This window comes from Bradyrhizobium sp. LMTR 3, from assembly GCF_001693485.1.
GTDB lineage: Bacteria > Pseudomonadota > Alphaproteobacteria > Rhizobiales > Xanthobacteraceae > Bradyrhizobium.
On the sequence record NZ_MAXC01000033.1, the window covers coordinates 388739 to 502464 of the forward strand.

The window sequence follows — 113726 nt, forward strand, 5'->3', positions numbered from 1 at the left end:
GAGCGGACGGTCGGCAAAGATGAAGTAGGCGCCCGAGATCAGCTCGATCAGCGTCTTGGCGCGCTCCTTCAGGCTCGGCATCGCCCGCAGCAATTGTGCGCGGGTGGTGTCGTTGAGTTTCGCCTTCAACTCGGCGCCATCGGGAACATAGTCCAGAACGCTCTCGAATTGGGATACCAGCGCACCGTCGTCGGCGTGGCGGATGTAGTGGCCGTTGAGGTTTTCCAGCTTGGCGAAATCGAAGCGTGCAGCAGACCGCCCGATCGCGGGCAGGTCGAACGCATCGATCATTTCCTGCGTCGAGAAAATCTCCTGGTCGCCATGGCTCCAGCCGAGCCGGACCAGGTAATTGCGCAGCGCCGCCGGCAGATATCCCATGGCGCGGTAGGCATCGACACCGAGCGCGCCATGGCGCTTCGAGAGTTTTGAACCATCGGGCCCGTGGATCAGCGGGATATGGGACATGTTCGGGATGTCCCATCCGAGCGCATCGTAGATCTGCTTCTGGCGTGCGGCGTTGATCAGATGGTCGTCGCCGCGGATGACGTGGGTCACGCCCATGTCGTGGTCGTCGACGACGACAGCCAGCATGTAGGTCGGATTGCCGTCGCCACGCAGCAGCACGAGATCGTCGAGATTTTCGTTCTGCCAGACCACGCGGCCCTGCACCTGGTCCTCGATCACGGTCTCGCCGGTCTGCGGGGCCTTCAGGCGAATGGTCGGCTTCATGCCGGCGGGCGCGTCTCCCGGATCACGATCCCGCCACATCCCGTCATAGAGGCGGGTGCGGCCCTCCGCGCGCGCCTTCTCGCGCATCGCGGTCAGCTCCTCCGCGGTGGCGTAGCAACGGTACGCCTTGCCGCTGGCGAGCAGTTGCTCGGCGACCTCGCGATGCCTTGCGGCGCGGCTGAACTGGTAGATGACGTCGTCGTCCCAATCGAGCTCGAGCCATTTCAGCCCGTCAAGGATCGCGGCGATGGCGGCTTCCGTGGAGCGTTCGCGGTCGGTGTCCTCGATCCGCAGCAGCATCTTGCCGCCGCGCTTCTTGGCATAGAGCCAGTTGAACAGCGCGGTCCGGGCGCCTCCGATATGGAGGAAGCCGGTGGGCGAAGGGGCGAAGCGTGTGACGACGGAATCAGTCATTACCAAGCGCGTGAGCGGTGAACGGCGGTGGTGTATAGCAGGAACGGTGCATAACTAAAGCCCGGGCTGGCGGCAAAGTGGGCTTGGCTCACAGGGGCGAATTTGGCAGAAGGTTCGCCAATCCCTAACAGGAACTCAGGATGACCACAGAACCGGTAACGGCAGAGGCGGGGCGCGATTTCATCCGCGACATCGTCCAGGCCGATCTCTCTTCCGACAAGCACAGCCGGATCGTGACCCGATTTCCGCCGGAGCCGAACGGCTATCTGCATATCGGCCATGCCAAGTCGATTGCCCTCAATTTCGGCATCGCGCAGGAGTTTGGAGGCAAGTGTCATCTGCGCTTCGACGATACCAACCCGACCAAGGAAGAGCAGGAATATATCGATTCCATCCAGGCCGACGTGCATTGGCTCGGCTACGACTGGGGAACCGACCTCTATTACGCCTCCGACTATTTCGATCGTCTGTATGACTGGGCGGAGGGCCTGATCAAGGCGGGCGATGCCTATGTCGACGACCAGTCGCAGGAGGAAATCCGTATCAACCGCGGCACGCTGACGGAACCCGGCAAGAACTCGCCGTTCCGCGACCGCACGGTGGAGGAAAACCTCGATCTCTTCAGGCGCATGAAGGCCGGCGAGTTTCCGAACGGCAGCCGCGTGCTGCGGGCCAAGATCGACATGGCGGCCGGCAATATCAACCTGCGCGATCCCGTGCTCTACCGCATCCTCCACGCCGAGCATCCGCGCACCGGCACCAAATGGTCGATCTATCCGAGCTACGACTACGCCCACGGCCAGTCGGACGCCATCGAAGGCATCACGCATTCGATCTGCACGTTGGAATTCGAGGACCATCGTCCGCTCTATGAATGGCTGCTGGACAAGCTGCCGGTTCCGTCAAAGCCGCGCCAGTACGAATTCGCCCGCCTCAACCTGACCTATACGCTGCTGTCGAAGCGCGTGCTGACGCAGCTCGTCCGCGACGGTCACGTCTCCGGCTGGGACGATCCGCGGATGCCGACGATCGCCGGGTTGAAGCGGCGCGGCGTGCCGCCGGCCGCGGTGCGCGAATTCGTCAAACGTATCGGCGTGGCCAAAGCCAACAGCGTGGTCGATGTCGGCATGCTGGAATTCTGCATCCGCGAGCACCTCAACAAGACGGCGCAGCGGCGGATGGCGGTGCTGCGGCCGCTGAAGGTCGTGATCGAGAATTATCCGGAAGGGCAGACGGAAGAGCTCGAAGCCGTCAACCATCCCGACGATCCGGCCGCGGGCACGCGCAAAATCTCGTTCGGCCGCGAGCTCTATATCGAGCGCGACGATTTCATGGAGAACCCGCCCAAAAAATTCTTCCGCCTGTCGCCGGGCAATGAGGTGCGGCTGCGCTACGCCTATTTCGTGAAATGCACCGGCGTCATCAAGAATGACGCGGGCGAAGTGGTCGAACTGCGCTGCACCTATGATCCCGCGACGAGGGGCGGCAACGCGCCTGACGGCCGCAAGGTCAAGGCCACCATGCACTGGCTGTCGGCCAAGGATTCGGTGCCGGCGGAAATCCGCGTCTACAATCAGCTCTTCTCGAGCGCGAGCCCGAGTGCCGCGAATTTCGCGGCCGACCTCAGTCCGGAATCACTGGAGGTGTTGTCTGACGCGCGGGTCGAGCCGTCGGTCGCATCAGACAATTCGGGCGAAGTGATGCAGTTCGAGCGGCAGGGCTATTTCGTGCGCGACAAGGATTCCGAGCCGGGCAAGCCGGTGTTCAACCGCACCATCGGCCTGCGCGACACCTTTGCCAAGGAAGTCGGCGGGAAGGGGTGAGCGAGGGAATGTAGGGTGGGCAAAGCGCAGCGTGCCCACCATTGACGACACGACTTGAGGAGAGGTGGTGGGCACGCTGCGCTTTGCCCACCCTACGATTTTGGATCGTGTTGATGCAGAACGCCACCGACGACATCGTCTCCGGAATCATGAAGAGATGGGCGGCGGCGTTCAGCAAACTGGATGCCGAGGCACTCGCCGCGCTCTATTCGAGGAGCGCATTCTTCTTCGGCTCGAACCCGAACTTCTACCGCGGCGATGACGGCGTTAAGGCCTATTTCAAGGGGCTGCCGCGCTGGCGGTCGCCCTCCGTTCAATTCACCGATGTCAGGACGGCACAGGCGGCACCCGACCTGATCAACGTCGCGGGCACGGCGACGTTTACCGTCGAGAAGGGTGCGGAGCCGCTGGTAGTGAAAATCACCTGGGTGATCTTTCGCGAAGACGGCGACTGGAAGATCGTCAGCCATCACGTCTCGTCGAAGACGCCGCTGATCGCGCAGTAGCCTGGTCAAGCCTTAGCTAGCGCGGTCGCTGCTAAATATCGTAATACAAGTGAAACTCGTAAGGATGAGGGCGCAGCCGGATAGGATCGATCTCCTTCTTCCGCTTGTAGTCGAGCCAGGTCTCGATCGCGTCGTCGGTGAACACATCGCCCCGAAGCAGGAAGGCGTGATCGCGCTCAAGCGCGTCAAGCGCCTGATCAAGTGACCCCGGAGTCGACTTCACGTCCTTCGCCTCGGCGGGCGGCAGATCATAGAGGTTCTTGTCGATCGGGCTGCCCGGATCGATCCGATTATCGATGCCGTCAAGGCCGGCCATCAGCATCGCGGCAAAGGCCAAATAGGGATTGCAAGAAGGATCCGGCGAGCGAAACTCGACGCGCTTTGCCCGCGGGTGCGGCGAATACATCGGAATACGGCAGCAGGCTGAGCGGTTGCGCTGAGAATAGACCAGGTTGATCGGAGCTTCGTACCCGGGCACCAGGCGCCGATAGGAGTTCGTGGTGGGGGCGCAAAGCCCGCACAACGCCCAGGCGTGGGTCAACAGACCGCCGATGTAGTAGCGACCAAGCTGGCTCAACTCGGCATAATCGCCGCTGTTGTAGAACAGATTGGTCTCACCCTTCCAAAGGGACTGGTGAACGTGCATCCCCGACGCGTTGTCCTCGAACAGCGGCTTCGGCATGAAGGTTGCGGTCATGCGGTGCTCCCGGGCAGTGTTCTTCACCACGTATTTGTAGATCATCAGATTGTCCGCCATGCGGGTGAGCGTCGTGAAGCGCATGTCGATTTCGTTCTGGCCGCCGGTCGCGACTTCATGGTGATGGGCTTCGATCAGGATGCCCAGCTGTTCCATCGTCAACACCATTTCGGTGCGGAGAGCCTGCATGCTGTCGGTCGGGGGAACGGGAAAGTATCCCTCCTTCGGGCGCGGCTTGTGGGCCAGATTCGGCGTTTCCTCCTTGCCCGTGTTCCAACTGCCTTCGCTGGAATCGATTTCGTGAAAGGCGAAATTGATGCCCTGTCCGTAGCGCACGTCGTCGAACACGAAGAACTCCGCCTCCGGGCCGAAATAGCTCGTATCGGCGTGGCCGCTGCCCGTCAGGTAGGTTTCGGCCTTCTGGGCGATGTAACGGGCATCGCGGTTATAGGATTGACCGGTCACGGGGTCCCGGATGTTGCAGATCAGGACCAGGGTCGATGCCGGAGAATAGGGGTCGAGGAATGCCGTGGTCGGGTCCGGGACGACCAGCATGTCGCTTTCCTGGATCTCCTGGAAACCGCGAATCGATGAGCCATCGAATCCAATGCCTTCGCTGAGAGCATCGACACTCGCTGCACCCGGCGGCACGGAGAAATGTTGCCACACCCCGGGCAAGTCGGTGAAGCGCAGATCGATCATCTGCACCTTCTCGTCCTTGATCGCCTTCACGAGATCTTCGGCTGTCGTACACTTCGGAAACATGGCTTCGCTCCTGTCATGGAGAGCCGAATCGTGGACGTCGTGATGCCCTTCAGGCGCGGCGAAGCGGCCTGCGACGGGCCCTGGCGCACGTTCTGCGTTACTGCGCCGGCAACCTCAGCTTTGGTGGGGCCCGCGCATGAGCTTCATCGCGTCTTCGATATGCCGCCAGGTTCTGGCCAGTTCGACCTCGCCCTTTGCCTCGAGCTCGATGGCGTTCTGGGCGGCTTCAGCGATAGCCTTGGCACCGTGTGCTTCCAGCAGCTGCCGCGCATAGTCGTGGATTTCGGTTTCTCGCATGGCGTCATGCTCCTCTCGCTCCGAGTGCAACCGTGAATTCCAGTCGAACTGAGAGCCGTAGACGTTGACACCTGATCTTGCGCCCACAGTGTGCATCCTGCTGCGGCGCACTTGCAAGAGCGCGTTCCGGGCGGTGGGCTGCCGGGTTGGATGGGGGCTCCGGGAAGAGCAGCGGCAACACAGCGCAGGCCGCCGCGACGGCGGGTGGCTGTGCGCCGGTCAGCGACAGCGCCCGGTCGGCGCCTCCGCCTAGCAGCCCCGACAAATGCCCCGTATGGCTTTTGCGAGCTGGGCGTCGTCCGGCGACATCGGCTCGTAGGGCTTTTGCTGCTCGGCTTGCCGCGCTTCGTTCGCTTTCTGCCGGGCGGCGCGCGCAACCTCCTGGCGCTGGTAGCACGCCTCGCGTTCAGCTCTCGCCTCGATGAATCGGCATTGCTCTGGAGTGGCCGCATTGGCGTGAGAGGTAATCAAGATCACCGCAAATAAAAGGCTGGTCGCAAGCTTCATGTCGCTTCTTTGTCCTGATTCCGGTTCAATCCATAGCGTTCGACTGTAACTCCAGCCGGCGTGCATTTCTTCAGGTTTCTGCTTCCGTTCCGCTAGCGGGCTGAATACAGCGTCCGGTAGTCTTGCGGTCTCCACGAGATCGTAAGGTGTAGGCTCGGTGGCGGAGCAGGGCGACACGTCGGGCCGAAAACGGGGCTATGCCGGCACTTGGCCGCCGCGCGCTGCGGCGCCGGTCGGCGGCATTTTGCCATCGCGTCCCGAGTTCTGGCCGCCACTGATCGAAACCCTGCGCGCATGGGCGCGCGCGGAAGCCGGCGCCGGCCGCTTGCTGCCGTGGGTACCGGTCGCATTCGGTACCGGCATCGCGTTTTACTTCGCCGCCGATCATGAGCCGGTGCTGTCGGTGGCTGCCATTGTGGCGATCGCGCTGTGCGCGGTGGCGGTTCTGTTGCGGCGGCAGAAATTCTTTCCCGCCGCGGTGATGATCGCGGCCGTCGCCGCGGGCTTTGCGATAGCGACCTGGAAGACCGCGCGGATCGCGCATGGCGTGCTGGCGCGGCCGATGTTTTCGGTGTCGCTGACGGGTTTTGTCGAGACGCGCGACATTCGTGAGCGCACCGACCGTTTTGTCCTTCGTGTCGTCACCATGGAAAGCGCGCGCGGAACGACGAATCTGGAGCGCGTACGGCTCTCGTTAAGGAAGGGCACGGCCCCGCCGGTCGGTAGCTTCGTTGAATTGAAGGCGCGGCTATTGCCGCCGCTCGCGCCGGTGCGGCCGGGCAGCTACGATTTCAGCCGCGACATGTTTTTCGCCGGCATCGGGGCCTCCGGCTTCGTGATGGGCGCGATCAAGACCACCGAGCCGCCAGCCGCGGGCGGCGGGCTCCGCCTGCGTTATTCGGCCGTGATGCAAGGCCTGCGCGATACGATCGATGCGCGGATCAGGACCACGCTGGAAGGCGACAAGCGCGCGATTGCGACCGCCCTGTTGACCGGGCGGCGCGATGCGATCTCGCCACCGGTGAACGACGCGATGTTCATCTCCGGTCTCGGCCATGTGCTATCGATCTCCGGCTACCACATGGCCGTCGTCGCCGGCGTCGTGTTTTTCGCGGTCCGGGCGCTGTTGGCGCTGTTTCCCGTGCTCACGGTCGGCCAGCCCATCAAGAAGTGGGCGGCGGCGGCGGCCCTCGTTGCCGCTGCGTTCTATTTGCTGCTGTCGGGCGCCGAGGTCGCGACGCAAAGATCGTTTTTCATGACGGCCGTGGTGCTGATCGCCGTCATGGTCGATCGCCGCGCGATTACGTTTCGCACACTCGCGGTCGCCGCCCTGATCGTGCTCACGGTCGCGCCGGAAGCGCTGGTGCATCCCAGCTTTCAGATGTCGTTTGCGGCAACGCTCGGGCTGGTGGCGCTGGTGCAGATCGGCATGCCGCGCCTGTTCGCGACGGCGGATCATACCGCAACGGCGCGCGTGGCGCTGTGGGGCGGCCGCGAAGTCACCATGCTGTTGCTGGCCTCGTTTGTGGCGGGGCTTGCGACCATGCCTTACGCCGCCTTTCACTTTCACCGGGTCACGCCTTACGGCGTGCTAGCCAACCTCGCGGCGATGCCGGTGGTCTCCGCGCTCGTGATGCCGGCGGGCCTGCTCGGCCTCGTCGCGATGCCGTTCGGCTTCGATCGACTGTTCTGGGCGGTCATGGGCCTCGGCATCGACTGGATGATTGCGGTGACGCAATGGGTCGCGGCGTTACCCGGCGCGGTCGGCCGGGTGCCGGCCTTCGGCATCGGACCGCTGATTGCGGCGAGCCTCGGCATCATCCTGCTCGGCCTGTTGCGCACGCCGTTGCGCTGGTCGGGTGCGGCGCTGGTACTATCAGCGGCGCTCTGGGCGGCGAGGGTGCCGCAGCCTGATATCCTGATTTCCGCCGACGGGCGCAATGTCGGGGTGCGCGGCCAGGATGGCCGGCTGCATTTGATGCACGCGGCCAAGGGGTCTCGGGACGTCTTCCTCTTGAAGGAGTGGCTGGCGGCGGATGCGGACGCGCGAACCGCGGCTGACGCCTCGCTCACGTCAGGCGTCTCATGCGACGATCTTGGCTGCGTGGTGCAAGCCGTCGGCGGCGGCCTGATCGCGCAGGCGCTCAGGCCCGAGGCGTTTTCGGACGATTGCGAGCGCGCGGCAATCATTGTGACGCTGCGGCAGGCGCCCGCATCATGCGCGGCTTCGATCATCGATGCCGAACGGCTGCGGCGGCAGGGCGCCATGGCGTTGCGGCGTAGCCGCGAGGGATTTGTCGTCGAGGCGGTCAAGCCGAGGAGGATCGACCGCCCATGGTCGCCGGCCATAGCCGACGCAGGCGAAACAGACGCCACCGTGCTTGCGCCGCGCGTCGTGCCACCGCGCAGCGTCGATGCCACGCCGGCCGAGGCAGACCTTCAGGCGGAGGAGTAGACGGGCGTCAAAGCTCGTCGACCGTGGGCTTGGCTGGTATTTCGAACGCGCCGAGATGGAATTCCTCGGGCGCATCGGGCGCTGACGGCAGAGCGACCAGCGTAAACGATGCGTCGGGGAATTGCTGCCAGATTGCGAGATCTTCGGCCGTGATGGTGAGCCAGCCGTACCTGAACATGTACCGCCCGGGCTCAGTGACGCGCCCGGCTTTTTGCCACGTAACCTTGTTGACCACCGACTGCCCCCCGGTGCCGAGTTCTGAAAAATGTACCACCCTGATCCGCCGGCCTGGACCGGCGGATCATATGCGCGTGGGCGTTTATCCGGTCACGATCGATTCGGCCGGAGGCGCTTCCGTCACCTTCGGCGCGCGTTCGCCACCGGTCTGGACCACCGGCAATTGCAGCACGGTCGCGCGCTGGCCTTCGCAAAGCTGCGTCACCAGCACATGGCTTCCGTCGGGAAATTCGATCGCATCATGGTGACGGTCGGAGATATGGGGGTCGATTTGATTGAACTTGCCGACCCGCCAGTCGGTGGTTCGAGTCCAGATCCACCGGTTGTCGTATTTGACGTCCTCAGCGAACGCCAGTTCGGTGCCGGGAAGCATGCAGACCGCCACTGCAGGCTCGCGTTCCGACGCAAAGCCGCGGGTCGATGTACCGCGGAATGTCGTGGTGATCAGCGTCTCGCCGACCTCGGCAGGCCGCGTAGCCACAGCATGCAGGCTATAGTCACACATCGGATGGCTCCCTCGTTTGAGATAGCTGACCCGTGTCTAGAAGGAGGCACAGGCCTCTATCAGAGTGGACATGGCGCAGAGCCTTTTCTCGTTTCTGGGCAATTCTGCGACTGGCGCACTGCGCCACATTCACAAACGCGCTAACGGGCGTTGGTTCCACACGTGCAACAAAAAACCCCGGCCGCGGGCCGGGGCTCTTTTCCGTCACGGCCCGGACGGCATAGCGGGTCAGTATTTGCGGTAGAGCCCGATCAGCTTGCCCTGAATCCGGACCCGGTTCGGCGGCAGGATGCGGACTTCGTAGGCGGTGTTGGCGGGCTCGAGCGCAATCGAGGCGCCGCGGCGGCGGAAGCGCTTCAGCGTCGCTTCCTCCTCGTCGATCAGCGCCACGACGATGTCGCCGGTGTCGGCGGTTTCGTTGCGTTGGATCAGCGCCATGTCGCCGTCGAGAATGCCCGCGTCCACCATGGAATCGCCGCGCACTTCGAGCGCATAATGTTCGCCGGAGCCGAGCATATCAGGCGGTACGCTGATGGTGTGGCTGCGAGTCTGCAGCGCCTCGATCGGCGTACCGGCGGCAATCCGGCCCATGACAGGCACGGCGACCGGGCGATTGCCGTCGTCCTCGGCGGCCGGCGCGCCCACCGTGCGCTTGCCGAGCGTGCCCTCGATGACGCTCGGCGTGAAGCCGCGGCGGCTGTTGGCGGCGGCTGCGAGCTCGGGCAGCTTGATGACTTCGATGGCGCGTGCGCGGTTGGGCAGACGGCGGATGAAGCCGCGCTCCTCCAGTGCCGTGATGAGGCGGTGGATTCCGGATTTCGAGCGCAGATCGAGCGCGTCCTTCATCTCGTCGAAAGAGGGCGGCACGCCGGCCTCTTTCAGCCGTTCATTGATGAAACGCAGAAGTTCATACTGTTTGCGCGTAAGCATCGCGAGCAATCCCCCGGTTGGCGTCGTCTCGTTCCGAATCTTCAGAGCCCTGACCGTGGAGTCCCCAAACTCCCAATCAAAGACACTAGCAGTCGAAACAAATCATGAACGGACACTATATGTTCGATATGTGTTCCGCAACCACTTAATTTCAGGTGAACGCATTGCGGTTCCGGCACCAGGGGCTGTTGGAGCGCCATTCGGGCGTCATTCCGGCAGCCGGAGCAGCTCGCAACGCGATCCCTTTGCGGCAGCCGGCGCGAACGGCGGACGTATCACAAGTGCACGTGCCGCAGCGAGATTCCCTAATAGCGACGAGTCCTGATGGTTCACCGGCACGGCGACCAGCGCGCCGTCGTCGCGCGCTTCGAGACTGGCGCGAAGATAGTCTTCGCGCTGGTCGTTGGCGGCGAGATCGCAGCCGAGCAGGGCGTTTTCGCGCGGATGATGGATGGTATCGCGGCCCGATAGAGCGCGAATCAGCGGCACCAGAAACAGGAAGCCGCAGACATAGGAGGAGACGGGATTGCCGGGCAGGCCGATCACCCGCATCGCCTCCAGCCTGCCATGCATCATCGGCTTGCCCGGCCGCATCGCGATCCGCCAGAACGCCATGGCGATGCCCTCGGCCTCCAGCGACCGCTTGACGAGGTCGTGGTCGCCGACCGAGGCGCCGCCGATGGTGATCAGGATGTCCGCGTCGGCCTTGCGGGCACGGCGGATGCCTTCCGTGGTCGCGGCGACGGTGTCGGCGGCGATCCCGAGGTCGATGATTTCTGCCCCCTCGGCCCGCGCCAGCGCCCGCAAGCCGTAGCCATTGGAATAGACGATCTGGCCGGGGCTCGGGGTTGCGCCCGGCATCACCAGTTCGTCGCCAGTCGCCAGCATCGCAACTTTCGGGCGACGGTGCACCGCAAGTTCGGGGTAGTTCATGCCGGCGGCGAGCGAGAGGTCGCGGTCGGTGAGGCGGCGCCCGCGTTTGAGGAGGACGTCGCCTTCGCGGAAATCGACGCCCGCCGCGCGGATATGCCGCCCCGGGACGGCTGCTTCCGTGATGGTGATATGATCGCCCTCGACGCCAGTGTCTTCCTGGATGATGACAGCGTCGGCGCCATCGGGGATCACGCCGCCGGTAAAGATCCGCACCGCTTCGCCTTTGCCGACCTTCCGCTCGAACGGGCGGCCTGCGGCGACCTCGCCGATCACCTTCAGCCGTGCGCTGACATCGGCGGCGTCAGCCGCGCGCACCGCATAGCCGTCCATCGCCGACATCGCCTGCGGCGGCTGCGTCCGCTTTGCTGCGACGTCGCGTGCGAGAATGCGGTGATACGCGTCGTCGAGCGCCACCAATTCGTCGGGCAGGGGATCGGCGCCCGCAAGGATGGCGGACAATGCATCGGCAACCGGCATCAACGCCACGGGCAGACCTCCCTCAAATTCCAAGTCCGGTCAGTGCCCTCGCCACGTCATCCGTCGATGTCACGTGGATGGCAGAAAGGCCGCGCGCCCGCGCACCTTCAATATTGGCAGCCGAGTCGTCGAAGAACAGGATCCGCGACGCCGGCACGCCGATCGCTTTTACCACATGATCATAGGCTTCGGCGTCGGGTTTGCGCAAACCGATGCTGGAGGACAGGTATATCTGGCGGAAATGGCCGAGCACATCCGCATAGGCCTGCGAAAAATGGGTGACATGGGCCGGATTGGTGTTGGAAAAAGCATAGAGCGGCAGGCGTTTTGCTGCACGCGCCAGCAGCGGCGAAATTCCGGGCATCTCGCCGGTGAAGATCGCGTTCCAGCCTTCCAGGAACTGCGCGTCGGTGATGCCGATGCCGAGCGACTGGCGCAGGCTCGAAAAGAACGCCGCATCGTCGATCCTGCCGGTCTCGTGGTGCTTGAAACTGTCGTCCACCACAAAGCGTCCGGCGAGGTCGGCAGGCGCGCAGCCGGCATACCCAGCCCAGCACGTCATTACCTGATCGAAACTGATATCGAGCACGACACGGCCGAGGTCGAACAGCAGGGCATCGACGGAATGGGGCACTGGCGGCGAATTCATGGCAGTCGTTTACAAAACCGGACCGGCCTCGGCAACGGCCACGGCGATTTGCGTCGCAGCCCAATCCGGCGCTTAAGCCCGTACGCAGGCTGTGCTAAGGCTTGGGGCCAGTTTCTTGGGCCAATTTCTCGGGCCAATTTTCAGGGAGTAGTCGCATGCAAGTTGTTGGCAGGATCCTGGGCGTTGTCGCCGTGATCGCATTGTTGGCCGGCCCCGCCTGGGGCCAACAAGCCCGTCCTCCCGCATATGGCGAGACCGACAAGGACAAGACGCCCGCGGAAAAGGCGGCGGAGAAGGAGGCCGAGCGGGCCTACCGGAGGTCGCTCGGCAATATCCCCGAGCAGCAGAAGAGCTCCGACCCCTGGGGAACGATGCGGGGCGACAGTGCGCAGCCGAAAGCCGCCGCCAAGGCGCCGGCAGCGAAGTCAAAGGCCAAATCCGCCGAAGGCGCTGCAAAGTAGAACTTCCCGGCACCATGTCGGGACAATGATGTCCGCGAGGCTAAGGAAATCATGACGGAAACGCTGCTGTTTTCCCCGATGACGATCCGCGGCGTCACGCTGAAGAACCGCATCGTGGTGCCGCCGATGCATCAATATTCGGCCGTCAAGGGTTTTCCGACCGACTGGCACCTGATGAACGCCGGCAAGTTCGCCGCCGGCGGCGCCGGCCTTGTCGTGGTGGAATCGACCAAGGTCGAGCGGCGCGGCTGCGGCACCGTCGGCGATCTCGGCATCTGGAACGACAAATTCGTCGAGCCGCTCGGCCGCCTCGTCAAATTCATCAAGCAGCAGAACGCGGTCGCCGGCATCCAACTCGGCCATTCCGGCCGCAAGGCGCGCGCGACGCGGCCGTGGGAGGGCGACCGCCCGCTGCAGCGGACCCCCGACATCGAGGATTGGGACGCGTGGCCGCCAGTGGCGCCGAGCGCGATCGCTCATAGCGAGAAATGGCCGGTGCCGCGCGCGCTTGAAACAGGTGAGGTGAAAGATCTCGTACAGGCCTGGGGGCAGGCGGCGCGCCGCGCGCATGAGGCAGGCTTTGACGTGCTGGAGCTGCACGGCGCCCATGGTTATCTCGTGCACGAGTTCCTGTCGGAGCGCGCCAATCAGCGCACGGACGAATACGGCGGCTCCGAAGCCAACCGCATGCGCTTCCTGATCGAGGTGACGGAAGCCGTGCGCGCGCATTGGCCCGACCGCAAGCCGCTGTTCGTCCGCCTGTCGGTCGAGGACAACGCCGGCTGGGGACCGGAACAGAGCGCGCGGCTGGCCAAAATTCTCAAGACAAAAGGCGTCGACGTCATCGATTGTTCATCCGGCGGCATCACCGAGGCGGCGCCCATCCTGGGCAAGGAAATCAAATACAGCTATCAGGTGCCCCTGTCGGAATATGTCAGGCGCCATGCCGACATGATGACGATGGCGGTCGGCCTCATCATCCACGGCGACCAGGCCGAGCAGATCCTGCGCGACGGGCAGGCCGATTTGATCGCCGTGGGCCGGGAAATCCTCAACAATCCCAATTGGCCGATGGACGCCGCGCTGAAACTGGGCGTCGAGGCGCCGTTCCGCAACGTTCCCCCGCAATTCGGCTACTGGCTGGGCACCCGCGCCAAGCGCGGTTTTGGAACCCGCCCCTCCACCTGGCAAAACGGGTTGCAGGAGGCCGACAAGGCCTCCTGAAGAACGACCGCATTGTGCCCCGGGTCGCGTGCCTTGATCCGACCAAAAAGCCATTGTGAGTTGGCGGGGCCGGGACAGGGCGCCGATTCACAAGGGATGGTGTGGCGTCCGTAGAGATAGAGGGACGCTCCACGATGCGCAGGAAATTTGCCTTTCTTCTCGGCACGGTGACGGGCGCGTGTCTGACTGCTCTCGTGATCGGACCTCAAGGGGCGCATCTGGTGGCGGCGGCCAAGGCCGCGGCCCGTTCCGACACCTACACCCAGCTCAATTTGTTCGGCAATGTGTTCGAGCGCATCAAGACGAGCTACGTCGAGAAGCCGGACGATTCCAAGCTGATGGAAGGCGCCATCAACGGCATGATCTCGGCGCTCGATCCTCATTCGCGGTACATGAATGAGAAGGGCTGGAGCGACATGCAGGAGACCACCCATGGCGAGTTCGGCGGGCTCGGCATCGAGGTGACGATGGAAGACGGCCTCGTCAAGGTAGTCACGCCGATCGACGATACGCCTGCGGCCAAGGCCGGCATGCTGTCGGGCGACGTGATCACCCAGATCGACGACGAGGTCATCCAGGGCATGACCCTCGAACAGGCGGTGGGCCGGATGAAGGGCCCCGCCAACAGCAAGATCCGCCTCAAGGTCGTGCGCAAGGGGGCCGCCGCGCCGATCGACGTCGCCATTGTGCGCGAGATCATCCGGGTGCGGCCGGTCCGCTTCAAGGCCGACGGCGGCGACATCGGTTACATCAGGATCACCCGCTTCAACGAGCAGACCACCGACGGCTTGAAGAAGGCGATCGCCAGCATTTCGAAGGAAATTCCGCCGGAGAAACTAACGGGCTATGTGATCGACCTCCGCAACAATCCCGGCGGGTTGCTCGACCAGGCGGTGTCGGTGTCGAGCACCTTCATGAACCGGGGCGAGGTGGTCTCGACGCGCGGCCGCACTTCGGAGGAAACCCAGCGTTTTACTGCACGCGGCGGCGACATCACCAAGGGCAAGCCGCTGGTCGTGCTGATCAACGGCGGCTCGGCTTCGGCGTCCGAAATCGTGGCAGGTGCCTTGCGCGACCACAAGCGCGCTACGCTGATCGGCACGCGCACCTTCGGCAAGGGCTCGGTGCAGACCATCATCCCGCTCGGGCACGGCAACGGCGCGCTGGCGCTGACCACGGCGCGCTACTTCACGCCCTCGGGCCGCTCGATCCAGGCCCAGGGCATCGCGCCCGACGTCGAGGTGCTGCAGGACGTGCCGGATGAACTCAAGGGCCGCACTGAGCTGAAGGGCGAAGCCTCGATGCGCGGCCACCTTGCTGCCGAAGGCGCCGAGCAGACCGGCTCGCAAGCCTATGTCCCGCCGAACGAAAAGGACGACAAGGCGCTCAACGCCGCGTTCAACCTGCTGCGCGGCGGCACTGTGAACGCGAACGCGGTCACGGCCGCGAAGCGGGCAGTGCCGAATTAAAGCTTGGTGAAATTAGGTTTGCTTGCGACCACGAAGAAGGTGCGCTCCCTCTCCCGCTTGCGGGGGAGGGCTGGGGTAGGGGGTGTCTCCGCGGGCGACACTGCCCGTGTGGAGAGAGCCCCCACCCGGCGCTTCGCGCCGACCTCCCCCGCAGGCGGGAGAGGTGAAGCGCGTCTGCGGCCCAGTCGATCTAACCATGCTCTAGACTCAGAACCCGCCGCTTCATTGCGAGGCGCGAAGCGACGACCGCGTCCACCGTAGCTCGAAGAGCGTAGGCGGAAGCAATCCATATATCCGCAAACGGAGAGGTGGATTGCTTCGCGGCGCCTGTCATCCGGGACTTCGGTTGTTCTCGCCACTTGTGCTGCTGAATCACGCGATCAACCAGCCAAAAGCACGGCGCAGGTAAGCTCCGGCATCCTGCTCTATTGGTGTTCCGTGGGCCATCAGCACCTTCTCGGCGGGCCATGCGAGAATGTGGCGCAGCGAGTCTCGCGCGACGCGGCGGTTGGCAAAAGCGACGCGAAACTTGCGCGGCACAGACGGCTCAAGCCCCGTCATGAGGTCCAGTTTCGCTACGACAGCTCGCCAGCCGGAGAGCCGATCGGCAGGGATCTGCTGGATCAGATCGGTAAAGAGCACGGTGCCGCTCTTGAAATGAAAGAATACGGCCTCCGTAGTGATCAGGTTGCCGTGCACCAGAACCTGATCGATCTCCCCGATCCAATCCGCACTGGGCGCGCTTCCGAGATCAGCATCAAATATTATGTCCTCGCGTTTCCTTCGCAATCCGGGCGGGGCGTAAACCTTGGCGCTGGGGTAGGCGTGCTTCCACTCTTGAAGAAACAAGTGATGAAGTGAATTTGGCGCAACGATGTGCCGTACTTGACCGATAGCATCCACTTCTGCACGCAGGCCATCCGTGAGATGTATCGGCGACCAGATGAAGAGGCCGTCGTCTGATAGACCTATTGCGGCCATCCGAGTCGGGTAATGAAATCCAGCTACTGCAACGTCCGGTCCGTCCGCAGTCCAGATCTTCTGACCGAATTCCTTCAACATAACTGATCTAACTCAATTATAGCGAGCCGGATCATTATCCCTGTTTTTGAACTCCAGGGCGACAAAAGGTACCGTCAAGACGCGCATAGCGATCCGCAAGCAACGCCACTTTTTTGAAACTCGATCTCCATCCATTCGTAGCTCGCGCCAAACACCATGCGCGTTCGAACGGAGCAGTCATGTCGAGAAGATGGATTTTGCCGGCCCTGATCTTGTCCCTTGGTTCGGGTGGAGCCCTGCAGGCCAATCCGCTGGATTCACCCGGCATCGTCTATATCGACGGGCTGCCATGCAACCGCGCGTGCCAGTCCTACATGGCCTGGTCCGATCAGGCATTGTCTGCCCGGCACCGCGCGGTTCGCGAGACTGATATCGCGGTGCCGGCTGAGGCCGAAACTGCAAGACCAGAACATGCCAGTCCCGCACGCGTAGCGAGGCAGGGCGCACCCGTTTCCCGGGCCACGCCGCGCGGCAGCAAGGCGGCCTCCAATACGAGGCCGTCAACCGCCAAAAAGGCAGCCGCTCCCGCTCTCGCAGCAGCCAGGAAGAACATTCCGGCGGCCACGGCGCCAGTGGCTCGCGAAAAGGCCGTCGCAGGTGGCCAGCCGCCGGAGCGCAAATTGGAAATCCCTGATAGCCCCGAGACCAGCCAGGCAGCCGCCGTCGCTGCGTCGCAGCCTGCGGAGACTCCCAAGTCGGAGGTGAAGTCGGAGGTCAAATCCGAGGTCGCCCTGCCGCCAGCCACGCTCGAAATCGCCGCGACGCCTGCCACGCCCGAGGCGACTGCGTTGCCTTCCTCGGCCGGCGTTGCTCCCGCTCCGGCCTCGCGAACGATACAGCAGCAGCTTGTGGAAGCGACGGGCATGGCCGATCTCGTCACGGCGATCGGGACGGGGCGGGAAGCGGCCAGTAAATCGGACAATCCGGAAGCAGCACCCGCCGACGTGAGCGATACCAACAAAGCGGCATCCGCAGCGCCAGACGAGCCGGACAATCTGGTCGCGCTCGTCCTGGCGCGTCCAGAGATCAATTCGCTGTCCGACCTGAACAACAAGAGCATTGCGATCGAGGAGAAGCAGTCCGCTTCCAGCGGACGCGTCAGCGCCGCGTTGATGGCGGCGGGAGCCGCGGAAGTCCAGTTCAGCGAAGGCGAGCGAGGGGCGATCGACCGGCTGATCAGCGGCGAAGTCCCGGCCGCGGTCCTGACACTGGCGTCGCGCCAAGCCGCCGAGGGGTTTCCCGATATCGAAGGCTTCAGGACGTTTCGGATACCTCTCGCACAGGCGCGACTCTAGACGTCGTAGCGTAGCCCGGATGAGCGGCTTGTCCGCCGTAGCTCGAAGAGCGAAGGCGGAAGCGACATCCGGGTTTGGCTTGTTCCCGCATATCGCGGCGCTCATGCGGGTACTTGCTACGGCCCTTTCTCCTTCGCAATTCGACCGGGAAACCATCTCCCTCTCGCGCGTTGTGCGGAGGAGAGCCACAGGAGGATAGCTCATGCGAACCTCAGTTCTCGCGATGATGGTCGCTTTTGGAACCGCGCTCACCATGCCGGCACTGGCCCAGCAGTCGACCGCGCCTGGCCAGCAGGAGGTGCAAACCGACAAACAGATGCAGGAGGAAGCGGATAAGGGAATCAAGACCCGCGACTCCGGACAATCCGGCCTTGTTAGCGAACAGGAAACGCCCGGTGCTTCCGCACATCCGCCGGGACAACCCAATCCGAGCAGCCAAACGACGGGTTCGGCCCCTGATACGGGTGGCAGGCAGGGAACTGCGCCTGATAGCAGTCCGCGTTAGCCCTGAGTTTCAGCAAGGGATGGTCGGACCGACGTGCGGCCCTACGCAGTGCCGGCTTCGTTCTTGCGCTTGCGCCCCATGCGTCCTGCATCAGGGCGCTGCCGATGATCAGATAGCATCGGCCTGATCTCCGCCGCCGGCTTCGGCGCGCTGAACAGGTAGCCCTGCATTTCCGAACAGCCGAGTTCGCGCAGCAAGTCGCGCTGCTGTTCGGTCTCGACGCCTTCGGCCGTCGTCGTCATGTGACGTTCGGCGGCGATGTTCACCACCGCCTCCACGATGCAGGACGAGCCTTCCGGCCCGGCGATATCGGTGATGAAGCAGCGGTCGATCTTGATCTTGTCGAACGGAAAACGCTGCAGATAGCTCAGCGAGGAATAGCCGGTGCCGAAATCGTCGAGCGCGATGCGAACCCCGATGGCGCGGAGGTCGTGCAGGACGGCGAGCGCGGCCTCGTCATCTCTGATCAGCACGGCTTCGGTGATCTCGAGCTCCAGCCGGCTCGCCGCGAGGCCCGATGCGGCGAGCGCCGCCATCACTTTCAGCGGAAGCGTGCCGCTCCTGAATTGAATCGGCGAGACGTTGACCGCGAGCCTGATATCGCCGGGCCAGGTCGCGGCCTCCTTGCAGGCGGTGGTCAGCACCCATTCGCCGAGCTGGTTGATCAGACCGGTGTCCTCTGCGAGCGGCACGAACTCGGCGGGCGAAATCATGCCGCGCTGCGGATGGCGCCAGCGCACCAGCGCCTCGCAGCCGGTGATCGCGTTGGTCTGCAGGCTCAGACATGGCTGGTAATAGACCTCGAAGCCGCCGTCGACGAGCGCCTGGCGCAGGTCCATTTCCAGGCTGCGGCGGGCGCGGACCTCGGCTTCCATGTCCGGTTCGAAGAAGCGATAGGTGCGGCGGCCGGCGGCCTTGGCGGCGTACATCGCCAGATCCGCGTTCTTCAGGATCTGGTCGATATCGGAGCCGTCTTGCGGCGCGAGCGCAATGCCGATGCTGGCGTCGGTGGTGACCTGATGGCCGAGGCATTGATAGGGCGAGCGGATCGCCCCGAAGATGCGGCTGACGAGCTTCATCACGTCGTCGATATCGTCGATCCCGGTCTGCACGATGGCGAATTCGTCGCCGCCGAGCCGGGCGACGAAATCGGATCTCCGCGTGCAGGCGGCGAGGCTGGCCGCGACCGATTTCAGGAGCTCGTCGCCGATCATGTGGCCGAGCGAATCGTTAACGCTCTTGAATTCGTCGATGTCGATATAGAGCACTGCCAGTGGCCGGTTCGGCGCGACGTAAGACAATTCGCGCTTGAGCCGCTCGTGGAACAGGGTGCGGTTCGGCAGATCGGTCAGCGCGTCGTAATGGGCGAGGTGAGTGATGCGCTCCTCGGCGCGCCGCCGCTCGGTGATGTCTTCATGGGTCGCCAGCCATCCGCCGTCCGCCACCGGTTCGTTGACGACCTGGATCGAGCGCCCGTCGGGCGTCGAGATGACCATGACGTTGCGGCGCGCGATGTCGCGCAGCACCATCTCGACATAGTGATCGATGTCGCCGACGAACGAGCCGGTCTCCTTGCGATGGGAGATCACCTCGCGGAAGCTGCAACCCGGCTTCACGACATCGGCCGACAGGCCGTACATTTCGAGGTATCGCCTGTTGCAGATGATGAGCTGCCGCTTTGCATCGAACAGCAACAAGCCCTGCGTCATGTTGTTGACGGCGGTGTCGAGACGCTGCTTTTCCAGCGTCAGCCGCTGCTTGGATGCGCGGTGTTGATAGGAAAGCTTGCGGACAACGAGAAACAGCAGGGCGGCGATCGCCAGCACGGAAAACCCGGTGACGGCGATCAGGATTCCGATCTGCTCGCGCAAGTCGGCCAGCGCGGCCGATGTCGTGATCGAGGCGACGATCAGAAGCGGAAAATTGGTGAGCGCGCGGGACGCGATCAGCCGGTCCTCGCCGTCGATCGGGCTGGTGAGGCGCGAGGTGCTGCGGGGCAGCTCGAAGACCTGCCGCTGGGCGGCCGGACCGGTCCTGAAGTTCTTGCCGACCAGCTCTGCCACATGCGGATAACGGGCCAGCAGCGTGCCGTCGCTGTGGTGCATGGCGATGGAGGCGCCGGGACCGAGGGCTACGGTTGCGAAGAACTTTTCGAAATGGACGGGTTCGATGCCCCGGCCGATGACGCCGAGCAATTCGCCTTTCGGCCCGGTGATCTTGCGCGCGATCACGGTGGTCCAGGCGCCGGTGATGCGGCTGTAGACCGGCTCGACCAGCATCTCCGGCGATTGTGGGCCGGACTTGAATGTTCTGAAGAAAGCGCGGTCCGCCGAGTTGACCGGCGGCGGCGGCCAGGCGGCCGACGCATTGATCAGATTGCCTTCGGCGTCGAAGATGTTGATGCCGCCGACATAGGACAGCGCGTCGATCTTGGATTTCAGGATGAGATGGATGTCATGGCCGGACATCCGGCGCTTGTAGTTCTCGAGCGTGGCGATCCCGCTCGAACGCATGAACGCGATCAGGTCCCTCTGAACGACTTGAAAATCCTCGAGCTGCTGGTCGAAATGGCGGGCGAGCAGCAGCACGGTGTTTTCCAGTTCGCGTTCGCTATTGCGCAGCGCGCGCTCGCGAAAATTGCCGGCCATGATGGTCGCGCCGATCGCGATGGTGGCGATCAAGAGCGTGCCGCCCAGGATCAACCAGCGGATCGGGCCGCCGCGAAAGGCGAACGCGATCCTCAATGATTTGGTGCCGGTTGAAACCATGGAACGCGATCGCGGCCGGGAAATGAACTGCCGGAAGCGGCGTTCTCCCAAACCCGGCCGATAGATTCGATACCGCGCCGAGATGGAGTTGACGTTAGGAAGTCTGGTTAACGAATGGTTAGTTCGGTGGCGAATGTGGGCTGTGACAACCACAGGGGAGGGTCGGGTTCCGGCCATCCGCAGGCGTCCGGGTCGTGACGACGATGATCGCTGCAAGGATGTTGGCGGCAACGCCGGCCAGGATCGGCAGCGTATAGTCGTGGGTGAGATCGAACGCGAATCCGGCAGCGCTGGGACCGATCAGGGTGCCGAAGGCGACGCTCGTGTAGAGAATGCCGATGATGCCGCTGACGTTGCGGCCGCCGAAATAGTCCATCACGACGGCCGGAAGCACTGCGACCCAGGCGCCGTAAATCATGCCGTAGACGAACGCAAAAATGGCAAGCGGCCAGAATGTCGTTGAGATCGTCCAGATCGCCATTGCGATCGCCATGCCCGCGAAGAGCAGGAGCAGGGACGACTGGCGGCCGATCCGGTCGGCGAGACCGCCGAGGAAAAATCGGCCGGCCGTGCTGCCGATGCCGATGATGCCGAGCAGCAGCACGGCGGATGTGGCCGGGACGCCGTGGTCCCCGGCATAGGGAACGAGATGCACGAACGGCACGAACAGGCCGAACGAGCAGATCAGGCACGCGGCGTATAGCGAGACGAAGCGTCGCGACCGGATCGCCTCGCGCACCGACGCACCTTCTGCCCGTGTCGACATGGCTCCCTGCTGGAGTGGATCGCCGTCGGGATTGAGGCCCCGGTCGCGCGGATCGTTTTCGAGAAGGAGCGCCATCCCCCCGCCGACAATCGCGGCGAATGCGCCGAGCGCAAAATAGGCGCCGCGCCATCCGAGCATCTCGATCAGGAGCGTTGCCTGCGCCGGCATCACCAGTGTGCCAACTCCGATCCCGCTCACGGCGAGACCAGAGGCAAAGCCCCGCCGCCGCACGAACCAGCGCTGCACCGCGCCGACCGCCGGGACATAGGCGCAGCCGACGCCGAGTCCGACGCCCAGGCCGTAGGCTGCGTACACCTCGACCAGATTGCGCGCGGCACTTGCCGCGGCAAGCCCAAGGCCGATCAGCAGCATGCCCGCCAGCGCGAGACGGCGCGAGCCATAGCGGTCGGCGAGGGGACCGCTGACGATGCCGAGGCCGAAATAGAGAAAGCCGGCCAACGAAAATACCAGCGACACCGAACCACGCGAGGCGCCGAATTCACGCTGCAACGAGTCGAGAAACGCGCTGAACGTATAGGCGCAGCCGAAGCCGACAAAGGTCACGGCAAAAGCGGCAGCCACCACAAACCAGCCATAGAAGATGCGGGAACCGGGCAACGCCGACAGGACACTCAATGTTGCCTCCATGAGCTCGGCGACGGATGGCGGCGATGCCAGGATGTGGCCTTCTGGAATGCCGCGCCAGCGCGTACCAGCGTGGCTTCGTCCAGATCGGCGGCTACAAGCTGAAACGCGATCGGCATTCCGGTTGCGGAGAAACCGCCGGGCAGCGTGATCGTGGGATGACCGGTCATGTTGAACGGGCAGGTGTATTCCTGCAGCCTGGCGATCAGGTCCGGCCGGTCGCCGAGCGTTCGTATCTTGGCGAGCGTCAAAGGTGGGAATGGGTGAACCGGAATGAGCAGCAGATCGATTGTCTCGAACAGCGATGCGATCCGGCCGCGCAATTCCAGCCGCCGCAGCAGGATTCTCTGGTAGTCGGTAGCGGATAACGCGCGACCTGCCTCGATGACGGCGGCGAGGATCGGACCATATTCATCTTTGCGCGCGGGATAAGTTGCATCGTGCGCGACCGCGGCCTCGACTGCGCAATTCGGAACCCAGTCGGCGACGGCCTGCTTCACGTCGGGAAACCGCACATCGACGATGTCAGCGCCAAGCCCACGTAACGTCTTGATCGCCTCGCCCAGCACCTGCTGGGTCGTAACGTCTACGCCGTCGCTGCTCCACGTCGCGTCGAAGCCGATCCGCAGGCCCCTTACCTCCTGTTCCGCCGCAGCCAGATAGTTGGGCACAGGGTCGAGGACGGCGGTCGGATCGGCATGATCGCGCCCGGCGATGTCGCCAAGCATGGCGCCGGCATCCGTCGCGCTCCGCGCGATGACTCCGACATGGTCCAATGTCGCTGCCAGTTCAAACACGCCGTGGCGGCTGACGCGTCCCCAACTTGGCTTCAAGCCGGTAAGACCGTTGGCGGCGCACGGCCAGCGGATCGAACCGCCGGTATCGGACGCGAGCGAGCCGTAGCAGAGCCCCGCTGCAGTTGCGACGGCCGAGCCACTTGATGAAATGCCCGGCCAATAGTCCGGATTCCACGGATTTTTCGGCGGCGTTACCGATGGATGGTGATCGGAATAAGCCCCTTCCGTGAGCTGCAGCTTCCCCAGCACGACCGCGCCGGCTTCATTCAGGCGGTGCACCACCGTTGCGTCTTCATCGGGCCGAAAATCGCCGTGGACGACGGTGCCGGCAGCGGTCGGAACATTCCTTGTCCAAAACAGATCCTTCACCGCAATCGGAACACCGTGCAGCGGCCCGCGATACCGGCCTGCTGCGATTTCGGCGTGCGCCGCTTCGGCTTGCGCCATCGCAGCATCGGCCATCACCCGGACATAGCTGCCGAGTTCGCCATCGAGCGCGGCGATGCGTTCGAGTTGCGCGCGCGTTGCTTCCAGCGGAGAAATCTTGCGGGCCCTGATGCATGCCGCAAGCTCCGTGAGCTCGAGGTAGTGCAGATCGTCGGTGCCGATGTCCATTCTGTCTCCGTCAGCGATGCGGCTGGAATCTTCCGGCAAAGGACCAATTCTCGCTCAACACTGCTATAAACGTTATACTGGTGTCTATTGATGTCAACCAGTAAATCTGCTTTACCGGTGTTGCAATGTCGAAATTGTCCAGACAGTTCAAGGTTCCCGACGAGTTGGCCAATCTCTACGATTTCGCCAATACGCTCGACGTACGGCATTTCACGCATCATGGCGTGCAGCATCCGCAAGGTGATGAACTGGCAAACGCTAGGGAATTCGCAGTGTGGATGCGGCAACGTGGGCTGTTGCTTGCTGACGCCAGGATTTCGCCAGCGATGCTCGCAACCGCGATTGAGCTGAGGCACTTGATCCGCGACTATCTGCAGCGTGATCCGCGCTTGCGAAGCAAGAACAGGGACTCGGTTCGCGCACTGAATAAAGTGCTCAAACTGTTTCCGCTGCTCGCGACGGCAAGGGATGATGGCGGCATGGTGCTTAAGGCAGCGCGTGACGATGCGCTGGCGGGGCTCTCATCGGTCGTTGCGGAGCTCTACGACGGCTCCAGAAATGGAACGCTCGATCGGCTGAAAATGTGCGCTTCCGACGAATGCCGCCGCGTGTTCTTTGATCGGTCGAAGCCCGCCACGCGGCGATGGTGCATGTCGTCATTGTGCGGGAACCGCATGAAGACGAGAAGTTATCGCGAGCGCCAGCGCAACACGTACCGCAATGGTCACACGTAGTGACAATTGAAGGGCGTCGCCGGGCTCACCGCTCCGCGCGATAATGGCCGGACTTGCCGCCGCGCTTCTCGACGAGATGGATGCCTTCGATGCGAACGCCGCGCTCGACCGCCTTGATCATGTCGTAGACCGTCAGGCACGCGACCGACACCGCCGTCAGCGCTTCCATCTCGACGCCCGTCGGACCGGTGACCTTGACGGTGGCGCGGACGATGCAGCCCGGAAGTTTTTTGTCAGGCGTGATGTCGAGCGTCACCTTGGACAGCGCCAGCGGATGGCACAGCGGGATCAATTCCGACGTGCGCTTTGCCGCCATGATGCCGGCGATGCGGGCCGTGCCCAGCACGTCGCCCTTCTTGGCATTGCCGGAGACGATCAGATCGAGCGTCGCCTTGGCCATGACGACACGCCCCTCGGCGATGGCGGTGCGCTCGGTCGCTGCCTTCGCGGAGACGTCGACCATCCGCGCTTCGCCGGCGGCGTCGATATGGGTGAGGGCGCCACCGCCTTTGGAAGCCTTCCGCGCCATCTGCTAGCCGGTCCCGGTCGCGCGGGCCGTATCGGAACGCGCCAGCAATGCGCGGGTTGCCGCGGTCACATCGGCCTGCCGCATCAGGCTTTCGCCAACCAGGAAGGTCGACATGCCGACGCGCTCGAGGCGGACGAGGTCATCAGGCGTAAAGATACCGCTTTCGCCGACCATCAGGCGATCACGCGGGATCAGCGGCGCCAGCGCCTCGCTGGTCGCCAGCGTCGACTCGAAGGTCCGTAAGTTACGGTTGTTGACGCCGATCATCGGCGAACGAAGTTTTAGCGCGCGGTCGAGCTCGGTGCGGTCGTGGATTTCGATCAGCACGTCGATGCCGAGCGCAATCGCCGCGTCCTCGATATCCCTCGCGGCGGCATCGTCGAGCGCAGCCATGATGATCAGGATGCAGTCCGCGCCATGGGCGCGGGCTTCCACCACCTGATAGGTATCGAACAGGAAGTCCTTGCGCAGCACCGGCAGATTGGTGGCCGCGCGCGCCGCCACCATGAAATCGAGATGGCCCTGGAACGAGGGCGCGTCCGTCAGTACCGATAGGCACGCGGCGCCGCCGGCCTCGTAAGCCTTGGCCAGCGCCGGCGGATCGAAATCGGCGCGGATCAGCCCCTTCGATGGCGAGGCCTTCTTCACCTCGGCGATCAGCGCGTAGTCGCCACGAGCGAGTTTTTCCCTGACAGCGCGGACGAAGCCGCGCGGCGGCGGGGCCGCCTTGGCGCGCGCCTCGACCTCGGCAAGCGGATGCTCGCGCTTGGCTACAGCGATCTCTTCGCGCTTGTAAGTCTCGATCTTGCTCAGGATATCGGACATTTCTGGCGCCCCTTCAATCAGCCGCGTGAGACCGCGATCAGGTGCTTCAGCCGTGCCGCCGCCGCACCGCTATCGAGCGATTTCGCGCCGACCGCGACGCCTTCCTTCAGGTCCCTGGCACGGCCGGCCACGATCAGCGCTGCCGCGGCGTTCAATAGCGCGACGTCGCGATAGGGGCTGGGTTTGCCGTTGAGCACGCCTTGCAGCGCCAGCGCATTGGCGTCCGCATCGCCGCCCTTGAGCGCATCGACGTTGCAGCAGGTGAGGCCCGCGTCCTCCGGCGTCACCTCGAAGGTGGTGATCTTTCCGTTGTCGAGGCTGGCGACAAAGCTCGGACCCGTGAGGGTGATTTCGTCGAGCCCGTCCGAGCCGTGGACGACCCAGACGGATTCAGAGCCGAGATTTTTCAGGACCTGCGCCAGCGGCTGCACCCAGTGCCTGGAGAACACGCCGACCATCTGGCGCTTGACGCCGGCCGGATTGGAGAGCGGCCCGAGCAGATTGAAGATCGTGCGGGTGGCGAGCTCGACGCGGGTCGGGCCGACATTCTTCATCGCGGGGTGATGCGCGGGAGCGAACATGAAGCCGATGCCGGCCTCCTGCACGCAGCGGCCGACCTGGTCGGGCGTGAGGTCGATCTTGACGCCGAGGGAGGCCAGCACGTCGGCAGCCCCCGAACGCGACGACAGCGCACGGTTGCCATGCTTGGCGACGGGCACGCCGGCGCCTGCGACGATGAAGGCCGCGCAGGTCGAGACATTGACCGAACCGGAGCCGTCGCCGCCGGTGCCGACCACGTCGACCGCGTCCGCAGGCGCCTTGACCCGCAGCATCTTGCCGCGCATCGCCGCCACCGCGCCGGTGATCTCGTCGACGGTCTCGCCGCGAACCCTGAGCGCCATCAACAGCCCGCCCATCTGCGAGGGCGTGGCCTCGCCGGACATCATGGCATCGAAGGCGGAGGCTGCCTCGTCACGCGACAGCGTCGCGCCGGTGGCGACTTTTCCGATGATAGATTTGAGGTCGTCCATCGTTTGGCTTTCAAAATCGAGACCTCATGGTGAGGCGGCGTTCTTGCGCCGTCTCCGGACGATGCTTCGCATCGCTCGGAGAACCATGAGGCCAGCTCTCATCCTTCGAGGCGCGGCCAGGTGGCCGCTCCTCAGGATGAGGTGAGTTATTATGCTCAATTGTTCGCGCCCGTCACCTGTGCGAAGGCGGCCGCGTTGATGGAGGTGCCGATCTCGGATTCGATCTTGGTCACGTATTGCGCGACCTGTTCGTCGGTCAGGCCGCGCTGCAACGTCTCCTTCAACTTCTTCAGCTCATCGGAGGCCATGTCGATCGGCGGCACCGTCACGTCGGTGACGCGCAGCACGATCCACTCGCTGCCACCGGTGCCTGGCGTCTGCGTGACGCCGTCCTTGGGCGTCCGGAATGCGGCCGTGATGGCGGCGGAGGGTACGCCTGAAAGCTGTGCGTCGCGGCGGAAACCGGTCGCAGTCTCGACCTTTACTCCGGCCGCAGCCGCTTCGGCGGCGAGCGTGCCGCCTTGCTCGACCTTCTGCACCATCTCGGTTGCCTTCGCGCGCAACTTGCTCGAAATCTGGTCTTCGCGCCATTTTGCCTCGACCTGGCTGCGGACCTCGTCGAGCGGACGCTCGCGCGAGGGCGTAATGCCGAGCACGTCGTACCAGACATAGCCGCCGGCAAACTGGATCGGTTCGTTGTCGACGCCGATATCGCTGTTGAAGGCCTGCGAAACCACGTCGAGGCCGCGCGGAATATTCGCCACCGGCTGGCCGTCGGGCGTGCGGCCGGAGCGATCGACGGCCTCGACCGTGACGGGGGTGAGGCCGAGCTTCTGTGAAGCCTCGACCACATTGGCGCCGCCGCTGCGCTCGTCTTCCATCTTGTTCTGGATTTCGTTGACCTTGGCGCGCGCGCGTTCGGTCGCGATTTCCTTCTTCACCTGCGCCGCGACGCTTTCAAAGGTCGGGGTAACACCCGGCTCGATCTTGCCGACCTTGACCAGGGCCACACCGAACCGGCCCTGCACCGGCTGGCTGACTTCGCCTGACTGCAGCGAGAACGCCGCATCCGCAATCGCCGGATCGATGATCGCATTCTTTGCGATCATGCCGAGATCGACGTCGGCCAGATTGAGGTTGCGCTCCTTGGCGACGTCGTCGAACGATGTTCCCGACGTGATGCGGCTGCGCGCGGCCTGCGCTTCACCTTCGTTCGGAAAAAACATCTGCGATACTTCGCGCTTTTCCGGCGTCCCGAGCTGGTCGCGGCGTTGCTCGAAGGCCTTCTTCGCATCCTCGTCGGAGACTTCGGTCCACTTGCCGATCTCTTCGGGGCTGATCATGACAAAGGACAGTTTGCGATATTCGGGCGCGCGGAACTGGGTTTTGCGGTCCTCGAAATAGGCGGCCAGCGCCTCGGGCGACGGCGGATCGATCGTGCCGGCCTGCGCCGCGTCGAGCGTGACGTACTCCATCGAACGCTGCTCGTTCTGGAAACGGGCGAGCGCCTCGATCAGGACCTTCGGCGGCTCCGCCCCGGCCGAGACGGTACCGACGATCTGGCGCCGCAGCCCGACGCGCCGCTGTTCGGCGAGATAGCGCTGCTCGGTGTATCCGAACTGGCGGATCGTGGCCTGGAATCGCTGTGGGTCGAAATTGCCGCCCAATCCCTTGAAATTCGGGTCGTCGTAGATCAGCCGCATGGTCTCTTCCTGCGACTGGGCAAGCCCTTTGCGCCGGGCTTCCTCATCCAGTGCGGCTTCGGCGATGGTCTGTTGCAGCACCTGCCGATCGAGCCCGAAGGCGCGGGCCTGTTCGGGGGTCAGTGGCCGGCCGAAACGGCGGCCGAGCTGCTGCAGCTTTTCCGTGTAGATCTGGCGGAACTGCTCCGTCGAAATCTCGGTCTTGCCAATCGTGGCGAGCGACGACTGGCCAAATCCCTTGAAGATGTCGGCAATACCCCAAACTGCGAAACTGACAATCAAAACGCCCATCACGGTGGCCATGACAATCTTGCCGAGCCAGTTTGATGAGGCTTTCCGAATTCCTCGAAGCATGGGTCCAACTTGTTTTTAAAGGAGAGGGGAACCGGGTCGTACCCAAGGGAATTCGATCCGGGACCGAATTCCGCAACAAGGCGTCACCGAGTTGAAAACGCATCATAAAGTGGCCGCGCCCCCCTCGCAACCTCGCCCATGCGGGCTATTTGAAGCGGCTAATGGCCCCGGGGTCGCCCGACGGGTATCTGGAACTGCCGGCGTGGCTCTGCTAGCGCATCTAGAACGCTGACATTTTGCGGGACAATCGACATGACCGATGCCATCCGGCCGCTGATCGCCGGCAACTGGAAAATGAACGGCCTGAAATCCGCCTTAGGTGAATTCGAGGCAATGATTGCGGGGGCGGGTGCTTTGGCCGGCAAGGCCGACCTGCTGGTCTGCCCTCCGGCCACCCTGATAGGCGGCTTCGCCGACAGGGCGCTCGGTTCAAAACTCACCGTCGGGGCGCAAGATTGCCACGCCAAGGCCTCGGGCGCCCATACCGGCGATCTCTCGGCGGAGATGCTGGCGGATGCCGGCGCCAGTGCCATCATCGTCGGGCATTCGGAGCGGCGCGCCGATCACGGTGAGACCGACGCGGTGGTCCGGCAGAAAGCGGAAGCGGCTTGGCGGGCGGGGCTAGTGGCGATCGTCTGTATCGGCGAGACCCAGCAGCAACGCGATGCCGGCCAGACGCTGGATGTCTGCGGCGGGCAACTTGCTGGTTCGCTGCCAGAAGGTGCGACATCAGCCAATCTGGTGGTGGCCTATGAGCCGGTCTGGGCGATCGGCACCGGTCTGACGCCGACACCAAAAGATGTCGAACAAGTTCATCGCTTTATCCGCGATGTTCTCGTCAGCCGATTTAAGGCGGAAGGCAGCAAGGTCCGGATTCTTTATGGCGGATCGGTCAAGCCCTCGAACGCGGCCGAACTGATGGCGGTTGCCGATGTCAATGGCGCACTGGTCGGCGGCGCCAGCCTGAAGGCTGTGGACTTTCTGGCGATTGCGGAGGCCTGCTAACTCAGGCGGGCCTGCCTTCCTGCAACCGCTTCCAGTAGATCAGCGTGCCCGTCAGCCCGCCATGGGGTTTGAACGCGTAGTCCGGAATCACGCCGGTCAGCATGAATCCCATCCGCTCGTAGAGTCCGGCCGCGCCTTCGTCCTCGGCGGTATCCAGCACCAACAACCAGCGCCCGCGCGCGATCGCCAGCCGCTCGGCCTCGCGCAGCAGCGCCGTGGCGACGCCGCGATGGCGGTGACTGACGCGCGTCATCATCTTCGCGATCTCGGCGCGATGCGGCTGGTTCGGCGGAAGATCGAGCAACAGCGTGACCGTCCCGATCAGCCTGTCCCCATCAAAGGCGCCAAGGATGATTCGCTCGCCGCGGCCAGCAGCGGTGAGAGAGTTGGACCAGAACGCCTCGGCCGCCTTCTCTGACAGCGGATGCATGAAACTGACCGAGCCGCCGTTCGCCACGGTTTCGATCAGCAAATCACCGAGCATCGCGCAAATTTCGGGCGAGGGATTCAAGGCTTTGATCAGGATGTCCGACATCGGGATGAATTTCCGCAAGGTTCAGCTTCGAGGATTGACGGCGCGCCGCGAGCGAGCCCGCTTGATCTCTACAATCCGTTCGACATCCTCGATCTGCAGGTGACGGCCGCGTTCGAGAATCTCCAGCGTGTATTCTTCATAGGTGAGGCCCAGCCGCTCGGCTTTCCGGATGCGGAACGCGACAATGCCGGGCGAGGGGTTGTGCCAGGCCGCGCGATGCGCCGTCTTCCAGTAAAAGTAATTGCCGATGCCGCCGTCGCCCCATTCAGGCCGGTGCTCATCCTCGAGCGGCGGCCCGCCATTGTGGCCGGCGGGGGTTGGAGCGTCGGTGCTTGCAGGCTGAGTCGCGGCATTCTTGCGTGCGATCTCCAGCATCGGCGTCAGCTCCGGGCAAGCGCAACGACGTAAGTGCAGGGCGCAGCGCTCTCGTTAGCGAACGTCACTTCCGCCGGCGGGCCGAATCCAAGGCAGTCGCCGGCGCCGAGTTCATGGCGTTCGCCGCCATCGATCAGCACGAGCGCGCCCGACAACACCCAGAGGACCTGGCGGATGTGGGCATAGGATGAAGCGGGCAGCGTAACGCGCTGCTTCGCCGGCATCTCGACCTTGATAATCTCAATGGGATGATCGGGCCGGTTGAACACCTGCCGGCGCAAATAGCCGGTCTCGGGATCGCGCCACACCGGCTGCCCGGCGGCGCGCGAAAGACGCCCGCCTTGGCCTTCAGCGCGCAGCATCAGGCCGGCAAGGGTGAGGTCGAAGGCGCTGGCGAGCCGGACCAGCACCACCGCGGTCGGGCTGACCTCGGCGCGCTCGATCTTGCTGATGGTGGCTTTTGATACCCCGGAGCGTTCGGCGAGATCTGCCAACGACCAGCCGCGGCTGTCGCGTTCGAGCCGCAGGCGGTGGGCGAGCCGGGCGCTGAGATCGTCTACTAAAGTATCCATTCGTCCATTATAGGAGAAACTGCCGCGACCTCAAGTCCCCGGATGCGAGCATCGGGCGGGAGGCATGGGCAGCCTTGCCGTAGCGCCTGCGGCAATTATCTCCACGGCGGCAGTTGGGGGTGACAATGCCCCGTCCGATCGTGTAACACCGCGCAACTTCAGGAAAACCCGCAAGCTCTTGGTGCAGCCGAAGCCCGGCGCTCTTCGCTTGTGACGGAAGGTTTTGAGATGCAGACCGTCATTATCGTCGTTCACCTCATGATCGTCGCCGTGCTGATCGGCGCCGTGCTGCTGCAGAAATCCGAAGGCGGCGGCCTCGGCATGGGCGGCGGTGCCGGCTTCATGTCGAGTCGCGGCACCGCCAATCTCCTGACGCGGACGACCGCCGTTCTGGCGGGGCTTTTCTTCGTGACCAGCATGACGCTGGCCTGGCTTGCGGGCGTCGATCGCAAGCCCGCATCGATCCTCGGCCCCGCGCCGACGACGCAGTCCCAGCCGGGTGGCGCCACGCCGGTCGCTCCGCCGACCTCCGGCGGCGTGCTCGATACGCTTAAGAAGGTGGATGAGCAGCAGTCCGGGCCGCAGGCGCCGCGTTCGCAATAAAGCAGGGTGGCTATGCAGGGCGGCCCTCTACCGTCCGGCATCAGAATTTCCCATTAATGCTCTGAAATCGCTTTAAAATTCACGTCACCCACAGCCCGGCAAAATGTTTGTCCGCGCATGCGATTCGTTTTGGAGAATCAGGGCAGTGGCCTTAAAGGTAGAATCCCATGGCGCGGTACATATTCATCACCGGCGGCGTGGTTTCTTCGCTCGGAAAGGGTCTGGCTTCGGCGGCACTCGGTGCCCTGCTGCAGGCTCGCGGGTACAAGGTCCGTCTCCGCAAACTCGACCCCTATCTCAACCTCGATCCAGGAACGATGTCGCCGTATCAGCACGGCGAAGTGTTCGTGACCGATGACGGCGCCGAGACCGATCTCGATCTCGGCCATTACGAGCGCTTCACCGGGCGTCCGGCCACCAAGGCCGACAACATCACCACCGGGCGCATCTACCAGGACATCATCACCAAGGAACGCCGCGGCGACTATCTCGGCGCAACCATCCAGGTCGTCCCGCACGTCACCAACGCGATCAAGGAATTCGTTCTCTCCGGCAATGACGAGTACGACTTCGTGCTGGTCGAGATCGGCGGCACCGTCGGCGACATCGAGGGCTTGCCGTTCTTCGAGGCGATCCGTCAGCTCAAGAACGAGCTGCCGCGCGATCATGCCGTCTACATTCATTTGACGTTGCTGCCTTACATTCCAAGCGCCGGCGAGCTGAAGACCAAGCCGACGCAGCACTCGGTGAAGGAGCTGCGCTCGATCGGCATCCAACCCGACATCCTGTTGTGCCGTACCGACCGCGAAATCCCGAAGGAAGAGCGGCGCAAGCTCGGCCTGTTCTGCAACGTGCGCGAAAGCGCCGTCATCGAGGCGAGGGACGTCGACAACATCTATGCCGTTCCTGAGGCCTATCACGCCGCAGGTCTCGACGACGAGGTGCTGGCCGCCTTCGGCATCACGCCAAAAATTCCGCCAGCGCTGCAAAGCTGGAACGTCATCAACGAGCGCGTGCGTAATCCGGAAGGCGCCGTGACGATTGCCATTGTCGGCAAGTACACCGGCATGAAGGACGCCTACAAATCGTTGATCGAGGCGCTCTCCCATGGCGGCATCGCCAACAAGGTGAAGGTCAATCTCGACTGGATCGAGAGCGAGGTGTTCGAGAACGAAGACCCGGCGCCGTTCCTCGAACACGTCAACGGCATTCTGGTGCCCGGCGGCTTCGGCCAGCGCGGCGCCGAGGGCAAGATCCGCGCGGCGCAGTTCGCCCGTGTCCGCGACGTTCCGTATTTCGGCATCTGCTTCGGCATGCAGATGGCGGTGATCGAAGCCGCCCGCAATCTCGTCGGCATCGAGGAAGCCAACTCCACCGAGTTCGGCCCGACCAAGGAGCCGCTGGTCGGCCTGATGACGGAATGGCTGCGTGGCAACGAGTTGGAGAAGCGCTCGCAGTCGGGCGACCTCGGCGGCACCATGCGGCTTGGCGCTTACCCCGCAACGCTGAAGCGCGGCAGCCGCGTCTCGGCCGTCTATGGCGGTGCCACCGAGATTTCCGAGCGCCACCGCCACCGCTACGAGGTCAACACGGCCTACAAGGACCGCCTCGAACAGCACGGCCTGCGCTTCTCAGGCCTTTCGCCCGACGGCGTGTTGCCGGAGATCGTCGAATACGAGGACCATCCCTGGTTCATCGGCGTGCAATTCCACCCCGAGCTGAAGTCACGGCCGTTTGAGCCGCATCCGCTGTTCGCGTCCTTCATTCAGGCGGCGGTGGTGCAGAGCCGGCTGGTGTAAACCCGCAACGGAATTGTAGGGTGGGCAAAGCCAACGGGTCGCGCGAATGCGCGCCCGATGACAGGCTCCGCGTGCCCACCGTTGCTTGCACCTTGCGTTTAGATGGTGGGCACGGCGCTTTGCGCCTTTGCCCACCCTACACTTTGACGAACGCGTCAATTATTGCGACAAACCGCTCCCGTTACCTCAAGAACAATAACCCTAGGGAGCAAAGCCGATGATCATGGAAATGCGCGTCTATCGTTGTCTGCCGGGCCGCCTGCCGGCGCTGATGAAGCGGTTCGATACGCTGACGCTGAAGCTGTGGGACAAGCACGGCATCAAACAGGCCGGCTTCTACACCACGCTGATCGGCACTTCCAATCAGGAACTGACCTACTTCATCGCTTGGGAGTCGCTCGCTGAACGCGAGAAGAAATGGACCGCATTCCAGAGCGATCCCGACTGGATCGCCGGCCGCGCTAGAAGCGAGGAAGACGGACAGATCATCGACAACATCGTCAGCCAGTTGCTGGTGCCGACGGCGTTCTCCGCGGTAAAATAGCTGGCCGGCGCAACCCTGATATTCAGGGGTTAAACGGGGTTGATCCTGACTTCGCGGACCGGCATGGTCCGCGCCAGCAGAAGGAACATCCCTTGAACACGAAACTTGACGCAGCGCCGGTCGTCTCGGTCGGCCCGGTCAAATTCGGCAACGGCCTGCCGATTTCGATCATTGCAGGTCCGTGCCAACTCGAAAGCCGTGCGCATGCGCTCGAAGTAGCGACTGCGCTGAAAGAGATCGCCGGCCGGCTCGGAATAGGCCTCGTCTACAAGACCTCCTTCGACAAGGCCAATCGAACCTCGGGCTCGGCCGCGCGCGGAATTGGCTTGGCGCAGGCCTTGCCGATCTTCGCCGAGATACGCTCCTCGCTCGGTTTGCCCGTGCTGACCGACGTGCACGAGACCGCCCAATGCGCCGAGGCGGCACAGGCAGTCGATGTGCTGCAGATCCCGGCCTTCCTGTGCCGGCAGACCGATCTGCTGCTTGCAGCGGCGGCGACCGGCAAAGTCGTCAACGTCAAGAAAGGCCAGTTCCTCGCGCCGTGGGAAATGACCAACGTCGTCACCAAGATCACCGGCGGTGGCAATCCCAACGTGCTGGTCACCGAACGCGGCGCGTCGTTCGGCTACAACACGCTGGTGTCCGACATGCGTGCGCTGCCGATCATGGCGCAGACGACGGGTGCGCCCGTCATTTTCGACGCCACCCATTCGGTGCAGCAACCGGGCGGGAAGGGCACCTCGTCCGGCGGCCAGCGCGAATTCGTTCCGGTGCTGGCGCGCGCCGCGGTCGCCGTCGGCGTCGCCGGTGTGTTCATCGAGACCCATCCTGATCCGGACCGCGCGCCGTCGGATGGACCCAATATGGTTCCGCTACGCGAGTTCGAAGCCTTGGTGAAGACGCTGATGGGTTTTGACGCGCTGGCCAAGAACGCCTCGTCGTGACCGCCGCCAGCGGCATGCCGCCGGCGCTCAATATCATTGCGCTCGCGACCTTTTCGGCAGCCCTGTCTGCCCGCGCGCTCGATCCGGTGTTGCCGCATGTGGCCGAGGATTTTTCGGTCAGCATCGCCACAGCCGCGAGTTTCGCCGCCGCCTTCGCCTTCACCTTTGCCATCATCCAGCCGGTGCTTGGCGCCTTCGCCGACATTTTCGGCAAGGCGAGGTTGATGATCGTCTGCCTAGCATTGCTCGGCTTCGCCAACATTCTCGGCGCGATGGCGACGTCGTTCCCGCTATTGTTTGCGAGCCGAATTCTGGCCGGCATCGGTTCGGGCGGCGTGTTTCCGATCGCACTGGGGCTGACCAGCGATCTCGTTGGTGCCGAGAAGCGTCAGGTCGCGATCGGGCGTACGCTGGCTGGCGCCATGACTGGCAATCTTCTGGGCGCTACGGTGTCCGGCCTGATCGGCGATTTCCTCGGCTGGCGCGGCGTGCTGGCTGTGCTCGGTGGGATCGTCGTGCTGGCCTCGATCGTGGTTGCGATCGGATTCCGCGGCGCGGCGCTGACACATCCGCCCCGGACCAGCCTGTCAGCCCTCAAACAGGGCTATCGCACGATTTTCACCAACCCGAATGCGCGCATCTGCTACGCGGCCGTCTTTATCGAAGGCTGCTGCGTGCTCGGTCTGTTTCCGTTCATTGCCGCCTTTCTGTTCGAGCTCGGACAAACCTCGCTGTCGATCGCGGGTGTCGTCATCGCGGGCTTTGCGATCGGCGGCCTATTTTACACCATGACCGTGTCGCGGCTTCTGCCGAAGATCGGTGTGAATGGAATGATGATCGGAGGAGCGGCGCTGGTCGGTGTCCAACTCATCGCAGTCGCGATGGGGCCGGAATGGAAGTTGCAAACGCTCAGCCTGATCTTCATGGGCTGGGGCTTCTACATGATCCACGGCAGTCTGCAGGTATTCGCCAGCGAATTGTCGGCGGAGGCGCGCGCGACAGCACTGTCGTTGCACGCGTTCTTTTTCTTCATGGGGCAGACCGTCGGCCCGATCGCCTATGGCTTCGGTATCCAGCATGCCGGCAAGGTCCCGACCTTGCTCACCGCGGCGGCCGTGATGATCGCGCTGGGCTTTGTCTGCGCCAAACTGCTGCGCCAGACGCGGCCGGCGGACGCGGCGGTGACGTAGCCGATCGCGCGGGGCGCGCGACAGGCGTGGAGCCGGGTCAGCGCCCGCACGTCAGCACTTGCCAAGTTCCCGCATTGTGCCAAGATCGCGATGGTGCCGCCGGAGTCGTGCACGCGATGCTGCTGCGCAGCCAGGCGCTGCTGCTGCCGATCAGGACGCTGGTGCTGACCGGGCATTGAGCGGTACGGCAGGGCTTCTTCGGTATCGTGCATTTGAGATGCCGAGCAGAGAGCTGATTTCCCTATCAAGAGCAAACGGACGCGAAAACTCCGCAACGAGTTCTTGCCGAGAGCGGCTGTTTGCTTTGGAGTCTATGATAAGAAGCAGCGGTGGACGGCCGTAGCAAGTGCAGTGTCGAGCTTGTCTTGTACCGGGTGCCAACGAATGATTGTCCGAGAACGTTTTTTTGGCCTTTTCCAGAAGTATTTGCTTGTGCTGTTCATGGCCGTCGCGATTCCGCTCGTGGTGAACGGTGTTGTCGAAAGCTGGTTCGGCTATCGCGACCAACGAGAAAGGCTCGATCAGTTGCTGGGCGTTCAAGCAACGTCGGCCGCCGCCGAAATCCATGACTTCATCTTCGGTATCACAAACCAGCTCGGCTGGTTGATCCAGGTTCCGTGGAGCGACGAGCCAGACGAACGTCGGCGGACCGAGGCGTTGCGCTTGCTTCGGCAAGATCCCGCCATCGTCGGTCTGGCACTCATCGATCACAAGGGCCTGGAACGCCTCTATGTCTCACGGATCGGGCTCAATCGAATTGAAAGCCGCGCGGACCGCTCCGCTGATCCTGCGGTAGTTGGCGCCCGCTCGGCACGAGTCTGGTTCAGCGACGTAAGTTACCATCGAGGCTCTGAACCACATTTGACGGTTGCGGTGGTCGGTAACCGCCCATCGGTCGGCGCGGTTGTCGCGGAGGTCAATCTCAAGCTGATCTGGGACGTGATTTCAGCGATAAAAGTGGGAAAGCGTGGCTTTGCCTTCGTCCTGGACCGGCCGGGTCGGCTCATTGCGCATCCCGACATCAGTCTTGTGCTCCGTGGGGCGGAAGAAGCCACCTCCAAGCCGTTCCGTATCATACGCGACGCAATCGGCCCGGCGGGGGCAGGCTTTGCGACGAGCCGGGATGCGGAAGGCCGCGAGATTGCCGCCGTCGCTGCTCCCGTTGCGGGTCCCGATTGGACAGTAATAGTCGAACAGCCGCTGTCTGAAGCCTACGCGCCCATCTATGCAGCCTTATGGCGGACCGCGGCGCTTCTCGCCGCGGGTACGATATTTGCCGCGCTGCTTGCCTACGCATTGGCGCACCGGATGACCGAACCGATAAGGGTTTTGGAGGAAGGGACTGAGAAAATCGGGGCCGGCTCTTTCGGTCACCGCATTTCCATCGAGACCGGAGACGAGTTTCAGCGTCTGGCAAACAGCTTCAACAACATGGCTGCCGAGTTGGAGCTCGCGCAGCAGCATCAGGAACGCATAGCGAAGCTGAAGCGATTCCTCGCGCCGCAGGTCGCCGACCTCGTCGATCGAGCGGGCGACGACAGTGTATTGGACGGCCGCCACGCGGAAGTCGTCGTCATATTCTGCGACTTGCGAGGCTTCACGGCATTTTCTGCGGCACTTGCGCCAGAGCAAGTCATGAGCGTTTTGTCGGAGTACTATGAGTGCCTCGGCAGAGCCATCACGCAATTTGCAGCGACACTCATCAGCTTCTCTGGGGACGGCCTCATGGTTCTGGTGAATGCTCCCGTTCCCGTCGAAGAGCCGGCATTAAGGGCTGTCGATCTCGCCGTTGAGATGCAGAAGAGCGTGCAAGGGCTCATCGCCGGCTGGCGATCCCGAGGCTACCAGGTTGGCTTCGGGATCGGTCTTGCCAGCGGGGCAGCGACCGTTGGACGGATCGGATACGCGGACCGGTTCGATTACACCGCCATCGGCAGTGTGGTGAACCTCGCGGCACGTCTATGCGCATCGGCGGCAGACCGGGAAATCCTGATAGACGCTGAAGTCGCCGAACACGTTAGGGGCAAGCGTCCCCTGGCGAGACTTGGCGACCGCCAAATCAAGGGATTTGACGAAGCTATTCCGGTATTCGGAATTTCTTTCGACACCGTGGCCGACATCAAGCCGCAGGGGTCTGGCGTAATCCGTTAGGGACTAGGTCAACTTCACGGGATATGCTGGGGGCGGCGTCCGAAACACAGTCAATCGGTGAAAGCATGACGAGCGCCAACTTCAACGCAATGACGTCCGGCAGATGCGTCAGGCGACGAGACTTGCTTGCGTTGATGGCGGGCGCCGCCGCTTGGACAACCCCACTACATGCGCAGAAGGCAACGATGCCGGTCATCGGCTATCTCTGCGCGGAATCTCCCGAGCTGTTTGCCAGCCGGCTGAAAGCTTTCCATGAAGGACTTCGTGAAGCTGGCTTTGTCGAAGGCCGCAATGTCGCCATCGACTACCAGTGGGCCGAAGGGCAGTACACCCGAGTGCCGGCCCTGGCTGCCAACCTCGTTGCGCGCAATGTCGACATTGTCGTCGCGCCCGGCGGCGCGCAGATGGCGCTCGCTGCGAAAGCTGCTGCCTCCGACAATGCAATCGTCTTTGAGATGGGTGGTGACCCCGTTCAGTTAGGTGTCGTGGACAGCCTGTCGCGGCCGGGCGGCAATATCACGGGGGTTTCGAGCCTGAGCGTCGACGTGTCGCCGAAGCGGCTTGAGTTGATGCATGAAGTACTGCCAGTCGCAGCAAAGCTGACGGTGGTCGCCAACCCTACGAGCCCAACCGCCAATTCACAATTGCAGAAGCTGCGCTCGGGCGCCGAAACCTTGGGTGTCCGTCTGCAGGTGGTGAATGCAAGTACCGAGAAGGAATTCGAACCGATTTTCGCTGCCGCGGCCGAGGAAGCGGGCGGGCTCGTCTTTACGTCCGATCCCTATTTCGCGTTCCGCAGCAGACAACTGGCCGAACTCGCCATGAAATATCGCGTGCCGGCAATTACTCAGTCCCGGGACTTCCCCATGGCAGGCGGCTTGATGAGCTATGGGGGGGACTTTGCGCAATCGCATCGACGCGCGGGCATGTATGCCGGGCGGATCCTGAAAGGCGAGAAGCCCTCCGATCTTCCGGTACAGCTTGTCACCAAGGTGGAGTTCATCATCAACATGAAGGCGGCGAAGTTATTGGGGCGGGAGTTCTCGCCTTCATTCGTCAGCGGCGCTGATGAGGTGATTGAGTAAGAGATCTGTTCCCGCTGCGAGGTCAGATCAGAGGCCGAGTGTGATCTCGGCCCAGCGCATCACAGTGCTGCCATTGAGAAACTCGATCACGCTGGGCTCGATAGCTTCCGGCCGGTCGTGACTGAGCACGGCAGTCGCTGCGATCATGTCGCAGCGTTCCCTGAAGACGACGGATATCGCCGTCTTGCCGAGCGGATTGCGAGCGTTGAGCGTATATGCGCGGCTGCGACCTTCCATCCACGCAATTCTGATTGGACGGCTGGTGCCGAGCGGGGAGACGTCGCCGACGAGCACAATATCTCCCATGCGGTCCACATCGTCGTCATCGGCTACGCCCGTCGTGCAATTGCAAAAGCCGATCTTGGCACGCAGATAAATGTTCACCTCGGCGCCGCAACCCGCCGCCTTGCAGCGGAAGGCCTTTCCCTTCCCGAAGGGATCGCTGGGGAAGGGCCAAGCCATCTCGGTCCATACCGGCGTGGTCGCCGTTGCGGCCGCGTTCTGTGGCAGACCAGACCATGCCAGCAGCGCCGCCAGCACGCTTGCCAGCGACGCTGCTACAATGGCGACACGACCTACCGCTCTCATGGTACCACCGTCGGTTGGGCTAGTTGCTGGCGAGATACTTCTTCGCCGCCGCGACGTCTGGCCGTTCCGTGTCGGCATTCGCCGTCAGCGACACGAGTTGCTGATAGTTGTCTCGCGCCACAACCTTGTCACCGAGCGCATCGGCGGCCTTGGCGGCGCCTGCGTAGCCTTGGAGACGGTTCGGCTCCTTGGCCTTGGTGGCCTCGAAGGCCGCAAGCGCCTCCTTGGCCATGCCGCGATCGAGCAGCATGAAGCCGTAAAGCTCGCGCGCCGGTGCCAGCGGGCCTGGCGTGATCACATGCTTTTCGGTCTTGTCCTCGGCCTCCGCTGCAGCGCTCATGGCCTTGAGCGCTTCGTCGTATTTGCCCTCGGAGTGAAGCACCCAGGCAACAGCCACCTGATGCTGGATATCGACGATCCCCGACCAATAATTATCTTTGGCTTCGCGCAACTTGTCGCGCAATTCTGCGAGCTTCTGGACGTCGGCCCTCGCGGCCTCCGGCTTGCCAGAGCGCGCTGCGCCGAGCGCGCGGGCGAAGTGCGAGATGGCCATCGCGAAGTTCAAGCCGCTCGGTCTGACAGCCAGTTGTGAGGCGCCGTCCCAGTCACCGCGCTCGATCGCATAACGGGCTGGCGACGCCGCCAGCGCGTAGTCGGCCGCCGCGACGGTGGCCTTGAAGTCGGTCTCCCTTGTCATGTCGTTCGTGACGGCGAGCGCCTGCTGATCTTGGGCAAGTTGAAGGTGGGCGTAAACCATATAATCCTGCGCGTGCAGATAATTGCCCACCGACTTTTCGGCCTTGGCCGCCTTTACCGAGGCGACGTTGGAGGCGATCGATTCCTTCCAGTAGCCGACGCGGGTGTAGATGTGCGACGGCATGTGCTGGGCGTGCGGCGCGGCCGGCGCGATCTTGGCGTACCGGTTGGCGGCGTCGAGCCCTTTTTGTGCGGTCGCCGGATAGTCGTACAGATGGATCAGGTAGTGCGTTACGCCCGGATGCTGCGGCAGCCGCACGGACAATGGCTCAAGAATTGCGGCGCCCTTGGCCTGCTGGGCGTATGTCTTGTCGTTCAGATCTGCCGACGTGTTGAGCGTGATGGCGTAGGCGATCTGAGCTTCGTCGTCATCAGGATATTTCGCTGCGACTTTAGCTAGCGCATCCCGCAAGGCGCGCATGCGCTGGACGTGGGGAATTTTGTCATAATCCGCGTACATCACCATAAGGGCATCGATGTAGTCGCGTTCGCGCTCGGTCTTGGCCCCGATTTCCTTGGCCTTCGTGATAGCGGCAAGCCCGGGCGCGAGATTCGGCCGCGGGATTGCGGCGTGCGGGTTGTCCATCAGCGTGAGCGCAATGCCCCAATATCCCATGGCACATGTGGGGTCAGCCTCGATGACCTCCTTAAAGATCTCTTTGGCGTTGGCGTACCAATAGGAGTGCTGATAGCGCATCGCACGATCGAAGCGACGCTGCGCCACCTCGTTGCAAGAGGTCTTAAAATGCACTTGACCGAGCTGCTGATCCACATCGTCTTGCGCGAACAGCGGCTGGGATGTCGATAGGGTAAGAGCTGCGACGGTAAACCCGAGGAGAGACTTCCGCATGGCCTTCCTCCTTTTGACGCACCTGGAAATGAATAGATCGCAATATGCCTTTATACGCCTTTCGCGCCCGTGCTTGAACGAATATGTGGATCATGGCAGCGCAACTGACCTTTCGGCCCTTGAGCTCAAACCTTCTTGGAGGGTCCGCTGCGCGTCTACTTCGGATCAGCGCGCTTAGCCGCGCCCGCGATAGGGCGCGACGCCCTGATCGGGCACCCACACGTCCTTGGGCAGTCTGCCGGTCTGCCGGAACAGGTCGATCGGGATACCGCCGCGCGGATACCAGTAGCCACCGATGCGCAAGAATTTCGGCTTGATCTCGGCCGCGATCCGCTTGCCGATCATGACCGTGCAATCCTCATGGAAGGCGCCGTGATTGCGAAAGCTCGCGACGGTAAGTTCGGTCCTTCGAAAGGCTATTCTGGGTTTCAGCCGTGTGCTAGAATGTAGGTACAGGGAAGGGGAGCAGCTATGAAGCTTCTCAGACAATCTCTGATGCTGGCAGCCCTTGCCGCGGCGATTTTTTTCGGGTGGAGCACAGTTGCGCAGGCTGGCGAGCCCCGTATTGCCCTTAAAGGCTATGACCCGGTGGCATATTTCACTGACGAACGTCCGATGGTCGGCGATCCGCAATATCAATACGAGTGGGACGGAGCGGTCTACCGATTTGCATCCGCCCAACATCTCACGCTGTTCAAGGCCGATCCCGATCGCTATCTGCCGCAATACAACAACTGGTGCGCTGCTTCAGTGGCGAAAGGCGAGAAGGTACACGGGAATCCGGAATGGTGGCTCGTGGTCGATGGCCGCCTCTATCTGTTCGGAAGACCGATCGGTCCCAGTCTGATGAGCAAGGATGCGGGCATGAAAGGCCGGGCCGACGAGAACTGGCCGAAGGTTTCAGGATTGCCGGCTCCGCCACTGCCCGACCACATGCGTGGCGCGAGCCAATCGCAATAGCGGGCCTATAACCCGGCCGCCTTCATTCCTTCCCGCAGATATTCGGAATGTGAAGGGTCTTTGAAGCGCGAGCCTAACTTCTCCAAATCGAGAAACGGTACGCGGCGGCGGAGCGCCTCGACATAACGCGCGGCTTGCTCCTTGCGGCCGAGTTGGGCAGCGGCCGCAGCAGCCGGGACATTGAACATGGGAAAATCGGAATAGCGCGCAAGGCCGCGCTCGGCGACGCGCAGGGCGTCCTCGTGCCGATGCTCGAGATAATAGGCGACCGCCAGATCGAACACGAACCTCGGTTCGAGCATGGGATCGAGCTTGAGCGCGAGCTGGAGCGCTTCGGTCGCTCCGCCGATGTCGCCCGAGAAGGACTGCACCGACCCCCATATTGCCAGCGCGTTGGCGTCGCTCGGGTTGATTTCAATAGCTCGCTTCACCGCGTCCTTTGCTTGATCGTATTCGGTGCGCGCAAGAAGTATATGTCCGAGTGCACGGTATCCGTCGGGCTCGTTGGGTCCCAGCGTGATCGCCTTGCGTGCTTCTGCCGCGCCCCGCGCGAGTTCCTGATCGGGAAATTCCGTCCAGCCCAGAATTGCCATTGAGTAGAGCGCTTCTGCCAGCAGGGCCCGTGCCGCAGCATAATTTGGGTCCAACTCTATCGCCTTCGTGATCAGCTCGCGAAACTGGCGGTTCGTGGCTCGCGAACCTCCTTGCCCGATCGCCCTCGCGCGCAGAACCAGATCGAAGGCCGTCGGATTGGGCCGCGGGTGATCGAGCTGCCGTCGGCTTTCGATGAGCGTAACATTGGCCGCAAGGGTGCCGGCGATCCGACGGGCGATCGTGTCCTGAAACTCGAAAATATCGGTAAGCTGGCCGTCGAAATGATCGGTCCACATCACTGTGCCAACTCGTGGTTCGGTCAATTCCGCAGCGATACGCACGCGTGTACCCGAGTGCCTGACACTCCCCCCAACCAGATAGTTCGCGCCCAGCTCGGAAACGATCTCTTCACGTGTGGCCGGCCGCTTCTTGTAGGGCAACACGGCATTTCGCCCGATCACCCGCAGCGTGTTGAAACGGCCGAGAGCGCTGATGACTTCCTCGGTTACACCGTCGGCGAAATAGTCCTTGCCTTCGTCGCCGGTTTGATTGGCAAAGGGCAACACGGCAATGACCGGGATCGCGCTGGAGGCGATGGGCCTTGCCGGCGCGGCGCCTTGCGATACATTGGGTGGCGCGCGAGGCAAGCTGAACCATGTGATCGCCGCTAAAGCGATCGTGACCGTTATCGCCACGCCCGCCCATGTCCACACCGATGATCGTCGTCTCGGCTGAGCGAGCGGCGCGGCCGGTTCGACCGCTGCAGCCACTGAAGGCTCGATGCGATAGACCTTGATAGGGTTGGAAATGTTCTTGAGTTTCTGCTCCCCGGCGTCCGTGATGGGAATTTCGAGCTTACCCCGTACTTGTCGGTACGCATCTTCGGACAGGCAGATGCCGCCCGGCGGCGCAATCTGCTCCAGCCTTGCCGCGATGTTGACTCCATCGCCGAATACGTCGCCTTTCTCGACAATAACGTCTCCGAGGTTGACTCCGATGCGGAATTCGATGCGGACGTCGGCAGCAATGTTCGTGTTGCGCCGTGCCATTCCACTCTGTATCGCCACGGCACAGGAAACTGCTTCCACAATCGACGGGAACGAAAGCAATAAGCCGTCCCCGGTGGTTTTAACGATGTGTCCCTTGTGAGCGGCAATAAGCGGATCGATCAACGCCAGGCGATGTGCTTTCAACGCCGCCAATGTGCCTCTCTCGTTCGCGCCCATCAGACGCGAGTAGCCCACCACGTCGGCGGCGACGATCGCAGCGAGGTGACGCTCGATAGGGCCCGTAGACACAGTCGAGATTCCCTACCAACCTTGAATAGTCCGTCACCTTAGCTCTATTCGGTCCCGCGCGGCGGCAGCAAATGGCCGCAGAGGCCGTGCCAATAGCTAAGGATCCGGTCAGTATCGGGCATAAGGAGCGCGGATGATGACCGCTTCTGACACATCGCGTCCCTTCGCTGCGACGCGGAATTTGGTCGCCATCATGCCATAGCGCACGTCGAGTAAGCACATCAATCAATCTCGATTTATGGGTACGCGCCCCGGCTCGTGCCTAGCCGCGCCCGCGATAAGGCGCGACGCCCTGATCGGGCACCCACACGTCCTTTGGAAGTTTGCCGGTCTGCCAGAACACGTCGATTGGGATGCCGCCGCGCGGATACCAGTAGCCGCCAATGCGCAGCCATTTCGGCTTGATTTCGGCCGCAATCCGCTTACCGATCATGACCGTGCAATCCTCGTGGAAAGCGCCGTGATTGCGAAAGCTCGCGACATAGAGCTTTAGCGATTTGGATTCCAGCAGCCATTGTCCCGGCACATAGTCGATCACGAGATGCGCGAAATCCGGCTGGCCGGTCACGGGGCAAATCGAAGTGAATTCCGGTGCGGTGAAGCGAACCAGATAATTGGTGCCCGCTTGCGGATTGGGCACGCGGTCGAGCTGTGCCTTTTCAGGGCTATCAGGCCATTCCACGGCGCGGCCGAGCTGCAGTGATTTGGGCAATGATTTCTGCAAAGATTTCTTGGCCATCATGATTGTCCTGTTGGAAGGGCTGACATGGACGCAAGCGTCGTTGCCGTCAACTGTCAGCGCGAGGAGGGATCGGCGAGAAACTTCACCAGCGCCTGCCGTTCGGCGGTGTCCTCGATCCCACGCATCGACATCCACAATCCCGGAAACATCGCGGCGGGATCGGCGAGGAAGGCTTCCAGCAGCTTCACGTCCCAGCGCAATCCTTCGTCGCGCGCCTTGCGCAACACCGGCGAATAGTCGAAGCCGGCGTCGCTGCCGACAGGGCGTCCGATCACACCTGACAGGTTAGGGCCGGGCAGGCCACGCTCCGCGGGATCGAGGCTATGGCAGGCGCGGCAGGGCGTGAACGCCCGCGCGCCGTCTTCCGCCGCATTGGCGGGAGCGGGCAGGAGAAGGGATATCAGCGGCAGGACGACGAAGAGCCTCACGCGGCCGTCTGTATCACGACCAGCCGGCCATTGCCGGATTCAGCGCCCCAGGTCTCGCCGGGCCGGCCGTCGAGCTGGCGCACATTCGCACCCGACTTGTCGCTCGGGAACGCGTTGAATTTTTCCGTTACCGGATCGAAGCGCACGATGGCGTTGGCGCCGAAATCGGTGAGCCAGACCTTGTCCTTGTCGTCGACATAGACGGCATACGCCCGCGGATTGCTCCCGGGCAGCTTCCAGGCCTTCCAGGAGCCGTCGGCGGGATCGTGCACCGACACTTGGCCGCTGTTCCATTCGCTGACCCAGATCCGGCTCTTGGAGTCCGACCACACCCGCCGCGCACCCTGCTTTGGCGTTGACGGTTCGACGATGGTCGCCTGGCCGCTCGCCAGATCGATCTTTGCAATGTGATTGCCGGCGAGTGAGGCGTACCAGATCTCGCCCTTCGGGGTGACCGTGATCCCGTACGGACCGACGCCGCGCGGCGCCTTGAACACGGTCGTTTCGCCCGATTTCGGATCGAGCCGGCCATAGATGCCGGACTGGCCGGTGAACCAGTAGATGCCGCTCTTGTCGAACACGCCGGTGTTGAGATTGGCATAGGCCTCCTTTTCTGGCAGGCGGAACAGCGTCACCTTGTGGTCGGCGGGGTCGACGCGCGCAATCGCGTTCTGTCCGCCCTCGGTCACCCACGGCGCGCCGTCGGGGCCGATCACGACGCCATGCGGCGATGCGCCCTTGCCGAGATTGATCAATTTGAACGTGCCGTCCCGTGGGTCTAGTCGCCCCAGCGTTCCGTTGCGCTGACCGGTGAACCAGATCGCGCCATCACGCGCGGGCGTGACGTCGTGCAGGCCGACGCCAGCATCGATCGGATAATATTTGACCCGGAACGGGCCTTCCTGCGCGGCGGCTGCGCGCAGCAGGGCGGGGGCAGCCAAAACTCCAGCAGTGGTGTTTTTAAGAAACTGACGGCGGTTCATTGCGTTACCCCTGCTTGTGAACGTGAAGGTTTGGACGCCGATATCAATCCTGGAGCAGTTTATCCTGACCAGGCGGTGCCGTCCGGAAAAGGCCATTCCTCAAGCGTTCACATTTGCTTGCTCCCCGTGTAAGACCGCCCCCGAAACCGGACCACCCATTCCCAGGAAAGTTTAAGACATGACCGCCATCGTCGACATCATTGGCCGTGAAATTCTCGATAGCCGTGGCAATCCCACCGTTGAAGTCGATGTGGTGCTGGAAGACGGCTCGATCGGCCGCGCGGCTGTTCCCTCCGGTGCGTCCACCGGCGCCCATGAGGCGGTCGAGCTGCGGGACGGCGACAAGCAGCGCTATCTCGGCAAGGGCGTGCAGAAGGCGGTGGAGGCTGTCAACGGCGAGATCTTCGAGGCGCTGAGCGATCAGGCCGTCGAGGACCAGGTCCACATTGACCAGATCATGATCGATCTCGACGGCACGCCGAACAAGAGCCGGCTCGGCGCCAACGCCATCCTCGGCGTCTCGCTGGCCTGCGCCAAGGCAGCGGCCGAATCCTTCGACATGCCGCTCTACCGTTACGTCGGCGGCACCTCGGCGCGGACGCTGCCGGTGCCGATGATGAACATCATCAACGGCGGCGTGCATGCCGACAACCCGATCGATTTCCAGGAATTCATGATCCTTCCCGTGGGCGCCGCGAGCTTCGCCGAGGCACTGCGCTGCGGCTCGGAAATCTTTCACACGCTACGCAGCGAACTGAAGAAGGCCGGCCACAACACCAATGTCGGCGACGAGGGCGGCTTTGCGCCGAACCTGCCGTCGGCGGACGCCGCCCTCGATTTCGTGGTGAGCGCGATCGGCAAGGCCGGCTACAAGGCGGGCAGCGACGTCATGCTCGGCCTCGACTGCGCGGCCACCGAGTTCTTCAAGGACGGCAATTACGTCTACGGCGGTGAGAACAAGACCCGCTCGCGTTCCGAGCAGGCAAAATATCTCGCCGATCTCGTCTCGCGTTATCCGATCGTCACGATCGAGGACGGCATGTCGGAGGATGACATGGACGGCTGGAAGGAATTGACCGACCTGGTCGGCAAGAAGTGCCAGCTCGTCGGCGACGACCTGTTCGTCACCAACGTCACCCGCCTTGCCGACGGCATCAAGAACGGCCGCGCCAATTCGATCCTGATCAAGGTCAACCAGATCGGCACACTGACGGAGACGCTCGCCGCCGTCGAGCTGGCGCACAAATACGGTTACACTTCCGTGATGTCGCACCGTTCCGGCGAGACGGAAGATTCCACCATCGCCGATCTCGCGGTCGCCACCAATTGCGGCCAGATCAAAACCGGATCATTGGCGCGCTCCGATCGCACCGCCAAGTACAACCAGCTCCTGCGCATCGAGCAGCAACTCGGCAATCAGGCGAAATATGCCGGCAAATCGGCGCTGAAGGCCTTGGCATAACGCGCCGGCGCAACCAGATAGGACGGACACCAGGGGGAGGATGGCGATGAGCGACGGCAGAAATGGGCTACAACTGCGTTCGCTGCTCAAGAAGAGCGGCGAACTCGAACTGTCGCTGGTCGATGTCCCGACGCCCGAGCCGGCCGACGACGAAGTCGTGGTCCGTGTCGAGGCGACCCCGATCAATCCGTCCGACCTTGGGCTGCTGATCGGTCCCGCCGACATGTCGACGGCGAAGGAGTCCGGCACCAAGGACGCGCCCATGGTCACGGCGAAGATGCCGGAAGCCGCGATGCGGATGATGGCGGCGCGGCTCGACCAGTCGCTCCCCGTCGGCAATGAAGGTGCCGGCGTGGTGATCAGGACCGGATCTTCGGACGCCGCGAAAGCGCTGATGGGCAAAGCGGTCTCGATGATCGGCGGCGCGATGTACACGCAGTATCGCACCATCAAGGTCAGGGACGTCATGGAGCTGCCGTCAGGCACAACGCCGGCTGACGGCGCATCATGGTTCGTCAATCCCTTGACCGCGCTTGGGATGACCGAGACGATGCGGCGCGAGAACCACAAGGCGCTGGTGCACACCGCGGCCGCCTCCAATCTCGGGCAGATGCTCAACAAGATCTGCATCAAGGACGGCATCGGTCTCGTCAATATCGTCCGCAGCAAGGAGCAGGCCGACATCCTGCACGAGATCGGCGCCAAGTATGTCGTCGATTCCACCGCAGACACGTTCATGGACGATCTGACCAACGCGCTGGTGGAAACCGGCGCCACCATTGCGTTCGATGCGATCGGCGGCGGCAAGCTGGCAAGCCAGATTCTTACCTGCATGGAAATCGCGGCCAACAAGACCGCCAAGGAATACAGCCGCTACGGCTCGAACGTGTACAAGCAGGTCTATATCTACGGCAGTCTCGACAATCGCCCGACCGAGCTCAGCCGTACATTCGGCCTGACCTGGGGCGTCGGCGGCTGGCTCTTGACGCCGTTCCTGCAGAAGATCGGCCCCGCCGAAATCGGCCGGCTGCGCCAGCGTGTCGCGTCCGAGCTCAAGACCACCTTTGCCAGCCGCTACACGCAGGTAGTGTCGCTGCAGGAGACGCTGCAGCTTTCCAACATCGCCGTCTACAACAAGCGCTCCACTGGCGAGAAATTCCTGATCAATCCGAACAAGGGGTGACGCGCGCTTCTATCGCCGCGAACAGGCTGCCTTTCAGGCGGCTTGTTTTTGCATGCCGAGGCAGCCGTAAAGATAAGTTAATGCACTTGCATCTTTCCGCCGATCTGGCGTAAGGGAGCGCTGGCGCTTTCGCTTCAAAAGGGGAATCCAATGGCCACCTACTACACCATCGTCACGATCGTCGGCTCTCTCCGCAAGGAGAGCTTTTCGCTCAAGGTCGCCAATGCGCTCGCCAAACTGGCGCCGGCTTCGCTCAAGCTCGATGTGACCACGCTGCATGAAATTTCCTTCTTCAACCAGGATTTGGAAGCGGCGCCGCCGGCTGACTGGCTGGCGTTTCGCGAAAAGCTGCAGAAGTCGAACGGCGTGCTGTTCGTGACGCCCGAATATAATCGCTCGATTCCCGGCGTCCTGAAAAACGCGATCGACGTCGGGTCGCGCCCCTATGGCAAGAGCTCGTTTCTCGGCAAGCCGACCGGCATCGTCAGCAACTCGCCCGGCGCGCTCGGCGGCGTCAGCGCCGCCAAGCATTTGCAGAACATCCTGCCCGGTATTTCCGGCCCGATCCTCGGCCAGCCCGAAATCTACCTCAACGGCATCGCCGACGCTTTTAACGAGAAGGGCGAGCTCGCGAAGGAAGCGGTGCAGAAGGTGCTGCAGCAATACATCGACGCGTTTGCGGCGTTTGTTGAAAAGCAAAACGGGTAACAGCTCTCTCACCGTTGTTGCGAGGAGCAAACTCTCGCCCGTCATTGCCTGCGACAAACGCGAAGCGTTTGCGCAAGGGAGCGCAAGCGACGAGGCAATCCATCCCCCCGTTATGCTGCGGCATGGATTGCTTCGCTTCGCTCGCAATGACGGAGGGGCCAGTCAGGCCGCGTTCTTAGCATTCCATTAACCCGACCGTCGCATCTTGACGGCATGGTCTCCCGCGCCCGATTGAAATCCGTCCTGACCGGGCTCGCCCTCTATACGGTGGCGGCGATGATGGTCGGCTATTTCGGCGTCAACGCCTATACCGGCAAATACGGCCTGAACGCGCGCCAGGAACTGGATCAGGAAATCATTGCCCTGACTTCGGAATTGGCGCGGCTGAAGCGGGAGAGGGCAGAGGGCGAGCAGCGGGTATCGCTGCTGCGGTCCGACCGGGTCGATCCCGACATGCTGGATGAGCGCGCGCGCTTCCAGCTCGACTACGCCAATCCGCGCGATCTGATCCGGATCGTCAAGCCGAACTGATTTCAAACCGATGTCACGAACACGGCCGTCATGGGGACGCTGCCGGCGTGAGCAGTCCGCAAATTTCAAAAAATCGCGAAATCAATTTCGAAAATGTCGCGGCCCACATTGCACTGCGGCATAGCAATATTTTCTCCAGCGCACGCAATCCTTTCACGGCGGTTTGAGTTGGGATAGAGAGGGCTGATCCGTCTCTCTTTCACCCGGAATTGCCATGGCTGCACCCAAGAAAAGCGTCGCGAAAGAATCAGTGCAGGAGAAGGCAAACGGGTCCCCACCGGAATTCACCAAGGCGCAGGAACTGGCCGCGCTGCGGGACATGCTCTTGATCCGCCGCTTCGAGGAAAAGGCCGGCCAGCTCTACGGCATGGGCGCAATTGGCGGCTTTTGCCATCTCTATATCGGCCAGGAAGCTGTGGTGGTCGGAATGCAGATGGCCCTGAAGAAGGGCGATCAGGTCATAACCGGATACCGTGACCACGGCCACATGCTGGCCTGCGGGATGGACGCCAACGGCGTCATGGCCGAACTCACCGGCCGCCGCGGCGGCTACTCCAAGGGCAAAGGCGGCTCCATGCACATGTTCAGCATGGAGAAGAATTTCTACGGCGGCCACGGCATCGTCGGTGCCCAGGTTTCGCTCGGGACCGGCCTTGCTTTCGCCAATCGTTATCGCGGCAATGACTTCGTCAGCGTCGCCTATTTCGGTGACGGCGCGTCCAACCAGGGCCAGGTCTACGAGAGTTTTAATATGGCGGAGCTGTGGAAGCTCCCGGTGATCTACGTGATCGAGAACAACCGCTACGCCATGGGCACGTCGGTGACGCGCTCCTCGGCACTGACCGATTTTTCCAAGCGCGGCGCCTCCTTCAACATTCCTGGTCAGCAGGTCGACGGCATGGATGTGCGCGCCGTGAAAGCCGCCGGCGACGAGGCGGTGGCCTGGTGCCGCGCCGGCAAGGGGCCGTTCATCCTGGAAATGCAGACCTATCGCTACCGCGGCCACTCGATGTCCGACCCGGCGAAATACCGGACCCGCGAAGAAGTCGAGAAGATCCGCACCGACCAGGACCCGATCGAGCAGGTGCGCAACCGCCTGCTGGCCGCCAAGGTCAGCGAGCAGGAGCTGAAGGCGATCGACGCCGAGGTCCGCGAGATCGTCAACGCATCCGCCGATTTCGCCCAGCGCGATCCCGAGCCCGATCCGTCCGAGCTCTGGACCGACGTCTACAGGTAATTCAACGCATAGTTCGTAAAACGTGGGACCTGGTTTGCTGCTCTCGCGACCTGCAGATCAAACGAGCGCAGAACCACTGACGAGTGATTTTCGGGAGCCGATATGCCCATTCAAGTGCTGATGCCTGCGCTGTCGCCCACCATGGAGAAGGGCAACCTTGCGAAGTGGCTGAAGAAGGAAGGCGAGACGATCAAATCGGGCGATGTTATCGCCGAGATCGAGACCGACAAGGCGACGATGGAAGTCGAGGCGACCGATGAGGGCACGCTCGGCAAGATATTGATCCCCGAAGGCACCGCCGACGTCGCCGTCAACACGCCGATCGCGACCATTCTGGCCGACGGCGAGAGCGCAGCCGATCTCGGCAAGGCCAGCGCGCCGGCGCAAGCGGCGAAGGCCGCGGAATCGGCGCCCCCCGCTGAAGCCAAAGCGGAAGCGCCGCAGCCCAAGGCCGAGAAGGCGCCAGCGGCACCGCCGGCCGCGGTCGCCGAGCCCGATCCGGAGGTCCCCGCCGGCACCGAGATGGTCACCCAGACCATTCGCGAGGCGCTGCGCGATGCGATGGCGGAAGAGATGCGGCGCGACCCCGACGTGTTCATCATGGGCGAAGAGGTCGCGGAATATCAGGGCGCCTACAAGGTGACCCAGGGGCTCTTGCAGGAATTCGGCGCGCGGCGCGTGATCGATACCCCAATCACCGAGCATGGTTTTGCCGGCGTCGGCGTTGGGGCTGCGATGTCGGGGCTGAAGCCGGTCGTCGAATTCATGACGTTCAATTTCGCCATGCAGGCGATCGACCAGATCATCAACTCCGCGGCCAAGACGCTGTACATGTCGGGCGGCCAGATGGGCTGCTCGATCGTATTCCGCGGCCCGAACGGTGCTGCCGCCCGCGTCGCCGCCCAGCACAGCCAGGACTACTCGGCCTGGTACTCGCAAATTCCCGGGCTGAAGGTGATCGCGCCGTTCTCGGCGGCCGACTACAAGGGGCTGCTCAAGGCCGCGATCCGCGATCCCAACCCCGTCATCTTCCTCGAAAACGAAGTCTTGTACGGCCACACCGGCGAAGTGCCGAAACTCGACGACTACGTGATCCCGATCGGCAAGGCGCGTATCGTTCGCTCGGGCAAGGACGTAACGCTGATCTCGTGGTCGAATGGCATGACTTACGCGCTGAAGGCCGCCGACGAGCTCGCGAAGGAAGGCATCGAGGCAGAGGTGATCGACCTGCGCACGCTACGCCCGATGGACACCGAGACGATCGTCAACTCGGTAAAGAAGACCGGCCGCGCGGTGACGGTGGAGGAGGGTTGGCAGCAGTCCGGCGTCGGCGCCGAGATTGCCGCCCGCATCATGGAGCACGCCTTCGACTATCTCGATGCGCCGGTCGCGCGCGTATCCGGCAAGGACGTGCCGATGCCTTATGCCGCGAACCTCGAAAAGCTCGCATTGCCTTCCGTGGCCGAGGTGGTTGCGGCCGCCAAAGCCGTTTCTTATCGGTAAGCCCATGGCCGGTCCTAACGAACAACCGCTGCCGCCGGACGTGATCGGCCGCGAGGACGCCGTTGAAGTCCTGCGCGCCTTCGTCGTCGATGGTGGGCTCTCGATCGCGTTCCAGCGCGCCTTCGAGGAGCCTGACATGTGGGGCCTCTTGCTGGTCGATATCGCCCGCCACGCCGCCCGCGCCTATGCGCGCGAGAGCGGCTACACCGAGGACGAGGCGCTTGCGCGCATCGTCGAGATGTTCGAAGCCGAAATCAACCGGCCGACCGACATGGGCTCCACCACGCCCCGGCCGCAACAGGGTCACTGACGATGCCGATCAACATTTTGATGCCCGCGCTGTCGCCCACGATGGAGAAGGGCAACCTTGCCAAGTGGCTCAAGAAAGAGGGCGACAAGGTCAAGTCCGGCGACGTGATCGCCGAGATCGAGACCGACAAGGCGACGATGGAAGTCGAGGCGGTCGACGAGGGTACGATTGCCAAGATTCTGGTACCGGAGGGTACGCAGGACGTCCCCGTCAACGACGTGATCGCGGTATTGGCCGGCGACGGCGAGGATGTGAAGGCGGCAGGCGCCGCGCCCGCGCCGAAGGCTGCCGAAGCGCCCAAGGAGGCACCCAAAGAAGCGCCCAAGGAAGCACCTAAGCCTGCTGCCGCGGCACCGGCGCTAACGCCTGCGCCCGCAGCGGCTCCCGCGCCTGCCCCTCAGGCGGCCGCTCCTGCCAAGGGTAACGGCCAAGCCCGCATCTTCTCTTCGCCGCTCGCGCGCCGTCTCGCCAAGGATGCGGGCATTGATCTTTCGCGTATCAACGGCTCGGGGCCGCATGGCCGTGTCGTCGCCCGCGACGTCGAGGACGCGAAATCCGGCAAGGGCCTGAAAGCCCCGGCCGCCGCGCCTGCGGCGGGTCCGAGCATCGCGCCGTCGATGTCCGACAAGCAGATCCTGGCGCTGTTCGAGGAGGGCAGTTACGAGATCGTGCCGCATGACGGCATGCGCCGCACCATTGCGCAACGGCTCACCGCTTCGGTGCAGACCGTGCCGCATTTCTATCTGACGATGGACTGCGACATCGGCAAGCTCCTGGTCGCCCGCGAGGAGATCAACGCCGCAGCCCCCAAGGACAAGGAAAAGAAGCCGCTCTACAAGCTCTCGGTCAACGACTTCGTCATCAAGGCGATGGCGATCGCGCTGCAGCGGATCCCGAATTGCAACGTGAGCTGGACCGAAGGCGGCATGCTCAAGCACAAGCACTCCGACATCGGCGTGGCCGTGGCGATGCCCGGCGGCCTGATCACGCCGATCATCCGCAAAGCCGAGACCAAGACACTCTCCACGATTTCATCGGAGATGAAGGACTTTGCCGCGCGCGCGCGGGCGCGCAAGCTGAAGCCGGAAGAGTATCAGGGCGGCACCACCGCGGTGTCGAACCTCGGCATGTACGGCATCAACCACTTCACTGCCGTGATCAACCCGCCGCATGCGACGATCCTCGCGGTCGGCACCAGCGAGGAGCGTCCCGTGGTGCGCGGCGGCAAGATCGAGATCGCGCAGATGATGAGCGTGACCTTGTCGTGCGATCACCGCGCCATCGACGGCGCGCTCGGCGCCGAGCTGATCGGCGCATTCAAGCAGTTGATCGAAAACCCCGTGATGATGATGGTGTGAGGGAAACGCAGGCGCCGATCTTCTTGCGTCGGGCGAAATCCACCGACTTCAGACCAAGGGAAAGCGATGTCGCCAAGTGAAGTCAAACTGTCGGTCAAACCGATGTTCATCGGCTGGATTACGCTGTTGACTCAGCTTCCGTTGCAGGTGTTTTTCACGCTGTGGTGCGGCGTCTTCTTCGGTGGCGTGGGCGCGTCGATCGGCATTTTTCCGAATGCGAAGGATGCGTCCTACGCCATAGGCGCGATTGCATTCTTTGCTGTTCCGGTCGTTGCCTATATCGGCAAGAAGCTGAATTACAGTCAGACCGAATACCGCTTCTATTCCGACCGGCTCGAATTCGATGAAGGTTTTCTCACCATCAACAAGAAGGTGATCAAGTTTCGCGACGTAAAGGAGACTACCTTGCGCAAGGGCATCCTTCAGCGCAGCTACGATCTCGGGTCAATTTACCTCGCAACCCTTGCGACAGGGTCGACACGAAATTCGAATCCGTTCGTGGCGCTGGGTTTCGGTAATGTTTCGGCGAGCGGCGTCATTGTGCGCGACATCTCCGATCCCGACGAAACCTTTGAGACAATCCGGAAGCTGGTTGACGCGAAGAGCGATTAGAACAAAGCCGAGACGCCCCGCGCCAGACCTCGCACCAAACGATATTCTAACGATCCAGGCAGAGACCGACCAACATGGCCGATACATCCTTCGACGTCATCATCATCGGCTCCGGTCCGGGCGGCTACGTCACCGCGATCCGCTCGGCGCAGCTTGGCTTCAAGACCGCAATTGTCGAAAAATCTTATCTCGGCGGCATCTGCCTGAACTGGGGTTGCATCCCGACCAAGGCGCTTCTGCGCTCGGCCGAGATCTTCCATTACATGCAGCACGCCAAGGATTACGGTCTCTCCGCGGAGAAAATATCGTTCGATCCGAAGGCGGTGGTACAACGCTCGCGCGGCGTTTCGAAGCGGCTGAATGACGGCGTCGGCTTCCTGATGAAGAAGAACAAGGTGACGGTGATCTGGGGCGAGGCGTCGATCGATGCGCCAGGCAAGGTCACGGTGAAGAAATCCGCCGTCGAGGCGCCGAAGGGGGCGCTGGGTGAGGGCGCCTATCAGGCCAAGCATATCATTCTCGCGACTGGCGCCCGGCCGCGCGTGCTGCCGGGGCTCGAGCCTGACAAGAAACTGGTCTGGACCTATTTCGAGGCAATGGTGCCGGAGCGGATGCCGAAATCGCTGCTGGTGGTCGGCTCCGGCGCGATCGGCATTGAGTTCGCCTCGTTCTTCCACACCATGGGCGCCGATGTCACCGTCGTCGAGGTGCTGCCGCAGATCCTCCCGGTCGAGGACGCCGAGATCGCCGGCCTCGCGCGCAAGCGGTTCGAGAAGCAGGGCATCAAGATCCTCTCAAACACCAAAGTCACGAAGCTCGAGAAGAAAGCCGACAGCGTGGTTGCCACCATCGACGACGGCAAGAAGCCGCAGACGGTCGAGTTCGAGCGGGTGATCTCGGCGGTCGGCGTGGTCGGCAATGTCGAAGGCCTCGGCCTCGAAAAACTCGGCGTCAAGACCGACCGCGGCGTCGTCGTGATCGACGGCTACGGCAAGACCAATGTCCCCGGCATCTATGCCATTGGCGACGTCGCAGGTCCCCCGATGCTCGCCCACAAGGCCGAGCACGAAGGCGTCGTCTGCATCGAGGCGATCAAGGGCCTGCATCCGCACGCCATGGACAAGAATCTCATTCCCGGCTGCACCTATTGCCACCCGCAGATTGCTTCCGTGGGGCTGACCGAGGCGAAGGCGAAAGAGGGCGGCCGCGAGATCCGCGTCGGCCGTTTCCCGTTTGTGGGCAACGGCAAGGCGATTGCGCTTGGCGAGGACCAGGGCCTCGTCAAGGTGATCTTCGACAAGAAGACGGGGCAATTGCTCGGCGCCCACATGATCGGCACGGAGGTGACCGAGTTGATCCAGGGTTACGTGGTCGCCATGAACCTGGAGACTACGGAGGAGGAGTTGATGCACACCGTATTCCCGCATCCGACGCTGTCCGAGATGATGAAGGAGGCCGTGTTGGATGCCTACGGCCGCGTGCTGAATATCTGATGCCGCCGTCATTGCGAGCGGAGCGAAGCAATCCACCTATCCACTTGCGGCGCTATGGATTGCTTCGTCGCTGACGCTCCTCGCAATGACGGATAACGAGAGATCGCTAAAACAAGAAAGAAACGACGCGTGAAAGACAACGACAATCTGACCATCGAACGCCCGACGTTTGTGACCCATCTCGAATGCGCGATGGAGGGCGATCGGTACGAGGCCGATCAGATCCACAACCTCTCCAAGGCCGGCAAGCCGCTACTGGTGCGCTACGACCTCGCTGGCGTGAAGAAGGCGCTGACCAAGGAAGCCCTCGCGCAGCGCCCGGCCGACATGTGGCGCTATCGCGAGCTGCTGCCGGTGCGTAAGGTCACGGACATCGTCAGCCTCGGCGAAGTGACGACGCCGCTGATCCGGCTGCCGAAGCTTGCGAAAAAACTCGGCGGCGGCGAGATCATCGTGAAGGACGAGGGCCGCTTGCCGACCGGCTCGTTCAAGGCCCGCGGCCTTGTCATGGCGGTGTCGATGGGCAAGGCGCTCGGTATCAAGCACATGGCGATGCCGACCAACGGCAATGCGGGCGCGGCGCTCGCGGCCTACGCGACGTCCTGCGGCATCAAGACGACGATCTTCTGCCCCGCCGACACACCGGAGGTGAACGTCAGCGAAATCGAGCTGCAGGGCGCCACCGTCTATCGCGTCAACGGCCTGATCGACGATTGCGGCAAGATCGTCGGCGAGGGGAAGGCAAAGGCGGGCTGGTTCGACACCTCGACGCTGAAGGAGCCTTACCGGATCGAAGGCAAGAAGACGATGGGCCTTGAGCTCGCCGAACAGCTCGGCTGGGAGATGCCCGACGTGATCTTCTACCCGACCGGCGGCGGCACCGGCCTGATCGGGATGTGGAAGGCGTTTGCCGAACTGGAAGCCATCGGCTTCATCGGCGCGAAGCGGCCGCGGATGGTCGCGGTACAGGCGTCCGGCTGCGCGCCGATGGTGCGCGCCTTCGAGAACGGCACCGAGCACGCTCCGCGGTGGGAGGATGCCCATACCATCGCGTCAGGCATCCGCGTGCCGCAAGCGGTCGGAGATTTTCTGATCCTGCGCGCGGTTCGCGAGAGCAAGGGATTTGCGATCGCGGTCCCGGACGAGAAGATTTCTGCTGCGCTCAACGAAGTGGCGCGCGAGGAGGGTCTGCTGTTGTGTCCGGAAGGGGCGGCGACGTATGCTGCCTATCAGCAAAGCCTTGCCGACGGCCGCGTGACCAAAAACGATCGGGTCATGCTGTTCAATTGCGCGACAGGGCTTAAATATCCGCTGCCGCCGGTCACGCGCACGCTCGATCGCCACCAGCCGATCGACTACGCCAAGCTCTGACCGTGATGCGGCGGAATGTGATGGGAGCATGAGATGCGAAAGATCGTTCTGGCCGCGATTGCAGTGTTGGCGTTCGGTGGTGTTGCGGCAGCGCAAAATTTTCCCTCGCGTCCCGTCACGATCATCGTGCCGTTCTCGGCCGGCGGTCCTTCGGATGCGATGGCGCGGATTCTCGCCGAGCGCATGAAGGTCACGCTCGGCGAGCAGGTTCTGGTCGAAAACGTGACGGGAGCGGCCGGCACGGTCGGCGTCGGCCGTGCCGTGCGTTCGCCGCCTGACGGCTACACGATCAGCTTCGGCCATCTCGGCACCCACGTCGCCAATGGCGCGATCTACAAGCTCGGCTACGACCTCACAACCGACCTCGAACCGGTCGCGCTGCTGCCGAGCAATCCGATGATCATCGTCAGCAAGAAGGCGGTGCCCGCAACCTCGCTGAAGGAATTTGTGGCGTGGCTGAAGGCGCAGCCGACGCCGGCGACCGCGGGCACGGCCGGCGCCGGCTCCGGCAGCCATATCGCCGGGGTCTATTTCGAGAACGTTACCGGCATCAAGCTGCAATATGTGCCCTATCGCGGCACAGGCCCCGCGATGAACGATCTCGTCGCTGGCCAGATCGACATGATCGTCGACCAGACCTCGAACTCGATCGGGCAGGTTCGGGCCGGCAACATCCGCGCCTATGCCATCACCGACAGCAAGCGCGTGGAATCTGCCTCCGACATCCCGACCGTGGACGAGGCGGGACTGCCCGGATTTCATATGACGCTATGGTCCGGCCTCTGGGTACCCAAGGGTACGCCGAAGGATGTCATCGCCAAGCTGAATGCGGCGACGGTGGAGGCGTTGAACGATCCGGCGGTGCGCAAGCAGCTTGAAAACCTCGGCCTGCAAATGCCGCCCAAGGACAAGCTCGCGCCCGAAGCGCTCGGCGCCTGGCAAAAGGCCGAGATCGCAAAATGGTGGCCGATGATCAAGGCCGCCAATGTGAAGGTGGACTAACTCCGGATGTGCACGCGGACCAATGTGCAAGACCGAGGGCAGGGAACCTACGGGTAGCGCGGACGTTAACGCTCTTATACGGAGCGCAAGATGGCTGGCGACAACCGATCCAAGAGCACAATCGGACTCATTCTCGGCGGAATCATCGCGGTGGCTGCCGCGCTATTCATTCTCACCGGCGGGGAATTGGGCGGGGTTAAAGAAGTGACCAAAGATGCTGACCTTGCGCCTGTCGCGCCCGGAAAGAAATAGCGTGAACATGGATTGGTGAGTGTGCTGATTTGTTCTCGTTGATATGGACGGTCCGCGGATTAGCAAGGTTCTTGCATCAAGGGATTCTGATCTACCCTAGACCATCATAGGTAACATCCGCGCCTGCGCCATCACCGGCAACAAGGGCGTGGAATCGGCTGCCGATATTCCGACCGTTGACGAGGCGGGGCCCATCGAGGGTCAGAGATCGGACACTTTGCGTCCTGTTCTTTCTCCTTGAGTCGACATTTATGCCGATTCAAGTCGACTGGCCAACACCTTGTCAATCCGCCTGCCGTCGAGATCGGCGACCTCAAACTGCCATCCCTCATCTTCAATTTTATCACCCACGTTAGGAATCTTGCCAAACTCTTGAAGCAGAAAGCCGGCAAACGTCTGATAAGGCCGCGATGCAGGAAGGGCAATTCCAAGCAAATGTGCGGCCTCAACCGCCGGCATCCAACCGGAGATTAAATACGATCCGTCGTCACGCTTTACGGCAGCAGGCTCGACCGGCCCGTCTTTGGTATTGAAGGAGCCGACAATCGCTTCGAGGATGTCAGCGCTGGTCACGACACCTTGGAAAACGCCATATTCGTCATGCACCAGTCCCACGTGAACAGGTGCACCGCGCAAGAGCGTAACCACATCTCGAGCATCGAGCGCTTCCGGCAGTATGGGTGCTTCGCGAACCAGATCTCGGATTTTGGGGGTCTTGCCCGCCAGGTAGACGTCAAGCAAATCTTTTGCACTCACGATACCTATCGCGCCTTCGTGATCGCCATCAAAGGCAACGAGATGGGAGTGTTTGCTCTCCAAAAGGTCAGCGAAAATTTGGTCGTTACTATCTTCCAAGTTGATAGACTCTACTTCGTGACGTGGAGTCATTACCGCCCCCACGGCCAGATCGCCGAGCCGCATCACCCCGGCGATCCATTCCTTCTCGCCCGGCTCTAGTACTCCGGCATTCTCAGCCTCGGCGACAAGCGTTCGAATTTCATCCTCACTGACTCTATCGGCCGCTTGCTCTCGATGACCCAGCAGCCACAGCAATATCTTGCCGGATCGGTCAAGGAGCCACACGAGCGGGTGCGACGCCTTGGCAAGCAACACCATTGCGGGTGCCACCTTCACTGCCACGGCCTCTGGATCACGAAGCGCAATCTGCTTCGGAACGAGCTCGCCGATAATCAGTGACGCATAGGTGATGAAAGCCACGACAACGCCAACCCCGGCCGGCTCTGCGACGCCGGGCGACAGGCCGGCCTCGATCAGCCAGGATGCAAGACGCAGCCCTAACGTCGCGCCGGAGAAAGCGCCGGACAACACGCCAATCAGGGTAATGCCGATCTGAACCGTCGACAGGAATTTCCCGGGATCAGATGCCAGTGAAAGGGCGCGGCGAGCCCCCTTGACACGCTTCTCAACGAGGCCGGCCAGTCTCGACGGACGCGACGATACAATGGCCAACTCCGACATTGCGAGTAGGCCATTGAGAACAATCAGGACCGTGACGATCCCGAGGTCTAGATATAGCACGATCTTACCTTCTGTGGCGCGGGTGGCCGCACCGGTACCACACGATCGCCGCGTCACATATGTAGTGTGCTGCCATAGGCACGCAAATGGAACCAGTTCCCGGAGGCCGGCATGCGGGACAGTCAAGATCGTGGCTTAATCAGCTTCCGAACTTTTGTCGTTATCGCTGCAGCAGTCATTCTGATGATTGCCGCCCTTGCATGGGAGAACATCGCACATGTTCCCAGCAATCCCGGACCAAGCGGAATACCGGGATCGACGGCGCGAGATCAGACCCCACCGCCCGCCGGGGATATCTCGGGGACGACCACCGGGAAGTCGCGCTGACCTCAGGGCGCCTTGTTGAGATGCGGATGCAGCCTCGCGCCCGGTGACGATTGAATCGACACCGGACGCTGGAGATGCAAGGGCCGGAAAACCGGCCCTTGCAGGTGTTTGAGATCTGAGTTCCTTCGCCTTACGCGTAGGTGGCCACGTTGGCCATCGCTGTCATTTCGTTGTGGTGGCCGCCGTCGGTGCCGCCACCGGCCAGCACGCCATCGTCTTCGATATCGAAATGCGCGCCGCCGAGTTCGCCAACCTTCTCGTAGGCGCCATACACGGTTTGGGTTACGTTGATATCGCTCTGCTTCACCAGGTTGCCGTAGACGGTGATGGTGCCGAGCAGATCCTCGTCATGCGCGCCGGCATTGCCTTGCTGGCTGATGACGGTGATCACGCTGTAGTCGTTCCTGCCGTCGCCGTTGCTGTCCTTGTGCTCGATCGACTTGACCTCGGCGGTGTGCGCCGAGATTTCGATCTTGTCGCCCTGGGCGCGGTTGAAGTCGCGGATCACGTCGTTGCCGAAGCCGTCGACCCAGTGATCATGCGTGGCGCCGTTCTCGCCGGTGACGCCAACCCAGTCGATGGTGCCGTCGTCGTTGACATGCTTGGCGACGATCTCGTCCTTGGCGTTCACCATGCCTTCGAAGCGGAAGGTGTCGCCGCCCCTGCCGCCGGTGAGGGTGTCGTTGACCGCCTTGAACGCGGCGGTTTCTTCCGCGAAGATCTGGGTCGTGCCGTCCTGGGCCGCGACCATCTCGCCGGCGTCCGACCGGCTGAGCAGCACGTCGTTGCCGGAGCCGCCATCCATGCGGTCAGCGCCGAAGCCGCCGACCAGGAGATCGGCGCCGGTGCCGCCTGAGAGATTGTCGTTGCCCGAGCCACCCCACACCTTGTCGTCGCCGGAGCCGGCGTTCAGCGTGTCGTTACCGGCCATGCCGGCGACCGAGTCCGCCTTGGCACCGGAGTACAAGACGTTGTTGCCCGTCGTGCCGTTCAGATGATCGTGGTCGGCGGAGCCACCCGTAAACCTGGCTAAAAAATCATCGAGACGGCCGTCATCGAAGAATCTGTTCAGATTGAAGCGTGCCATTAGTCGAACCTCTTACTCAGAGGCCTCACGGACTAGAAACGACCACGGACTTTGGGAAAGCCTCGCGTGATGCGCGCGGGAAGGACGTGAGGCAGGATCCCTCACCCGCATCGAAGAAGAAACAGCAAAACGGGCCCGTGGCTGGACGTGTGCGCGGCGGATTTGCGCTGCGCAGGGGCAATATGGTGACGCGAAAGGCGTTCGTGCGCCGATCCTTGGGCCAGCGCCTCATTCCAGCCGGCGATCAAAACGTCTGCGACAAATTGCGTACCGCGTTGTTTTTTCGTGCTTATGAACGACAAGCGCCGCCGCGCGCATATCGCGGGCCGCATCATCGCGTGACGAAAACTGGCGCAAAAAGTGCCGGCCGCACAAAAATGACGCGATCCCTGATCGCGACGATGTGCCCCCTGCACGGTGGCGCAACGCCTAGGCTCGATCCTGGCAGACTTCGAACGGGCGCAGGAATCCGCTGCACTGCTCTGGACTGACCGAACGTGTCAAAATCTCACGGCGAGGCGGCCTCGGACGGCGTGGTCTTCGGCGTTGCGTGCGACCTGGCCCTGGTAGAGAATGCCGAGCGTGGTTTGCGCATTGAGATACAGGTCAGCGCCGGCTTCAAGGAGCGCGCTGTCGCGCGCGAGCGGCGCGCCCGCGATCTCGAAGGCAGTCCCTCCGCTCGCAAAGGAGAGGGTGGTGACCGGCGTCACGTCGCCGAGCACGTGCTGCCAGGCGGCGGAGAGGCGCGGCGCCAGCGTCATTCCCCCGACCGCGACGGTGGTGGCGAGCCGTGCGCCAAGCGTCGCGAAGCCCGCCTCTTCGCGGTCGCGCGCGCCCGTGAGCGCCGCGACGCCGCCCCTCTCAGTGAAACCGCTTGTCCTCGCCTGCACCCAGGCAGCCCCTGCGAACGGCTCGAGCGCCACCGGGCCGAGCCCGAAACCGTACCCGATCTCGCCAAACACCTGGGTGGTGCCGCCATAATAGTTGGCCGACGCGCGATCGACAAAGCCCGGAAACGCGATGGTGCGGGTGGTGTCGATCTGGTGGTACGAATAGGCCAAGCCGGCGCGCACGCTCCAGGCGCCGGCACTGCCCGCGCCGTAGAACGCCGCGTGGCCGCTGTCCACCGAGGCCGAGCTCGCGCGCGCGTCCACGCCGACCGCGGAGTCCGAATAGCCCGCCGCGAAACCGAAGCGCCAGTCATCAACAGCGCCGTCGAGCCCCGCGACGGCGCCAGCGTGGCGGCGACCGACCGTTGCCGCATTGCCGTCGCCGTCGATGCGACCACGCGCGCCGAGTCCCTGCGCCCAGAAGGTCAGGCGGGACGAGTGCGTCTCCGTCTCCGGCACGGTCCCCGGAAGGGCCGCCGGGCGGGTGGCACGCGACGCCGTCCCGCCTGCCGCGTTGTCGAAGGACGCCTGGCGCAGGCGGCCGAGCACCGCGTCGCGCAGATCGCGCGATTCGTCGACGAGCACGCCCGCCGTACTCGCATGCAACTCGCCCGAGAGTGCATCGAACGCCTGCCGCGCCTGCACGGCCGTGCCGTAGAGCACCGTATTGAAGATGGGATTGCCGAAGCCCAGCGAATCGACGCCGGTGCCGGTGGCAATCTGGTTGCGCGTCCAGCCTACGCTCGCGAAGCTCGCCGTGCGTGCGAGGGTGAAGAATACGTGGTCGGCATTGTAGGACACGGTCGGCGCCATGAAGGCGGTCGACGTGAGATTGGAAGTCACGCTGTCGAACGTGCCGGCGATGCCGCCAGTCGCCGAGAGAATCGTGTAGGTGGTGCCCGGCGCGTAGCTCCCGGGCGCTGCGACCACTCGCAAGGCACCGGCGAGCTGCGCCGCGCCCGTGACATCGGTGCGATCGGCACTCGTCGGCGCGATCTCGACCATGTAGGTCGAGGCCGCCGACAGCACCAGATTGCCCTGCACCGTGATGGTGCCGATCGAGTTGCCGGGCGAGAGTGTGCCCGCACCGATGGTCGTTGCGCCAAGAAAACCAGTGCCTCCGACAAGACCGCCGCCATCCACCGTCAGCAGTGACGAGGCGATCGAGCCGTTCACGATGAGCGTGGCGCCGTTGACGGTCGTGGGACCCGTGTAGCTGTTGGCAGCCGTCAGGATGGTGGCGCCGGACAGCACATTGACGCTGCCGTTGCCGGTCACCGTCGACCCGAACACGTAGTTGGCGTACGTATGATTGAAGTTGATCGTGCCAATGCCAGCGCCGAACGCGACGCTTGCCGCGTCGAGCGTGCCGGCGGCCGCCGCCGGACTGCCTGCCGCCGCGCCGATGTTCAGCGTGCCACGCGAGCCGGCTTGGCTCGCCACATGCACGGTGCCGGCGCGCACCGTCGCACCCTCCGCGACGGTGAGCGTTCCGGTGCCGTCGAATCCGAGATGGAGGTCTCCGGAATTGGTCCATGTCGAGCCGGCGCCTGTCACCGCCACGGTTCCTTGCGAGCCGATGGCCGACCCGATGATGGCGGACGCGCTGCTCACGGATCCACCGTTGTCGATGGCGAGCACGCCAGTGCCGCTGACGCCAATTGTGAGGGAGGCATTGGTGTTCCAGGTCGAGCCCGGACCCGTCACTGTCACCGTGCCTTGCGAGCCGGCGTCGTGACCGACGTGGCCGTTCGCATTGCTCACCGTGCCGCCATTCGAGACCGCAAGCGAACCCGTACCGGCGTTGCCGACGTAAAGGTCCTGGGAATTGGCCCAGGCAGAGCCGGCGCCCGCGACCGTGGCCGAGCCCTGCGCGCCGCCAAACTCGCCGAGGATCCCATATGTGCTGCTGACCGTCCCCCCGCTTGCGACAGCGAGCACCCCGACGCCGGAATAGCCGATCGAGAGCTGTGAGGAATTGGTCCAGGTGGAGCCAACGCCCGTCACCGTCACGCTGCCTTGTGAGCCGTTAGCCGATCCGACAATTGCGGAGGTGTTACTCACGGCTCCGCCATTCTCGATGGCAAGTACGCCCGTGCCGCCGCCACCGATCGTGAGGGAGGAACTGTTGCTCCAGGCCGAGCCGGCGCCTGTCACCGTCATGGACCCCTGCGAACCGGCGCCCAAACCGACGAAACCGAGCGTGTTGCTCACCCGGCCGCCGTCCACGATGGTGAGCGCGCCCGTACCGGCGTTACCGACGAAGAGGCTTCCGCTGTTGGTCCAGGCGGAGCCGTTGCCGGTCACCGTCCCCGTGCCGTGGGAGCCGGTGTCGTTGCCGACGATGCCGATTGCGCCGCTCACCCGGCCGCCGTCCGCGATCGTCAGCATGCCTGTGCCGGCATCGCCGATGACGAGATTTCCGTTGTTGGTCCAGGCGGAGCCGGCGCCGGTCACCGTCGCCGTGCCAAGAGACACAGCGCTGCGGCCGAGATAGCCGTCCGTATTGCTCACCGTTGCGCCATTCGCGATGGCAAGCGTGCCTGTGCCGGCATCCCCGACGAAGAGATTTCCGGAATTGGTCCAGGTGGATCCCGCGCCGGTCACCGTTATGGTTCCGCGGGCGCTACCGAGGGCGCCGACATAGCTGTTCACGCTGCTCACTGTTGCGCCGTCCGCGATGGTGAGCGTGCCTGTGCCGGCACGGCCGACGAAGAGATTTCCGGAATTGATCCAGGTGGAGCCGTTGCCGGTCACCGTCATCGTGCCAGAAGAAAAAGCGCTGTGGCCGAGATAGCCGTCCGTATTGCTCACCGTTGCGCCATTCGCGATGGCAAGCGTGCCTGTGCCGGCACGGCCGACGAAGAGATTTCCGGAATTGGTCCAGGTGGATCCTGCGCCGGTCACCGTCACGGTTCCGCGGGCGCTATCGTCGTTGCCGACATAGCCGTCCACGCTGCTCACCGTTGCGCCATCCGCGATGGTGAGCGTGCCCCTGCCGCCACGCCCGGCGAAGAGATCTCCGCTGTTGGTCCAGGTGGAGCCGGCGCCGGTCACTGTCACCGTGCCCTCGGAGCTGGGAATCGCGGCGACATAGCCGTCCACGCTGCTCACCGTCCCACCGCCCTCGATGGTGAGCGTCCCTGTGCCGAAGTAGCCGACGTGAAGGACCTGGGAATTGCTCCAGTTGGATCCGGGACCGGTCACCGTCACCGTGCCATGAGACCCCAAGATGGCGTAGCCGACATAGCCGTCGTCGCTGCTCAGCGTACCGCCTCCCGTTATGGTGAGCGCGCCTACGGCGTTGATGCCAACCGCAACGACGTTCGTGGCAGCGCCGGGTGCATTCACCACTGGAGCATTGGGTGCGGTCGCGTCGACGGCTGCCGTTCCCCCGACCGGAACGCCGTTCGTCCAGTTGCTTACCAATTGCTGGATGCGGCGCCGGTCCAGTCGGTGGTTTGCGCCATGGCCGGCAACGACGTCGCCGCTGGCACGAGACAGACGCCGCCAAGGATGGCCGACGAACACAACCAGGAGTAACGCAACCAAGAGTATAGGCGTTGTTGCACCGACAACTGACCCGCCTCCCTCTCTCACGCTCGCCGCTCGATCCATGTCGCGAGCCGCGTCGCATCTCCGAATGCACTCCGTACTTACCTCCGAAACAGCGCGGCATGTCAATCGAGGCAGGTGCTACGCACCATTCAGAGGTGCTAATTCCGCCGCATGTTGTGTCGCAATCACACGGCACACCTTTGAATATGCCGGCCGTTCGCTGGGTTGTAGCGCAGCGCTGCAGCAACCCAGCGGAGACAGAAGGCGATGGGCACCGATGTTGACGAACGCACGACCCGATTCTCGCCGATGCTTGCCAAATTCAGTTTGGCCGAGTGATGAGGCGATCGTCCTGAGGTTGTGGCCGGCGCGAGGGGCGGGCTCCCGAAATCGACGCCCGGAGGGGCCGCGGGTGCCGGCTTAGACAAACCCCAAATAATGGTTGCCGCCGAGCCACGATTGTTGCGTGACCGCAACAACAGGGGAACATTTGGTTAACCGCCCCGCCTGCCTCTTGCTTGCGCCGCTTTTTAGCCACACCCCTCCATGAAACCATTTCTTTCTTAAGCTGATTAGCCTCAGCGCCAGGGAAGGCGACGGGAGATTGCTCCCGAGACCGACAGGAGATGGCTGAGGAAACAGGTTCCGCGGATGGACGCCAAGACCGACATCAAGAAGAGGTTGCCGAGCCGTCACGTGACGGAAGGGCCGGAGCGCGCCCCTCATCGGTCCTATCTCTACGCGATGGGGCTGACCACCCAGCAGATCCACCAGCCTTTCGTCGGCGTCGCGTCCTGCTGGAATGAAGCCGCGCCTTGCAATATCTCGCTGATGCGCCAGGCGCAGGCGGTCAAGAAAGGCGTTGCGGCTGCCGGCGGCACCCCGCGCGAATTCTGCACCATCACCGTGACCGATGGCATCGCCATGGGCCACGACGGCATGCGCTCGTCCCTGCCGTCCAGGGAATGCATCGCCGACTCGGTCGAGTTGACCGTCCGTGGCCACGCCTATGACGCCCTCGTCGGGCTCGCCGGCTGCGACAAGTCGCTGCCGGGCATGATGATGGCGATGGTCCGGCTCAACGTGCCCTCGATCTTCATCTACGGCGGCTCGATTCTGCCGGGCAATTTCCGCGGCCAGCAGGTCACGGTGCAGGACATGTTCGAGGCCGTAGGCCGACACTCGGTCGGTGATATGTCGGATGCCGATCTCGACGAAATCGAGCGGGTGGCTTGCCCCTCGGCCGGGGCGTGCGGCGCGCAATTCACCGCCAACACCATGGCGACCGTGTCAGAGGCGATTGGCCTGGCGTTGCCCTATTCGGCTGGCGCGCCGGCACCTTACGAGATTCGCGACGCGTTTTGCGCCGCCGCCGGCGAGAAGATTCTTGAGCTGATCGCGGCCAACATCCGCCCGCGCGACATCGTCACCCGTCGCTCACTGGAAAACGCCGCCGCCGTCGTTGCCGCCTCCGGCGGGTCGACCAATGCTGCGCTGCACCTGCCGGCGATTGCGCATGAGTGCGGGATAAAATTTGACTTATTCGACGTCGCCGAAATCTTCAAAAAGACTCCTTATGTCGCGGATTTGAAGCCAGGGGGCCGTTATGTTGCCAAAGACATGTTCGAGGTTGGCGGCATTCCGCTTCTGATGAAGACGCTGCTCGACAATGGCCACCTGCACGGAGATTGCATTACCGTCACGGGCCGTACGATCGCCGAAAATCTCAAGAGCGTGAAATGGAATCCGCACCAGGATGTGGTGCGGTCCGCCGACAGCCCGATCACGGTTACGGGAGGGGTTGTCGGATTGAAGGGTAATCTCGCGCCGGAAGGTGCGATCGTGAAGGTCGCGGGAATGTCGAAGCTGAAATTTACTGGCCCTGCGCGCTGCTTCGACCGCGAGGAAGACGCCTTCGAGTCAGTCCAGAAAAAGACCTACAAGGAAGGCGAGGTCATCGTGATCCGCTACGAGGGGCCGCGCGGCGGTCCCGGCATGCGGGAGATGCTCTCGACGACGGCGGCGCTGACCGGGCAGGGGATGGGCGGCAAGGTCGCCCTGATCACCGACGGCCGGTTCTCCGGCGCCACCCGCGGCTTCTGTATCGGCCATGTCGGGCCGGAGGCGGCCGTGGGCGGCCCGATCGCCCTGTTGCAAAATGGTGACATTATCGAGATCGACGCCGAGGCCGGGACTCTTAACGTAAAATTGACCGACGCCGAACTCGCCGAACGTAAAACCAAATGGCTGCCTCGACAGACTAACCACACGTCGGGTGCGCTGTGGAAATATGCCCAACAGGTTGGGCCGGCGGTGGATGGGGCTGTGACCCATCCTGGCGGTGCGCACGAGAAACAGTGTTATGCGGACATCTAGGCGTATCATTCTTGCGTTGATGCTGGGGGCCGCGCCGGTGGCCGCTCCCGGATTCGCATTTGATGGCTCACCGGTGAAGCCGGATGCGGCGCTCCCCGTGATGAACCAGCCCGCGGCCGCGCAAGCCGTCACGGCGCAGGCGCTGAAGAAGGCTGCGCCCGCGGCGGCTACCGCCACGGCGACTGCGGTTAATGCGCCTTCGCTGACTTCGCTGCAATACGCTGCCGAGGGGGGCCATCCCGTCGCGCAGTGGAAACTCGGCCGGATGTATGCCGACGGCGATGGCGTGGTTCAGGATGACCTGCGCGCGTTTGAATATTTCAGCCGTATCGCCAACCAGCATGCTGAGGATAGCCCGTCGGCGCCGCAGGCCGCGATCGTGGCTAACGCCTTCGTGGCGCTGGGGCGCTACTATCTCAACGGCATCCCGAATTCCAAGATCAAGGCGGATACCGATCGTGCCCGGGAGATGTTCTCCTATGCCGCGTCCTATTTCGGCAATGCCGACGCGCAATACGATCTGGCGCGGCTTTATCTGAAGACCCCGGACGCCTCGCGGGACGATTTCCGCTATGGGGCGCGCTGGCTTGGTCTGGCTGCCCAGAAGGGCCAGCATCAGGCGCAGGCCATGCTCGGCCAGATGCTGTTCAACGGCGACCGGCTGCCGCGGCAGGCCGCCCGCGGATTGATGTGGCTGACGCTGGCGCGTGACAACGCAGCGCCCGATGAGACCTGGATCCGCGAAAGCTACAACCGCGCGTTCGCCAAGGCCTCCGACGACGACCGCGCCACGGCCTTGCAAATGCTCGAGCACTGGGTGCAGGGCAAGCGCGACTGACGCCGCGCTGCCGGTAGGATGGGCAAAGGCGCGTAAGCGCCGTGCCCACCATCTCTTCACGCAGCAATCTTGGGAATGGTGGGCACGCTGCGCTTTGCCCACCCGACCGATTCTGCGCCTGTCCCGCTCAGGCCTTCTCCAGATCGAAATCCGCCCAGACCGGCACGTGGTCGGACGGTTTCTCCCAGGCGCGGACGTAGCTGTCGACGCCGACATCGGTCAGGCGGTCGCTGGCCTGCGGCGACAGCAGGAGGTGGTCGATTCGAAGGCCCCAGTTCTTCTGCCAGGCGCCCGCCTGGTAGTCCCAGAAGGTGTAGAGGCCCGGCTCGTCGGTCACCGCGCGCAGCGCATCGGTCAAGCCGAGGCCGAGCAGGGACTGGAAAGCCTCGCGGGTTTGCGGGCGGAACAGCGCGTCGTTACCCCAAGCGGCGGGGTTATAGACGTCGGCGGCAGCCGGAATGACGTTGAAGTCGCCTGCGAGCACCAGCGGCTCTTCTGCCTTGAGCCGCTCTTTCGAGTACTCAAGAAGCCGCGACATCCATTTGAGTTTATAGGGATATTTGTCCGTGTCCGGCGGGTTTCCGTTGGGCAAATAGAGGCAGGCAATCCGCATCACGCCGGTCTTCAGCGTCACCACGCCTTCGAGGAATCTGGCATGGGCGTCCTCGTCGTCGCCGGCCAGGCCCGATTTGGTCTCGTCGAACGGCAGTTTCGACAGCAGGGCGACACCGTTGAAGGTCTTCTGTCCATGGGTGACGACGTTATAGCCGAGCGACTCGATCTCCAGCCGTGGGAACGCATCGTCAACGCACTTGGTTTCCTGCAGACAGACGACGTCCGGCGAGCAGTCTTTCAGCCACGTCAAGAGAGGCTCGAGCCGCTGCCGGATCGAATTGACGTTCCAGGTTGCAACACGCATGAATTCTTTCCGGATCGTAACTACACAATTTCTGCTGCAGTGGCATACCATGTGCAGCCGTGCTGTGATAACCGTTTAAGAATAAGGCGCAGACATCGCCGTCAAGGGGCAGGAGTAAACCGTCCCGTCCGTTGTGGGACCGGCGAGCGTGAAAATTATGAAAAAGCGTACCTTGATACTTGTTACCGGCGCCATCGCCATTGCTACCGCGGCCGGCTTCATTACCCGCTCCTCATGGATGGGCGGCAGCAGCAACGCTCAAGCCCCGCAGCGGCCGCGGACGGTTTCGGTCGAAATGGCGAAGGCGGAGCGCAAATCCGTCCCGGTCGATGTCGACGCCAATGGGACGGTGACGCCGATCTCCAGCGTGGCGCTGAAATCGCGGCTGGAAACCACCATCGTCGCGGTGCATTTCGAGGACGGCGCCAAGGTCAACCAGGGCGACTTGCTGTTCACGCTCGATAGCCGCCAGATCGACGCCCAGATCGAACAGGCCGAGGGCGTGCTCGCCAGGGACCACGCGCAGCTCGAGGGCGCGCAGCGTGACCTCCGCCGCTTCAACGATCTGGTCGCCAAGGGCGCGACCACGCAGGTCAATGTCGATAACGCCAGGACACAGTCCGATATCCTGACCGGTACCATCAAGGCCAACCAGGCTGCGCTGGACAACCTGAAGGTCCAGAAAAGCTACACCATGATCCGCGCGCCTTTCTCGGGCCGGATCAGCGCGGCCAACGTGAAGGTCGGCAATTTCGTGCGCCCCGCCGATACCACCCCGCTTGCGGTCATCAACCAGATGGCGCCGGTCTATGTGACATTCGCGGTACCGCAGCGCGTGCTGGTCGATTTGCGGGAGTCGATGGCGAAGGGGATCTCCACCGTCACCGCGATGATCCCGGGCCATAAGCGTTCGGAGACCGGCAAGGTCGCAATGGTCGAAAACACCGTGGACGCGACCACCGGCATGGTCACCGTGCGCGGCATCATGGCCAACGAGAATGAGACGTTGTGGCCGGGCACACTGGTCGCCACCAAGCTCGTCATCCGCAACGAAGACGCAATCGTAGTGCCGACGGTCGCGGTGCAGCGCAGCCAGAGCGGCAATTTCGTCTTCGTGGTCAAGGACGGGGTCGCCAAGGTCCAACCGGTCACGGTCGACCGCACCTCGCAGGGCATCTCGGTGATTTCGGAGGGGCTCGCCGGCGACGAAAGCGTGGTGGTCGACGGGCAATTGCTACTGTCTGACGGAACGCGGGTCGAGCCGCGGGCTAAAAAGGCCGGGGCGTAGCCATGACCCTGTCCGAACTCTGCATCCGCCGGCCGGTCATGACGACGCTGATCACGGCGTCGATCATCGCGTTCGGAATCTTCGGCTTTCGGCTGTTGCCGGTCTCGGCGCTGCCGCGGGTCGATTTCCCGACCATCGCCGTGACCGCAACCCTGCCGGGCGCGAGCGCGGATACCATGGCGTCCTCGGTTGCGGGCGTCATCGAGCGCCAGCTCTCGACGATCGCCGGCATCTCATCGATGTCGTCGAACTCGTCGCAGGGCACCAGCACCATCACCATCCAGTTCGATCTCAACCGCAACATCGATGCCGCTGCACTGGACGTGCAGACCGCGCTGACGATCGCGCAGCGCCGGTTGCCGCGTGAGATGATCATCCCGCCGAGTTTCCGCAAAGTGAATCCGGCCGATTTCCCGGTGCTGTTCGTGGTGCTCGGCTCGTCCACGCTGCCGCTGTCCGCCGTCAACGAATATGGCGAGATCACCATCGGCCAGACCCTGTCGCAGATTCCGGGCGTCGCCCAGGTCAGCGTCTACGGCGCGCAGAAATTCGCCATCCGCGTCCAGGCCGATCCGGAGGCCGCCGCGGCGCGCGGGCTGTCGCTCGAGGATATCAGGAGTGCGGTTTCGGCCGCCAATTCCTCGACCCCGGTCGGCACGCTGAACGGACCGAAGCAGGACGTAGCCCTGCAGGCCTCGGGCCAGATGGACAAGGCGATGGACTATCGCCAGATCGTGGTGGCCTGGCGGAACGGCTCCCCGGTCAAGCTCGACGAGGTGGCGCGGATCTACGACAGCGTCGAGAACGAGCGGATCGCGAGCTGGCTGAACGGCGACCGTTCCATCGTGCTCGGCATCCAGAAGCAGCCGGACGCCAACACCGTGGCGGTGGTCGATTCCATCCTGGCCAAACTGCCGGTGCTGCGGGCGCAGATCCCGCCATCGGTCTCGATCAACGTCCTGATGGACCGCTCGGTCTCGATCCGCCAGGCGGTGGCCGACGTCGAGGAAACGCTTTTGATCGCGATCGGGCTGGTGATCCTGGTGATCTTCCTGTTCCTGCGCTCGGCGTCCGCGACCTTCATTCCGGCGCTGGCGGTACCGATTTCGCTGTTCGGCACCTGCGCGGTGATGTACGCGCTCGACTATTCCATCAACAACATGACGCTGCTCGCGATGACGCTGTCGGTCGGCTTCGTGGTCGACGACGCCATCGTCATGCTGGAAAACATCGTCCGCCACATCGAGCATGGCATGCGGCCGTTCGAGGCGGCGCTGAAGGGCGCCCGCGAGATCGGCTTCACCATCATTTCGATCACGTTTTCCTTGATCGCGGTGTTCATCCCGGTGCTCCTGATGGGTGGCATCGTCGGCCGCGTGTTCCGCGAATTTGCGGTGACGGTATCGGTCGCCATCCTGGTGTCCGGATTCGTGTCGCTGACGCTGACGCCGATGCTGTGCGCGCGCGTGCTGCGGGCGCATGACGCGACCAAGCGGCCGAACATCGTGCTCCGCATCTTCGAGAGGATGTTCGATTCCTGGCTGCGCGCCTACGAATGGACGCTCGACTGGGTGTTGGCCCGCAAATTCCTGATGCTGATGGTGACGCTGGCGACGCTTGGCGGCACCGTCTACCTCTACATGATCGTGCCGAAGGGATTCTTTCCGCAGGAGGACACCGGCTTCCTGATCGGCGTGACCGAAGCCGCCACCGATACTTCCTTCGAGGCGATGAAGGAGCGGCAGCAGGCGCTGGTCGACGTGCTCAGATCTGATCCGGCGATAGACTACATCAACTCCACGGTCGGCTCCGGCGGTCCCAATCCGACGGCGAATTATGGACGCCTGTTCATCGCCCTGAAGCCAAAAAAGGAGCGCGACAACCTCAACACAATCATCGGGCGGCTGCGCGGCAAGGCGCGGCAGGTTCCGGGCATGCAGGCGTTCTTCCAGCCGATCCAGAATCTCAACATCGGCGGGCGGATTTCGAAGAGCCAGTATCAATACGTGATGCAGAGCGGCGACACCGACTCGCTGTACCGGCTGGCGCCGGAAATGCGCGAGAAGATCGAGAAGCTGCCGGGCCTGCTCGACGTCACCACCGACCTGTACATCAAGAATCCGCAGATGACGGTCGATATCGACCGCGAAAAGGCCGCCGTCTACGGCGTCACCGTCGATCAGGTGCGCAACCAGCTCTACAACGCCTACGGCTCACGCCAGGTCGGCACCATCTACATGCCGTCGAACGACTACCAGATTATTCTGGAGGTGCAGCCGCAGTTCCGGGTCGATCCGTCCGATCTCTCCAAGCTCTACATGAAGACCCAGAACAACCAGACCATCCCGCTTTCGGCGGTGGCAAAACTGGTTCCGACCGTCGGTCCGCTGCAGATCAACCACCAGGCGCAGCAGCCGGCGGTGACGATCTCCTTCAACCTCGCGCCGGGCTATTCGCTGGGCTACGCGGTCGACGAGATCACCAAGCTGGAGCAGGCTTCGAATCTGCCGGCGACGATCGCCACTGGATTCTCCGGCACCGCGCAGGTGTTCCAGGATTCGCTGCGCGGGCAGGGCGTCCTGATCCTCGCCGCCGTGTTCGCCGCCTTCGTCATCCTCGGCATTCTCTACGAGAGCTTCATCCACCCGATCACCATCATCTCCGGCCTGCCGTCGGCCGGTATCGGCGCGATCCTGACCCTGATGATGTTCGGGATGGAAATGTCCGTGATTGCGATGATCGGCATCGTGATGCTGGTCGGCATCGTCAAGAAGAACGCCATCATGATGGTCGACTTCGCGCTGGAGCGTCGCCGCGTGGGCTTAAGCGCCGAGCACGCGATCCGGGAAGCGGCGCTCTTGCGGTTCCGTCCGATTATGATGACGACGTTCGCCGCGATCTTCGGCACGCTGCCGATCGCGCTCGGCGCCGGCGCCGGCGCCGAACTACGCCAGCCGCTCGGCGTCGCCGTGGTCGGCGGTCTCTGCCTGTCGCAACTGCTGACGCTGTACATCACGCCCGTGATCTACATCTATCTCGATCGCATCGACCGCCGGCTGCGGCGCAGGCTCGAACCGCAACTGCAGGAAGCGGGCGAGGGCGAGCGGCCGCACGTGGTCGCCGCCGAATGACGATGTTCGGACGGGCGTCGCGATTTATCGCCTTGCTGATCGCGCTCGCATGGACCGCAGGCACGATCGATCGCGCCAACGCCGACGAGCCGATCGAAATCTTCGACGCCCACCTGCACTACAATTGGGAGCCAAAGCCTCATTTCGGCGTCGAAGAGGTGCTGGCGCTGTTCAAAAAACACCGCATCACCGGCATCCTCGCGACCAGCCGTCCGAACACCGGCACGCATGCGCTCATGGATGCCAAGCCGCAGGGCCTTTGGATTGTGCCGTTCATCCGGCCCTATCGGGTGCGCGCCGACATTCAGACCTGGTTCGGCGACCCCTTCATCTTCGACCTCGTGCAGGACGAGTTCAAACGCGGCTATTACCGCGGCATCGGCGAATTCCACATCTCGGGCAAGGCGGCCGATACCGAGTGGGTGAAGAAGACCGTCGATTTCGCGGTCGAGCACGACCTCTATCTGCACGCCCATGCCGATGACGTGGCCGTCGAAATCCTGATGCGCCACAATCCGCGCGCCCGCATCATCTGGGCCCATACCGGCTTTGGTCTGTCGACCGACCGCGTTGCCGAGATGCTCACAAAACATCCGAAACTGTGGGGCGAGTTGTCCTATCGCGGCGGCATCGTTGGCGGCGGCGGAAAACTGACGGACGAATGGCGCACCCTGTTCGAGCGCTACCCCGATCGATTCCTGCTCGGCTCCGACACCTGGATCAACCAGCGCTGGGAAAGCTACGGCGAAATCATCGCGGAGTACCGTGCCTGGCTCGCGCAGCTACCGCCAAAGGTCGCGGCGCAGATTGCCCATGGCAATGCGCGGGCGCTGTTCGGTCCTGGCCACTAGCCCCGTGCACTCATAAACCGGACCTTCGGTTAGGTGCGTTCGGTGCCCGCCTGTTCCCCAAGAGCGGCGCAAAAGCCAACGCGCCGGTCGGAGCACATGGCGATCACGGCGCTCGTTTTGGTCCGATCAGCTCGAATTGAAACTTCTGCTCATCACTCAGTGTAGTATAGAAGTCTTCCAGCGCGTCGCTCACCAGATTGATGGCTTGTTGCATGGTACCGAGCCGACCATCAACCGCGGCGAGGCGAGCGGGTGGCGTGATCGCATCATTCGGCTGACATTCATAGCTCAGCATCTCGACAGCTCTGGCGCTGGCACGCTGCAGCCGTTCAAGCGCGTCGCGTTGGGCATCGTTCGGGTGCAGCCTGGCCTCGATCTCGCCAGCCGGCCATTGCAACGCGGCTGGCAGGGACGCTTCGCAGCCCTGGGCCGGCGCCTTCATGGTCCCGTTCGCGGACGCCGTCTTGAGCTGATCATCAGCGAGTGCGTTGAGCCGTGTTTTCTGCTCGTCATTCAGCAGATCATAGAGGTCCTCGAGCTGCGGCTGCAGGGATATTACTGCAGTGAGAATAGCCGCAGTGCGCTGCTGCATCAGGGCCAATCGAGCCGGCGCCGTTGATGCGGGCTGCGTCGGACAAGACGCCTGAATGATCTGAGCGGCCGAGTTCGACGCGTCGGCAAGATGGTCCAGCGCGGCCCGTTGTGCCTCGGTCGGCTGAATCGCCCGCTGAATCTGATCAATGGCGAGACCGGTACTTTCGCGGCCGGCATCACCGCAGAGCTGCTGTAGCGGCGGGATCCTTCGTTCTCTTTGGCCGGAAGAGTCCGGTGCCATATAAGCCGCTAGTTCGTCACTGCCGTAAGGCCCAAAAATTCCGGCATGGATGTCGGGGTAGCCGTAGTCCCAGAAGCCCATGCCATCGCCGAAGATGGCATAACCATAAATATCATTGTAGGCGAACGGCCAGAACAGCGGCCCAACCCAGCCATATCCGCCATGGCCATGCGACCACCACCCGTCTGTGGTGTTGCGGTCACCATGCCAGTGAGCAAGTGCGGCAGTCGCGGCGATCTGCCTGCGTGCCGCAGGGTCGGTGAATAGCCTGCCAACAACCAACCCCTCCTCGCCGGAGGGCTGGTTCGCAGACGGGATGTTTTGTAAAGCAGCGGGAGCGCTTTTTAAAGGAGCGCTTTTGGTCCGACGGACGTGCACCCGGCGGTGATGCGTGGGGCGACTGTGAAGCAGCCCTGGCGCAAGCAAGCGGGCGAACGCGGATTTCACGCTGCCGAGTGGGCCGAGACCAAAATGTCCGCGCCCTTTCGCAGTGGCGGCACTCGACAGCGCGGTCACCAATACGACAGCGATTACTGTAACGCCGAACTTCGACATGGCACCTCCCATGCCAAGCCTTGGCCGCGCCAGTTATGACGCCGCACATCATCGAAAGTTCCTTGTAAGCAATCATGCAGACCAGGGATCGCGTTTAAAAACGGCAGCAATCACGTCGTTTCAGAAGGCCCCGAGTGGCGCATACCGTCCGCAGAAGTCGGCCTGGGTCGAAAGCTGATCATTTCAAAATTGTCCGCTTTTAAGTCAGTTCGCGCTGAAGTGCGAACTCTTTCAAGCCACTGGTGCATCCTTGCGTCCGCGGACTACTAGGCTTCAGCCACAGGAGCGCCCGGCCGGTCCCTCGCCTGCAGGCGGGACACCGCCTCGGCCAGCGGAACGTCGGCCTGTGAGCCGTCGCGCTCGCGCAAGCTCACCCGGCCGTCCCTCATCTCGCGACCGCCGACGACAGCCATCACCGGCACCGCTATTTCATGCGCCGCCACGATGCGCCGCGAAAGGGTATCGGCGCCGTCATAGGCAACGGCCCGGATCCCGGCATCCTCGAACGCCGCCAGAACGTGCGCGCCGTATCCGGCCTGGTCTTTCGAGATCGGCGCGACCGCGACCTGGTCCGGTGACAGCCAGAATGGAAGCGCGCCGCCATGGTGCTCGAGCAGGATCGCGATCATGCGGCCGAGCGATCCGAAGATGGCGTGGTGGATCATCAGGGGCCTCGCGCGGCTGCCGTCGGGGGCGATGTAGGACGCCTCGAGCCGCTGCGGCAGCACGCCATCGAGCTGTACTGTGCCGCACTGCCAGGAGCGTCCCAGCCGATCGCGCAGCGCGAATTCCAGCTTCGGTCCGTAGAACGCACCTTCGCCGGGGTTGATTTGAGGCGCGAGGCCGCAGCGCCGCGCGGCATCGCCGAGCTTCTCCTCCAACCAGTCCCAGGTTGCGTCGTCGCCGGCGCGCACCGCCGGCCGCGTCGCCAGCGCCACCTCGTAGTCGGGAAAGCCGAGGTCTCGGTAGACCTCGTCCAACAGGGTGATGAAGCGTGCGACTTCGGCCTCCACGTCCTGTTCGCGACAGAACACATGCGCGTCGTCTTGCTCGAAGGCGCGCGTTCGCATGATGCCGTGGAGCGAACCGGAAGGCTCATTGCGGTGGCAAGCGCCGAACTCGGCATAGCGGATCGGAAGCTCCCGCCACGAGCGCAGCCCCTTGTTGAAGATCTGCACGTGGCACGGGCACGACATCGGTTTCAGCGCCATCGCCTGCTCGCCGTCGTCGACCCGGAACATGTTCTCGCCGAACTTGTCCCAGTGGCCGCTGCGGCCCCAGAACTCCTTTGGCAGCAACTGTGGCGTCTGGACCTCGGCATAGCCGGCTCGGCGCATCTTGCGCCGGAGGTAGTCCTCCAGCACCCGGTAGACCGCGTATCCGCGCGGATGCCAGAACACCATGCCCGGCGCATCTTCCTGAAGGTGCCAGAGTTTGAGCTTCACGCCGAGATTTCTGTGGTCGAGATCGTCCATGGCTACGTTCCTTGTGATGGGAGGAAGCGCGGACGGGGACCATCAAAACCGGAAAAGGCCCCGTCCGTCGCCGGCGGGGCCTTTTCTGGTGAAGTACGCTTGTCTCTAGCGCGCGCAACCAGCAGGCGATCCGCCGTAAGCGGTCGCCGTGGTGGTCAGTGCGGCTGATGGAAGCTTATTCATGCTCTGTATATGGCGGCAAAACGCTCAGGCGTCAACGCCAGCCGCTTGGCGTCGCGGAATATGGATGATGCGCAGGGACATCAATACTCCCGTGGCGGATGATGCGGCTCCTTGGTCAGAATGCCGGTCTGCTCAGTAACGCGCTTGAAATCGGCTAACGTCTTTCGTTGATGATTGATGGCCAGCGGCTCGTCTCTTCGAGGGGTCAAGAAGCAGCGGTGTCAAGGCAAGCGCCAAGTTGAGTCCGGCCCCCCTCGGACAACCGACGTCGTGGCGGCTAGCGCTCAATCCGCGAATTGCCCCGCCGCCTTGATGATCGGCGCCCAGCGGTCGACCTCGCTGATCAACTGCTTCTTCAAGGCTTCGGGCGTCGCTTCGTTCTGCGGGACAGGTTCCGTGTTGATGTCGTTGAAGCGCTTCACCAAATCCGGATCGCGCAACGCCTCCTGCAGCGTCTTGGACAGTTTTTGAACGATCTCGTCGGGCGTACCCTTCGGCGCGTAGATGCCGTGCCAGGCGCCGACTTCAAAGCCCTTCAGGCCCGCTTCGTCGGCGGCCGGCAGATCGGGCATGGACGCGAGCCGTGTCTTCGTCGTGATGGCGTAGGCCTTGACCAGCTTCGATGCGATCGGGCTCGTGGTGTTTGTGGTCTGGTCGCAGGAGAGGTCGATCTGCTTGGCAATCAGATCATTCATCACGGGCGCATTGCCCTTGTAGGGCACCGTCAGGACCTGCTTGCCGACCGCCGTCATGAACAGCATGCCGCATAGGTGCGACGCGGCGCCAAGGCCGGCATTGCCGAACGTCATCTTGTCGCCGTTGGCCTTGATGTAGGTGACGAGTTCGGCGAGCGTGTTCGGCGGCAGATCGGGGCGCCCGATGATCGTCATCGGCGCGTTGGTCACGAGCCCGATCGGCGCGAATGCCGTCTTGGTGTCGTAAGGCAGCTTGCGATACAGCGTGGCGGCGGTGGAGATGCCGATATGGTGGATCAGGAGGGTGTAGCCGTCCGCCTCCGCGCGTGAGGCGCGCGTGGCCGCGATGGTGCCGCCGGCGCCCGTGGCGTTCTCGATGACGATGGTCTGACCCAGCAGTTTTGACATCGACTGCGCCGTCACCCGCGCGACCGTGTCGGTGGCGCCGCCGGCGGCGAACGGGACCAGCAACGTAATAGGTCTGCTGGGATAGTTCTGCGCCAAAGCGGTCGAACTGAGCATCGCGATCGCTGCAGCGATGATGGCTGTCTTCCTCATACGTGCCTCCCGGAGAATTTGTTTTGTTTGGCCTTTAACGCAGGCCTCTTGCCGCACGACCGGTTCGCCGTGCGGGCCTCACACGTTGGAGCTATGGATCGCCTCCACAACGGCCGCGGTGACATCCTTAGTCGTCGCTGTGCCGCCGACGTCGGGCGTCGTGATGCCGGCGCCGGTGACCTTCTCCACGGCACGCATCAGCCGCGCCGAGGCTTCAGCCTCGCCGAGATGATCGAGCATCTGCGATGCCGTCCAGAAACTCGCGACCGGGTTGGCGATGCCCTTGCCGGTAATGTCGAAGGCCGAGCCGTGGATCGGTTCGAACATCGAGGGAAAGCGTCGCTCCGGATCGATGTTCGCCGTCGGCGCCACACCGAGGCTGCCGGCGAGCGCACCGGCGAGATCGGACAGGATATCGGCGTGAAGGTTGGTGGCGACGATGGTATCGAGGCTCTGCGGCTTCAGCGTCATCCGCACCGTCATCGCATCGACCAGCATCTTGTCCCACGTGACGTCGGGAAACTCTTTCGAGACCTGCTCGGCGATCTCGTCCCACATCACCATGCCATGCCGCTGCGCATTCGATTTTGTCACCACCGTGAGCAGCTTGCGCGGCCGTGATTGCGCCAGCTTGAATGCGTAGCGCATGATGCGCTGGACGCCGACGCGGGTGAAGACAGCGACTTCCGTGCCGACTTCTTCCGGCAGGCCGCGATGCACCCGTCCGCCGCAGCCGGCATATTCGCCTTCGGAGTTTTCACGCACGATCACCCAGTCGAGGTCGCCCACCTCGGCATGGCGGAGCGGCGAGGTGATGCCGAGCAGGATCCGGGTCGGGCGCACGTTGGCGTATTGGTCAAACCCCTGGCAGATCGGCAGGCGCAGGCCCCACAGCGTGACGTGATCGGGCACGTCGGGCGCGCCGACCGCGCCGAAATAGATCGCGTCGAATTTCTTCAGCGTGGCGAGGCCGTCGGCCGGCATCATCACGCCGTGCTTGCGGTAATAGGCCGAGCCCCAATCGAAGGTTTCGACGTTGAATTTCACATCGCCAAGCCGCCTCGCGAGGCTTTCGAGCGCGGTGACGCCGGCGGCGATGACTTCCGGGCCAATCCCGTCGGCAGGGATGGCCGCGATTGAATATTCACGCATCGAAATCTCCGTAGCTTCGTGGACTGCAGCTTGCGGCTTCGGCAAAGGGCAGGCAATTGCCTCGCGTTTATACAAAAAATTGATATAATCCTGGCGAGGAGGAGCGATGGACCTTCATCACTTGCGTTGCTTCGTGGCTGCCGCCGAAGAACTGCATTTTGGCCGGGCGGCGCAGCGGCTCGACATGCTGCCGTCGGCGCTCGGCCGATTCATCCGACTGCTTGAGGAGGACCTCGGCACGCGGTTGATGACGCGCACGACGCGAAGCGTCGCGCTGACCGACGATGGCGCCGTGCTGCTCAAGGAGGCGCGGGCGCTGTTGACGCAGGCCGATGCGCTTGCCGGCAAGTTCCGTACGCGCGGCCGCAAGCGCGCGGCAATCATTCGCGTCGGCGCCATCGACAGCGCCGCCGCGGGGCTGTTGCCAAGACTGCTTCATGATTTCCGGCAGCGCCGGCCCGACGTCAGCGTGCAACTGGTCGAGGACAAGACGGTCCGCCTGCTGCCGCGCCTGTTGTCCGGCCGGCTCGATCTCGCCTTGGTGCGCCCGCCGGAGCGGCCCGACAAGCGGCTGGAGTTTGCCTTCCTGCTGCACGAGACCGCCGTCGTTGCGGTCGCCGACCGGCATCCGCTGTCACAGCGCAGGCGCGTGACCATCGCCGATCTCGAAAACGAGCCGTTGATTGTGCCCGAACGCCGCTCGCGTCCGCACAGCCACGACCTCACGATGAAACTGTTCGCCGAGGCGGGGTTAGAGGCGCGCGTCGCCCAGATCGCCGACGAGAAGCAGACCATCGTCAACCTGGTCTCCACCGGCCTTGGCCTCGCCATCGTCCCGCGCTGGACCTCGCGCATGGCGACGCGCGGTGTCCGCTTCATCCGCCTTGCCGCCTCCGACATGAACAAGCTGCCGCTTGCCGCCGCCTGGACCCGCGGCACGCGCGATCCGGTCAGGGACGACGTTCTGGAAATGCTGAAAGCCGATCTGCCGCGCTACGCGCGCGAGGCGTAGGGCGCTCCCGTCATCGTCCGCCAACGGGTCGCGCGAATGCGCGCCCGATGACAGGCTCCGGCGAACGATCCAGTAGGCCAGAGGCAGTAGTGATTGAACCGGTAGGCCGCAGCGTACTGGATACCCCGCATGCGCGGGGTATGACGACTACGATTGGGCAAAGGAATTCGCCCCGAAACTCAGATCGAAAAACTGGTCCCGCAGCCGCACGACGCGGTCGCATTTGGGTTGACCACGCGGAAGGACGCGCCGATCAGGTCGTCGACGAAATCGACTTCGGAGCCGGCGAGGAACGGCACCGAGGCTGGGTCGACCAGCACCACTGCGCCCTCGCGCGCGATCACGAGGTCGTCCTCCGCCTTGGCGCGGTCGACGTCGAATTTATACTGGAAGCCGGAGCAGCCGCCGCCCTCGACGGAAATGCGCAGCATGGCGCCGTCGCCTTCGCTCTTAAGGATTTCGCCGATGCGGCGGGCAGCCCGCTCGCTGACGGTGATGGCAGTGGTCATTGCATGGTCTCCGGCCGCGTCATACCCAATTCATTTGGTATGGTGCGTCAGACATAGTTAAGTGCGCAATCTCGCGGAATCAAATGGATAAGGACTAAAAAACCGTGTCGGTCGGAATGGCTGCCCCCCGCGCGCTTTATGGCTGCGACCCTGACCGGAGCCGCGGGCGGCTGTTTGCGGAGCCGCCGAGCCGGACCCGCAGCCCGTTCCGGCGCGATTGCGACCGGGTGATCCATTCCACCGCGTTCCGGCGGCTGAAGCACAAGACACAAGTTTTCGTGTTCCACGAGGGCGACCATTATCGCACCCGGCTGACCCATTCGCTGGAAGTGGCGCAGATCGCCCGTGCGCTGGCCCGCCAGCTTGGGCTAGACGAGGATCTCACCGAAACGCTGGCGCTGGCCCATGACCTCGGCCATCCCCCGTTCGGCCATGCCGGCGAGCGGGCGCTCGACAAATGCCTCAGGGATCACGGCGGCTTCGACCACAACGCGCAGGCGCTGCGGGTCGTGACCTCGCTGGAGCATCGCTATCCCGAGTTCGACGGGCTGAACCTGACCTGGGAGTCGCTGGAGGGCATCGTCAAGCACAACGGCCCGCTGACCAAGCGGGATGGGGCCCCGGCCGGGCCTTACCGCGACGGCGGCATCCCCATCGGCATCTCCGATTTCAATCAAAAATTCGATCTCGAGCTGTGGAGCTACGCCTCGCTTGAGGCGCAGGCCGCAGCGTTTGCCGACGACATCGCCTATGATGCCCACGACATCGACGACGGCCTGCGTGCCGGCCTGTTTGCCGTCGACGACCTCAAGGTGATGCCGCTGACTGAGGCAATCATCGCCGAAATCGACCGGCACTATCCCAACCTCGACGACGCCAGGCGCGGCGCGGAACTGGTACGTGAGCTGATCTCCTACATGATCGTGGCGGTCATGTCGGAGGCGGGCAGGCGCTTGGCAGAAGCGAAGCCGCAATCGGCCCACGACGTCCGCCACCATCACCAGCCGCTGATCGCTTTTCCGCCTGACGTTGCGGAAGAGGAGGCTGCCATCAAGGCGTTCCTGAAGCAGCACATGTACCGCCACAATCGGGTGATGCGGGTGATGGGCGAGGCGGAAGGCATCCTGTTCGATTTGTTCGCGCGCTACCAGAATTCGCCGGGAGACCTGCCGGCCGAATGGGTGGAGGGTACCGAGCGCGTCACGGACGGCGAGCGGGCGCGCCGGATTGGCAATTTCATCGCCGGGATGACCGACCGTTACGCCCTGATGGAGCACCAGCGGCTTTTTGACTCGACCCCGGATTTGCGTTAGGCGGCGGCCATGTCCGATAAGCCAGCCACACAACATCTGTTCGCCGACGCGCTGGCGCGCGTGCAGGCGGTCTGCGCCGCGCTCGCAGCCGAGGGCCAATGGCCCGCCGGCGTCGATTTCTCCCGCGTCGTGGTCGAACCGCCGCGCGATGCGAGCCATGGCGACATGGCGACCAACGCGGCGATGGTGCTGGCCAAGGACGCCAAGGCAAAGCCGCGCGAACTCGCTGACAAGATCGCGGAAAAATTGCGCGCCGATGACCTGGTTGCCGCCGTCGATGTCGCCGGGCCAGGCTTCATCAATCTCACCTTGAAGCCGCAAGTCTGGGCCGACGAATTGCGCACCGTGCTGCGCGAAGGCGTGTCCTACGGCAAGAGCGCGATCGGCCGCGGTGAAAAGGTCAATGTCGAGTATGTCTCCGCCAACCCGACCGGGCCGATGCATGTCGGCCATTGCCGCGGCGCGGTGTTCGGCGACGCGCTGTGCGGCCTGCTGGATTTTGCCGGCTATGACGTCACGCGCGAATATTACATCAATGATGCCGGCGCGCAGGTCGACGTGCTCGCGCGCTCGGCCTACCTGCGCTATCTGGAAGCGCTCGGCGAAGTCATCGGCGAGATCCCGGAAGGGCTTTACCCCGGCGACTATCTCGTGCCGGTCGGGCAGGCGCTTGCCGCCGAGCACGGCGACAAGCTGAAGGCGATGGCTGAAGCCGCCTGGCTGCCGATCGTACGCGCCAAGGCGATCGCCATGATGATGGACATGATCAAGGGCGATCTCGCCGCGCTCAATATCAAGCACGAGGTGTTCTTCTCGGAGCGGTCGCTGATCGAGACCGGCAACAACAAGGTTACCGAGACCATCGATTTCCTGCGCTCGAAGGGCGACATCTACGAGGGCCGCCTGCCGCCGCCGAAGGGCAAGCCGGTCGAAGACTACGAGGACCGGATCCAGACGCTGTTCCGTGCCACCGCCTACGGCGACGACGTCGATCGTCCGCTGATCAAGTCGGATGGCTCTTACACCTACTTCGCTTCCGACATCGCCTATCACAAGAACAAGGTCGATCGCGGCTTCCTCGACATGATCGACGTGTTCGGCGCCGACCATGGCGGCTACATCAAGCGCATGCAGGCGGCGGTGAAGGGCGTCAGCGGCGGCAAGGCGGCGCTCGACGTCAAGGTGGTGCAACTCGTTCGCCTGCTGCGTGCCGGCGAGCCCGTGCGGATGTCGAAACGCTCCGGCGATTTCGTCACGCTGCGCGAAGTGGTCGACGAGGTCGGTTCCGACGCGGTGCGGTTCATGATGTTGTTCCGCAAGAACGACGCCGTGCTCGATTTCGACCTCGCCAAAGTGCTCGAGCAATCGAAGGATAATCCTGTCTTCTACGTCCAATACGGGCACGCCCGCGGCCACTCAATTTTCAAGAATGCCCGCGAGGTGGTCCCGGACCTCCCCGAGGATGACGCGGCCCGGACGGCCTATTTGGGGGATTCCCCGGTGGAGCGGCTGACGGATCCGGCCGAACTTGACCTTTTGAAGCGGTTGGCGCTCTATCCCCGGATGGTCGAGGCGGCGGCCCTCGCACATGAACCGCACCGAATCGCTTTTTATCTGTATGATTTAGCCAGTGAATTTCACGCGTTATGGACGAAAGGGCGGGATTTGCCCTATTTACGCTTCATTATAACTAATGATGCAGAAATCACGAGGGCGCGGCTGGCTATGGTCCAGGGCGTCGTCTCGGTTCTGGCATCGGGCTTAGCCGTTCTCGGCGTCCACGCTCCGACCGAGATGCGGTAGGCAGGGGCGAAGGCCCTTCACGGATGGGGGTTCGTGGGGGTATCTGGCAGGGGCCACGCTCGTCATGGTTTGTTTGACATGGCGAGTTGGCGCTGTCCCGTAGGGGATGCATCATCACGATGGCTGATCGATATCAGGACCGACATTTTCCCTCCGCCGACCAGGATCGCGGCGAGAGCGATCCGCTTGCCGAGCTCGCAAGGCTGATCGGGCAGAACGACCCGTACGGGGCTGCCGCCAAACCGGCACCGCGTCCGCTGCAGTCGCGGGCGAATGTGCGTCCACAGCAGTATGATCCGCCGGAAGATCTCGATGCGCCTCCGGCCCCGCCGGCATGGATGCAGCGCGCGCGCCAGGAAACGCGCCAAGAAACGCGCCAAACCCCGCCGCCACCACTTCCATCGCCGCTGCCGCAGGATCAGGTTTTCGACGACGAGCCGGATTACCAGCCGGCGCCGGTGCATCCCTTGCACCGCTACGCGGCTCAGCACCAGGCGCCCGAACAGGACTCGCAGGACTATTACGAGGCCCCGCAGCAACATGCCGACGAGCCGCAGCAGGACCCGTCGCGCTACGACGAAGCGCTGTATGGACGGCTCGAAAATGGCGAGCACGACTATCAGCGCGATCCGGCCTATCCGGACGATCCGTATGCGTACCAGGGCGAGTATGAGCAGGAGGAGCCCGCTCCGAAGAAGCGCTCGAGCGGCCTGATGACGATCGCTGCGGTGCTGGCGTTGGCTGTGGTCGGGACGGGCGCTGCCTTTGCCTATCGCACTTACATCGGTTCGCCCCGCTCGGGCGAGCCGCCGATCATCAGGGCCGACAACAGCCCGACCAAGGTAATGCCGGCACCGTCCGACGTGGGCGCCGCCAAGGCCCCTGACCGCATGCTGCCGGGCGATGGCGGCGAGAAGCTGGTGTCGCGCGAAGAGACGCCGGTCGACGTCAATGCAAGGTCCGGCGCGCCGCGCGTGGTGTTTCCGCCGCTGAATCCGAATAGCAACCCGCCGCCGGTCGCGAGCGTTTCGCCGTCCGGCCCGCCGCCGCAGACGGGCGTGAACGGTACGATGAACAACGAGCCGCGCAGGATCAGGACGCTCGCCGTCAAGGGTGACCCCGCCGACAATGGTGGCATTCCGGCAGGGGCGAGCGCGCCGCCGCCGAGGCCGGCACCGACGACCCGCAGCGCTGCGGCTTCGCCGCCGGCTCCTGCCCAGCCGCCGGCGCGTAACCCTGCGTCGGCGAACGCCAGCGCCAACACGCCGATGCCGCTCACGCCGCAGGGTGGGGCTGATCCGGCGCCGACTCGAATGGCGGCTACCAATCCGACCCAGCCGGCTGCCCCGGCCGGCGGAGGCTACCTGGTCCAGGTCTCCTCGCAGAAGAACGAAGCCGACGCGCAGGCCTCCTACCGGGCGCTGCAAAGCAAGTTCCCGAGCGTGCTGGGACCACACTCGTCACTCGTGAAGCGCGTCGATCTCGGCGAAAAGGGCGTCTATTACCGCGCGTTCGCCGGCCCGTTCGGCTCGTCCGAAGAGGCGGCGCAGGTCTGCAGTAGCCTGAAATCTGCCGGCGGGCAGTGCTTCGTCCAAAGGAATTAACGGCGGTTTCCTTGACCCCGGGGCTGTGAGGGGCCTAATCGGCCCCCATGACAAGCCGCGCATTCATCACGGGCGTATCGGGACTGGAACTGAGCGCTGCGGAGCGCGAATTCATCCGTGGCGAGCGGCCATGGGGCTTGATCCTGTTCAAACGAAACGTCGAGACGCCGGATCAAGTATCTGCGCTTGTTGATGAATTTCGAGATTGCGCAGGCGAGGCAGATGCGCCGGTCCTGGTCGACCAGGAAGGCGGGCGGGTAGCGCGTCTCGGACCGCCGCATTGGCCGGTATATCCGCCCGGCGCCGTCTTCGGTGCGCTCTACGACATCGACCCAGCGCTGGGCCTGCAAGCCGCGCGCTTGAGCTCCCGCCTGATTGCGGTCGACCTGATCGACCTCGGCATCACGGTCGACTGCCTGCCGTTGGCGGACGTGCCGGTGGCTGGCGCGGATGCCGTGATCGGCAACCGGGCTTATGGAACCGAGCCGGGCAAGGTCGCCGCAATCGCCCGCGCCGTTACAGAAGGGCTGGAGCAGGGCGGCGTGCTACCCGTGCTGAAGCACATTCCCGGTCATGGCCGGGCAAATGCGGATAGCCATTTCCGTCTACCGACCGTTGATACAGCGCGGGAAGAGCTGGAACGGACCGATTTCGCCGCCTTTCAGCCGCTGGCGGACCTGCCGATGGCCATGACCGCGCATGTTGTGTTTAGCGCGTTAGACCCCGTCCAACCGGCGACGACTTCTGCGACAATCATCCGTCAGGTGATTCGCGGCGTAATTGGGTTCCAGGGTTTGTTGATGAGTGATGACGTGTCGATGAATGCGTTGGCGGGATCGATCTCGGATCGGACCCGCGCCATCGTCAACGCCGGCTGCGACATGGTCCTGCATTGCAACGGCAAGCTCGACGAGATGCGCGACGTGGCGCGCGAGACGCCGGAACTGGCGGGCGAGGCCTTGAGCCGCGCCGAACGGGCGCTGGCCTCGCGAAAACAGCCTGAGCCGTTCGACCGGCAGGCGGCGCGGGCTGAACTTGAAGCGTTGATGGATCGGGTAGGAACGGCATGACGGCTGAGATTCTATCGTTTGAAACCGGACGGCCCGCCGAAATCACCGAAGGCGAGCCGGCGCTGGTCGTCGACGTCGAGGGCTATGAAGGCCCGCTCGACCTGCTGCTCACGCTGGCGCGGCAGCAGAAGGTCGATCTCGCCAAGATTTCGATCCTGGCGCTGGCTGACCAGTATCTGACCTTCATCGAGGCGGCGCGAAAGATCCGCCTCGAACTCGCCGCCGATTACCTCGTGATGGCGGCCTGGCTGGCGTTCCTGAAATCGCGGCTGTTGCTGCCCGAACCGGCGACGCCCGACGGGCCGAGCGCCGAGGAAATGGCCACCGCGCTGGCCAACCGGCTGCGCCGGCTCGAAGCCATCCGCGAAGCCGCCAACCGGTTGATGAACCGGCCGCAGTTCCAGCGCGATATTTTTCCGCGCGGCAATCCGGAAACGATCGCCGAAATCAAGCACCCCAAATTCACGGCGACGCTGTTCGACCTGCTCACCGCCTATGCCACGCAGCGCCAGCAGCGCGTGCTGGCGACGGTGCATCTGGCCAAGCGCACGGTGTGGTCGCTGGCCGAAGCGCGCGCCTCGCTGGAGCGGCTGGTCGGCATGGCCGAGTCCGAGGAGTGGAACTGTCTCGACGATTGCCTGCTCAGCTACGTGGTCGATCCCTCGCAGCGGGCGACGGTATTCGCCTCGAGCTTTGCCGCGGCGCTCGAACTGGTGCGCGAAGGCGAGATGGAATTGAACCAGAAAGAGGCGTTCGCGCCGCTGTATTTTCGTAAGCGTCCGCCGCAGGCCGCAATGCCTGCGCCGGATATGACGGTCGAGTAAGTGGAAGGAGACCTAGCCATGGCAAGCCTGGCGGAAAAACGCATGGAAGATGCCGAGGATCATCCCATCGACCAGAACACCGATCAGGCCGCGCGGCCCGAGGAATTGCGGCTGCTGGAAGCGTTGCTGTTTGCCTCCGCGGAGCCGGTCGACCAGGCGACCTTGGCCAAACGCATGCCCGACGGCGTCGACGTCAAGGCGGCGCTGGCGCAATTGCAGGAGGAATACGCGCCGCGTGGCGTCAATCTGGTGCGCGTCGCCAACAAATGGACGTTCCGCACCGCGGGCGATCTGTCGTGGCTGATGACGCGCGAAAGCACGGAGACGCGTCGGCTTTCGCGGGCGGCGATCGAGGTGCTCGCGATCATTGCCTATCACCAGCCCGTGACACGCGCCGAGATCGAGGAGATCCGCGGCGTGATCACGTCAAAGGGAACGCTGGATGTGTTGCTCGAAACCGGCTGGATTCGTCCCCGCGGCCGCCGCAAGACGCCGGGGCGGCCGCTGACGTTCGGCACAACGGAAGCGTTCCTTTCGCAGTTCAGCCTGGAGGCGCTGAGCGACCTGCCGGGCCTGGAAGAGCTGAAGGGGACGGGGCTCCTGGATTCGCGGCTGCCTTCCGGCTTCAGCGTTCCGACGCCGTCGGATGACGTGGCGCTGCGCGAGGACGAGGATCCGCTGGATGCTGGCGATAACCTGGAACTGCTGCTGGCCCCAGCCGCCGAGCCTGAAGGCGGCAGCGAAAGCTAGTTCCGGTGGCTCCGCCGATTATTCACTCAGGCGGGGTTAATAATAGCCATAATACGTAGCCGCGACAGCGATTTGCCGCGGCAGGGGTCCTTGTTTTTGACACCCCGCGGGCCTACCTTCCGCGAAAGCTTGGCCGGAAGCCGGCCGTCTCTTTTTGGAGGGTTGCAGGATGGGTTCGCTTAGCATTTGGCACTGGATCGTCGTGATCGCAGTGGTCCTGCTGTTGTTCGGCCGCGGCAAGATTTCTGACCTGATGGGCGATGTCGCAAATGGCATCAAGGCCTTCAAGAAAGGCATGCAGGACGACGAGAAGGCGCCCGAAAAGCCCGCTGAGCCGGTGAAGACCATCGATCACAATGCGACGCCGGCGCCGACAGCGCGGACGGATGTCGGTAGCAAGGCTGTCTGAACCGGGCACTATTGACCCTGGCGTCGGTTGAGGACGCCGGTTGAGAGAAGCCGCGGGCGGCTCCAAACCTTGGCTATGATGGATTGGGGCGCGGACGTCTCGCGCGAGCGGAAGAATTCATGTTCGACATCGGGTGGAGTGAACTGGTCATCATCGCGGTCGTCGCGCTGATCGCCATCGGCCCGAAAGAGCTTCCCGGTGTGCTGCGCATGGTCGGGCAATGGATGGGCAAGGCGCGCAAGATGGCCGCCGAATTCCAGGGCCAGTTCCAGGAAGCCATGCGCGAGGCCGAAATGGCCGACCTCAAGAAGAGTTTTGACGAGGTCAAGGACGTGGCTACGGGTCTTTCGCCGGCCAACGTCATGACCTCGCTGCAAAAAGACGTCAACGACGCCCTGCAGATTGGGGATATCGACAAGCCTGCCGACAAGCCGGCGGATGCGCAAATTGCCTCCGCGACCGGCGAGCCTGTCACGCCAACTACCCCGGCGCTGCCCACACCGGAAACCTTCGTCGAGGCCGAGGCGCATGCGGCGGCCTCCGAGCCGCTGGCGATCACGCGTGAAGCTCAGGCCGTGCCGCAGGACATCGCGCCGGCGGCGCCCGACATTCTCAAGGACGCCAAAGCGTCATGACCATCGAAGACATCGAGGCCAGCAAGGCGCCGTTGATGGACCATTTGATCGAGCTGCGCTCGCGGCTGATCAAGGCGCTGCTCGCCTTTGGCATTGCGTTCATCTTCTGCTTCTTCTTCGCCAAGCAGATCTACAACGTGCTGGTCTGGCCCTTCGTCTGGGTGGCGGGTGCCGAGAATTCGAAATTCATCTACACCGCGCTGCTGGAATACTTCCTCACACAATTGAAGCTCGCTCTGTTCGGCGCCGCCTTCATCTCGTTCCCGATCGTGGCAACGCAGATCTACAAATTCGTGGCGCCCGGCCTCTACAAGCACGAGCGCGGCGCGTTCCTGCCATACCTGGTCGCGACGCCGTTCTTCTTCGTGCTCGGCTCGCTTCTCGTTTACTTCATCGTGCTGCCGATGCTGGTGCGGTTCTCGCTCGGCATGCAGCAGACCGGCAGCGACGAGGCCGCGCAGATTCAGTTGCTGCCCAAGGTCGGCGAATATTTGTCGCTGATGATGTCGTTGATCTTTGCCTTCGGCATCGCGTTTCAGCTCCCCGTCATTCTGACCCTGCTGGGGCGGATCGGCGTCGTAAACTCCAGGATGCTGCGCGAAAAGCGGCGCTATTTCATCGTCGGCGCCTTTGTCATCGCCGCCGTTCTGACGCCGCCCGACGTCATCAGCCAGGCCTCCCTCGCGATACCCCTGATGGCGCTCTACGAGGGCGCGATCGTCGCGGTCCGCATGGTGGAAAAGAAGGCCGCCGCCCAGGCCGCGAGTGGCACGCCACCTGCCAGCCCGCCTCCGGAAGCCAATCCGGCCGAGTAGGGCGCTGCTGGCGCCTCACCTTTGGCTGTCATTCCCCGCGAAAGCGGGGAATCCAGTACGCCGCGGCCTAGCAATTTATCTCGAACTGCTCTGGAATACCGGATCACCCGCTTTCGCGGGTGATAACGGGTGTGGTACTTGGGACGCGCACGCAAACAATTAACATGAGTGTTGATTGTATTGCAGAATACGACTTCAGGACCGCCCCTCATGCACGACATCAAATCGATCCGCGACAACCCCCGGGCGTTCGACGCCGGACTGAAGCGCCGGGGGCTGGCGCCGTTGTCGGCTTCGCTGCTGGCAATCGACGAGAAGCGCCGGGCGGCGATCCTGGCGTCCGAGCAGGCGCAGGCGCGGCGCAATGCGGCTTCGAAGGAAATCGGTGAGGCCAAGAAGGCCAAGGATGACGCGCGCGCCAACAAGCTGATGGCCGAAGTCGCCGAGCTCAAGACCACGATGCCGGAGCTCGAGCTTGCTGCGAAGACGGCGGACGAGGAATTGGCGAAAGAACTCGCTGCGATTCCGAACCTGCCGCTCGACGACGTGCCCGACGGCATGGACGAGCACGGCAATGTGCAGCGCCACGTCTTCGGAAAAATCCGCAACTACGCGTTTGCGCCGAAGCCGCATGACGATCTCGGCGGCGCGCTCGGCTACATGGATTTTGAGGCGGCCGCGAGACTCTCCGGCGCGCGCTTCGTGGTGCTGAAGAAAGGCCTGGCGCGGCTGGAGCGCGCGATCGGGCAGTTCATGCTCGATCTTCACACCAACGAGCATGGCTACACCGAGGTCAATCCGCCGCTATTGGTGCGCAACGACGTGATGTTCGGCACGGGCCAATTGCCGAAATTCGAGGACGACCAGTTCTGGGCCATCAAGGGCGAATTGCTTGCGGCTCCCGACGAACGATTGAAGACCGAGCGTCTGGGTCTCATCCCCACCGCCGAAGTCTCGCTCACGAATCTCGTCCGCGAATCCATCGTCGATGAGAAAGAACTGCCGATGCGGCTCACCGCGCTGACGCCGTGCTTCCGCGCCGAAGCGGGTGCTGCCGGGCGCGATACCCGCGGCATGATCCGGCAGCATCAATTTACAAAAGTCGAACTGGTTTCGATCGCGACGCCGGAGACCAGCCGCGACGAGCACGAGCGCATGCTGTCCTGCGCCGAGGAAGTGCTGCGCCGGCTCGAGCTGCATTACCGCGTGATGACGCTGTGCTCCGGCGACATGGGCTTCTCCGCGCAGAAGACCTACGACATCGAGGTCTGGATGCCAGGACAATTTTCGAGTCAGGGCGAGGGCGGCGCTTATCGCGAGATCTCGAGCTGCTCGGTGTGCGGCGATTTCCAGGCGCGGCGCATGGATGCGCGTTCGCGTGGGCCCGATGGCAAGCCGCGTTTCGTGCATACGTTGAACGGATCCGGCACGGCGGTCGGCCGCGCGCTGATCGCGGTGATGGAAACCTATCAGCAGGAAGACGGCTCCATCGCGGTGCCTGCGGTGCTGCAGCCCTATATGGGCGGGCTCAAAACCATCGAGCGGGACAAATAGCGCAAAGCAAAATGGCATTGCATCGCGACATCCTTTGGATCGGGAAGCAATGGGCTGTCACCGGCCACGGGATGCAATTGATCGACCAGCGGCTGATGGGCGCCTTCGATATCGAGGTGGCCCGCTTGTGGGACGACGATCTGATCGAACGCATGCATGCCAAGGAGTGGCTCAACGCCGCGGATTTCGACAAGGGGCTGGCGGTCGCGCGAACGCGGCACATGCAGCCGGAGGCGGGATCGGCTGCGGTGCTTACGGCGATCGAGCCCGTCGCGGCACCTTCGCCCAAGCCGGCGGACGCGAGCCCGCCCTCTCTGCCCGTCGAATCGGCGCAACAGGCATCGCCAGACCTGCAGATGAAAATCGATGGCAGCGCCAGATTTGCCCGCCCCTGGCGTGTCTGGATGAAGAAAAGCTGAGGAAATAGGCCGGTTTGCCTCAGCCGCGATAGCCGGATAAGACGAGGCCCAAGGGCAAAAGCCTACCTCGACCTGAACCTGAAGGCATTTTGACGGATGCGAATTCTCTGCACCAACGACGACGGCATTCATGCGCCGGGTCTGAAGATCGTCGAGGAGATCGCCCGCGCGCTTTCCGACGATGTCTGGATCGTGGCGCCGGAGCTCGATCAGTCCGGTGTCTCGCATTCACTGTCGCTGAACGATCCGTTGCGCTTACGCGAAATCGGTCCGCGCCATTTCGCGGTGCGGGGCACGCCGACGGATTGCGTGATCATGGGCTCGCGCCACATCCTCGGCGAGAAGATGCCCGATCTCGTGCTGTCCGGCGTCAACAAGGGCCGCAACGTCGCCGAGGACGTCGTCTATTCCGGCACGATCGCGGGCGCGCTCGAGGGCACGATTCTGGGCATCCCGTCGTTTGCGCTGAGCCAGGAATTTTCCGTCGAGACCCGTCACGCGCCGCTGTGGGATACCGCACTGAAATTCGGCCCCGGCATCCTGCGCAAGGTGATCGATGCGGGGGTGCCGAAAAACACCGTGATCAACGTCAACTTTCCCGCCTGCACGCCCGATCAGGTCAAGGGTGTTCGGGTGACGCGTCAGGGCAAGCGCAATCTCGGCTTCCTGAAAATCGACAAGCGCCACGACGGCCGCGGCAATCCGTATTACTGGATCGGTTTCGAACGCGCCGCGACGATGGATACACCGGCCGATGGCACCGATCTGGCAGCGCTGGCAGCGCGCTACGTCTCGGTCACCCCGCTGCGGCTGGATCGTACCGATGAAGCGTTCTCGGAAGAGTTGACGGCGACGTTGAAGTAGTCAGCCCGCAGTATAATTCGTCATACCCGCGAAGGCGGGTATCCAGTAAGCCGGGGCTTGTCGATTCTATCGTAGGTCTCTGGGATACTGGATCATCCGCTTTCGCGGATGATGACGGCTGAGTGTGCCGGATGGACGGTCTAAACCGGCGCGCTCTTCAACGTAGAGGCGATCATCTGGGCCAGGGTTTCCAGTTGGAATGGCTTCTGCAGCGCGGGGCGGTCGCGATATTCCTGGGGCAGGCCGGAGGAGCCGTAGCCGGTCGCAAAGATGAACGGACGGTTGCGCGCCGTGATCAGTTCGGCCACCGGCGTGATCACCTTGCCGTTGACGTTGACGTCGAGAATGGCGAGATCGAATTCGGTGGATTGCACCAGCTTGACCGCCTCACCGATTTCGCCGGCCTCGGCGGCTACGCTGTGGCCCAGCTCTTCCAGCATGTCAGCGACCATCATGCGGATCATGACCTCGTCTTCAACGAGGAAAACTGAACAGCCCGCCGGCCGTGTCGCTACCATGATGGATTCCTTGCCCTTCCGAGTGTGGAGGTTCGCAAAAAACGGACCTGGGTGCAATGTCGGTAATGGGCGCGTAGGCGCTGTGTAAAGACTCTTCGCGAAGGATTTTCCCGGGCCCTAACGTCGGGACGCGGTCCCCAGTTCCGGACGAGGAACCACAATCTTAAGGAAAATCATTCCTTAAGTGCACGGACGCTATATTACATCTCGGCGAGGCCGAAGCATTGGATTGGCGGCAGACTCCCGCCACGAGACCGCGATGTCCCAAGAACCGCTCGAAAAGATGATGTTTCAGCTCACTCTGCGGCGGCGGGGGATCAGCGACCAGGCGGTGCTGCGGACCATGGAAGAGGTGCCCCGCGAGGCTTTCGTGGCCGCTGGCGATCGCGGCCATGCCTATCGTGACAGCGCGCTCGGCATCGCCTGCGGGCAGACCATCAGCCAGCCCTTCGTGGTCGCCTACATGACCGAGCAGTTGCAACTGCAGAAGCACCACAAGGTCCTCGAGATCGGCACCGGCTCCGGCTACCAGGCCGCGGTACTGTCGCGGCTATGCGCGCATGTCCTGACCATCGAGCGCTACCGGACGCTGGCGGACACGGCGCGCGACCGGCTCGAAGCGCTTGGGTATTTCAATATCGAAGTGATGTTGGGCGACGGTTTCCAGATTCCGCCCGGCGCCGGCGACTTCGACCGCATCATCGTGACGGCGGCGATGGAGCAAATTCCCGAAAAGCTGCTGGAGCGGCTGCTGCCGGGCGGCATCCTGATCGCGCCGGTCGGGCCCCATCATGGCAGCCAGACGCTGGTCAGGGTGACCAGGACGGATAGCGGTTTTGAGCGCAAGGAATTGGTCGATGTCCGCTTCGTCCCGGCCCTGCCGGGAATTGCGCGCGAACTGTAGAATCCCGGATTGGCGGTTCCCGCCAACATCTTATTCCAAGGGTTAAGCGGTTATTTACTCGGTACGTGTTTACTCAAAACAGTATTTTGTTGCGTACGAGTGAGTAACCATGTCCCGTGTCGCCGAGTTGCTTCGCTCGCGTCGGGTGCCGCAGGCCGCGGTGCTGGCGCTGATGTCGGTCGGCTTTGCCGGCTGCAGCGCCGATATGCAGACGCGCTTTTCCGATAGCTCGTTCTCCAATCCCTTTGCCTCTCAGCCCGAAGCGACCGGTTCGGTGCGCGCTCCCGCCGTCGAACGCCGCGAACCGCCGCAGTATGCCCGGCCGCAGGCCTCGACCCCGCAATATCAGTCCCAGGACCTGCCGCCGCCCGCCGTTGCTGCGCCGCCGGCCTATCCCGCCAGCTCCAGCGGGGTGTCGGGAGGAGGGCGCGGGGTTTCGTCCTATGCGCCGCCATCCCGTCCGCCCATCGAGACCACCGCCACGGTGCCGCCGCGCTCGGTGGCCGCCGCGCGCCCATCCGCGCCGGGCGGCACCACGATCATCGTCGGTACCAGCGACACGCTCGACATTCTGGCGAAGCGCTACAACGTTTCGGCCGCTGCGATCCTGCAGGCCAATGGCTATAAGGGCCCGCGCGTGCTGTCGCCCGGCCAGCAACTGATCATTCCGCGCCAGACGGCGACGGCAGCGCCCGCGCCGGCCCTCGCGCCTGCGGCCAGCAAGCCGGTTGCCGCGGCGGCAGCGTCGACCGTCCATGTCGTCAATCGCGGCGATACGCTGATGAGCATCGCCCGGCGCAATCAGGTTTCGGTCAGCGAACTCGCCAAGGCCAACAATCTTGATCAGTCCGCCAAGCTCAGCCTCGGCATGAAGCTGACCGTGCCCGGTTCGAAATCCGCGGTCGCAGCACCAGTGGCCCAGCCCGTTGCCGCAGCTTCCGCCCAGCCGGCCGCCGCGGTTGCGGCCCCGGCCACCAAGATGGCTGCCGCCGGCGGCCCGCCGCAGAGCGCCCGGCTGGCACAGGCGACTACCAACGTCACCGAAGAGAAGCCCGTCGTCGAGCAAGCCTCGATCAAGCCCAGCGAAGCCACCGGCGCGTTGCCGACCTTCCGCTGGCCGGTGCGCGGCAAGGTGATCACGAGTTATGGCGCCAAGACCAACGGCAAGTCGAATGACGGCATCAACCTGGCGGTGCCGGAAGGAACGCCGGTGAAAGCCGCCGAAGATGGCGTGGTCGCCTATTCCGGTAACGAGCTCAAGGGCTACGGCAATCTGGTTCTGGTGCGGCATTCCAACGGTTACGTCACCGCATATGCCCATGCGAGTGAACTGCTGGTGAAGCGCGGCGATACGATCAAGCGCGGCCAGATCATTGCCAAATCGGGTCAATCGGGCGAGGTGGGCTCGCCGCAGCTCCACTTCGAGATCCGCAAGGGATCTTCACCGGTTGACCCCCTTCAATTCCTGAACGGGGCGTGAGCGGGTAGCTGCCAACCGCAGTGACGCGACGCGTCCACATCCACTACTGTCATCGCCCGGCCTTGTGCGCAATTGCGCACTGGGACCGGGCGATCCAGTATTCCAGAGCAGTTACGATTGAGCCGAGAAACCGCGGCGTACTGGATCCCCGCCTTCGCGGGGATGACATCGGGGGGGCTTGGCCGCGCCTACTTCCCGGCCAGCCTCACGCCGAGCCTTCCCGCCAATTCTTGCGTGAACTGCCAGGCGACGCGCCCCGAGCGGGAGCCGCGGGTGGTCGACCATTCCAGCGCCTCGCGCTCCAGCTCTTCGTCGGCAAGCTTGATGCCGAAATGGCCGCAATAGCCGCGCACCATGGCGAGGTACTCATCCTGGCTGCATCGGTGGAAGCCGAGCCACAGGCCAAACCGGTCCGATAGCGACACCTTCTCCTCGACGGCTTCGCCCGGGTTGATCGCGGTCGAGCGCTCGTTCTCGATCATCTCGCGCGCCAAGAGATGCCGCCGGTTCGAGGTGGCGTAGAGGATGACGTTGTCGGGACGTCCCTCGATGCCGCCCTCCAGCACCGCTTTCAGCGATTTGTAGGAGGCGTCGTTGCCGTCGAAGGAGAGGTCGTCGCAAAACACGATGAAGCGGAAATCGGAGCTGCGTAAGAGGTCCATCAGACCGGGCAGGCTCTCGATATCCTCGCGGTGAATCTCGATCAGCTTCAGCCGGTCGGCCGGCTTGCGGTCGATGTTGATGCTGGCATGAGCGGCCTTTACCAGCGAGGACTTGCCCATGCCGCGCGCGCCCCACAGCAGCGCGTTGTTGGCGGGCAGGCCGTCGGCAAAGCGCTCGGTATTTTCGATCAGGATGTCGCGCATCCGGTCGATGCCCTTGAGCAGGCCGAGATCGACGCGGCTGACGCGCGGTACTGGCGAAAGGCGCCCCTCCGGATGCCAGACAAAGGCATCGGCCGAGCCGAACGCCTCGGGGCCTCCCGTCGCCGGCGAAGCGGCGGAGAGATGGCCGGCGATGGCTTCCAGCGCGATGGCGATCCGCTCGGCGGTGGCGCCGTTAAGCCGGTTTGCCGGACCTTTTGTCGCGGTTTTCCCATGTCCTCGCGAGGCGGCCTTGGGGGCGGTGCGGGACGCTGTTGGAGCCGCAGTTTTCTTGGCTTTTTTCGACATTTCCCGAGTTCCTGACGGCGCAGCCTTAACGGGCCTTGGAAGCTCTCGCAAGCGGCCTAAATGAGGGGGCGGCCAACGTTGCAATTGGGCCCGCCGCCGCTATAGTCCGCGCAAATTTACCCGGACCGGCGACATGCCCAGGATGCTGTGCCCAGGCATGGCCGGTTCTTTTCCGTCTCACGAGGATTGTTCGAATGCTGATTACCCCTGCGTACGCCCAGGCTGCAGCCGGTGGCGATGCCAACAGCATGTTGATGTCGCTGCTGCCGTTCGCACTGATCTTCGTGATCATGTACTTCCTGATTCTGCGACCGCAGCAGAAGAAGATCAAGGATCACCAGGAACTGGTCAAAAACATCCGCCGCGGCGACACCGTCGTCACCTCGGGCGGCCTGGTCGGCAAGGTGACCAAGGTGGTGGACGACGACCAGATCGAGTTCGAGATTTCGGACGGCGTCCGCGTGCGGCAGATGCGGCAGATGATTTCGGGCGTTCGCGCCAAGGGCGAGCCGGCCAAGGAAAAGAGTGAAGCCAAGGACGAGACGTCCGCGAGCTGAGTTTTCCGCGCCGCTTGCCGCGGCGCATTTTCCTGGATCTGACGGGTCTACTCGATGTTGTATTTCACGCGGTGGAAGGCACTGGCGATCATTTTGACCGCCTTGATCGTTTGCCTTTGCGCGGTTCCGAATTTCTTCCCTCAGGAGCGGGTGAGGACCTGGCCGGTATGGGCGCAGCGCCACATCGTGCTCGGCCTCGATTTGCAGGGCGGTTCGTACCTGCTGCTCGAAGTCGATTCCAACTACGTTAAGAAGGAAAAGCTCGATCAGGTACGCGACGAAGTCCGTCGCGTGCTGCGCGACGCCAAGATCGGGTATACGGGCTTGGCCGTGCGCGGGGACGCCGTCGAGGTCCGTGTCAAGGAGAGCGACCTGCAGGCTGCGCTCCCCAAGGTGCGTGAACTGTCGCAGCCGCTTGGTGGTCTGCTCGGCTCAAGCGGACAGCGCAGCGTTGAGGTTTCGGACGCCGGCGGCGGCCTGATCCGCCTTGTCGTACCGCAAGCTGCAATCACCGACCGCATCCGGCAAACGATCGAACAGTCGATCCAGATCGTCGAACGGCGCGTCAACCAGCTCGGCACCGTGGAGCCGGTGATCCAGCGGCAGGGCACCGACCGAATTCTTGTGCAGGTGCCGGGCTTGCAGGACCCGACGCGGTTGAAGGATCTGCTCGGCAAGACCGCCAAAATGGAATTCCGCATGGTCGATCCGACCGTGTCGCCAGAGCAGGCGCAGGGGGGCCGAGTGCCTGGGGACTCGGAGGTGCTAATGAGCGCCTCGTCGCCGAAAGTGCCTTACGTCATCAAGAGGCAGGTGCTGGTGTCTGGCGGTGACCTCACCGACGCGCAGCCCGGGTTTGACCAGCGTACCAACGAGCCGATCGTCAGCTTCCGCTTCAACACTTCAGGCGCGCGAAAATTCGCCCAAGCGACCACCGAGAACGTCGGACAGCCCTTTGCGATCGTGCTCGACAACGAGGTGATTTCCGCTCCCGTGATCCGCGAGCCGATCACCGGCGGCTCCGGCCAGATTTCCGGCAGCTTCACCGTGCAGGCCGCCAACGATCTGGCCATCCTGCTGCGCGCCGGCGCGCTGCCGGCACCGCTGACCGTGATCGAGGAGCGCACGGTCGGCCCCGGCCTTGGCCAGGACTCGATCGAAAAGGGCCAGCTGGCGGCCTATATCGGCTCGATCATGGTCATCGTGTTCATGCTGGTGACCTACCGGCTGTTCGGCGTGTTCGCCAACATCGCGGTCGCCATCAACGTGGCGATGATCTTCGGCATTCTGTCGCTGCTGAACGCCACTCTGACGCTGCCCGGCATTGCCGGTGTCGTGCTGACAGTCGGAATCGCGGTCGACTCCAACGTGCTGATCTATGAGCGCATCCGCGAGGAACTGCGCGGCGGACGCAACGCGATTTCGGCCATCGACGCCGGATTTAGGCGCGCGCTGGCGACTATTCTGGACTCCAACATCACCACCTTCATCGCTGCCGCGGTGCTGTTCTACATCGGCACCGGCCCGGTCCGCGGCTTCGCCGTCACGCTCGGCATCGGCATCATTACCACGGTCTTCACAGCATTTACGCTCACCAGCCTGATCGTCGCCGGCTGGGTGTGGTGGAAGCGGCCGAAGACCGTGCCGATCTAGGAACCCCACCGTGACTCAATACGTTCTCATTGCGCTGGGCGTTCTGGTCGTCGTGCTGACCATCGTCGCTATCTTCGATCTGTTGCCGCCGCTGCGCATCGTCCCGGACGACACGCATTTCGATTTCACTCGGTTTCGCCGCATCAGTTTTCCGATCTCGGCGGCGCTGTCGATCGTCGCGATCGTGCTGTTCTTTACCCACGGGCTGAATTTCGGCATCGACTTCAGGGGCGGTACGCTCCTGGAAGTGCAGAACAAGTCCGGTCCCGCCGATATCGGCGCGATGCGCACGACTTTGAGCGCGCTCGGGCTCGGCGAAGTCCAGTTGCAGCAGTTCGGCGGTCCGAACAACGTGCTGATCCGGGTGGCCGAGCAGCCGGGCGGCGACGCCGCCCAGCAGGCGGCCGTGCAGAAAGTTCGCGGCGCGCTCGGCGACAGTGTCGATTACCGTCGCGTCGAGGTGGTGGGGCCGCGCGTTTCGGGCGAACTCTTGGCCTACGGCATGATCGGCCTGATGCTCGCGATTGTCGGCATCCTGATCTATCTATGGTTCCGGTTCGAGTGGCAGTTCGCGCTCGGCGCCATGATCTCCAACGTCCACGACATCGTGTTGACGATCGGCTTCATGTCGATCTCGCAGGTCGATTTCGACCTCACCAGCATCGCGGCGCTATTGACGATCCTCGGCTACTCCCTGAACGACACGGTCGTCATCTACGACCGCATCCGGGAAATGCTGCGGCGATACAAGAAAATGCCGATGCCGCAGCTTCTGAACGAATCCATCAATTCGACGCTTTCGCGTTCGATCATCACCCACGTCACGGTGACGCTGGCCTTGTTCGCGCTGCTGCTGTTCGGTGGCCACGCGATCCACAGCTTCACCGCCGTCATGATGTTCGGCGTGGTGCTGGTCGGCACCTACACCTCGATCTTCATCGCCGCGCCGATCCTGATCTATCTCGGCGTTGGTGAGCACCGCGAGGCGCCGGATACGCCTGCGAAGAAACCGGATACGCCGGCAAAGAAATAGTCATGGCAACATCCTCGGACGCTCCGCATCTTCCGAGGCCGGCACCGATCGAAGCCTACGGCAAGGGCGGCTTCGCTTTCGCCGACATGTCGCATCGCGGCTCGCTGCTGTGCCTGCCGGACGGCATCTGGGCCTGGCCGGTGACAAAGCCCGCCGAGATCGATCAGTATTCGCTGGACCGCGTGTTCAGGGTGGCCAATTCGATCGATACGCTGATTGTCGGCACCGGCACCGAAGTCTGGCTGCCGCCGCGCGGCCTTCGCGAGGCGCTGCGGACGGTCAGGGTGGTGCTGGACCCAATGCAGACGGGTCCGGCGATTCGCACCTACAACATCATGCTGGGCGAGCGGCGGCGTGTCGCGGCGGCATTGATCGCGGTGCCATGAGCGCCACGGCGACGTCGAAAGAATCCGCTGCGTTCTGCGCCGATCTGGTGCGCACGCACGACTTTGTCCGCTATGCCTCGACACTGTTCCTGCCTCAGGCCCAGCGCCGCGCACTGCTGTCGATCTATGCCTTCAACGTCGAGATTTTGCGCGTGCGCGAGCAGGTCAGCCAGCCGTTGCCGGGCGAAATCCGGCTGCAATGGTGGACCGATATGCTGGTAGGCGCCGGCCATGGCGGCGTCGAAGGCAATCCGGTTGCAGCCGAACTGCTGCAGACGATCGGCGAATTCAGCCTACCGATCGAGCCGCTGTCGCGGCTGATTGAGGAACATCAGTTCGATCTCTACAACGATCCAATGCCGTCGATGGCGGCACTGGAAGGCTATGTCACCGACACCTCGTCGGAGTTGTTTTCGCTTGGCGCGCGGATTGCGGCACAGCCATCGGTGGCGATCGATCATCTCTCCCGCCATGCGGGTCTCGCCCAGGGCATGGCGCAGGTGATCGCAGCGCTGCCGCTCGATGCCGCGCGGCGGCAGTTGTTCGTGCCACTGCAATTACTGCAGCAGCATGGCAGCGGGATGGAGCAGGTCTTTTCGGGCAAGCAGACGCCGCAGGCGCGTGCCGCGGTCGATCAGTTGATCGGAGAGGGGCAAAAACATCTCCGTACGGCCTTCGAGCTGCTCACGCATGTGCCGCCCCAAGTGCGGCCGGTATTCCTTCCGCTGGCGATGGTCCGCCGCGATCTGGAGCGCATGTCACGGGCTGACGTCGATCCGTTCGTGCCGCACGTAACGTCACGACTCCGGACGCTGTGGACGCTCTGGCGCGCCTCGCGCTCGCGGGAGTTTGGCGGGTAAGTTTCCGGTGTTCCCCGGATGCTGCGCAGCGCGTCGCACTTGCGCGACGTGGTGCGCTGCTGATCCGGGGTCCATCCGTCACCGCCAAGTGGGTCCCGGTTTCTGCGAAGCGCGCTGCATCGCGCCCGGGACACGCGGGGGTCAATTCGGCCGCGAATTCAACTCGCTGCTTTCGAAATTGAACCGGTCCCGCAGATTCTTGCGGCTCTCCAGAATGTCCTTCAGGAACGCGCGGTCGATATCGCTCGTGATCAGCGGCTCGATCAGGTCGAGCTGGTTCATCGCCACAAGCTGCAAGATCTCCGTGCGCGGCTTGCCGGCGGCATCGCGGGGCAGGGCATGCACCACCTGGATATGCTCCGGCGGTTTGACGCCTTTGGCCGACGAAAGCTCGCGGCCCAACTGCTTTTCCAGCGCGACGTTGTCGGCCTCGACGAAGGCATACAGGCCGACGCCGGTACGGCGGTCGGCGAACGCGACAATGGCGGTATCGCGCACTTCAGGATTTTTCCTGATCAGGGCGCTCAGCACCGGTGCATCGTTGACCAGCCGGCGGCCGCCGCCTTCGCGATCGGTGAAGTTGAACAGGCCGCGGGTGATGGCCTGATAGACCTTCTTGCCGGTCTTGAGCCAGATACTGGCGACGAGGGATTTGCGCGCCAGAATCTTGCGCTCCATCGGCGTCAGCGCCGCCGGCGCATAGCTGCGCTTGTGCTTCAGCATATGCCGCAGATCTTCGTAAGCCGCGATCCGGAATAGCCGGCTGCGAGTCTTGAAACAGGCGGCCAGTTGAAAATCGGTGAGGTAGGCGCGGCCGTCGCGGCCCACCAGCCAGTTCTGTTCTTTGGCGAGATCGTTGTGGCAGATGCCGGCGCGGTGCAGCTTGCGAAGAGCTGATTTGGCGGAACGGAAATAGGCGATGTCGCCATGGGGCTTTGCCAGATGCAGCGCAACGCCGTCGATGAAGCCGCGCACCAATGCCTGCCGTCCGGCCCATAGCAGTCTCGGGCCGACATTGAGATCACGCGCCAATGTCAGTGCGCTGCGCTCGCGGACGAACAGATGACGCGCGAGCGGATAGGACCAGACCGGCACCTGATCGATCCGGCGCAGCACGGCATCGACCTCACAGGAATCGTCGCGAAACCGGCCGCGTTCGACGGTCGAGAACACGTCACGCTTGAGCAGCACGCCTTCGATCCATCGCGCCGACAGGGTGGCGGCGTCGTCTTTCGGCAAGCCCATGGGATTACGCCGCCGCCGCTACGCGCAGACGATCGGCGATCCAGCGATCGAGATCGGACAAGGCGCGTGCGCTGAGCGCCTGCTTCTTGGCGACCGTCTTCTCATTGCCGCGCAGCCTGCTGCCATCGGGCTTCTTGGTCGGCACGCTGGCAAGCGGGGGAAACAGGCCGAAATTGATGTTCATCGGCTGGAACGAGCGTGTTCCGGCCTCGATCGTCTCGATGTGGCCGCCGGTGATATGGCCGAGCAGCGAGCCCAGCGCCGTGGTCGCAGGCGGCGGTTCGAGCGACTGTCCTCGCGCATTTGCCGCGGCATAGAGGCCTGCGATCAGGCCGATGCTCGCGGATTCCACATAGCCCTCGCAGCCGGTCATCTGGCCGGCAAAGCGCAGCCGTGATTGCGCGCGCAGCCGCAATTGCGCGTCCAGCAGCTTTGGCGAGTTCAGGAAGGTGTTGCGATGCAGGCCGCCGAGCCGCGCGAATTCGGCGTTCTCGAGCCCCGGAATGGTGCGGAACACACGCTGCTGCGCGCCGTAGTTTAGCTTGGTTTGGAAGCCCACCATGTTGTAGAGCGTGCCGAGTTTATTATCCTGTCGCAACTGCACGATGGCATAAGGCTTGACCGTCGGATTGTGCGGATTGGTGAGCCCGACCGGCTTCATAGGACCGTGCCGCAGCGTCTCATGGCCGCGTTCGGCCATCACCTCGACCGGCAGGCAGCCGTCGAAATAGGGCGTATTTGTCTCCCAGTCCTTGAAGTCCACCTTCTCGCCGGCCAGCAATGCCGCGACGAAGGCGTCGTATTGCTCCTTCGTCATCGGGCAATTGATGTAGTCGGCGCCGGTGCCGCCGGGCCCGACCTTGTCGTAGCGCGACTGAAACCACGCCACCGACATGTCGATGGAGTCCTTGTGCACGATCGGTGCAATCGCATCGAAGAACGCCAGTGCGTTCTCGTCGGTCAGTTCGCGAATGGCGTCCGCCAGCGGCGCCGAGGTGAGGGGGCCGGTCGCGACGATCGCGTTGCCCCATTCGGCCGGCGGCAGGCCGGCGATTTCGGAGCGGTCGATCTCGATCAGGGGATGGTCGTGCAAGGCTCGGGTGACGGCGGCGGAAAACCCGTCGCGGTCGACCGCCAGCGCCCCGCCCGCAGGCACCTGGTTGGCGTCGGCGGAGCGCATGATCAGCGAGCCCAGCCGGCGCATTTCGGCGTGCAGCAGGCCCACGGCGTTGTTGGCAGCGTCGTCCGAGCGGAACGAATTGGAGCAGACGAGTTCGGCCAGGCCCTCGGTGCGATGGGCCTCGGTCATCCGCAAGGGGCGCATCTCATGCAGGACGACGCGAACGCCTGCATTGGCGATCTGCCAGGCCGCTTCCGAGCCGGCAAGGCCGCCGCCGATCACATGGACGGTGTCAGTTTTGGGAGTGTTGGAAATCATGCGCGCAGGGTTAGCGCGTTTTCGCGCCTGGCGCACCTACGAAGCGCTTCCAAGCGAAGGCTGGCCTGGTGCAAACGACAACGCCCGCAGCGGGGCGGGCGTTATCCGTTCATCCAGGCGGCTGACCAATGATCAGCCGTTATAGTTTCCGGCGGCAACGCGCGGGATGTCCGAACGATCAAGGCCAATATCGGCCAGTTCCCGATCGCTGAGCTGGGACAGTTCGCTGACATTGCGCTGATAATCCCGGAATGCCTGGATCATGCGGATGAGCGAGAGCAACATGGTAGTCTCCTTGCAGTTACGATTCAGCCCTTGGAGGACGGCTTCACCGTTGAAATGAATATAGCTTGGTTTTTTGCAGTGCAGAAGTTCCTATGTTGCGATGCAGCTAATCCTAAAACGCATAACGATGGTAACGGCCGTTTAACGCTTCGGCATAGTCGCGGATTAGCCGGCAGCAGCACGTGATGGCGTGCGCCAAATATGTAAAGTAATGCCGTAGATTTGCGGGTTTCTCGTAATCGTCAGATAACCCTGAATTGGCGATCAAGGAGGCCGGGAACCAGCTCGAAGGCTCTCAAGGGTCGACAAAACGTGTCGCAAATACCGATGCTTTTGGAATCTTCTTATGCGCGAATCGCATGCTGTTTGCAGAATAAATTGAATATGAATTCATTATTACGGTGAACAGCGCTCGACGCGGCTGCCGCAGGCAGCCCTGGTGAATGGGCCGAGCTGCGAAGGGCCGCTCACCACGGCCAGCCCTCTGAGTTCGTGTTAAGGCGCCCGCGAAAGCTGTGTCGCGAAATAGCCGATGGTCTTTGCGTAGACCTCGCTCTTGTTCCACTCCTTGATCGCAGCGAAATTGGCGCCGCCGGGCTCCCAGTCCTTGCCGCGCTGCCAGCCGTGGTTGGCGAGGAAGTTGGCGGTCGAGGCCAGCACGTCGGGCGGGCTACGCAGCAGGTCACGGCGGCCGTTGCCGTCGAAGTCGACCGCGAACTTGATGTAGGACGACGGCATGAACTGGGTCTGGCCGATTTCGCCGGCCCAGGCGCCGCGCATTTCCTGCGGCGCGATATCGCCGCGCTCGACGATGCGTAGTGCGTCCATCAACTCGGCCTTGAACATGTCGGCGCGGCGGCAATCATAAGCCAGCGTCGCCAGCGCGCGCAGCGTCGGGAATTTTCCGATGTTGACGCCGAAATCGGTTTCCAGGCCCCAGATCGCCACCAAGACTTCTCCGGGCACGCCGTACGCCTGTTCGATGCGCCCGAGCACCGAGCCGTATTGCTTGAGCATGTTGGACCCACGCGTCAGCCGGGGCGGGACCATGCGGCCGGAGAATTCCTCAAAACTCTGGCTGAAGACCTTCTGCGATTGGTCGCGGGCCAGCACGCTCTTGTCGAACGTGACGCCGGTCAAGCCGGCCTGGATGGCGGACGCCGATATTCCCTTGGATGCCGCTTCCTTCTTGAAGTCCTCCAGCCATGTTTCAAACGGGCTCGTGCCGCAGGGCGCCGCGAGCGCGGCCGTAGTGGTCAGTAGGAGCGCGCCCAAGGTCAGGGCGCGCAGGGAAAGGCGAGAAATCATCGTGCCGTTCGCTCCACGATCGATGCGTCTTCGGCGTTAGTGTCGACGCCACGCCGAATGTTCGAAGCAAGGTCGGCTAAAACAAGGCTTATGTAGGTGCGCGCAATGCTATTCCGTTGAACGTGCTCAATTCATCGTTAGTGAGCGGTGAACAATCAAACCGCCGGGGCGGATTCGACCGGCGGTTTGATCGATCAGGTTCCGTGCAGGCTATACGTTGTCCCTGCGCCGCCAGGGGAACAGATTGGCCGGGAAATCGGCAGCAGGCTTGCGTTCGCGGTGCGGGCGGGGCGGAAGCGGCTGCGGGTTGAGTTCCGGCTCGATCGTCTCCCGATAGAGATGCCAGGTAGCGTGCCCAAGCAGCGGGATGACGACGGCAAGGCCGAGGAAGAACGGCAACGTTCCCGCGACCAGCAGCACCGCGACGATCAAGCCCCAGGCCGCCATCGGCACCGGGTTGTGTGCGACCGCGCGCAGCGAGGTCACCATCGCATCGCCAGCGCCGGCATGACGTTCCAGCATCAGTGGGAACGAGACCACGCTGATGCAGAGCGCGACGAGGGCAAACAGGAAGCCGACGCCGCAGCCAACCACGATTAGCCACCAGCCTTGTGGCGTCGTCAGCACGCGCGTCGCGAAATCGGAAAAGCCGGTCGCTCCCTCATAGCCGAACGCCGCGATGTAGATCGCCTGCGCGGTCGCCACCCAGGTCACGAAAAGTGCCAGCAGCAGCACGCCGAGCCCGAGCATCGCGCCGAACGACGGCGAGCGTACTACCTCGAGCGCATCCCAGGCGGTCGCCGGTTCACGGCGTTCGCGACGGCGGCTCATCTCGTAGAGGCCGAGCGCCGCGAATGGGCCGATCAGGGCGAAGCCGGCGGCCAGCGGAAACAACAGCGGTATGACAGAATAGCCGAGAACGGCGCGTGCCAGCACCAATCCGAGAACGGGATAGATCACACACAGGAGGATGGCGTGGCTTGGCACCGCCTTGAAATCTTCCCAGCCGCGCCGCAACGCGCGACCGAGATCGGCGAAGTCGATGGTTCGGATGACTGGCGCAGCCGCGGCCCCTCCGCTTTGCGTCAGTGATGTGACATTGCCTTGATAAGAAGTGGCCATGGTCGCTGTCTCCCTTCGGCGGCCGCAATTTTGCGCCCGAAGACGCAAACGTGCCGTCTCCAAAAAAGATCACGATCAGACCAGACGCGAAGACAGGTGGTGGAACTGGCCGTGTCGCGAACTGTTCTGTCAGCGTACTCCCATGCAACGACAATCACACTCACGCTTAGGTGAATGTTTCATTGGCAAGCATCGCTTGGCTCGCTAAAGTTGCTGGCGATCCCGGCGTGGTGCTGCCGGTCAAACAGTGCCGCCCAAGACTCACCCCATCCTCAACTCATTGGGAGCGAACGATGAGCATTTTCGGAAAAATCATGAGCGCGATATTCGGCACCAAGGCAGACGCCGCGCCGGCCGGCGGCGGTGCAGTTGAGGGAGGCGGATCGTCCGGTGCGGCCGCTGCACCTGCGGCGACCGTCGACGTCGCGCCGATCCTCGATCAGGCAGTGAAGGCCAAGGGCGAGAAGCTGGAGTGGCGCACCTCGATCGTCGATCTGATGAAGGCGCTCGACATCGATTCCAGCTTCGCCGCGCGCAAGGATCTTGCGAAAGAACTCGGCTACATCGGGGACAGCAACGATTCCGCCAGCATGAACATCTGGCTGCACAAGCAGGTCATGGCCAAGTTGGCCGCCAATGGCGGCAAGCTGCCGCCGGACATCAAGCACTGACGCTTCGCTCGGTCCTGACATGCGAAGGTCCGCGGCGACGCGGGCCTTCTTTTTTGTGCGATTGAGGGAGGCGTTATCCTGTGCAAGCTCGAGGGGCCTGCCGGATATGTCGGTCCGGATCACGTGAGGTTTGTTGTTCTGTTACGCACGTCATTCCGGGGCGACGCAAAGCGTCGAACCCGGAATCTCGAGATTCCGGGTTCGCGCTAACGCGCGCCCCGGAATGACGGTGTGCCACGTCACCCCGTCAGATCGGCAAATTCCGGATTTCTGCGCAGATAATCCACGACAAAACCGCAGCCGGCGATGACCTTGCGTCCGTCGGCGCGGATCAATTCGAGGGCGCCCCTGATCAGCTCAGAGGCGATGCCGCGGCCGCGCAGGGCGCGCGGCGTTTCGGTATGGGTGATGATGACCGCCGCGGGCGTGATGCGATAATTCGCAAACGCCACGGCGCCATCGATATCGAGTTCGAAGCGGTTTTGAGCCTTGTTGTCGCGGACGGCGGCCATGCAGCGATTCCCGGATGATTCACCGCTCGATTTAGGGACATGAACCCGCCGATGCAAACCGGCGCCGAACGGACGACTGCCTCGCTGGGATTGGCTGAGATGCTGTCTTGAGCCAGATCGCCGTTGCTGGGGCAACCGACCGCCTCAACGAGCCGGCTGGGGCAATCGCGAGAGCCTGCAGCGGCTCGGTGCAGCGCAGTAAGAACGCGCACACGCACGGGAACTTTACGGGCGAGGCCTTGCAACCGTGGGTGAGGTTCCTACGTCTTTGGGATGACATACGCCGCTGAGGCGGCCGGGTCTGGGTTCGATATCGGAAATGCTGTGATCGCGGCCGCCGACGTATGCCTCTTTTCAAGGGGAGGTCTACAATGTCGGGCTTTGGATTCTTCAGCAAGCATCGCACGTGGGAAGACTGGTTCGGCATGCTGCTTGGCGTGCTGATCGTGGTATCGCCGTGGTTTCCGTTCTCCAGCCACGACGTGATGGACGCCGAACGCAGCACCATGATCCTCAATACGTTCGTGATCGGTATGCTGGTCTTCGGTCTGGCGCAGCTCGAGTATGTCGCACTGCAGCGCTGGGAAGAGGTGGGGGAGATCGCGCTCGGCCTCTGGCTGGCCGCCTCGCCCTTCCTGTTCGGCTATGCCGGTGACGACATGCTTCGGGCCTGGCACATCGCCCTCGGTGGAATCGTCGTCTTGCTGGGCGCGCTTCAGCTTTGGCAGGACTGGCGCTTGAGCGATCAGGAATTGGCCAATCATCCGCAGTAAATTCTGGAGAGCCCGTCGGCCCCACACGTGGCTGGCGGGCTCTCGTTTCAATTCTAGTACTTGAATGAGACGATAGGTGGGGCGCGGACCGACCACGGGCTGACGGCGCACTTGATGTCGTCGATCTTCCATTGGCCAACGAAAATCATTTGCGCGGGCTTATGGACGCGAGCGCGTGGCCATGGTGATGTCGGCCCTTTGGCGGGAGACTCTCATGATAACGCCGCGACGGCGGATTTGAGTTGACGCCGGGCTTTCTGCTATTGTTGCCATGAGATGTTCTATGTCTGTTTTTCTGAGGCGTGATGGTTGATTCCCTGTGACTGAAACGATGACGATTCCTACCCCGCGCGGTGGTCTGGCGCGGATGTCGCGCCGGGTGATGAATCTGGCGCATATGCTGACCCAGAATACCCGCCGCCACGGCGACCGCATTGGCTTCATCTGGGGCGACAAATCCTGGACCTGGCGCGAGATCGATGGTGCCGTGTCGGCTCTGGCCGCAGGCCTCGCCGCGCGCGGTATCGCCAAGGGCGACCGCATCCTCGTCCATTCCAAGAATTGCGACGAGATGTTCTGGTCGATGTTCGCGGCCTTTCGGCTCGGCGCGGTCTGGGTGCCGACCAATTTCCGCCTGATGCCGGACGAGGTCGCCTATCTCGCCAGCGCCTCTGGTGCGAAGGCGTTTTTGTGCCATGGCGATTTCCCCGACCACGCCACAGCGGCAGCCAATCCCGCGCTCGAATTTATATGGAGGATCGGCGAGGGCGCCCTCGGCGAGAAGACGGTCAGTGATGTGATCGCCGAGCATGCTGGCGCCAAGGTCGAGAATGCGGCGGTCGACTACGACGATCCCTGCTGGTTCTTCTTCACCTCCGGCACGACCGGGCGCTCCAAGGCCGCGGTTCTTACCCATGGGCAGATGGCCTTTGTGGTGACAAATCATCTCGCCGATTTGATGCCGGGCACGACAGAGACGGATGCCTCGCTGGTGGTCGCGCCGCTGTCGCACGGCGCCGGCGTGCACCAGCTCGTGCAGGCGGCGCGCGGCGTACCGACCATCCTGCTGCCGTCGGAAAAATTCGACATCGCTGAGGCGTTCCGGTTGATTGAGGCTCATCGCGTCAGCAACATCTTTACGGTGCCGACGATTTTGAAGATGATGGTCGAGCATCCGGCGGTCGACAAATATGATCATTCCTCGCTGCGCTTCGTGATTTATGCCGGCGCGCCGATGTATCGCGAGGACCAGAAGGCCGCGCTGAACAAGCTCGGCAAGGTGCTCGTGCAGTATTTCGGCCTCGGCGAGGTCACCGGCAACATCACGGTGATGCCGGCCAGTCTGCACGACACGGAGGACGGCCCGCAGGCCCGCATCGGTACCTGTGGCTTCGAGCGCACCGGCATGCAGGTGTCGATCCAGGGCGACGACGGGCGCGAGCTCAAACCGTTTGAGACCGGCGAGATCTGCGTGATCGGCCCCGCCGTGTTCGCCGGCTATTATGACAACCCCGAGGCCAACGCGAAGGCGTTTCGCGACGGCTGGTTTGGCACCGGCGATCTCGGCCACATGGACGAGGAGGGATTCGTCTACATCACCGGCCGCGCCTCGGACATGTACATCTCCGGCGGCTCCAACATTTATCCGCGCGAAGTCGAGGAGAAGATCCTCACCCATCCCGCGATCGGCGAGGTGGCGGTGCTCGGCGTGCCCGACCCGTTCTGGGGCGAGGTAGGGGTCGCCGTCTGCGTCGCGCGCGAGGGCGCTGGCGCGGTGAGCGAAGCGGAGCTTGCTGCATTCCTGGCGCCCAAGGTGCCGCGCTACAAAATGCCGAAGCGCTTCTTCTTCTGGGAGGCGCTGCCGAAATCCGGTTACGGCAAGATTCCGAAGCGGCTGGTTCGCGATGAACTGGAGGCGAGGGGACTGCTTGCGCTCATCTCCAAAACGGTTAGCTGACGCGATGCGCAGCGTCGCGCAGCCCGGGCCGCCCGCGCCGGAGCGCATCCAATGGGTCGAGGCGCGGGGCCGGGCGTTTTCGTTCACGTTGCAGGCCGGCCTGCCGCTGCTCGAGGCCGCGCGCCGCGGCTTTGCCGAAGCCGGATTTTCCGGCGGCGTGTTGAGCATGCGGGGAGGGGCACTCGGGCCGTTTGCCTATGTGATGCCGGCGCTGTCGAAGACCGGCGCCAATGCCGCGTTCTACAGCGATACGTTTCGGCCCGCCGGCATCACGCGGCTGAAG

General features: G+C 63.3%; 103 protein-coding genes and 1 pseudogene (2 of these 104 running past the window's edge). 60 read left to right on the forward strand and 44 right to left on the reverse strand.

The genetic code is table 11. The features are described from left to right. Positions 1 to 1143, reverse strand: the 5' portion of a protein-coding gene (gene gltX, locus LMTR3_RS22675) for a glutamate--tRNA ligase (RefSeq protein ID WP_065747193.1). It extends 282 nt beyond the left edge of the window; 1143 of the gene's 1425 nt are visible here — the first part of the coding sequence; its start codon is at positions 1141 to 1143; the stop codon falls past the left edge of the window. Positions 1144 to 1283: 140 nt separating this feature from the next. Here gltX and LMTR3_RS22680 point away from each other — a divergent pair, with 140 nt between their 5' ends. Both LMTR3_RS22680 and LMTR3_RS22685 read left to right on the forward strand, forming a co-directional pair. Next, positions 1284 to 2966 carry a glutamine--tRNA ligase/YqeY domain fusion protein gene (locus LMTR3_RS22680; protein WP_065747194.1) on the forward strand — a complete coding sequence of 561 codons (1683 nt, stop codon included), beginning with the start codon at positions 1284 to 1286 and terminating at the stop codon, positions 2964 to 2966. A gap of 113 nt (positions 2967 to 3079) precedes the next feature. Next, positions 3080 to 3472: a nuclear transport factor 2 family protein gene (locus tag LMTR3_RS22685; protein WP_065747195.1), complete on the forward strand. Its 393-nt coding sequence runs from the start codon at positions 3080 to 3082 to the stop codon at positions 3470 to 3472. A gap of 31 nt (positions 3473 to 3503) precedes the next feature. Here the strand turns inward: LMTR3_RS22685 and glnA are convergent, their stop codons facing one another. From glnA to LMTR3_RS22700, 3 genes are all read right to left on the reverse strand, one after another. Next, positions 3504 to 4934 carry a type I glutamate--ammonia ligase gene (glnA, locus tag LMTR3_RS22690; protein WP_065747196.1) on the reverse strand — a complete coding sequence of 477 codons (1431 nt, stop codon included), beginning with the start codon at positions 4932 to 4934 and terminating at the stop codon, positions 3504 to 3506. 114 nt (positions 4935 to 5048) lie between these two features. Further along, positions 5049 to 5231 (reverse strand): hypothetical protein, encoded by a 183-nt coding sequence (locus LMTR3_RS22695; RefSeq protein WP_065747197.1) that lies wholly within the window; start codon positions 5229 to 5231, stop codon positions 5049 to 5051. A gap of 249 nt (positions 5232 to 5480) precedes the next feature. After that, entirely contained in the window at positions 5481 to 5738 is a 258-nt protein-coding gene (locus LMTR3_RS22700; protein ID WP_065747198.1) for a hypothetical protein, read from the reverse strand. A 157-nt stretch (positions 5739 to 5895) separates the two neighbouring features. Here LMTR3_RS22700 and LMTR3_RS22705 point away from each other — a divergent pair, with 157 nt between their 5' ends. After that, entirely contained in the window at positions 5896 to 8193 is a 2298-nt protein-coding gene (locus LMTR3_RS22705) for a ComEC/Rec2 family competence protein (RefSeq protein WP_065747199.1), read from the forward strand. Positions 8194 to 8200: 7 nt separating this feature from the next. Here the strand turns inward: LMTR3_RS22705 and LMTR3_RS22710 are convergent, their stop codons facing one another. The 5 genes from LMTR3_RS22710 to LMTR3_RS22730 form a co-directional block, all read right to left on the reverse strand. Then, entirely contained in the window at positions 8201 to 8467 is a 267-nt protein-coding gene (locus LMTR3_RS22710; protein ID WP_502686666.1) for a hypothetical protein, read from the reverse strand. 45 nt (positions 8468 to 8512) lie between these two features. Continuing rightward, positions 8513 to 8935 (reverse strand): hypothetical protein, encoded by a 423-nt coding sequence (locus LMTR3_RS22715; RefSeq protein WP_065747201.1) that lies wholly within the window; start codon positions 8933 to 8935, stop codon positions 8513 to 8515. Between the two features lie 228 nt (positions 8936 to 9163). After that, positions 9164 to 9865, reverse strand: coding sequence for a transcriptional repressor LexA (gene lexA / locus LMTR3_RS22720; RefSeq protein ID WP_065747379.1), 702 nt, complete (start codon positions 9863 to 9865; stop codon positions 9164 to 9166). 207 nt (positions 9866 to 10072) lie between these two features. Then, positions 10073 to 11284 carry a molybdopterin molybdotransferase MoeA gene (locus LMTR3_RS22725; RefSeq protein WP_065747202.1) on the reverse strand — a complete coding sequence of 404 codons (1212 nt, stop codon included), beginning with the start codon at positions 11282 to 11284 and terminating at the stop codon, positions 10073 to 10075. A 13-nt stretch (positions 11285 to 11297) separates the two neighbouring features. Beyond that, the gene (locus LMTR3_RS22730) at positions 11298 to 11924 is read right to left on the reverse strand and encodes an HAD-IA family hydrolase (protein ID WP_065747203.1); all 627 of its coding nucleotides are present in this window, start codon (positions 11922 to 11924) and stop codon (positions 11298 to 11300) included. Positions 11925 to 12079: 155 nt separating this feature from the next. Here LMTR3_RS22730 and LMTR3_RS22735 point away from each other — a divergent pair, with 155 nt between their 5' ends. From LMTR3_RS22735 to LMTR3_RS22745, 3 genes are all read left to right on the forward strand, one after another. Continuing rightward, positions 12080 to 12385 (forward strand): hypothetical protein, encoded by a 306-nt coding sequence (locus tag LMTR3_RS22735; protein ID WP_065747204.1) that lies wholly within the window; start codon positions 12080 to 12082, stop codon positions 12383 to 12385. 51 nt (positions 12386 to 12436) lie between these two features. Next, the gene (locus LMTR3_RS22740; RefSeq protein WP_065747205.1) at positions 12437 to 13609 is read left to right on the forward strand and encodes an NADH:flavin oxidoreductase/NADH oxidase; all 1173 of its coding nucleotides are present in this window, start codon (positions 12437 to 12439) and stop codon (positions 13607 to 13609) included. Between the two features lie 134 nt (positions 13610 to 13743). Next, entirely contained in the window at positions 13744 to 15078 is a 1335-nt protein-coding gene (locus LMTR3_RS22745) for a S41 family peptidase (RefSeq protein ID WP_065747206.1), read from the forward strand. A gap of 372 nt (positions 15079 to 15450) precedes the next feature. Here the strand turns inward: LMTR3_RS22745 and LMTR3_RS22750 are convergent, their stop codons facing one another. Then, complete coding sequence (locus LMTR3_RS22750; protein WP_065747207.1) at positions 15451 to 16140, reverse strand: DUF4336 domain-containing protein; 690 nt, start codon at positions 16138 to 16140, stop codon at positions 15451 to 15453. A 179-nt stretch (positions 16141 to 16319) separates the two neighbouring features. Between LMTR3_RS22750 and LMTR3_RS39440 the strand changes: the two genes are divergently transcribed. Both LMTR3_RS39440 and LMTR3_RS22760 read left to right on the forward strand, forming a co-directional pair. Further along, a complete protein-coding gene (locus LMTR3_RS39440; RefSeq protein ID WP_245319971.1) occupies positions 16320 to 17435 on the forward strand; it encodes a hypothetical protein in 1116 nt (371 codons plus the stop codon). Between the two features lie 202 nt (positions 17436 to 17637). Next, on the forward strand, positions 17638 to 17940 hold the full coding sequence (locus LMTR3_RS22760) for a hypothetical protein (RefSeq protein ID WP_141686759.1): 303 nt from the start codon (positions 17638 to 17640) through the stop codon (positions 17938 to 17940). Between the two features lie 41 nt (positions 17941 to 17981). Here LMTR3_RS22760 and LMTR3_RS22765 read toward each other — a convergent pair whose 3' ends face one another. The 3 genes from LMTR3_RS22765 to LMTR3_RS22775 all read right to left on the reverse strand — a co-directional run bounded on the left by LMTR3_RS22765 (position 17982) and on the right by LMTR3_RS22775 (position 23531). Then, complete coding sequence (locus tag LMTR3_RS22765; protein ID WP_065747210.1) at positions 17982 to 20708, reverse strand: bifunctional diguanylate cyclase/phosphodiesterase; 2727 nt, start codon at positions 20706 to 20708, stop codon at positions 17982 to 17984. A gap of 118 nt (positions 20709 to 20826) precedes the next feature. Further along, a complete protein-coding gene (locus LMTR3_RS22770) occupies positions 20827 to 22110 on the reverse strand; it encodes an MFS transporter (RefSeq protein ID WP_245319972.1) in 1284 nt (427 codons plus the stop codon). After that, complete coding sequence (locus tag LMTR3_RS22775) at positions 22107 to 23531, reverse strand: amidase (protein ID WP_065747212.1); 1425 nt, start codon at positions 23529 to 23531, stop codon at positions 22107 to 22109. Before LMTR3_RS22775 ends, LMTR3_RS22770 begins: the two co-directional genes overlap by 4 nt. A 125-nt stretch (positions 23532 to 23656) precedes the next feature. Between LMTR3_RS22775 and LMTR3_RS22780 the strand changes: the two genes are divergently transcribed. Next, a complete protein-coding gene (locus tag LMTR3_RS22780; protein ID WP_065747213.1) occupies positions 23657 to 24265 on the forward strand; it encodes a CGNR zinc finger domain-containing protein in 609 nt (202 codons plus the stop codon). Between the two features lie 25 nt (positions 24266 to 24290). Here LMTR3_RS22780 and moaC read toward each other — a convergent pair whose 3' ends face one another. The 4 genes from moaC to LMTR3_RS22800 form a co-directional block, all read right to left on the reverse strand. Next, entirely contained in the window at positions 24291 to 24794 is a 504-nt protein-coding gene (gene moaC / locus LMTR3_RS22785) for a cyclic pyranopterin monophosphate synthase MoaC (RefSeq protein WP_065747214.1), read from the reverse strand. Between the two features lie 3 nt (positions 24795 to 24797). After that, on the reverse strand, positions 24798 to 25619 hold the full coding sequence (gene trpC / locus LMTR3_RS22790) for an indole-3-glycerol phosphate synthase TrpC (RefSeq protein ID WP_065747215.1): 822 nt from the start codon (positions 25617 to 25619) through the stop codon (positions 24798 to 24800). A 17-nt stretch (positions 25620 to 25636) separates the two neighbouring features. Beyond that, positions 25637 to 26650: an anthranilate phosphoribosyltransferase gene (gene trpD, locus LMTR3_RS22795; RefSeq protein ID WP_065747216.1), complete on the reverse strand. Its 1014-nt coding sequence runs from the start codon at positions 26648 to 26650 to the stop codon at positions 25637 to 25639. Between the two features lie 155 nt (positions 26651 to 26805). After that, positions 26806 to 28707, reverse strand: coding sequence for a peptidylprolyl isomerase (locus LMTR3_RS22800; protein WP_065747217.1), 1902 nt, complete (start codon positions 28705 to 28707; stop codon positions 26806 to 26808). Positions 28708 to 28959: 252 nt separating this feature from the next. On the opposite strand from LMTR3_RS22800, the gene tpiA reads away from it, so the two are divergent. Next, positions 28960 to 29712, forward strand: coding sequence for a triose-phosphate isomerase (tpiA, locus tag LMTR3_RS22805; RefSeq protein WP_065747218.1), 753 nt, complete (start codon positions 28960 to 28962; stop codon positions 29710 to 29712). 1 nt (position 29713) lies between these two features. Here tpiA and LMTR3_RS22810 read toward each other — a convergent pair whose 3' ends face one another. Genes LMTR3_RS22810 through LMTR3_RS22820 form a run of 3 tightly spaced genes read right to left on the reverse strand, consistent with a single transcriptional unit; the run spans position 29714 to position 31194 of the window. Continuing rightward, entirely contained in the window at positions 29714 to 30247 is a 534-nt protein-coding gene (locus LMTR3_RS22810; RefSeq protein ID WP_065747219.1) for a GNAT family N-acetyltransferase, read from the reverse strand. A 21-nt stretch (positions 30248 to 30268) separates the two neighbouring features. Then, the gene (locus tag LMTR3_RS22815; protein WP_245319973.1) at positions 30269 to 30622 is read right to left on the reverse strand and encodes a hypothetical protein; all 354 of its coding nucleotides are present in this window, start codon (positions 30620 to 30622) and stop codon (positions 30269 to 30271) included. A 5-nt stretch (positions 30623 to 30627) separates the two neighbouring features. Then, positions 30628 to 31194, reverse strand: a complete 567-nt coding sequence (locus LMTR3_RS22820) for a helix-turn-helix domain-containing protein (RefSeq protein ID WP_065747220.1) — start codon at positions 31192 to 31194, stop codon at positions 30628 to 30630. Between the two features lie 228 nt (positions 31195 to 31422). Here LMTR3_RS22820 and secG point away from each other — a divergent pair, with 228 nt between their 5' ends. From secG to LMTR3_RS22855, 7 genes are all read left to right on the forward strand, one after another. After that, on the forward strand, positions 31423 to 31797 hold the full coding sequence (gene secG, locus LMTR3_RS22825; RefSeq protein ID WP_065747221.1) for a preprotein translocase subunit SecG: 375 nt from the start codon (positions 31423 to 31425) through the stop codon (positions 31795 to 31797). Between the two features lie 167 nt (positions 31798 to 31964). Further along, positions 31965 to 33596 (forward strand): CTP synthase, encoded by a 1632-nt coding sequence (pyrG, locus tag LMTR3_RS22830; RefSeq protein WP_065747222.1) that lies wholly within the window; start codon positions 31965 to 31967, stop codon positions 33594 to 33596. 217 nt (positions 33597 to 33813) lie between these two features. Beyond that, positions 33814 to 34140 carry an NIPSNAP family protein gene (locus tag LMTR3_RS22835; RefSeq protein ID WP_057843076.1) on the forward strand — a complete coding sequence of 109 codons (327 nt, stop codon included), beginning with the start codon at positions 33814 to 33816 and terminating at the stop codon, positions 34138 to 34140. A 92-nt stretch (positions 34141 to 34232) separates the two neighbouring features. Next, complete coding sequence (gene kdsA / locus LMTR3_RS22840) at positions 34233 to 35084, forward strand: 3-deoxy-8-phosphooctulonate synthase (protein WP_065747223.1); 852 nt, start codon at positions 34233 to 34235, stop codon at positions 35082 to 35084. A gap of 14 nt (positions 35085 to 35098) precedes the next feature. Beyond that, positions 35099 to 36274, forward strand: coding sequence for an MFS transporter (locus tag LMTR3_RS22845; protein WP_065747381.1), 1176 nt, complete (start codon positions 35099 to 35101; stop codon positions 36272 to 36274). A gap of 384 nt (positions 36275 to 36658) precedes the next feature. Next, on the forward strand, positions 36659 to 38425 hold the full coding sequence (locus tag LMTR3_RS22850; RefSeq protein ID WP_065747224.1) for an adenylate/guanylate cyclase domain-containing protein: 1767 nt from the start codon (positions 36659 to 36661) through the stop codon (positions 38423 to 38425). Between the two features lie 134 nt (positions 38426 to 38559). Beyond that, positions 38560 to 39510, forward strand: coding sequence for an ABC transporter substrate-binding protein (locus tag LMTR3_RS22855; RefSeq protein WP_084029781.1), 951 nt, complete (start codon positions 38560 to 38562; stop codon positions 39508 to 39510). A 27-nt stretch (positions 39511 to 39537) separates the two neighbouring features. Here the strand turns inward: LMTR3_RS22855 and LMTR3_RS22860 are convergent, their stop codons facing one another. The 3 genes and pseudogenes from LMTR3_RS22860 to LMTR3_RS22870 all read right to left on the reverse strand — a co-directional run. Beyond that, positions 39538 to 40050, reverse strand: coding sequence for a hypothetical protein (locus LMTR3_RS22860; protein WP_245319974.1), 513 nt, complete (start codon positions 40048 to 40050; stop codon positions 39538 to 39540). Between the two features lie 67 nt (positions 40051 to 40117). Then, positions 40118 to 41704 (reverse strand): tetratricopeptide repeat protein, encoded by a 1587-nt coding sequence (locus tag LMTR3_RS22865; protein ID WP_065747226.1) that lies wholly within the window; start codon positions 41702 to 41704, stop codon positions 40118 to 40120. 174 nt (positions 41705 to 41878) lie between these two features. Next, a pseudogene (locus LMTR3_RS22870) lies at positions 41879 to 42106 on the reverse strand (preQ(1) synthase); the annotation flags it as partial. 69 nt (positions 42107 to 42175) lie between these two features. Here LMTR3_RS22870 and LMTR3_RS22875 point away from each other — a divergent pair. Beyond that, positions 42176 to 42664 carry a YHS domain-containing (seleno)protein gene (locus LMTR3_RS22875; protein WP_141686760.1) on the forward strand — a complete coding sequence of 163 codons (489 nt, stop codon included), beginning with the start codon at positions 42176 to 42178 and terminating at the stop codon, positions 42662 to 42664. A 5-nt stretch (positions 42665 to 42669) separates the two neighbouring features. Here LMTR3_RS22875 and LMTR3_RS22880 read toward each other — a convergent pair whose 3' ends face one another. The 4 genes from LMTR3_RS22880 to LMTR3_RS22895 form a co-directional block, all read right to left on the reverse strand. Further along, positions 42670 to 44556 (reverse strand): adenylate/guanylate cyclase domain-containing protein, encoded by a 1887-nt coding sequence (locus tag LMTR3_RS22880; protein WP_065747228.1) that lies wholly within the window; start codon positions 44554 to 44556, stop codon positions 42670 to 42672. Between the two features lie 262 nt (positions 44557 to 44818). Then, the gene (gene queF / locus LMTR3_RS22885; protein ID WP_065747229.1) at positions 44819 to 45295 is read right to left on the reverse strand and encodes a preQ(1) synthase; all 477 of its coding nucleotides are present in this window, start codon (positions 45293 to 45295) and stop codon (positions 44819 to 44821) included. A 56-nt stretch (positions 45296 to 45351) separates the two neighbouring features. Continuing rightward, the gene (locus LMTR3_RS22890; RefSeq protein ID WP_065747230.1) at positions 45352 to 45726 is read right to left on the reverse strand and encodes a c-type cytochrome; all 375 of its coding nucleotides are present in this window, start codon (positions 45724 to 45726) and stop codon (positions 45352 to 45354) included. Next, complete coding sequence (locus LMTR3_RS22895) at positions 45723 to 46709, reverse strand: Vgb family protein (RefSeq protein ID WP_065747231.1); 987 nt, start codon at positions 46707 to 46709, stop codon at positions 45723 to 45725. The genes LMTR3_RS22890 and LMTR3_RS22895 overlap by 4 nt, the downstream gene beginning before the upstream one ends. A gap of 178 nt (positions 46710 to 46887) precedes the next feature. On the opposite strand from LMTR3_RS22895, the gene eno reads away from it, so the two are divergent. The 13 genes from eno (at position 46888) to LMTR3_RS38650 (ending at position 59731) form a co-directional block, all read left to right on the forward strand. Continuing rightward, a complete protein-coding gene (eno, locus tag LMTR3_RS22900) occupies positions 46888 to 48171 on the forward strand; it encodes a phosphopyruvate hydratase (RefSeq protein WP_065747232.1) in 1284 nt (427 codons plus the stop codon). A 46-nt stretch (positions 48172 to 48217) separates the two neighbouring features. Beyond that, positions 48218 to 49354 (forward strand): zinc-binding dehydrogenase, encoded by a 1137-nt coding sequence (locus LMTR3_RS22905; protein ID WP_065747233.1) that lies wholly within the window; start codon positions 48218 to 48220, stop codon positions 49352 to 49354. 150 nt (positions 49355 to 49504) lie between these two features. Then, on the forward strand, positions 49505 to 50062 hold the full coding sequence (locus tag LMTR3_RS22910) for an NADPH-dependent FMN reductase (RefSeq protein ID WP_065747234.1): 558 nt from the start codon (positions 49505 to 49507) through the stop codon (positions 50060 to 50062). 213 nt (positions 50063 to 50275) lie between these two features. Then, positions 50276 to 50593: an FtsB family cell division protein gene (locus LMTR3_RS22915; protein ID WP_065747235.1), complete on the forward strand. Its 318-nt coding sequence runs from the start codon at positions 50276 to 50278 to the stop codon at positions 50591 to 50593. Positions 50594 to 50807: 214 nt separating this feature from the next. Beyond that, positions 50808 to 51830: a pyruvate dehydrogenase (acetyl-transferring) E1 component subunit alpha gene (gene pdhA / locus LMTR3_RS22920; RefSeq protein ID WP_065747236.1), complete on the forward strand. Its 1023-nt coding sequence runs from the start codon at positions 50808 to 50810 to the stop codon at positions 51828 to 51830. A gap of 102 nt (positions 51831 to 51932) precedes the next feature. Next, on the forward strand, positions 51933 to 53333 hold the full coding sequence (locus LMTR3_RS22925; protein WP_065747237.1) for a pyruvate dehydrogenase complex E1 component subunit beta: 1401 nt from the start codon (positions 51933 to 51935) through the stop codon (positions 53331 to 53333). A 4-nt stretch (positions 53334 to 53337) separates the two neighbouring features. Then, entirely contained in the window at positions 53338 to 53643 is a 306-nt protein-coding gene (locus LMTR3_RS22930; RefSeq protein WP_065747238.1) for a DUF5076 domain-containing protein, read from the forward strand. Positions 53644 to 53645: 2 nt separating this feature from the next. After that, positions 53646 to 55001, forward strand: a complete 1356-nt coding sequence (locus LMTR3_RS22935; protein ID WP_065747239.1) for a pyruvate dehydrogenase complex dihydrolipoamide acetyltransferase — start codon at positions 53646 to 53648, stop codon at positions 54999 to 55001. A gap of 66 nt (positions 55002 to 55067) precedes the next feature. Next, on the forward strand, positions 55068 to 55613 hold the full coding sequence (locus tag LMTR3_RS22940; protein ID WP_065747240.1) for a PH domain-containing protein: 546 nt from the start codon (positions 55068 to 55070) through the stop codon (positions 55611 to 55613). Between the two features lie 74 nt (positions 55614 to 55687). Next, positions 55688 to 57106 carry a dihydrolipoyl dehydrogenase gene (lpdA, locus tag LMTR3_RS22945; RefSeq protein ID WP_065747241.1) on the forward strand — a complete coding sequence of 473 codons (1419 nt, stop codon included), beginning with the start codon at positions 55688 to 55690 and terminating at the stop codon, positions 57104 to 57106. 129 nt (positions 57107 to 57235) lie between these two features. Next, positions 57236 to 58477, forward strand: coding sequence for a threonine synthase (locus LMTR3_RS22950; RefSeq protein WP_065747242.1), 1242 nt, complete (start codon positions 57236 to 57238; stop codon positions 58475 to 58477). A 33-nt stretch (positions 58478 to 58510) separates the two neighbouring features. Continuing rightward, the gene (locus tag LMTR3_RS22955) at positions 58511 to 59479 is read left to right on the forward strand and encodes a tripartite tricarboxylate transporter substrate binding protein BugD (RefSeq protein ID WP_065747243.1); all 969 of its coding nucleotides are present in this window, start codon (positions 58511 to 58513) and stop codon (positions 59477 to 59479) included. Between the two features lie 90 nt (positions 59480 to 59569). Next, positions 59570 to 59731 (forward strand): hypothetical protein, encoded by a 162-nt coding sequence (locus LMTR3_RS38650; RefSeq protein ID WP_176721969.1) that lies wholly within the window; start codon positions 59570 to 59572, stop codon positions 59729 to 59731. Positions 59732 to 59980: 249 nt separating this feature from the next. On the opposite strand, the gene LMTR3_RS22960 is transcribed toward LMTR3_RS38650, so the two are convergent. The 3 genes from LMTR3_RS22960 to LMTR3_RS22970 all read right to left on the reverse strand — a co-directional run bounded on the left by LMTR3_RS22960 (position 59981) and on the right by LMTR3_RS22970 (position 67126). Beyond that, positions 59981 to 61270, reverse strand: coding sequence for a hemolysin family protein (locus LMTR3_RS22960; RefSeq protein ID WP_065747244.1), 1290 nt, complete (start codon positions 61268 to 61270; stop codon positions 59981 to 59983). Between the two features lie 457 nt (positions 61271 to 61727). Next, the gene (locus LMTR3_RS22965) at positions 61728 to 62684 is read right to left on the reverse strand and encodes a calcium-binding protein (RefSeq protein WP_065747245.1); all 957 of its coding nucleotides are present in this window, start codon (positions 62682 to 62684) and stop codon (positions 61728 to 61730) included. A gap of 500 nt (positions 62685 to 63184) precedes the next feature. Further along, entirely contained in the window at positions 63185 to 67126 is a 3942-nt protein-coding gene (locus LMTR3_RS22970; protein WP_176721970.1) for an autotransporter domain-containing protein, read from the reverse strand. 657 nt (positions 67127 to 67783) lie between these two features. Here LMTR3_RS22970 and ilvD point away from each other — a divergent pair. Further along, a complete protein-coding gene (gene ilvD / locus LMTR3_RS22975) occupies positions 67784 to 69508 on the forward strand; it encodes a dihydroxy-acid dehydratase (protein WP_065747247.1) in 1725 nt (574 codons plus the stop codon). Next, on the forward strand, positions 69495 to 70346 hold the full coding sequence (locus tag LMTR3_RS22980) for a tetratricopeptide repeat protein (RefSeq protein ID WP_065729217.1): 852 nt from the start codon (positions 69495 to 69497) through the stop codon (positions 70344 to 70346). Before ilvD ends, LMTR3_RS22980 begins: the two co-directional genes overlap by 14 nt. 127 nt (positions 70347 to 70473) lie before the next feature. Here the strand turns inward: LMTR3_RS22980 and xth are convergent, their stop codons facing one another. Continuing rightward, the gene (xth, locus tag LMTR3_RS22985; RefSeq protein WP_065747248.1) at positions 70474 to 71265 is read right to left on the reverse strand and encodes an exodeoxyribonuclease III; all 792 of its coding nucleotides are present in this window, start codon (positions 71263 to 71265) and stop codon (positions 70474 to 70476) included. A gap of 157 nt (positions 71266 to 71422) precedes the next feature. On the opposite strand from xth, the gene LMTR3_RS22990 reads away from it, so the two are divergent. Genes LMTR3_RS22990 through LMTR3_RS23000 form a run of 3 tightly spaced genes read left to right on the forward strand, consistent with a single transcriptional unit; the run spans position 71423 to position 76535 of the window. After that, a complete protein-coding gene (locus LMTR3_RS22990) occupies positions 71423 to 72553 on the forward strand; it encodes an efflux RND transporter periplasmic adaptor subunit (protein ID WP_065747249.1) in 1131 nt (376 codons plus the stop codon). Between the two features lie 2 nt (positions 72554 to 72555). Next, positions 72556 to 75684 (forward strand): efflux RND transporter permease subunit, encoded by a 3129-nt coding sequence (locus tag LMTR3_RS22995; protein ID WP_065747250.1) that lies wholly within the window; start codon positions 72556 to 72558, stop codon positions 75682 to 75684. Then, the gene (locus LMTR3_RS23000; RefSeq protein WP_065747251.1) at positions 75681 to 76535 is read left to right on the forward strand and encodes an amidohydrolase family protein; all 855 of its coding nucleotides are present in this window, start codon (positions 75681 to 75683) and stop codon (positions 76533 to 76535) included. The genes LMTR3_RS22995 and LMTR3_RS23000 overlap by 4 nt, the downstream gene beginning before the upstream one ends. Before the next feature lie 103 nt (positions 76536 to 76638). On the opposite strand, the gene LMTR3_RS23005 is transcribed toward LMTR3_RS23000, so the two are convergent. The 4 genes from LMTR3_RS23005 to LMTR3_RS23020 form a co-directional block, all read right to left on the reverse strand. Then, positions 76639 to 77925, reverse strand: coding sequence for a Spy/CpxP family protein refolding chaperone (locus LMTR3_RS23005; protein ID WP_065747252.1), 1287 nt, complete (start codon positions 77923 to 77925; stop codon positions 76639 to 76641). 266 nt (positions 77926 to 78191) lie between these two features. Beyond that, positions 78192 to 79400, reverse strand: coding sequence for a threonine--tRNA ligase (thrS, locus tag LMTR3_RS23010; RefSeq protein ID WP_065747253.1), 1209 nt, complete (start codon positions 79398 to 79400; stop codon positions 78192 to 78194). Positions 79401 to 79867: 467 nt separating this feature from the next. Then, positions 79868 to 80836: a tripartite tricarboxylate transporter substrate binding protein BugD gene (locus LMTR3_RS23015; protein ID WP_065747254.1), complete on the reverse strand. Its 969-nt coding sequence runs from the start codon at positions 80834 to 80836 to the stop codon at positions 79868 to 79870. A gap of 78 nt (positions 80837 to 80914) precedes the next feature. Next, entirely contained in the window at positions 80915 to 81988 is a 1074-nt protein-coding gene (locus LMTR3_RS23020; RefSeq protein ID WP_065747255.1) for a tartrate dehydrogenase, read from the reverse strand. A 106-nt stretch (positions 81989 to 82094) separates the two neighbouring features. Between LMTR3_RS23020 and LMTR3_RS23025 the strand changes: the two genes are divergently transcribed. Further along, complete coding sequence (locus tag LMTR3_RS23025; RefSeq protein WP_065747256.1) at positions 82095 to 83000, forward strand: LysR family transcriptional regulator; 906 nt, start codon at positions 82095 to 82097, stop codon at positions 82998 to 83000. 179 nt (positions 83001 to 83179) lie between these two features. On the opposite strand, the gene erpA is transcribed toward LMTR3_RS23025, so the two are convergent. Further along, positions 83180 to 83509, reverse strand: a complete 330-nt coding sequence (gene erpA / locus LMTR3_RS23030) for an iron-sulfur cluster insertion protein ErpA (RefSeq protein ID WP_065732815.1) — start codon at positions 83507 to 83509, stop codon at positions 83180 to 83182. A gap of 104 nt (positions 83510 to 83613) precedes the next feature. Here erpA and LMTR3_RS23035 point away from each other — a divergent pair, with 104 nt between their 5' ends. The 12 genes from LMTR3_RS23035 (at position 83614) to surE (ending at position 95569) form a co-directional block, all read left to right on the forward strand. After that, a complete protein-coding gene (locus LMTR3_RS23035; protein WP_141686762.1) occupies positions 83614 to 84822 on the forward strand; it encodes a deoxyguanosinetriphosphate triphosphohydrolase in 1209 nt (402 codons plus the stop codon). Positions 84823 to 84831: 9 nt separating this feature from the next. Beyond that, positions 84832 to 86625: an arginine--tRNA ligase gene (gene argS / locus LMTR3_RS23040; protein ID WP_065747258.1), complete on the forward strand. Its 1794-nt coding sequence runs from the start codon at positions 84832 to 84834 to the stop codon at positions 86623 to 86625. Between the two features lie 119 nt (positions 86626 to 86744). After that, positions 86745 to 88229, forward strand: a complete 1485-nt coding sequence (locus LMTR3_RS23045) for an SPOR domain-containing protein (RefSeq protein ID WP_065747259.1) — start codon at positions 86745 to 86747, stop codon at positions 88227 to 88229. Positions 88230 to 88276: 47 nt separating this feature from the next. Then, positions 88277 to 89299 (forward strand): beta-N-acetylhexosaminidase, encoded by a 1023-nt coding sequence (gene nagZ, locus LMTR3_RS23050; protein ID WP_065747260.1) that lies wholly within the window; start codon positions 88277 to 88279, stop codon positions 89297 to 89299. After that, the gene (locus LMTR3_RS23055; protein ID WP_065747261.1) at positions 89296 to 90123 is read left to right on the forward strand and encodes a segregation and condensation protein A; all 828 of its coding nucleotides are present in this window, start codon (positions 89296 to 89298) and stop codon (positions 90121 to 90123) included. The genes nagZ and LMTR3_RS23055 overlap by 4 nt, the downstream gene beginning before the upstream one ends. An 18-nt stretch (positions 90124 to 90141) precedes the next feature. Then, positions 90142 to 90873, forward strand: a complete 732-nt coding sequence (gene scpB / locus LMTR3_RS23060) for an SMC-Scp complex subunit ScpB (protein WP_065747262.1) — start codon at positions 90142 to 90144, stop codon at positions 90871 to 90873. Positions 90874 to 91042: 169 nt separating this feature from the next. After that, a complete protein-coding gene (locus tag LMTR3_RS23065; protein WP_028345916.1) occupies positions 91043 to 91282 on the forward strand; it encodes a twin-arginine translocase TatA/TatE family subunit in 240 nt (79 codons plus the stop codon). A 119-nt stretch (positions 91283 to 91401) separates the two neighbouring features. After that, a complete protein-coding gene (gene tatB / locus LMTR3_RS23070) occupies positions 91402 to 91917 on the forward strand; it encodes a Sec-independent protein translocase protein TatB (protein WP_065747263.1) in 516 nt (171 codons plus the stop codon). Continuing rightward, complete coding sequence (tatC, locus tag LMTR3_RS23075) at positions 91914 to 92732, forward strand: twin-arginine translocase subunit TatC (RefSeq protein WP_065747264.1); 819 nt, start codon at positions 91914 to 91916, stop codon at positions 92730 to 92732. The genes tatB and tatC overlap by 4 nt, the downstream gene beginning before the upstream one ends. A 210-nt stretch (positions 92733 to 92942) precedes the next feature. Continuing rightward, entirely contained in the window at positions 92943 to 94286 is a 1344-nt protein-coding gene (gene serS, locus LMTR3_RS23080; RefSeq protein ID WP_065747265.1) for a serine--tRNA ligase, read from the forward strand. Positions 94287 to 94297: 11 nt separating this feature from the next. Then, on the forward strand, positions 94298 to 94705 hold the full coding sequence (locus LMTR3_RS23085; RefSeq protein ID WP_065747266.1) for a hypothetical protein: 408 nt from the start codon (positions 94298 to 94300) through the stop codon (positions 94703 to 94705). A gap of 96 nt (positions 94706 to 94801) precedes the next feature. Beyond that, positions 94802 to 95569 carry a 5'/3'-nucleotidase SurE gene (surE, locus tag LMTR3_RS23090; RefSeq protein ID WP_065747267.1) on the forward strand — a complete coding sequence of 256 codons (768 nt, stop codon included), beginning with the start codon at positions 94802 to 94804 and terminating at the stop codon, positions 95567 to 95569. Positions 95570 to 95709: 140 nt separating this feature from the next. Here surE and LMTR3_RS23095 read toward each other — a convergent pair whose 3' ends face one another. Next, a complete protein-coding gene (locus LMTR3_RS23095) occupies positions 95710 to 96087 on the reverse strand; it encodes a response regulator (RefSeq protein ID WP_084029762.1) in 378 nt (125 codons plus the stop codon). 259 nt (positions 96088 to 96346) lie between these two features. Here LMTR3_RS23095 and LMTR3_RS23100 point away from each other — a divergent pair, with 259 nt between their 5' ends. Both LMTR3_RS23100 and LMTR3_RS23105 read left to right on the forward strand, forming a co-directional pair. Then, on the forward strand, positions 96347 to 96991 hold the full coding sequence (locus LMTR3_RS23100; protein ID WP_084029763.1) for a protein-L-isoaspartate(D-aspartate) O-methyltransferase: 645 nt from the start codon (positions 96347 to 96349) through the stop codon (positions 96989 to 96991). A gap of 109 nt (positions 96992 to 97100) precedes the next feature. Further along, positions 97101 to 98471 (forward strand): peptidoglycan DD-metalloendopeptidase family protein, encoded by a 1371-nt coding sequence (locus tag LMTR3_RS23105; RefSeq protein WP_065747268.1) that lies wholly within the window; start codon positions 97101 to 97103, stop codon positions 98469 to 98471. A 188-nt stretch (positions 98472 to 98659) separates the two neighbouring features. Here LMTR3_RS23105 and LMTR3_RS23110 read toward each other — a convergent pair whose 3' ends face one another. Then, the gene (locus tag LMTR3_RS23110; protein ID WP_065747269.1) at positions 98660 to 99643 is read right to left on the reverse strand and encodes an ATP-binding protein; all 984 of its coding nucleotides are present in this window, start codon (positions 99641 to 99643) and stop codon (positions 98660 to 98662) included. A 194-nt stretch (positions 99644 to 99837) separates the two neighbouring features. Between LMTR3_RS23110 and yajC the strand changes: the two genes are divergently transcribed. Genes yajC through LMTR3_RS23135 form a run of 5 tightly spaced genes read left to right on the forward strand, consistent with a single transcriptional unit; the run spans position 99838 to position 104132 of the window. Further along, positions 99838 to 100200: a preprotein translocase subunit YajC gene (yajC, locus tag LMTR3_RS23115; RefSeq protein WP_028345926.1), complete on the forward strand. Its 363-nt coding sequence runs from the start codon at positions 99838 to 99840 to the stop codon at positions 100198 to 100200. Between the two features lie 54 nt (positions 100201 to 100254). Next, complete coding sequence (secD, locus tag LMTR3_RS23120) at positions 100255 to 101853, forward strand: protein translocase subunit SecD (RefSeq protein ID WP_065747270.1); 1599 nt, start codon at positions 100255 to 100257, stop codon at positions 101851 to 101853. A gap of 10 nt (positions 101854 to 101863) precedes the next feature. Then, on the forward strand, positions 101864 to 102886 hold the full coding sequence (gene secF, locus LMTR3_RS23125; RefSeq protein WP_065747271.1) for a protein translocase subunit SecF: 1023 nt from the start codon (positions 101864 to 101866) through the stop codon (positions 102884 to 102886). Between the two features lie 2 nt (positions 102887 to 102888). Beyond that, positions 102889 to 103272 carry an Mth938-like domain-containing protein gene (locus LMTR3_RS23130; RefSeq protein WP_065747272.1) on the forward strand — a complete coding sequence of 128 codons (384 nt, stop codon included), beginning with the start codon at positions 102889 to 102891 and terminating at the stop codon, positions 103270 to 103272. Then, the gene (locus tag LMTR3_RS23135) at positions 103269 to 104132 is read left to right on the forward strand and encodes a phytoene/squalene synthase family protein (protein ID WP_065747273.1); all 864 of its coding nucleotides are present in this window, start codon (positions 103269 to 103271) and stop codon (positions 104130 to 104132) included. Before LMTR3_RS23130 ends, LMTR3_RS23135 begins: the two co-directional genes overlap by 4 nt. A 141-nt stretch (positions 104133 to 104273) precedes the next feature. Here LMTR3_RS23135 and LMTR3_RS23140 read toward each other — a convergent pair whose 3' ends face one another. The 5 genes from LMTR3_RS23140 to LMTR3_RS23155 all read right to left on the reverse strand — a co-directional run bounded on the left by LMTR3_RS23140 (position 104274) and on the right by LMTR3_RS23155 (position 109530). Next, positions 104274 to 105377, reverse strand: a complete 1104-nt coding sequence (locus LMTR3_RS23140) for a serine/threonine protein kinase (protein WP_065747274.1) — start codon at positions 105375 to 105377, stop codon at positions 104274 to 104276. A gap of 4 nt (positions 105378 to 105381) precedes the next feature. After that, complete coding sequence (trmFO, locus tag LMTR3_RS23145) at positions 105382 to 106815, reverse strand: methylenetetrahydrofolate--tRNA-(uracil(54)-C(5))-methyltransferase (FADH(2)-oxidizing) TrmFO (RefSeq protein ID WP_065747275.1); 1434 nt, start codon at positions 106813 to 106815, stop codon at positions 105382 to 105384. A 132-nt stretch (positions 106816 to 106947) separates the two neighbouring features. Continuing rightward, positions 106948 to 107100, reverse strand: coding sequence for a DUF1127 domain-containing protein (locus tag LMTR3_RS36765; RefSeq protein ID WP_074278622.1), 153 nt, complete (start codon positions 107098 to 107100; stop codon positions 106948 to 106950). A gap of 495 nt (positions 107101 to 107595) precedes the next feature. Then, the gene (locus LMTR3_RS23150; RefSeq protein ID WP_065747276.1) at positions 107596 to 108408 is read right to left on the reverse strand and encodes a lytic murein transglycosylase; all 813 of its coding nucleotides are present in this window, start codon (positions 108406 to 108408) and stop codon (positions 107596 to 107598) included. 210 nt (positions 108409 to 108618) lie between these two features. After that, positions 108619 to 109530 (reverse strand): DUF2189 domain-containing protein, encoded by a 912-nt coding sequence (locus tag LMTR3_RS23155; RefSeq protein ID WP_065747277.1) that lies wholly within the window; start codon positions 109528 to 109530, stop codon positions 108619 to 108621. Between the two features lie 293 nt (positions 109531 to 109823). Between LMTR3_RS23155 and LMTR3_RS23160 the strand changes: the two genes are divergently transcribed. Then, on the forward strand, positions 109824 to 110201 hold the full coding sequence (locus tag LMTR3_RS23160; protein ID WP_065747278.1) for a DUF3597 domain-containing protein: 378 nt from the start codon (positions 109824 to 109826) through the stop codon (positions 110199 to 110201). Positions 110202 to 110440: 239 nt separating this feature from the next. Here the strand turns inward: LMTR3_RS23160 and LMTR3_RS23165 are convergent, their stop codons facing one another. Next, entirely contained in the window at positions 110441 to 110713 is a 273-nt protein-coding gene (locus LMTR3_RS23165; protein ID WP_065747279.1) for a GNAT family N-acetyltransferase, read from the reverse strand. A gap of 371 nt (positions 110714 to 111084) precedes the next feature. On the opposite strand from LMTR3_RS23165, the gene LMTR3_RS23175 reads away from it, so the two are divergent. From LMTR3_RS23175 to LMTR3_RS23185, 3 genes are all read left to right on the forward strand, one after another. Next, positions 111085 to 111486 carry an SPW repeat protein gene (locus tag LMTR3_RS23175; protein WP_065747281.1) on the forward strand — a complete coding sequence of 134 codons (402 nt, stop codon included), beginning with the start codon at positions 111085 to 111087 and terminating at the stop codon, positions 111484 to 111486. 331 nt (positions 111487 to 111817) lie between these two features. After that, on the forward strand, positions 111818 to 113443 hold the full coding sequence (locus LMTR3_RS23180) for an acyl-CoA synthetase (protein ID WP_065747282.1): 1626 nt from the start codon (positions 111818 to 111820) through the stop codon (positions 113441 to 113443). 4 nt (positions 113444 to 113447) lie between these two features. Further along, on the forward strand, positions 113448 to 113726 hold the 5' portion of the coding sequence (locus tag LMTR3_RS23185; protein WP_065747283.1) for a PCC domain-containing protein. Its footprint extends 579 nt past the window's final position; only the first 279 of its 858 coding nucleotides appear in the window; its start codon is at positions 113448 to 113450; the stop codon falls past the right edge of the window.

What these genes read in the sequence shown, in the direction of transcription:
- LMTR3_RS22780 (WP_065747213.1), top strand. Translation starts at nt 23,657, where the DNA reads ATGTCGAAATTGTCCAGACAGTTCAAGGTTCCCGACGAGTTGGCCAAT.
- eno (WP_065747232.1), top strand. Translation starts at nt 46,888, where the DNA reads ATGACCGCCATCGTCGACATCATTGGCCGTGAAATTCTCGATAGCCGT.
- LMTR3_RS22915 (WP_065747235.1), top strand. Translation starts at nt 50,276, where the DNA reads ATGGTCTCCCGCGCCCGATTGAAATCCGTCCTGACCGGGCTCGCCCTC.
- pyrG (WP_065747222.1), top strand. Translation starts at nt 31,965, where the DNA reads ATGGCGCGGTACATATTCATCACCGGCGGCGTGGTTTCTTCGCTCGGA.
- LMTR3_RS22835 (WP_057843076.1), top strand. Translation starts at nt 33,814, where the DNA reads ATGATCATGGAAATGCGCGTCTATCGTTGTCTGCCGGGCCGCCTGCCG.
- LMTR3_RS22820 (WP_065747220.1), bottom strand. Translation starts at nt 31,194, where the DNA reads ATGGATACTTTAGTAGACGATCTCAGCGCCCGGCTCGCCCACCGCCTG.
- LMTR3_RS22930 (WP_065747238.1), top strand. Translation starts at nt 53,338, where the DNA reads ATGGCCGGTCCTAACGAACAACCGCTGCCGCCGGACGTGATCGGCCGC.
- LMTR3_RS23130 (WP_065747272.1), top strand. Translation starts at nt 102,889, where the DNA reads ATGGCAACATCCTCGGACGCTCCGCATCTTCCGAGGCCGGCACCGATC.
- LMTR3_RS22750 (WP_065747207.1), bottom strand. Translation starts at nt 16,140, where the DNA reads ATGTTGAAGGAATTCGGTCAGAAGATCTGGACTGCGGACGGACCGGAC.
- LMTR3_RS22775 (WP_065747212.1), bottom strand. Translation starts at nt 23,531, where the DNA reads ATGGACATCGGCACCGACGATCTGCACTACCTCGAGCTCACGGAGCTT.
- LMTR3_RS23110 (WP_065747269.1), bottom strand. Translation starts at nt 99,643, where the DNA reads ATGTCGAAAAAAGCCAAGAAAACTGCGGCTCCAACAGCGTCCCGCACC.
- LMTR3_RS22940 (WP_065747240.1), top strand. Translation starts at nt 55,068, where the DNA reads ATGTCGCCAAGTGAAGTCAAACTGTCGGTCAAACCGATGTTCATCGGC.
- yajC (WP_028345926.1), top strand. Translation starts at nt 99,838, where the DNA reads ATGCTGATTACCCCTGCGTACGCCCAGGCTGCAGCCGGTGGCGATGCC.
- secD (WP_065747270.1), top strand. Translation starts at nt 100,255, where the DNA reads ATGTTGTATTTCACGCGGTGGAAGGCACTGGCGATCATTTTGACCGCC.
- LMTR3_RS22980 (WP_065729217.1), top strand. Translation starts at nt 69,495, where the DNA reads ATGCGGACATCTAGGCGTATCATTCTTGCGTTGATGCTGGGGGCCGCG.
- tatC (WP_065747264.1), top strand. Translation starts at nt 91,914, where the DNA reads ATGACCATCGAAGACATCGAGGCCAGCAAGGCGCCGTTGATGGACCAT.
- xth (WP_065747248.1), bottom strand. Translation starts at nt 71,265, where the DNA reads ATGCGTGTTGCAACCTGGAACGTCAATTCGATCCGGCAGCGGCTCGAG.
- trmFO (WP_065747275.1), bottom strand. Translation starts at nt 106,815, where the DNA reads ATGATTTCCAACACTCCCAAAACTGACACCGTCCATGTGATCGGCGGC.
- LMTR3_RS23055 (WP_065747261.1), top strand. Translation starts at nt 89,296, where the DNA reads ATGACGGCTGAGATTCTATCGTTTGAAACCGGACGGCCCGCCGAAATC.
- LMTR3_RS22760 (WP_141686759.1), top strand. Translation starts at nt 17,638, where the DNA reads ATGCGAACCTCAGTTCTCGCGATGATGGTCGCTTTTGGAACCGCGCTC.
- secG (WP_065747221.1), top strand. Translation starts at nt 31,423, where the DNA reads ATGCAGACCGTCATTATCGTCGTTCACCTCATGATCGTCGCCGTGCTG.
- LMTR3_RS22895 (WP_065747231.1), bottom strand. Translation starts at nt 46,709, where the DNA reads ATGAACCGCCGTCAGTTTCTTAAAAACACCACTGCTGGAGTTTTGGCT.
- LMTR3_RS38650 (WP_176721969.1), top strand. Translation starts at nt 59,570, where the DNA reads ATGGCTGGCGACAACCGATCCAAGAGCACAATCGGACTCATTCTCGGC.
- lpdA (WP_065747241.1), top strand. Translation starts at nt 55,688, where the DNA reads ATGGCCGATACATCCTTCGACGTCATCATCATCGGCTCCGGTCCGGGC.
- LMTR3_RS23140 (WP_065747274.1), bottom strand. Translation starts at nt 105,377, where the DNA reads ATGGGCTTGCCGAAAGACGACGCCGCCACCCTGTCGGCGCGATGGATC.
- LMTR3_RS22850 (WP_065747224.1), top strand. Translation starts at nt 36,659, where the DNA reads ATGATTGTCCGAGAACGTTTTTTTGGCCTTTTCCAGAAGTATTTGCTT.
- LMTR3_RS23105 (WP_065747268.1), top strand. Translation starts at nt 97,101, where the DNA reads ATGTCCCGTGTCGCCGAGTTGCTTCGCTCGCGTCGGGTGCCGCAGGCC.
- LMTR3_RS23095 (WP_084029762.1), bottom strand. Translation starts at nt 96,087, where the DNA reads ATGGTAGCGACACGGCCGGCGGGCTGTTCAGTTTTCCTCGTTGAAGAC.
- LMTR3_RS22815 (WP_245319973.1), bottom strand. Translation starts at nt 30,622, where the DNA reads ATGCTGGAGATCGCACGCAAGAATGCCGCGACTCAGCCTGCAAGCACC.
- ilvD (WP_065747247.1), top strand. Translation starts at nt 67,784, where the DNA reads ATGGACGCCAAGACCGACATCAAGAAGAGGTTGCCGAGCCGTCACGTG.
- glnA (WP_065747196.1), bottom strand. Translation starts at nt 4,934, where the DNA reads ATGTTTCCGAAGTGTACGACAGCCGAAGATCTCGTGAAGGCGATCAAG.
- LMTR3_RS23005 (WP_065747252.1), bottom strand. Translation starts at nt 77,925, where the DNA reads ATGTCGAAGTTCGGCGTTACAGTAATCGCTGTCGTATTGGTGACCGCG.
- LMTR3_RS22910 (WP_065747234.1), top strand. Translation starts at nt 49,505, where the DNA reads ATGGCCACCTACTACACCATCGTCACGATCGTCGGCTCTCTCCGCAAG.
- LMTR3_RS23100 (WP_084029763.1), top strand. Translation starts at nt 96,347, where the DNA reads ATGTCCCAAGAACCGCTCGAAAAGATGATGTTTCAGCTCACTCTGCGG.
- LMTR3_RS22735 (WP_065747204.1), top strand. Translation starts at nt 12,080, where the DNA reads ATGCAAGTTGTTGGCAGGATCCTGGGCGTTGTCGCCGTGATCGCATTG.
- LMTR3_RS22800 (WP_065747217.1), bottom strand. Translation starts at nt 28,707, where the DNA reads ATGCTTCGAGGAATTCGGAAAGCCTCATCAAACTGGCTCGGCAAGATT.
- LMTR3_RS22865 (WP_065747226.1), bottom strand. Translation starts at nt 41,704, where the DNA reads ATGCGGAAGTCTCTCCTCGGGTTTACCGTCGCAGCTCTTACCCTATCG.
- LMTR3_RS22715 (WP_065747201.1), bottom strand. Translation starts at nt 8,935, where the DNA reads ATGTGTGACTATAGCCTGCATGCTGTGGCTACGCGGCCTGCCGAGGTC.
- LMTR3_RS22695 (WP_065747197.1), bottom strand. Translation starts at nt 5,231, where the DNA reads ATGCGAGAAACCGAAATCCACGACTATGCGCGGCAGCTGCTGGAAGCA.
- pdhA (WP_065747236.1), top strand. Translation starts at nt 50,808, where the DNA reads ATGGCTGCACCCAAGAAAAGCGTCGCGAAAGAATCAGTGCAGGAGAAG.
- LMTR3_RS22845 (WP_065747381.1), top strand. Translation starts at nt 35,099, where the DNA reads ATGCCGCCGGCGCTCAATATCATTGCGCTCGCGACCTTTTCGGCAGCC.
- LMTR3_RS22745 (WP_065747206.1), top strand. Translation starts at nt 13,744, where the DNA reads ATGCGCAGGAAATTTGCCTTTCTTCTCGGCACGGTGACGGGCGCGTGT.
- LMTR3_RS22855 (WP_084029781.1), top strand. Translation starts at nt 38,560, where the DNA reads ATGGCGGGCGCCGCCGCTTGGACAACCCCACTACATGCGCAGAAGGCA.
- LMTR3_RS22700 (WP_065747198.1), bottom strand. Translation starts at nt 5,738, where the DNA reads ATGAAGCTTGCGACCAGCCTTTTATTTGCGGTGATCTTGATTACCTCT.
- surE (WP_065747267.1), top strand. Translation starts at nt 94,802, where the DNA reads ATGCGAATTCTCTGCACCAACGACGACGGCATTCATGCGCCGGGTCTG.
- LMTR3_RS23085 (WP_065747266.1), top strand. Translation starts at nt 94,298, where the DNA reads ATGGCATTGCATCGCGACATCCTTTGGATCGGGAAGCAATGGGCTGTC.
- LMTR3_RS39440 (WP_245319971.1), top strand. Translation starts at nt 16,320, where the DNA reads ATGTCGAGAAGATGGATTTTGCCGGCCCTGATCTTGTCCCTTGGTTCG.
- LMTR3_RS23065 (WP_028345916.1), top strand. Translation starts at nt 91,043, where the DNA reads ATGGGTTCGCTTAGCATTTGGCACTGGATCGTCGTGATCGCAGTGGTC.
- LMTR3_RS23160 (WP_065747278.1), top strand. Translation starts at nt 109,824, where the DNA reads ATGAGCATTTTCGGAAAAATCATGAGCGCGATATTCGGCACCAAGGCA.
- LMTR3_RS22740 (WP_065747205.1), top strand. Translation starts at nt 12,437, where the DNA reads ATGACGGAAACGCTGCTGTTTTCCCCGATGACGATCCGCGGCGTCACG.
- scpB (WP_065747262.1), top strand. Translation starts at nt 90,142, where the DNA reads ATGGCAAGCCTGGCGGAAAAACGCATGGAAGATGCCGAGGATCATCCC.
- LMTR3_RS22765 (WP_065747210.1), bottom strand. Translation starts at nt 20,708, where the DNA reads ATGGTTTCAACCGGCACCAAATCATTGAGGATCGCGTTCGCCTTTCGC.
- lexA (WP_065747379.1), bottom strand. Translation starts at nt 9,865, where the DNA reads ATGCTTACGCGCAAACAGTATGAACTTCTGCGTTTCATCAATGAACGG.
- LMTR3_RS23175 (WP_065747281.1), top strand. Translation starts at nt 111,085, where the DNA reads ATGTCGGGCTTTGGATTCTTCAGCAAGCATCGCACGTGGGAAGACTGG.
- erpA (WP_065732815.1), bottom strand. Translation starts at nt 83,509, where the DNA reads ATGACCACTGCCATCACCGTCAGCGAGCGGGCTGCCCGCCGCATCGGC.
- LMTR3_RS22955 (WP_065747243.1), top strand. Translation starts at nt 58,511, where the DNA reads ATGCGAAAGATCGTTCTGGCCGCGATTGCAGTGTTGGCGTTCGGTGGT.
- trpD (WP_065747216.1), bottom strand. Translation starts at nt 26,650, where the DNA reads ATGGACGACCTCAAATCTATCATCGGAAAAGTCGCCACCGGCGCGACG.
- LMTR3_RS23135 (WP_065747273.1), top strand. Translation starts at nt 103,269, where the DNA reads ATGAGCGCCACGGCGACGTCGAAAGAATCCGCTGCGTTCTGCGCCGAT.
- LMTR3_RS22990 (WP_065747249.1), top strand. Translation starts at nt 71,423, where the DNA reads ATGAAAAAGCGTACCTTGATACTTGTTACCGGCGCCATCGCCATTGCT.
- argS (WP_065747258.1), top strand. Translation starts at nt 84,832, where the DNA reads ATGTCCGATAAGCCAGCCACACAACATCTGTTCGCCGACGCGCTGGCG.
- tpiA (WP_065747218.1), top strand. Translation starts at nt 28,960, where the DNA reads ATGACCGATGCCATCCGGCCGCTGATCGCCGGCAACTGGAAAATGAAC.
- nagZ (WP_065747260.1), top strand. Translation starts at nt 88,277, where the DNA reads ATGACAAGCCGCGCATTCATCACGGGCGTATCGGGACTGGAACTGAGC.
- LMTR3_RS22935 (WP_065747239.1), top strand. Translation starts at nt 53,646, where the DNA reads ATGCCGATCAACATTTTGATGCCCGCGCTGTCGCCCACGATGGAGAAG.
- LMTR3_RS23180 (WP_065747282.1), top strand. Translation starts at nt 111,818, where the DNA reads ATGACGATTCCTACCCCGCGCGGTGGTCTGGCGCGGATGTCGCGCCGG.
- LMTR3_RS23015 (WP_065747254.1), bottom strand. Translation starts at nt 80,836, where the DNA reads ATGAGGAAGACAGCCATCATCGCTGCAGCGATCGCGATGCTCAGTTCG.
- LMTR3_RS22995 (WP_065747250.1), top strand. Translation starts at nt 72,556, where the DNA reads ATGACCCTGTCCGAACTCTGCATCCGCCGGCCGGTCATGACGACGCTG.
- LMTR3_RS22685 (WP_065747195.1), top strand. Translation starts at nt 3,080, where the DNA reads ATGCAGAACGCCACCGACGACATCGTCTCCGGAATCATGAAGAGATGG.
- LMTR3_RS23150 (WP_065747276.1), bottom strand. Translation starts at nt 108,408, where the DNA reads ATGATTTCTCGCCTTTCCCTGCGCGCCCTGACCTTGGGCGCGCTCCTA.
- LMTR3_RS36765 (WP_074278622.1), bottom strand. Translation starts at nt 107,100, where the DNA reads ATGTTGCTCTCGCTCATCCGCATGATCCAGGCATTCCGGGATTATCAG.
- LMTR3_RS23045 (WP_065747259.1), top strand. Translation starts at nt 86,745, where the DNA reads ATGGCTGATCGATATCAGGACCGACATTTTCCCTCCGCCGACCAGGAT.
- LMTR3_RS22810 (WP_065747219.1), bottom strand. Translation starts at nt 30,247, where the DNA reads ATGTCGGACATCCTGATCAAAGCCTTGAATCCCTCGCCCGAAATTTGC.
- LMTR3_RS22875 (WP_141686760.1), top strand. Translation starts at nt 42,176, where the DNA reads ATGAAGCTTCTCAGACAATCTCTGATGCTGGCAGCCCTTGCCGCGGCG.
- serS (WP_065747265.1), top strand. Translation starts at nt 92,943, where the DNA reads ATGCACGACATCAAATCGATCCGCGACAACCCCCGGGCGTTCGACGCC.
- LMTR3_RS22730 (WP_065747203.1), bottom strand. Translation starts at nt 11,924, where the DNA reads ATGAATTCGCCGCCAGTGCCCCATTCCGTCGATGCCCTGCTGTTCGAC.
- LMTR3_RS23155 (WP_065747277.1), bottom strand. Translation starts at nt 109,530, where the DNA reads ATGGCCACTTCTTATCAAGGCAATGTCACATCACTGACGCAAAGCGGA.
- thrS (WP_065747253.1), bottom strand. Translation starts at nt 79,400, where the DNA reads ATGGACGATCTCGACCACAGAAATCTCGGCGTGAAGCTCAAACTCTGG.
- LMTR3_RS22680 (WP_065747194.1), top strand. Translation starts at nt 1,284, where the DNA reads ATGACCACAGAACCGGTAACGGCAGAGGCGGGGCGCGATTTCATCCGC.
- moaC (WP_065747214.1), bottom strand. Translation starts at nt 24,794, where the DNA reads ATGGCGCGGAAGGCTTCCAAAGGCGGTGGCGCCCTCACCCATATCGAC.
- queF (WP_065747229.1), bottom strand. Translation starts at nt 45,295, where the DNA reads ATGGCCAAGAAATCTTTGCAGAAATCATTGCCCAAATCACTGCAGCTC.
- LMTR3_RS23025 (WP_065747256.1), top strand. Translation starts at nt 82,095, where the DNA reads ATGGACCTTCATCACTTGCGTTGCTTCGTGGCTGCCGCCGAAGAACTG.
- LMTR3_RS22965 (WP_065747245.1), bottom strand. Translation starts at nt 62,684, where the DNA reads ATGGCACGCTTCAATCTGAACAGATTCTTCGATGACGGCCGTCTCGAT.
- LMTR3_RS23165 (WP_065747279.1), bottom strand. Translation starts at nt 110,713, where the DNA reads ATGGCCGCCGTCCGCGACAACAAGGCTCAAAACCGCTTCGAACTCGAT.
- LMTR3_RS23020 (WP_065747255.1), bottom strand. Translation starts at nt 81,988, where the DNA reads ATGCGTGAATATTCAATCGCGGCCATCCCTGCCGACGGGATTGGCCCG.
- LMTR3_RS22925 (WP_065747237.1), top strand. Translation starts at nt 51,933, where the DNA reads ATGCCCATTCAAGTGCTGATGCCTGCGCTGTCGCCCACCATGGAGAAG.
- LMTR3_RS23000 (WP_065747251.1), top strand. Translation starts at nt 75,681, where the DNA reads ATGACGATGTTCGGACGGGCGTCGCGATTTATCGCCTTGCTGATCGCG.
- trpC (WP_065747215.1), bottom strand. Translation starts at nt 25,619, where the DNA reads ATGTCCGATATCCTGAGCAAGATCGAGACTTACAAGCGCGAAGAGATC.
- LMTR3_RS22905 (WP_065747233.1), top strand. Translation starts at nt 48,218, where the DNA reads ATGAGCGACGGCAGAAATGGGCTACAACTGCGTTCGCTGCTCAAGAAG.
- tatB (WP_065747263.1), top strand. Translation starts at nt 91,402, where the DNA reads ATGTTCGACATCGGGTGGAGTGAACTGGTCATCATCGCGGTCGTCGCG.